The organism is Streptomyces sp. OfavH-34-F, assembly GCF_022347745.1.
Taxonomy (GTDB): domain Bacteria; phylum Actinomycetota; class Actinomycetes; order Streptomycetales; family Streptomycetaceae; genus Streptomyces.
On record NZ_JAKRGC010000005.1, the window covers coordinates 1 to 83,698 of the forward strand.

77 protein-coding genes and 5 pseudogenes are annotated in these 83,698 nt (G+C 69.8%); 42 read left to right on the forward strand and 40 right to left on the reverse strand.

The features are described 5' to 3' along the window. From MHW47_RS02030 to MHW47_RS02050, 5 genes are all read left to right on the forward strand, one after another. The coding region (locus tag MHW47_RS02030) for a condensation domain-containing protein (protein WP_275448759.1) at positions 1 to 802 on the forward strand (802 nt) is incomplete at its 5' end. Beyond that, entirely contained in the window at positions 799 to 1,014 is a 216-nt protein-coding gene (locus MHW47_RS02035; protein WP_239220835.1) for an MbtH family protein, read from the forward strand. The genes MHW47_RS02030 and MHW47_RS02035, both read left to right, overlap by 4 nt. Positions 1,015 to 1,072: 58 nt before the next feature. After that, entirely contained in the window at positions 1,073 to 1,609 is a 537-nt protein-coding gene (locus MHW47_RS02040; protein ID WP_239220836.1) for a helix-turn-helix transcriptional regulator, read from the forward strand. A 216-nt stretch (positions 1,610 to 1,825) separates the two neighbouring features. Beyond that, a complete protein-coding gene (locus MHW47_RS02045) occupies positions 1,826 to 2,581 on the forward strand; it encodes an SDR family NAD(P)-dependent oxidoreductase (RefSeq protein ID WP_239220837.1) in 756 nt (251 codons plus the stop codon). 86 nt (positions 2,582 to 2,667) lie between these two features. Further along, positions 2,668 to 3,513: a helix-turn-helix transcriptional regulator gene (locus MHW47_RS02050; protein WP_239220838.1), complete on the forward strand. Its 846-nt coding sequence runs from the start codon at positions 2,668 to 2,670 to the stop codon at positions 3,511 to 3,513. Positions 3,514 to 3,535: 22 nt separating this feature from the next. Here the strand turns inward: MHW47_RS02050 and MHW47_RS02055 are convergent, their stop codons facing one another. From MHW47_RS02055 to MHW47_RS02085, 7 genes are all read right to left on the reverse strand, one after another. Then, the gene (locus MHW47_RS02055; protein ID WP_239220839.1) at positions 3,536 to 5,362 is read right to left on the reverse strand and encodes a hypothetical protein; all 1,827 of its coding nucleotides are present in this window, start codon (positions 5,360 to 5,362) and stop codon (positions 3,536 to 3,538) included. Then, positions 5,359 to 6,420 (reverse strand): ATP-binding protein, encoded by a 1,062-nt coding sequence (locus tag MHW47_RS02060; RefSeq protein WP_239220840.1) that lies wholly within the window; start codon positions 6,418 to 6,420, stop codon positions 5,359 to 5,361. Before MHW47_RS02060 ends, MHW47_RS02055 begins: the two co-directional genes overlap by 4 nt. Positions 6,421 to 6,580: 160 nt before the next feature. Then, positions 6,581 to 7,183, reverse strand: coding sequence for a hypothetical protein (locus MHW47_RS02065; protein WP_239220841.1), 603 nt, complete (start codon positions 7,181 to 7,183; stop codon positions 6,581 to 6,583). Between the two features lie 151 nt (positions 7,184 to 7,334). Further along, the gene (locus MHW47_RS02070) at positions 7,335 to 9,791 is read right to left on the reverse strand and encodes a SpoIIE family protein phosphatase (RefSeq protein WP_374230044.1); all 2,457 of its coding nucleotides are present in this window, start codon (positions 9,789 to 9,791) and stop codon (positions 7,335 to 7,337) included. Between the two features lie 146 nt (positions 9,792 to 9,937). Then, positions 9,938 to 11,188, reverse strand: a complete 1,251-nt coding sequence (locus MHW47_RS02075; RefSeq protein ID WP_239220843.1) for a sugar ABC transporter permease — start codon at positions 11,186 to 11,188, stop codon at positions 9,938 to 9,940. Beyond that, positions 11,185 to 11,973 carry an ATP-binding cassette domain-containing protein gene (locus tag MHW47_RS02080; RefSeq protein ID WP_239220844.1) on the reverse strand — a complete coding sequence of 263 codons (789 nt, stop codon included), beginning with the start codon at positions 11,971 to 11,973 and terminating at the stop codon, positions 11,185 to 11,187. The genes MHW47_RS02075 and MHW47_RS02080 overlap by 4 nt, the downstream gene beginning before the upstream one ends. Positions 11,974 to 11,988: 15 nt before the next feature. Then, entirely contained in the window at positions 11,989 to 13,065 is a 1,077-nt protein-coding gene (locus MHW47_RS02085) for a substrate-binding domain-containing protein (RefSeq protein ID WP_239220845.1), read from the reverse strand. Between the two features lie 192 nt (positions 13,066 to 13,257). On the opposite strand from MHW47_RS02085, the gene MHW47_RS02090 reads away from it, so the two are divergent. Next, positions 13,258 to 14,415, forward strand: a complete 1,158-nt coding sequence (locus MHW47_RS02090) for a YncE family protein (protein WP_239220846.1) — start codon at positions 13,258 to 13,260, stop codon at positions 14,413 to 14,415. A 122-nt stretch (positions 14,416 to 14,537) separates the two neighbouring features. Here the strand turns inward: MHW47_RS02090 and MHW47_RS02095 are convergent, their stop codons facing one another. Continuing rightward, on the reverse strand, positions 14,538 to 14,975 hold the full coding sequence (locus MHW47_RS02095; protein WP_239220847.1) for an arsenate reductase ArsC: 438 nt from the start codon (positions 14,973 to 14,975) through the stop codon (positions 14,538 to 14,540). Positions 14,976 to 15,279: 304 nt separating this feature from the next. On the opposite strand from MHW47_RS02095, the gene MHW47_RS02100 reads away from it, so the two are divergent. Next, positions 15,280 to 16,659: a S41 family peptidase gene (locus MHW47_RS02100; RefSeq protein ID WP_239220848.1), complete on the forward strand. Its 1,380-nt coding sequence runs from the start codon at positions 15,280 to 15,282 to the stop codon at positions 16,657 to 16,659. 52 nt (positions 16,660 to 16,711) lie between these two features. On the opposite strand, the gene MHW47_RS02105 is transcribed toward MHW47_RS02100, so the two are convergent. Both MHW47_RS02105 and MHW47_RS02110 read right to left on the reverse strand, forming a co-directional pair. Beyond that, the gene (locus tag MHW47_RS02105; RefSeq protein WP_239220849.1) at positions 16,712 to 17,341 is read right to left on the reverse strand and encodes a hypothetical protein; all 630 of its coding nucleotides are present in this window, start codon (positions 17,339 to 17,341) and stop codon (positions 16,712 to 16,714) included. A gap of 403 nt (positions 17,342 to 17,744) precedes the next feature. Continuing rightward, entirely contained in the window at positions 17,745 to 18,830 is a 1,086-nt protein-coding gene (locus MHW47_RS02110; RefSeq protein ID WP_239220850.1) for an alpha/beta fold hydrolase, read from the reverse strand. 110 nt (positions 18,831 to 18,940) lie between these two features. On the opposite strand from MHW47_RS02110, the gene MHW47_RS02115 reads away from it, so the two are divergent. From MHW47_RS02115 to MHW47_RS02145, 7 genes are all read left to right on the forward strand, one after another. Further along, the gene (locus MHW47_RS02115) at positions 18,941 to 19,675 is read left to right on the forward strand and encodes a TetR/AcrR family transcriptional regulator (RefSeq protein ID WP_239220851.1); all 735 of its coding nucleotides are present in this window, start codon (positions 18,941 to 18,943) and stop codon (positions 19,673 to 19,675) included. Between the two features lie 568 nt (positions 19,676 to 20,243). Beyond that, complete coding sequence (locus MHW47_RS02120; RefSeq protein ID WP_374230042.1) at positions 20,244 to 21,185, forward strand: sterol desaturase family protein; 942 nt, start codon at positions 20,244 to 20,246, stop codon at positions 21,183 to 21,185. Between the two features lie 103 nt (positions 21,186 to 21,288). Then, positions 21,289 to 30,774: a hybrid non-ribosomal peptide synthetase/type I polyketide synthase gene (locus tag MHW47_RS02125; RefSeq protein ID WP_239220852.1), complete on the forward strand. Its 9,486-nt coding sequence runs from the start codon at positions 21,289 to 21,291 to the stop codon at positions 30,772 to 30,774. Beyond that, entirely contained in the window at positions 30,764 to 32,452 is a 1,689-nt protein-coding gene (locus MHW47_RS02130) for an NAD(P)/FAD-dependent oxidoreductase (protein WP_239220853.1), read from the forward strand. The genes MHW47_RS02125 and MHW47_RS02130 overlap by 11 nt, the downstream gene beginning before the upstream one ends. After that, entirely contained in the window at positions 32,449 to 34,230 is a 1,782-nt protein-coding gene (locus MHW47_RS02135; protein WP_239220854.1) for an NAD(P)/FAD-dependent oxidoreductase, read from the forward strand. Before MHW47_RS02130 ends, MHW47_RS02135 begins: the two co-directional genes overlap by 4 nt. Continuing rightward, positions 34,227 to 35,282, forward strand: coding sequence for an NADP-dependent oxidoreductase (locus MHW47_RS02140; RefSeq protein ID WP_239220855.1), 1,056 nt, complete (start codon positions 34,227 to 34,229; stop codon positions 35,280 to 35,282). The genes MHW47_RS02135 and MHW47_RS02140 overlap by 4 nt, the downstream gene beginning before the upstream one ends. A gap of 107 nt (positions 35,283 to 35,389) precedes the next feature. Beyond that, the gene (locus MHW47_RS02145) at positions 35,390 to 36,541 is read left to right on the forward strand and encodes a cytochrome P450 (RefSeq protein WP_239220904.1); all 1,152 of its coding nucleotides are present in this window, start codon (positions 35,390 to 35,392) and stop codon (positions 36,539 to 36,541) included. Between the two features lie 90 nt (positions 36,542 to 36,631). On the opposite strand, the gene MHW47_RS02150 is transcribed toward MHW47_RS02145, so the two are convergent. Next, a complete protein-coding gene (locus MHW47_RS02150) occupies positions 36,632 to 39,481 on the reverse strand; it encodes a BTAD domain-containing putative transcriptional regulator (RefSeq protein ID WP_239220856.1) in 2,850 nt (949 codons plus the stop codon). 151 nt (positions 39,482 to 39,632) lie between these two features. Here MHW47_RS02150 and MHW47_RS02155 point away from each other — a divergent pair, with 151 nt between their 5' ends. Next, positions 39,633 to 40,538, forward strand: coding sequence for a hypothetical protein (locus tag MHW47_RS02155; RefSeq protein WP_239220857.1), 906 nt, complete (start codon positions 39,633 to 39,635; stop codon positions 40,536 to 40,538). Between the two features lie 46 nt (positions 40,539 to 40,584). Beyond that, positions 40,585 to 40,947 carry a hypothetical protein gene (locus tag MHW47_RS02160; RefSeq protein WP_239220858.1) on the forward strand — a complete coding sequence of 121 codons (363 nt, stop codon included), beginning with the start codon at positions 40,585 to 40,587 and terminating at the stop codon, positions 40,945 to 40,947. A 109-nt stretch (positions 40,948 to 41,056) separates the two neighbouring features. On the opposite strand, the gene MHW47_RS02165 is transcribed toward MHW47_RS02160, so the two are convergent. The 5 genes from MHW47_RS02165 to MHW47_RS02185 form a co-directional block, all read right to left on the reverse strand. Next, positions 41,057 to 41,617, reverse strand: coding sequence for a hypothetical protein (locus tag MHW47_RS02165; RefSeq protein ID WP_239220859.1), 561 nt, complete (start codon positions 41,615 to 41,617; stop codon positions 41,057 to 41,059). Between the two features lie 45 nt (positions 41,618 to 41,662). Further along, the gene (locus MHW47_RS02170) at positions 41,663 to 42,445 is read right to left on the reverse strand and encodes an SDR family NAD(P)-dependent oxidoreductase (RefSeq protein ID WP_239220860.1); all 783 of its coding nucleotides are present in this window, start codon (positions 42,443 to 42,445) and stop codon (positions 41,663 to 41,665) included. 620 nt (positions 42,446 to 43,065) lie between these two features. Next, the gene (locus tag MHW47_RS02175) at positions 43,066 to 43,599 is read right to left on the reverse strand and encodes a DinB family protein (protein ID WP_239220861.1); all 534 of its coding nucleotides are present in this window, start codon (positions 43,597 to 43,599) and stop codon (positions 43,066 to 43,068) included. 9 nt (positions 43,600 to 43,608) lie between these two features. Then, entirely contained in the window at positions 43,609 to 43,890 is a 282-nt protein-coding gene (locus MHW47_RS02180; RefSeq protein WP_239220862.1) for a hypothetical protein, read from the reverse strand. 132 nt (positions 43,891 to 44,022) lie between these two features. Beyond that, positions 44,023 to 44,910, reverse strand: coding sequence for a LysR family transcriptional regulator (locus MHW47_RS02185; RefSeq protein WP_239220905.1), 888 nt, complete (start codon positions 44,908 to 44,910; stop codon positions 44,023 to 44,025). Between the two features lie 128 nt (positions 44,911 to 45,038). Between MHW47_RS02185 and MHW47_RS02190 the strand changes: the two genes are divergently transcribed. Together MHW47_RS02190 and MHW47_RS02195 are read left to right on the forward strand one after the other, a co-directional pair. Beyond that, complete coding sequence (locus MHW47_RS02190) at positions 45,039 to 46,073, forward strand: alcohol dehydrogenase catalytic domain-containing protein (protein ID WP_239220863.1); 1,035 nt, start codon at positions 45,039 to 45,041, stop codon at positions 46,071 to 46,073. 122 nt (positions 46,074 to 46,195) lie between these two features. Continuing rightward, positions 46,196 to 47,314, forward strand: coding sequence for an FAD-dependent oxidoreductase (locus MHW47_RS02195; RefSeq protein WP_239220864.1), 1,119 nt, complete (start codon positions 46,196 to 46,198; stop codon positions 47,312 to 47,314). A 501-nt stretch (positions 47,315 to 47,815) separates the two neighbouring features. On the opposite strand, the gene MHW47_RS02200 is transcribed toward MHW47_RS02195, so the two are convergent. Next, on the reverse strand, positions 47,816 to 48,214 hold the full coding sequence (locus MHW47_RS02200; RefSeq protein ID WP_239220865.1) for a hypothetical protein: 399 nt from the start codon (positions 48,212 to 48,214) through the stop codon (positions 47,816 to 47,818). Between the two features lie 639 nt (positions 48,215 to 48,853). On the opposite strand from MHW47_RS02200, the gene MHW47_RS02205 reads away from it, so the two are divergent. From MHW47_RS02205 to MHW47_RS02220, 4 genes are all read left to right on the forward strand, one after another. Then, positions 48,854 to 49,882, forward strand: coding sequence for a YdcF family protein (locus MHW47_RS02205; protein WP_239220866.1), 1,029 nt, complete (start codon positions 48,854 to 48,856; stop codon positions 49,880 to 49,882). A gap of 204 nt (positions 49,883 to 50,086) precedes the next feature. After that, entirely contained in the window at positions 50,087 to 50,944 is an 858-nt protein-coding gene (locus MHW47_RS02210) for a hypothetical protein (protein WP_239220867.1), read from the forward strand. A 161-nt stretch (positions 50,945 to 51,105) separates the two neighbouring features. Further along, positions 51,106 to 52,365: an APC family permease gene (locus tag MHW47_RS02215; RefSeq protein WP_239220906.1), complete on the forward strand. Its 1,260-nt coding sequence runs from the start codon at positions 51,106 to 51,108 to the stop codon at positions 52,363 to 52,365. A 198-nt stretch (positions 52,366 to 52,563) separates the two neighbouring features. After that, positions 52,564 to 52,818 carry a hypothetical protein gene (locus tag MHW47_RS02220; protein WP_374230043.1) on the forward strand — a complete coding sequence of 85 codons (255 nt, stop codon included), beginning with the start codon at positions 52,564 to 52,566 and terminating at the stop codon, positions 52,816 to 52,818. Between the two features lie 299 nt (positions 52,819 to 53,117). Here MHW47_RS02220 and MHW47_RS02225 read toward each other — a convergent pair whose 3' ends face one another. Next, positions 53,118 to 53,552, reverse strand: a complete 435-nt coding sequence (locus MHW47_RS02225; RefSeq protein ID WP_239220868.1) for a helix-turn-helix domain-containing protein — start codon at positions 53,550 to 53,552, stop codon at positions 53,118 to 53,120. 130 nt (positions 53,553 to 53,682) lie between these two features. Here MHW47_RS02225 and MHW47_RS02230 point away from each other — a divergent pair, with 130 nt between their 5' ends. Then, complete coding sequence (locus tag MHW47_RS02230) at positions 53,683 to 54,555, forward strand: aldo/keto reductase family oxidoreductase (RefSeq protein ID WP_239220869.1); 873 nt, start codon at positions 53,683 to 53,685, stop codon at positions 54,553 to 54,555. Positions 54,556 to 54,592: 37 nt separating this feature from the next. Here the strand turns inward: MHW47_RS02230 and MHW47_RS02235 are convergent, their stop codons facing one another. Continuing rightward, positions 54,593 to 55,090, reverse strand: coding sequence for a hypothetical protein (locus MHW47_RS02235; protein WP_239220870.1), 498 nt, complete (start codon positions 55,088 to 55,090; stop codon positions 54,593 to 54,595). 70 nt (positions 55,091 to 55,160) lie between these two features. Then, complete coding sequence (locus MHW47_RS02240; protein WP_239220908.1) at positions 55,161 to 56,294, reverse strand: M20/M25/M40 family metallo-hydrolase; 1,134 nt, start codon at positions 56,292 to 56,294, stop codon at positions 55,161 to 55,163. A 263-nt stretch (positions 56,295 to 56,557) separates the two neighbouring features. Between MHW47_RS02240 and MHW47_RS02245 the strand changes: the two genes are divergently transcribed. Then, positions 56,558 to 57,442: a LysR family transcriptional regulator gene (locus MHW47_RS02245; RefSeq protein WP_239220871.1), complete on the forward strand. Its 885-nt coding sequence runs from the start codon at positions 56,558 to 56,560 to the stop codon at positions 57,440 to 57,442. A gap of 141 nt (positions 57,443 to 57,583) precedes the next feature. Here the strand turns inward: MHW47_RS02245 and MHW47_RS02250 are convergent. Beyond that, positions 57,584 to 57,784, reverse strand: a pseudogene (locus tag MHW47_RS02250) (DapH/DapD/GlmU-related protein); the annotation flags it as partial. 10 nt (positions 57,785 to 57,794) lie between these two features. Here MHW47_RS02250 and MHW47_RS02255 point away from each other — a divergent pair. The 4 genes and pseudogenes from MHW47_RS02255 to MHW47_RS02270 all read left to right on the forward strand — a co-directional run. Next, positions 57,795 to 58,001 (forward strand): annotated as a pseudogene (locus MHW47_RS02255) (transcriptional regulator); the annotation flags it as partial. Between the two features lie 136 nt (positions 58,002 to 58,137). Continuing rightward, positions 58,138 to 59,382, forward strand: coding sequence for a sodium:proton antiporter (locus MHW47_RS02260; RefSeq protein ID WP_239220872.1), 1,245 nt, complete (start codon positions 58,138 to 58,140; stop codon positions 59,380 to 59,382). A 118-nt stretch (positions 59,383 to 59,500) separates the two neighbouring features. Beyond that, positions 59,501 to 60,841, forward strand: coding sequence for a TrkH family potassium uptake protein (locus tag MHW47_RS02265; RefSeq protein WP_239220873.1), 1,341 nt, complete (start codon positions 59,501 to 59,503; stop codon positions 60,839 to 60,841). Next, entirely contained in the window at positions 60,834 to 61,523 is a 690-nt protein-coding gene (locus MHW47_RS02270; RefSeq protein ID WP_239220874.1) for a TrkA family potassium uptake protein, read from the forward strand. Before MHW47_RS02265 ends, MHW47_RS02270 begins: the two co-directional genes overlap by 8 nt. A gap of 220 nt (positions 61,524 to 61,743) precedes the next feature. Here the strand turns inward: MHW47_RS02270 and MHW47_RS02275 are convergent, their stop codons facing one another. Beyond that, positions 61,744 to 62,703: an NADP-dependent oxidoreductase gene (locus MHW47_RS02275; RefSeq protein WP_239220875.1), complete on the reverse strand. Its 960-nt coding sequence runs from the start codon at positions 62,701 to 62,703 to the stop codon at positions 61,744 to 61,746. Between the two features lie 72 nt (positions 62,704 to 62,775). Here MHW47_RS02275 and MHW47_RS02280 point away from each other — a divergent pair, with 72 nt between their 5' ends. The 4 genes from MHW47_RS02280 to MHW47_RS02295 all read left to right on the forward strand — a co-directional run bounded on the left by MHW47_RS02280 (position 62,776) and on the right by MHW47_RS02295 (position 65,725). Further along, entirely contained in the window at positions 62,776 to 63,741 is a 966-nt protein-coding gene (locus MHW47_RS02280; RefSeq protein WP_239220876.1) for a GlxA family transcriptional regulator, read from the forward strand. A 38-nt stretch (positions 63,742 to 63,779) separates the two neighbouring features. Further along, positions 63,780 to 63,944, forward strand: a complete 165-nt coding sequence (locus MHW47_RS02285) for a hypothetical protein (protein ID WP_239220877.1) — start codon at positions 63,780 to 63,782, stop codon at positions 63,942 to 63,944. A 150-nt stretch (positions 63,945 to 64,094) separates the two neighbouring features. Then, positions 64,095 to 64,481 (forward strand): hypothetical protein, encoded by a 387-nt coding sequence (locus MHW47_RS02290; RefSeq protein ID WP_239220878.1) that lies wholly within the window; start codon positions 64,095 to 64,097, stop codon positions 64,479 to 64,481. Beyond that, positions 64,481 to 65,725 carry a Mov34/MPN/PAD-1 family protein gene (locus MHW47_RS02295; protein WP_239220879.1) on the forward strand — a complete coding sequence of 415 codons (1,245 nt, stop codon included), beginning with the start codon at positions 64,481 to 64,483 and terminating at the stop codon, positions 65,723 to 65,725. Before MHW47_RS02290 ends, MHW47_RS02295 begins: the two co-directional genes overlap by 1 nt. Positions 65,726 to 65,879: 154 nt before the next feature. On the opposite strand, the gene MHW47_RS02300 is transcribed toward MHW47_RS02295, so the two are convergent. The 3 genes from MHW47_RS02300 to MHW47_RS02310 form a co-directional block, all read right to left on the reverse strand. Next, positions 65,880 to 66,521, reverse strand: a complete 642-nt coding sequence (locus MHW47_RS02300; protein ID WP_239220880.1) for a TMEM175 family protein — start codon at positions 66,519 to 66,521, stop codon at positions 65,880 to 65,882. Positions 66,522 to 66,732: 211 nt separating this feature from the next. Next, positions 66,733 to 67,170 (reverse strand): DUF4259 domain-containing protein, encoded by a 438-nt coding sequence (locus MHW47_RS02305; protein ID WP_239220881.1) that lies wholly within the window; start codon positions 67,168 to 67,170, stop codon positions 66,733 to 66,735. A gap of 122 nt (positions 67,171 to 67,292) precedes the next feature. Next, complete coding sequence (locus tag MHW47_RS02310) at positions 67,293 to 67,703, reverse strand: hypothetical protein (protein ID WP_239220910.1); 411 nt, start codon at positions 67,701 to 67,703, stop codon at positions 67,293 to 67,295. A gap of 146 nt (positions 67,704 to 67,849) precedes the next feature. On the opposite strand from MHW47_RS02310, the pseudogene MHW47_RS02315 reads away from it, so the two are divergent. Then, a pseudogene (locus MHW47_RS02315) lies at positions 67,850 to 68,353 on the forward strand (transposase); the annotation flags it as partial. Positions 68,354 to 68,380: 27 nt separating this feature from the next. Here MHW47_RS02315 and MHW47_RS02320 read toward each other — a convergent pair. Continuing rightward, entirely contained in the window at positions 68,381 to 68,905 is a 525-nt protein-coding gene (locus MHW47_RS02320; RefSeq protein WP_239220882.1) for an Imm21 family immunity protein, read from the reverse strand. Between the two features lie 168 nt (positions 68,906 to 69,073). Beyond that, positions 69,074 to 69,487, reverse strand: a complete 414-nt coding sequence (locus MHW47_RS02325) for a DUF3592 domain-containing protein (protein WP_239220883.1) — start codon at positions 69,485 to 69,487, stop codon at positions 69,074 to 69,076. Between the two features lie 134 nt (positions 69,488 to 69,621). On the opposite strand from MHW47_RS02325, the gene MHW47_RS02330 reads away from it, so the two are divergent. Both MHW47_RS02330 and MHW47_RS02335 read left to right on the forward strand, forming a co-directional pair. Continuing rightward, on the forward strand, positions 69,622 to 69,984 hold the full coding sequence (locus tag MHW47_RS02330; protein ID WP_239220884.1) for a transposase: 363 nt from the start codon (positions 69,622 to 69,624) through the stop codon (positions 69,982 to 69,984). 19 nt (positions 69,985 to 70,003) lie between these two features. Beyond that, positions 70,004 to 70,318: a hypothetical protein gene (locus MHW47_RS02335; protein WP_239220885.1), complete on the forward strand. Its 315-nt coding sequence runs from the start codon at positions 70,004 to 70,006 to the stop codon at positions 70,316 to 70,318. A 546-nt stretch (positions 70,319 to 70,864) separates the two neighbouring features. Here MHW47_RS02335 and MHW47_RS02340 read toward each other — a convergent pair. Together MHW47_RS02340 and MHW47_RS02345 are read right to left on the reverse strand one after the other, a co-directional pair. Beyond that, positions 70,865 to 71,209, reverse strand: a complete 345-nt coding sequence (locus tag MHW47_RS02340; RefSeq protein WP_239220886.1) for a hypothetical protein — start codon at positions 71,207 to 71,209, stop codon at positions 70,865 to 70,867. A gap of 120 nt (positions 71,210 to 71,329) precedes the next feature. Further along, on the reverse strand, positions 71,330 to 71,701 hold the full coding sequence (locus MHW47_RS02345; protein WP_239220887.1) for a helix-turn-helix domain-containing protein: 372 nt from the start codon (positions 71,699 to 71,701) through the stop codon (positions 71,330 to 71,332). An 83-nt stretch (positions 71,702 to 71,784) separates the two neighbouring features. On the opposite strand from MHW47_RS02345, the gene MHW47_RS02350 reads away from it, so the two are divergent. Beyond that, the gene (locus MHW47_RS02350; RefSeq protein ID WP_239220888.1) at positions 71,785 to 72,693 is read left to right on the forward strand and encodes an NAD(P)-binding domain-containing protein; all 909 of its coding nucleotides are present in this window, start codon (positions 71,785 to 71,787) and stop codon (positions 72,691 to 72,693) included. A 632-nt stretch (positions 72,694 to 73,325) separates the two neighbouring features. On the opposite strand, the gene MHW47_RS02355 is transcribed toward MHW47_RS02350, so the two are convergent. From MHW47_RS02355 to MHW47_RS02370, 3 genes are all read right to left on the reverse strand, one after another. Then, on the reverse strand, positions 73,326 to 73,502 hold the full coding sequence (locus tag MHW47_RS02355; protein WP_239220889.1) for a hypothetical protein: 177 nt from the start codon (positions 73,500 to 73,502) through the stop codon (positions 73,326 to 73,328). Between the two features lie 312 nt (positions 73,503 to 73,814). Further along, positions 73,815 to 74,009, reverse strand: a complete 195-nt coding sequence (locus MHW47_RS02365) for a hypothetical protein (protein ID WP_239220890.1) — start codon at positions 74,007 to 74,009, stop codon at positions 73,815 to 73,817. Positions 74,010 to 74,275: 266 nt separating this feature from the next. Further along, positions 74,276 to 74,473 (reverse strand): hypothetical protein, encoded by a 198-nt coding sequence (locus MHW47_RS02370; protein WP_239220891.1) that lies wholly within the window; start codon positions 74,471 to 74,473, stop codon positions 74,276 to 74,278. A 285-nt stretch (positions 74,474 to 74,758) separates the two neighbouring features. On the opposite strand from MHW47_RS02370, the gene MHW47_RS02375 reads away from it, so the two are divergent. The 3 genes from MHW47_RS02375 to MHW47_RS02385 are packed head-to-tail and all read left to right on the forward strand — an operon-like array spanning position 74,759 to position 76,241. Next, the gene (locus MHW47_RS02375) at positions 74,759 to 74,902 is read left to right on the forward strand and encodes a hypothetical protein (protein WP_239220892.1); all 144 of its coding nucleotides are present in this window, start codon (positions 74,759 to 74,761) and stop codon (positions 74,900 to 74,902) included. 8 nt (positions 74,903 to 74,910) lie between these two features. After that, positions 74,911 to 75,261: a hypothetical protein gene (locus tag MHW47_RS02380; RefSeq protein ID WP_239220893.1), complete on the forward strand. Its 351-nt coding sequence runs from the start codon at positions 74,911 to 74,913 to the stop codon at positions 75,259 to 75,261. Continuing rightward, on the forward strand, positions 75,258 to 76,241 hold the full coding sequence (locus MHW47_RS02385; protein ID WP_275448762.1) for a hypothetical protein: 984 nt from the start codon (positions 75,258 to 75,260) through the stop codon (positions 76,239 to 76,241). Before MHW47_RS02380 ends, MHW47_RS02385 begins: the two co-directional genes overlap by 4 nt. Positions 76,242 to 76,323: 82 nt before the next feature. On the opposite strand, the gene MHW47_RS02390 is transcribed toward MHW47_RS02385, so the two are convergent. Beyond that, positions 76,324 to 76,509 (reverse strand): hypothetical protein, encoded by a 186-nt coding sequence (locus tag MHW47_RS02390; protein ID WP_239220894.1) that lies wholly within the window; start codon positions 76,507 to 76,509, stop codon positions 76,324 to 76,326. 456 nt (positions 76,510 to 76,965) lie between these two features. Here MHW47_RS02390 and MHW47_RS02395 point away from each other — a divergent pair. Further along, positions 76,966 to 77,535, forward strand: a pseudogene (locus tag MHW47_RS02395) (IS5 family transposase); the annotation flags it as partial. 15 nt (positions 77,536 to 77,550) lie between these two features. Here MHW47_RS02395 and MHW47_RS02400 read toward each other — a convergent pair. Next, a pseudogene (locus MHW47_RS02400) lies at positions 77,551 to 77,820 on the reverse strand (alpha/beta hydrolase); the annotation flags it as partial. 90 nt (positions 77,821 to 77,910) lie between these two features. On the opposite strand from MHW47_RS02400, the gene MHW47_RS02405 reads away from it, so the two are divergent. After that, positions 77,911 to 78,432, forward strand: coding sequence for a hypothetical protein (locus MHW47_RS02405; RefSeq protein WP_239220895.1), 522 nt, complete (start codon positions 77,911 to 77,913; stop codon positions 78,430 to 78,432). Here MHW47_RS02405 and MHW47_RS02410 read toward each other — a convergent pair. From MHW47_RS02410 to MHW47_RS02420, 3 genes are all read right to left on the reverse strand, one after another. Continuing rightward, entirely contained in the window at positions 78,414 to 78,869 is a 456-nt protein-coding gene (locus tag MHW47_RS02410) for a hypothetical protein (RefSeq protein WP_239220896.1), read from the reverse strand. The genes MHW47_RS02405 and MHW47_RS02410 overlap by 19 nt on opposite strands. A 35-nt stretch (positions 78,870 to 78,904) precedes the next feature. Beyond that, a complete protein-coding gene (locus tag MHW47_RS02415) occupies positions 78,905 to 79,222 on the reverse strand; it encodes a hypothetical protein (protein ID WP_239220897.1) in 318 nt (105 codons plus the stop codon). Positions 79,223 to 79,307: 85 nt separating this feature from the next. Beyond that, a complete protein-coding gene (locus MHW47_RS02420; RefSeq protein ID WP_239220898.1) occupies positions 79,308 to 79,655 on the reverse strand; it encodes a hypothetical protein in 348 nt (115 codons plus the stop codon). A gap of 306 nt (positions 79,656 to 79,961) precedes the next feature. Here MHW47_RS02420 and MHW47_RS02425 point away from each other — a divergent pair, with 306 nt between their 5' ends. Next, complete coding sequence (locus MHW47_RS02425) at positions 79,962 to 81,023, forward strand: nucleoside hydrolase (RefSeq protein ID WP_239220899.1); 1,062 nt, start codon at positions 79,962 to 79,964, stop codon at positions 81,021 to 81,023. A gap of 201 nt (positions 81,024 to 81,224) precedes the next feature. On the opposite strand, the gene MHW47_RS02430 is transcribed toward MHW47_RS02425, so the two are convergent. The 3 genes from MHW47_RS02430 to MHW47_RS02445 all read right to left on the reverse strand — a co-directional run bounded on the left by MHW47_RS02430 (position 81,225) and on the right by MHW47_RS02445 (position 83,176). Next, the gene (locus MHW47_RS02430) at positions 81,225 to 81,761 is read right to left on the reverse strand and encodes a hypothetical protein (RefSeq protein ID WP_239220900.1); all 537 of its coding nucleotides are present in this window, start codon (positions 81,759 to 81,761) and stop codon (positions 81,225 to 81,227) included. 310 nt (positions 81,762 to 82,071) lie between these two features. Further along, positions 82,072 to 82,812 (reverse strand): class I SAM-dependent methyltransferase, encoded by a 741-nt coding sequence (locus MHW47_RS02435; protein ID WP_239220901.1) that lies wholly within the window; start codon positions 82,810 to 82,812, stop codon positions 82,072 to 82,074. Between the two features lie 190 nt (positions 82,813 to 83,002). Beyond that, positions 83,003 to 83,176: a hypothetical protein gene (locus tag MHW47_RS02445; protein ID WP_239220911.1), complete on the reverse strand. Its 174-nt coding sequence runs from the start codon at positions 83,174 to 83,176 to the stop codon at positions 83,003 to 83,005. Positions 83,177 to 83,698: the final 522 nt, after the last annotated feature.

The window sequence follows — 83,698 nt, forward strand, 5'->3', positions numbered from 1 at the left end:
CTGGCGCGCCGCCCTCGACGGCCTGCCGGCACCCCGGCGGCTGACCGGGCCCGTCCCGGCGGGCAGCGGCCCCGCCACCTCCCTGAGCGCGACGCTGTCCGAAGCCACCACTGCGGCCCTGCGCGCCCTCGGCGGCGACGGCATCACCCTCAACACCGTCGTCCAGAGCACCTGGGCCCTCCTCCTGGCCCGGCGCCTGGGCACCGACGACGTCGTGTTCGGCGCGACCGTCTCGGGCCGCCAGCCGGAACTCCCCGGCATGGACGCCATGATCGGCCTGTTCATCGACGCCGTCCCGGTACGCGTGCGGATCGACGGCACCGAGACCGTACGCGAGGCGCTGCGCCGGCTCCGCGACGAACAGGCCCGGCTGCTGCCCCACCACCACATCGGGTTGAGCGAGATCCAGCGCGCGGTGGGACGCAGAGAACTGTTCGACACCCACCTCGTGTTCGAGAACTACCCCCTCGACCGGGCCGCCCTCACCCGCCCCGCACACGGCCTGAGGGTCGCCGCCGTGACGGGCCGCGACGCCACCCACTACCCGCTGACCCTGGTCGCGTTCGCCACCGGCGACACGTTGCACCTGCGCCTCGACCACCGGCCGGGCGCGCTGGAACCAGGAGCCGCCCACGGCCTCCTGCACGAGCTGACCACCCTGCTCGACGCGGTGGCCGCGCGGCCCGGAGCACGGGTGGCCGACCTCCCGGCCCCGGACCCCCACCAGCACGACGCCGACCACGACCCCGACGACCAGTTCGACCACGAGAAAGCCGACCGCAGGAAAGAGGCCATCCCATGACCAACCCCTTCGACGACGAGACCGCCCGCTTCGTGGTGCTCGTCAACGACGAGAACCAGCACTCCCTGTGGCCCCAGTCCGTCGCGGTACCGGCCGGCTGGACCCGTGTGTTCGGCCCCGACGAGCGCGCGGCCTGCCTGCGCCACATCGAGGAGAACTGGACCGACATGCGACCCAAGAGCCTCGTCGCCGCCCTGTCGAAGGACGCCTAGTGCACCTCGGTGGCCCCGTCGAGGCCCGGCCTCGCGGGGCCACCGCTAGGCTGGGCCGATGAGCGACCACGCGCCTTCCCGGGAGGCCCTGGCCGAGCAGGTCGCCGACCTGTCGCGGCGCCTCTCCGCACTCGAGGCCAGGCTGGGCGACGGCCCCGCGAACCCCAGCCCCGGCGAGATGCCCGCCGAAGCCCACTGGGCCCTGCCCCGGCTCCGCGAACGCCTCCAGGAAGTGGCGCGCGGGGGAGTCCTCTTCGCCGGCTCCGTGGTCGGCCCCGACGGAGAACTCGTCGAATGGGAGCGCTCGGACGCCACGGACTCGGTCATCACCTCCGACTGGTCGGAAGCGGCCGACACCATCGGGGCACTCGGCCACCCCGTACGGCTGCGGCTCATCCAGGCCGTGGCCGCAGGGCGCACGGTCGTCGCCGAACTCGCCGCGCTGGAAGGTCTGGGCACCACCGGCCAGATCTACCACCACCTGCGCCAACTCGTCTCCGCGGGCTGGCTGGAGACAACCGGCCGGGGCCGCTACCGCATCCCTCCCACCCGCCTGATCCCCCTCATGATCACCATCACGGCAGCCCGCCGCTGACCCACCACCGACCCGGGGAACGCGGTGACGATACGAGGAGTCCCGGCCCGGTCCGTCCTCGGCGACGCGGACCGCATGACGCCGCCGCGCGCCCGTAAGGGGGGACTCGCGATCCCTGGACAACCGCGGCCTTCATCCAGCACCCGGCGACGCGCGATCGTGGAGGGGCGGACGGCAGAGGGACCGGCCGCCGCACCCGAATCGAACGGAGCCACCATGACCCGCATCGCCCTGATCACCGGCGCCAACCGGGGCCTCGGCCGCAGCACCGCCCTGCACCTCGCCGAGTCCGGCACCGACCTGATCCTCACCTACCGCTCGCACGCCGACGAGGCCGAGGCCGTCGTGGAGGCGGCCCGCAAGCTGGGACGCACCGCGATCGCCCTGCGGCTGGACACCGCCGACACCGCCGCGTTCCCCGCCTTCACCGCCCAGGTGCGCGAGGCGCTGGCCCGGGAGTGGGGCCGCGACACTCTCGACATCCTCGTCAACAACGCCGGACACGGCGTGTACGCCTCGTTCGAAGAGACCACCGAGGAGCAGTTCGACGGGCTGATGGACGTCCACGTCAAGGGCGTCTTCTTCCTCACCCAGGCCCTGCTGCCCCTGATCGCGGACCGCGGCCGCATCCTCAACGTCTCCACCGGCCTGACCCGTTTCGTCGCCGCGCCGACCGCCGCCTACGCCGCGGCCAAGGGGGCCGTCGAGGTCCTCACCCGCTACCTGGCCAAGGAGCTGGGGCCGCGCGGCATCGCGGTCAACGCCCTCGCACCCGGTGCCACCGGCACCGACTTCGGCGGCGGCGGCGTCCGCGACAACGAGGACATGCGCGCCACGATGAGCGGCGTCACCGCGATGGGCCGCCCCGGCGAACCCGACGACATCGGCGCCGCCGCCGCGGCACTGCTCACCGAGGGCACGTCCTGGGTCACGGGGCAGCGCATCGAGGCGTCGGGCGGCATGCTGCTCTGAGACGACCCCGGCCGCCCGGGCCGGCCCGTACACCTCCACCAGCCGCCCGGACCCCAGGCACCGGGACGACGAGGGAAACTGGAACCGTGGACCGAGCACAACTCGCGGACTTCCTCCGCACCCGACGCGAATCCCTGCAACCGGAAGACGTGGGGCTGCCCCGCGGGCCGCGCCGCCGCACCCGCGGCCTGCGCCGCGAGGAGGCCGCGGCGCTGAGCGGCATGTCGACCGACTACTACAGCCGGCTGGAGCAGCAGCGCGGGCCGCAGCCCTCGGAACCGATGCTCGCCGCCATCGCCCGCGGGCTGCGCCTCTCGCTCGCCGAGCGCGACCACCTGTTCCGTATCGCCGGACACAACACCCCCTCGCGCCCCGGCAACCTGCGCTCCGACCACATCACGCCCGGCCTGATGCGCATCCTCGGGCGGCTGGACGACACACCGGCGCAGGTCGTCAGCGACGTGGCGGAAACCCTCGCCCAGACACCGGCGGCCACCGCGCTGCTCGGCGACCAGACCGGGTTCACCGGACCCGAGCGCAGCCTCACCTACCGCTGGTTCACCGACCCGGCCGCCCGGCTCCTGTACCCGGAGCAGGACCACCCGCTGCACAGCCGGTTCTTCACCTCCGGCCTGCGCGCCGCCTACTCGCGGCAGGGCGCGGGCGGGCGCGCCGAGCACCTGCGCGACCTCCTGCTGGACCGCAGCCCGGAGTTCGCCGCCCTGTGGAGCGCGCACGAGATCGACGTACCACGGGTGGACCCCAAGCTGGTACGCCATCCGGAACTGGGCGTCCTCACCCTCCAGTGCCAGGTCCTCCTGGACCCGGAGCAGAACCAGACGCTGCTGGTGTACACCGCGACGCCGGGTTCGCCGGACGACGAGAAGCTGCGGCTGCTGCCGGTGCTCGGGGCGCGGCCGGCGGGCACCTGACGGTCCCGGCCCCGGCTCGCTCCTAGGCCAGCCGGAACACCGGGCCGCGCGGGGTGAACGGCAGCGACGCGCCTCGCGGTATCAGGTAGGCGTGCTCGCGCCGGATGCGCAGGACGTCGCACCAGCCGTCGGTGATGACGAGTACCGGCGCGTCCGGCGGGAAGTCGTCGGCCCGGTGCAGCAGGTCGATGCCGGGCTGGAGTTCGGTACCGCCGCGGCCGCGTATCCGCACCCGGCCGGCGATCTCGGCGGGCGGCAGGTATCCGGCGTCGTAGGGGGCGGCGTCGCAGAAGACCACGCGTGCCGCGGGCACGTCCCGGGCCTCGGCGTACGAGGCGATGGCACCGAGCGCCTTGCCGAGCAGGGCGTTGTTCATCGAGCCGGAGGTGTCCAGTACGACACCGAAGGTGCAGCGGGCCGTCTCCTCGGGCGGAAAGTACCGTCCGGCGCGCGGGATGCCGGGCGTCGCGGCCTGCCGCCGTGCCGGACGCGCGTACGAGCGCACGGGCTCCGGCCGGGGAACGTACTCGTCGAACCAGCGCGCCAGCCGCGCGTCCCACGGCACGGGCGGGTGCGCCAGGGCGCGGATCTCCTCGATGAGCCCTGCGGGCAGCAGGCCGCGTTTCCCGTACTGGTGCAGGTCGAAACCCTGCACCAGACCGCGCCGGTAGAACTCGTCCAGGTCGGTGTACGGCCGGGCCCCGGCATGTGCGAGCGGCTCGCCGAGGATGTCCCCGGCACCCTTGCCCCGCAGCGTCGCGAGCCTGCGGTGACGGCGCAGGTCGTGCGCGATGCGGTCGTACACCTCCTCGGCGGACAGGCCCCGCAGGGCCGGGTCGTACAACAGCCCCTCGGGCATGTCGCCGACGCGCATCTGGACCAGCCAGTCGTTGACGACGTAGTCGGCGGCCACGTTGAAGAGGAACGGGTCGCGGCCCCCACGGCGTTCGCCGTGCCGCAGCGCGGCGTGCAGCATCTCGTGCGCGAGGACGAAGCGCCACTCCTCGTCGGTGAGCCCGCGCAGCGGGTTGACGTAGATCTCGCCCGCGACCGGACTGACCGCCGCGACGGCGATGCCCTGCGCCCGGGCCAGCTCGGCGTCGGCCACGATCTCCAGGCCCGAGGCGAGCCCGCCCAGCAGCGGGTAGGAGGAGATGAACCAGTTCAGTGCACGGTCCCAGGGCCGCTGGGGCGCGAGTTCTCCGGTGATCCGGTCGCGTCGGCCACCGGCCACGTCCATCGCGGCGGACACGCTGCGGGTCAGCGCGTGCGCGAAGGCGGTCTCCCAGTCCGGGACCGCGGAGTTCCAGGCGTTCCACGTGGTGAGGACCTGGTCCGGGTGCTTGCCCGCGGCGCCGCAGTGTTCGTACGCGGCGGGAATGCCGTCGCGGCGCCACCGGGCGGCGAGCAGTTCCTCGTCGCCACCCGGGAACGAGTCCGGCAGGACGACGGGCGCCCGGCCCACCGGGTGGCCGTCCAGGAAGCGGTTGACGACCGCGCAGCGTGCCGCGCGGTCGAAGCGGTCGGGCTGTTCCCGCGGGTCGTCCGCCGAGGCGGGCAGATGGCCGAAGCCGAGGTGCAGCAGGCAGTGGGCGAGCGCCCACGCCCACTCGGCCGGGTCGGCCCGCTTGGTGGGGTGGGCGTGGATGGTGCCGTTCGAGGTGACGGCGGCCAGCCCGCCTGCCGGGGCGAGCACGCACCCCTCCTGGCGGCACACGGACGCCTCCAGCGCCGCGAACGCCGGATTGCGCTTGACGAGGGCGAGCCCGGCGGCGAACGCCTCGGTGGCCGGGTCGGTCTTCTTCTTCGCGCCCTTGCCACCGCCCCGGCGCCCGCCGGACCCCGTCACCGGCGGGCCTCGACGAGCCGGGGCATGTCCCGCGCGGCTTCCACGAGGAACCACGCGGGCAGCACGGGAAGCCCGTCGGCGTCGTCCGCGATGACGGTCTGGGCGACCTCGACCGAGATCTCGGCAAGCTGCACGAGCAGCGACTTGGCCCGGTAGGCGGTCTGCCGCAGGGACGGCGAGACGTGCTCCTTCTGGCGCGGCAGCTCCTTGACCAGGTGCCCCCGGAACGCGTCGGCCAGGTAGTAGAGCAGGTCGCGGTCCTCGGGCCGCCCGGGCCAGGAGGCGTCGCCCTTGAGGATCGCCTCCAGGCCGAAGGCATGACGGACGATCTTCGCGTAGCCGCTGAAGGAGACCGCGTGAGCGGGTGTCAGCGTGCCGTGCACGACGACCTTCAGCGTCTCCTCATCGATCTCCGGCCCGAAGGAGTGCAGGGCGTCCGACAGCATGTGCCAGGACCGGGGCGTGGAGAACGGCTCCTCGGTCTTGGGCGGCTGCGACCACAGGTGGTCGGGCCGGTCGGCGAGGTAGTCCGTCACCCACGGGTGAACACCGTTCTCGGCCGCCCACACCAGCCAGTCCGCGGCCGAGGCCCGGAGATGGACATGGGTGAGCCGGTTGACCAGCGCGGAAGCGATGGGCCGCGCCAGCGCGTTGTCCGTGGCACGGTTGCCGGCCCCGATGACGATCGACCCGGCGGGCAGCTCGTAGGTGCCGATGCGGCGGTCCAGGATCAGCGAGTAGAACGCCTTCTGCACATCGGGCGTCGCCGCGTTGAGCTCGTCCAGGAACAGGCAGTACGGCTCGTCACGGGCGATGGACTCGGGCGGACAGAACACGGACCGGCCGTCCCGGATCTGCGGCACGCCGATGAGATCCTCCGGCGCCAGTTGCGTTCCGAGCAGGCTGACGCACTCCAGCCCCAGGGACTCGGCGAACTTCCGCACGAGCGACGACTTGCCGATTCCCGGCGCGCCCCACAGGAAGACGGGCCGCACGGTGGCGAGGCCCAGCAGCAGTTCGGGGATCTGAGCGGGGGTGACGGTGACGGCGGCCTGCACGCGGGAACGTTCCTTCGTGGTTCTGGGAGTCGCGGACCGCCAGTATGGGCAGGCCCCGCGCCGAACGCAGCCCAATTAACCGCCCGCCGCATGCACTTCCACCCCCCTCACCGGGCCTCATTCGCCCGCGTCCGGCGTGCGCAGCGGTCGGCACGGGGGCTTACGGCAAAGGCGCGGGTGCGCCCGCCCGGGACATGCCGACAGCCGTGAGCGTCGCTGCCGCCGCTGTGGCGGCGACCGTGAAGGTGACGACCAACCACACGCCGCCGACGGGTGCGTTCCTCTGCGGCGCGGCGAAGCCTCCCGGCACCGCGTACACCACGAGCCGGTCCCCGGCCTCCGCGCCGGCGGGGCACGCCTTCCCGAGCGGGACGAGGTCCGACTCCCTCAGGTTTCGCTCGATTCGCCTGCCGTCGGGCCGTGCCAGCGAGCACTCCCACCAGGACCGGGTGACCTTCCCCGTCGGGGAGTTGCTCTCGTGCCGTACGGACTTCGTGACGACGGTGTCCACCCGCTCGCCCCACACATCGAGCACGGCCTGGCCGAGGAACACCAGCAACCCCAGAGCCAGCAGGCTCTCCACGATCGCGGCCACCCCGAAGTGCCAGGGGCCGAGGCGGACGAAGCAGACGCCGATCGCCGCGAACCCGGCGCCGAGGATCACGAGTGCCGCGACGGCCGCCGCAGCCGGGTGCGGCCACCACGCGGGAACCAGCACCGCCGCGACCACGGCCAGCCCGCACGTCAGCGCTGAAACGGCCACGCCCAGGACGGCACCCGCCACCCTCGACCGTGCCCTCCCGTTCACCGCCGCCTCCCCAACCGCCGTGATCCCCAGGAGCGTTCCTACCCACTCCCCGGGCGACCCGACCCAGGTACGAGCGACCGTCCCGCGCTCGTTCGCAGCCGGGCCTTCAGAGGGCGGGGACGGCTTCGTCGCGGGGCGAGAGGGCGATGTCGCACCACACCTGTTTGCCGCCGCTGAGCGGTACGGAACCCCAGGCCGTGGCCATCGCTTCGACCAGCATCAGGCCGCGTCCGCCGGTCTCCTCCCAGTCGACGGTCTCGGACTTCACGGGTGTACGAGGGGAGGCGTCGTGCACGGTGATGCGCAGCCGGTCGCCGGTCAGCGTCAGACCGAGTCGGACCTCGCCCGTGGTGTGCGCGACGGCGTTGGTGACCAGTTCGGAGACGACCAGCAGGACGGTGTCGTTCTCCTCCGTCACGGACCAGTCGCGCAGGGTCCGGGCGGTGAAACGGCGCGCGTGCATGACCGCGTCGGGAAGCCGCCATACCGCCCACCGCGCCCGGATGGGCCGGACCCGCATGCCGTCGTAGCGCAGGATCAGGACGGCCACGTCGTCGTGTCTACGGAGCGTGCCGGCGACGAGCCGGTCGGCCGCCCCCTCGGGATCGGCCGGATCGGCGGCGGCGAGCACGTCGCGTGCGGCCCGCATGCCGTCCTCCAGATGGAGTGTCGCCGATTCCACCAGTCCGTCCGTGAGGAGCGCGACGAGGGTGCCGGGGGCGAGGCTGAGCTGGGTCATGGGGAACTCGCCGTCGGTGATGACGCCGAGCGGCGGGCCGCCTTCGATCTCCGGCTCCTCGGTCGCGCCGTCGGGCAGCCGCAGCAGCGGCGGCAGGTGCCCCGCCCGAACGACCCAGGCGGTGCCCTCCTCCATGTCCAGGTCGACATAGGTGCAGGTGGCGAATAGGTCGGTCTCCATGCCGACGAGCAGCTGGTTGGCGTGGGCCACCACGACATCGGGCGGGTGGCCTTCGACCGCGTACGCCCGGATGGCGGTGCGCATCTGCCCCATGATCGTGGCGGCTGCGGCGCTGTGGCCCTGCACGTCGCCGATGACCAGCGCCACATGGCCGTCGGAGAGTGGAATCACGTCGTACCAGTCGCCGCCCACTTCGAGGCCGGCGGTCGCGGGCAGGTACCGGGCGACGGCGGCCCCTCCGGCCAGTGCCGGCAGCCGGCGGGGCAGGAGGCTGCGCTGCAGCATCGTGGCGAGTTCGTGCCCGGCGTCCAGAGCGTGGGCGCGGGCCAGGGCCTGGCCCATCACGCCCGCGAGCGCGGTCAGCAGGGACCGGTCCGCGGGGCCGAAGCGGCGCTCGCCCTCCCACCCCACGAGGCACACCCCGACCATCCGGCCGTCGGCGGGGAGCGGCAGGACGGCGAGGCCGCCGGGCCCGACGTCCTCGAGGCCGGGTTCGAGTTCGGTTCCGGCGGGCCAGAGGCCGACATGTCCTTCCCGCAGGGCGTTCTGCAACGTCGGCAGGGAGTGGCAGGACGCGTCGGGCCATTCCGACCGCCATTCCGCGCGCCACGACCGGGGCCAGGCGTCCGGTTCCGGCGGGTCGAGGACGATCACCACGAGGTGGTCGCCCTCCACCTCGGCGACCGCGATCCGGTCGGCGTCGAGCGGGGCGCGCAGGGACCGGACCACGACTTCACCGACATCGCGGGTGGTGGTCGAAGCGGACAGGGCGGCGGACAGCCGCTGTACGAGGGACACGTCGTCGGCGCCGGGGCGCAGATGCGAGGCCTCGCTCACCACGCCCAGCACACGCCGGGGCCGGCCGCCGGTGCCGGCCAGCACGCGGCAGCGCAGGTCCAGCCAGCGCAGCTCACCGTTGCGGCGGCGGATGCGGAACACCAGATGCTGGTCGGAGTTGGTCTGCCGGGGCTTCACGACCGACATCAGCGCGGGCGCGTCGTCCGGGGCGGTGCACTCGAGCAGGGCAGAGGCATCGCCGTCGAAGTCCTCCGGGGGGATGCCGAACAGATTCAGCACCCCTGCGTCCACGTCCATGTGCCCGGTGCCGGGGGTGAGCACGAAACCGCCGCCGCGTGCGGGCAGCAGGGTGGGCCGGTGCCCGGGGGCCGCCCCGGTTCGGTCGGCGACGCGGACTGCGGCCGCTTCGAGCCCGGCGGCCGCCTGGCCTGCGTAGAGTTCGAGCAGCGTGCGCTGGTCGGCGCTGAAGCCCTCCCCGCTCCTGCCCACCACGAGCAGGCATCCCAGAAGGCGGGCCTCTCCGCCCAGCGGCAGCGCACCCGCCGAGACGGTGTCCGCCGGTGCGGCTCCGTCCGGGCTGCGGCCGGCCGCGGGGGAGGGGACCGGAGTGAATCCCGGCAGGTCGTACCGGACGGCGTCCTCGGTGGTCAGCCACCGGGGGCTCCCGGTGCGGCAGGCGTCGGCGACGGGTGAGGAACCGGCGAGGGCGTACGTCGCGGTGGGAGCCGGGAGCCGTGTGGCAGGGCTTTCGGCCACCTCGGCCAGGCGCAGTTCGCGGCCGTCCTCCGCCAGCACGTAGACAGCGGCGCATCGGACCCCGCAGGACGCGAAGATCTGCCCGTCCACGAACACGCGCCGCCTCCCAACGCCCGAGCTGCCGTTCACCGCCGCTCGGCCGGCTTCACTCCATGTTGCTCCCTGTCAGGTGGGTGCAGCCAGTCGGAGCGGGCGCCGGCACCCGGCGGAGAGGCACGGGGGCGGCGGCGCCGGGGTCAGGCCCTGGTGTCGGCGCGAAGGGCGAGGTGCGGGCGGTGGGCGAGGGAGTCGGCGATGACGGCGAGCAGGAGGATGCCGGCGGTGATGGCGATCTGGAGGGCACCTTGCAGGCCCAGGAGCGCCATGCCGGAGGCCACCGACTGGATGACCAGGATGCCGAGCATCGCGGACCAGGTGCGGCCGCGGCCGCCGAACAGGCTGGTGCCGCCGATCACAGCGGCGGCGACCGCGTTGACCAGCAGGATGAGGGTGGGGGAGCCAGCGCCGACCGTGCTGGTCCGCGACGCCAGGAACAGGCCGCCGAGCGCCGCCATCGTCCCGGAGACCATGAAGACGGAGATCTGCACTCCCACCACGGGGAGCCCGGTGCGCCGGGCTGCCTCGACGCTGTCGCCCTGGGCGTAGATCGCACGGCCGTACGACGTGCGCCGCAGTCCGTAATCCAGTGCGGCGACCACGGCCAGGAAGATCAGCAGGGCCAGGGGCAGCCCCCGGTACGCGTTGAGCACGGCAGCCCCGGCGAAGGCGATGACGCCCAGCACGCCCGTACGGACGGCGATCCCGCCGGTGGACTGGAACGCGGCGCCGGAGGCGCGGTGGAACCGCGACCGCTGGTGGGCGGCGAGGAAGTAGATGCCGGTCACCAGCGCGGCGAGGACGTACGCGACGGCGGGGGGACCGAAGTGGTAGCGGGTCAGCGTCGCGACGAACCCCTCGTCGTCGAAGACGACGGTGCCGCTGCCGCTCAGGACGATGGCCAGCAAGCCGCTCCAGCCGAGCGCCGCGGCGAGGGTGACCGCGAACGACGCCACACCCAGCCGGGCGAAGATGACACCGTGCAGGGCGCCCGCCGCACAGCCGGCGGCGACCGCCAGGAGCACGGCGAGCACTTCGGGCATGCCGTGATGGACGTTCAGCACGGCGAACAGGGCGGACGTGAAGCCGCTGAGCGCGCCGACCGAGAGGTCGATCTCGCCGATCAGCAGCACGAAGACGAGGCCGGTGGCGATCAGTCCCGTGCCGACGACGTCCACGCTGAGGTTGGACAGGTTGCGGGGGGAGAGGAAGCGGGGGTCGAGGATCTGGAAAACGGTCCAGACGAGCACCAGGACGGCGGTCGCGGGCACCGGGCCGAGCCCGCCCGTGAGCAGTCGGTTCCGCCGGGCGTCGAGGTACCCCCGCGCCCCCTGCCGGCGCAGCGCACGCAGCCGGTCGACGAAAGCGGTCGCACCGCGTGTGTCGCTCACAGTCCGTCGTCCTTCCGCTCCGAGGCGCGATGGGCCACGGCGTGATCTGTGGCACCCGTGATGGCGGAAGTAATCATTTCCTGAGAGGCGGTGTGCGCGTTGAAGACACCGTTGTTGCGCCCCAGACGGAGTACAGCGACCCGGTCCGCGACCGCCTTGATGTCACCCATGGCGTGGCTGATGAACAGGATGCCGAGTCCGCGGTCGCGCAACCCCTCGATCATGTCGAGGAACTTGTTGGTCTGCCGCGCGTTCATGGCCTGGGTGGGTTTGTCGAGGAGGAGGAGATCGGGTTCCCTCAACAGAGCGCGTGCGATCGCCACGATCTGCCGCTGGTCGGAGGGGAGCGAGGCGACCGGGACGCGGGCGTCGGGAACAGGGATCGACAGCGTGTCCAGCAGCGCACGGGTGCGGCGCCCCATCTCCATCTCGTCCAGGAGCCCGAACCGGCGCAACTCGCCGCCGAGGAACAGGTTGCCGACGACATCGAGGTTGTCGCACAGCGAGAGGTTCTGATAGACGGTGGAAATGCCCAGGTTCTGGGAGTGCTGAGGGCGGGTGAGCTGTACCGCGCGGCCTTTCCAGCTGATCACGCCCTCCTGGGCGGGCTCGACGCCGGCGATCACTTTGACCAGGGTGGACTTTCCCGCGCCACTGTCGCCCATCACCGCCATCACTTCGCCCGCGCGGATCTCCAGGTCGATGTCGACCAGCGCGCGGACGGCGCCGAAGGACTTGGCGACGCCGCGCAGGGCGAGCAGGGGTGGAGCCGACGCCTGGCTCATCTCGGTCTCCTACCGTCAGTCGATGAGTCCGGCCTTCTCGCAGGCAGACCGGTATTTCGGGGTGCAGATCTCGTCGATGGTGTACAGGCCGCCCCGGACCACGGTTTCCTTGACAGTGTCGACGGTCACCAGAGCCGGCGCGAGTTCGACGCTGGGGACGTTCCGGGCCGTTTCGGTGCTGATCGTGCCCGTGGCTATCGAACGCACGGACTCGCCACGTGCCAGAGCGAGCGCCATCTCCACGGCGGCGTCCGCCTGGAGCCCGTAGGGCTTGTAGATGGTCATGTACTGCTCACCGCTGACGATGCGCTGCACCGCAGAGAGATCGGCGTCCTGACCGCTGACCGGCGGCAGCGGATCGATGTCTGCGCCCTTGAGCGCGGAGACGGCCCCGGCGGCCAGCGCGTCATTGGCGGCCCAGACGGCGTCGATCCCGTCGGTCCCCAGCTCGGCGATGGCGCCGACCATGACGCTGTACGCGTTCTCCGGAGTCCAACCCGAGGTCACGTACGTCTTGCTGATGTGCGCCCCCGCCTGCTCGAGCATGGAGACCGCCACATGGTGCGGGTTCCACAGCGGCCCCTCCACCCGGACGACCCGCGCCCCGTCCGCCCGCCCACCCAGACTGTCGAGCAGACCCTCGCCCTGGAGAACCCCGATGGCGTCCGAGTCGAAGGAGACATAACCCGAAATGGGCCCCTCGGCCGCCCGGTCGTAGGAGACCACCGGGACGTTCAGCTCCGCCGCCTCGACGATCAGGCTGCGGAGATAGGCCTCTTGGACCGGGTCGAGGATCAGCGCATCGACGCCCTGGGTGAGCATGGCGTCCATCTGGCGGTGCTGGATCTGCACGTCGTTCTCCGCATTGGCATAGCGGACGACGCACTTTCCGCACCGGTCCTTGACCGCCCGCTCGATCAGCGGCCGGTCGAATGTCTCATAGCGGCTGGTCTCGGTCTCCGGGAGCAGCACGCCGATGGTGAGGCTGTCTCCGTCCCCGCTCCGCCTCGGGGCCCCGGTGGTGTCGCAGGCGGCGGTGCTTGCCAGGGCGAGTGCGGCGGCCACGGCCACGCCGACCGTCCACGGTCTCATACGGAACCTCCGCCATCCGTCGCCTTGTTCCACCCCCTGGTCGGCCGATGCCTCGAACTTTATCCGTGCCGGGCTCCCGGCCGGCGGGAAGACCCGCCGGAGCGGCGAGGGCTTCCGGTGGCGCCCACCCTTGACTTGTTGTGTTCGAACAGGCACAGAGGGTGCTTGCCGTGTGGGGGGAGTAGCTGGATCATGACGGACTCCTCAGTCTCGTGGAAGGACGCCCGGATCATGGCTCACCGCAAGGTGTACCTCGCCGTAGGCAGGACGAACACCCGGATCTACCGCTTCGACCCCGTCGACGGTGACACCCGCGTCGTCGACGGCGTTCCGCCCTACGAGCCCGGGTACACCGCCATGGGCGCCCAGTACCGGGGCGAGGACAAGGAGCCGCTGCTGCTGGCGGTGAGCGGCAACAAGCTCATCACCATCGACGTGACGGCCGGCACGCTGCGCGACGAGGTCATCGACGGGCTCCCGGGCGGGCCCTGGTTCGACGGTGACATGGACCCCGACGGGAAGGTGCTCTTCGTCGTCAGCGACCCCGACGCACACAGCTATGCCATCGACGTGGCCACCAAGCAGGCCACGGCCCGCAGGGCGCCGGGAGGCGGCCGGTGGGACGACTTCTCCTACCACCCCAAGGACGGACGGCTGTTCTCGGTGGAGGGCGACAACGGAGACCTGCTGCTCATCGATCCGGGGCGGCAGCCCATGAAGACCGTTCTCAAGCGGGGGGTCTTCCCGCCCGCCGAAGCCAGCGCCACGGCGGGCTCACGCAGGTCGTACTCGGCCACCTTCTTCGACCAGGACGGCCACTTCTACGCGGTCGACTCCGCGGGCAACGTCAACGTTCTCGACCTGACCACGTCCGCGGTCCCCGACCACGCGCAGCGCATCGGGCGCGGAAGGGTGCCGGTCGGCGCCCTCGAGATCATGAACGGCGCCGGGCGCATCACCCCCCTGCCGGTCCCGCCCAGCTACGACGAGATCACCGTCGCCAAGAAGTTCAACCAGTCCTGGGAGAGCGGCGAGCCCCGGGGCAGGGTGTACAGCTTCGAGCTGACCCTCACAGCCGTCAGCAAGGACGGCGGCAAGGCCGAGGACCTGAGGCGGTTCAGGATCTCCTTCGACCTGCCCACGGTGAAGGGCGCGAACGCGGCGGCGTCCGGCGTGGACGTCATCACCCAGGACGGCAAGGTGTATCTGGAAAGCACGGCGGACCAGTTCCTCGCCGCCGGCACGTCCCGGCCGATTGCCGTACAGGTCACCGTCCCGGGCGACCCGGCCCGCCTCCCGCGCGAATACCCGCTCGCCGGCCTCAAGGCGACGCGCCTGCACAGCCGCTGACGAACGCCGGCATCCCCGCTACGCGGACGACTGCCCGGCCGCCGGCTGGGCTTCGGCCGCGCTGCGGCCGGAGGTGTGCCCGGCGCGGCCGGAGGCGATGTCGACGACCGCGCGTTGGTGGCTCAGGCAGTCGCCTCCGGCTTGGCTGCCGGGGCGATCTCGGAGATCAGGCTCTCCACCAGGACCTTGATCTCGTCGCGGATGACGCGGACGGCCTCGACGCCCTGGCCGCGCGGGTCGTCGAGCTTCCAGTCCCGGTAGCGCTTCCCGGGGAAGACGGGGCAGGTGTCGCCGCAGCCCATGGTGATGCACACGTCGGACTCCTTCACCGCGTCCACGGTGAGGATCTTCGGGACCTCGGCGGAGATGTCGATGCCGACCTCGGCCATCGCGGCGACGGCGGCGGGGTTGACGTGCTCGCCCGGGTCGGAGCCGGCGGAACGCACCTCGACGCGGTCCCCGGCCAGGTGGGTCAGCCAGGCGGCGGCCATCTGGGAGCGGCCGGCGTTGTGGACGCAGACGAACAGGACGGACGGCTTCGTGCCGGGGCTCGCAGGCATGAGGGGCTCTCTCGTCTCGCGGCGGCTGGACGCCGACCATGACATCAGCATCCACTGGTATCAGTGAACGGTGATGTGAGGATATCAGTGGATGCTGACTTCAGTCGATCCTGATGTGATGCATGAAGCACGTGCATGGCCGTCGCCTGGACCGCCCGATGGTCCGTTGGGACGCGTACGCGTGGTGCCGGTGGTGGGGGCTGTCCCCATCCCTGATCAACCGGGCAGCCGGATGGCGGGCAGCACACCGGGTCGGCGACGGTGGGGCTGTCCCGAGCAAGCCGCCCACGGAAAAGGGAAAGTCGTGCGCATCGTCACCGTCACCGCCGTCGCACTGGCCGCCCTCGCCGGCCAAGCCGCACCGGCCGCCACCGCCCACCAGCCCACCACCGACGGAATCTGGCGCATGGACGGCTACGGCACAGTGCTATCCATCAGGAACGGAACCTTCCAGGAGTACCAGACCACCGCCGTCAGCTGCCTCAAGGGCGACTCCGCGCAGCGGACCGGCCCCGGCACCTACACCACACCCGACGGCACCGTCCTCACCGTGCGCACCCGAAGAGGCGGCGACCAGGGGCTCATGCGGGTGGAGGGCTCCGTCGGCGACCGGAACCTGCGCCGGATACCGGAGTTGCCCGATGCCTGCGCGCGGCCGGCCTCCCAGGGTCCGCTCGCTGTCTTTGACGTCTTCTGGCAGTCCTTCGAGGAGAACTACCCGTTCTTCTCCGCCAAGGGCATCGACTGGCACGCCGTGCGCGACCAATACCGGCCCACCGTGCACGCGGAGACGACCAGGGATGAGCTCTACGCCGTATTCAGCGAGATGGTCGCGCCGCTCCACGACTCCCACGTCGCCGTTCAGGACGGCGACCGCGTCTTCGCGCAAGGCCGCCCCGGCACCGTCATGCCCACCCCTGAGTTGGACACCAAGGTCAAGACGTTCATCGTGGCGCATGACCTCAAGAACGCCCGGAACCTCCAGGACTTCGCCAACGGACGGATCACCTACGCCGACCTCCCCGGCGGGCAGGGGTATCTGCGGATCTCCGGCTTCGGCGGATACGCGGCCGGTGGCGCCCCCTACGCCGCCCAGTTGGCCGAGCTGGACAGGACGCTGGACACGGTCCTCAGCAAGGAGCGCACCCAGCGCCTGAAGGGCCTGGTCATCGACCTGCGGATCAACGGCGGCGGCTCCGACGCCCTGGGCATCCACATCGCCGAGCGCCTCACCGACACCCCCTACCTCGCCTACTCCAAGCGGGCCCGCAACGACCCCGCCGACCCCACCCGGCACACTCGCCCCCAGCCCGTGTATGTCACGCCCGCCCAAGGCCCCCGATACACCGGGCCGGTCGCCGTGCTGACCGGCGGCTCGACTGTCAGCGCGGGGGAGACCTTCACCCAGGCCCTCATGGACCGGCCCGGCAGGACGGTCCGGATCGGACAGCCCACCCAAGGCGTCTTCTCGGACGTCATGCAGCGCAGACTCCCCAACGGCATGTCGGCCTGGCTGCCGAACGAGGAGTTCCTGACCCGCTCGGGCAGGACCTTCGACGGCACAGGCATTCCGCCGCACTTCACCGAGCCGGTCTTCACCCAGGACGAGTTCGACGAGAAGAAGGACTCGGCCTTCGACAGGGCTCTGAACGTCCTGCGGAACCACGGCGGCACCACAAGCTGACGCAGAGGCAGCGGAACCCCGGCCGCGGGGTGCGGGCCGGGGTGCACGCCTCCTACGGGCGGGGGAACGGGGCCAGTTCGGCGTGGGTGACGGTGTAGCCGCCCTTGACGACGGGGGCGTACGGGGCCGGGGCCATACAGGTGCCGACCTCGGCGTCCTTACTGTTCGGCAGCAGGTTCACCCCGTTCCACGAGAAGCCCACCCGATCGGTCTTGCCGCCCTTTCCACCGTCGTACACGCTCAGTCCGACGCGCTTGCCGAGCGAGCCGGTCTCCTCGTGGCTGACCTTCGTGATGAGGGCCGTGACCGTCGCCGTGTTCGGCCCGGTGACCAGGCACTCCACTTGTCCCTCGGAGGTATAGGTGACGTTCTGTTCAGCCGAGTAGTGCGAGATGCGTATCGTCCCCCGCGCGTCGACGGGCAGCCCCGTGGGAATCCCGGGCCGCGGAATGCTGTACGGGGCGGCCACCACGTCGAAGCTGAAGGAGCGTACATCGCTGTCGCTCACGTACGGCAGTACGAAGTCCCCACTGCCGACAATCCGCGCCGGGCCCGGCCGACGGTGGCCCGTGCGCTGCTCGGCGGACGAGGCGGTGGATGAGGCGCACAGGGTGAACCCGGCCACCAGGGCGGCGATGGCAGCGGTGGCGGTGCGCCGAGCAGGCAGCGACAGCGAAGTCATGACGATCTCCTTTTCTGCGAGGGGGAGTTGACTGGCGGAACGCGACCCATCCTTCGCTTCGACAGCCGCCCGGTCGTCACCCCAAGGCCGCAAGATCAAAGCCGCCTCATCGCCCATCCGGCTAAGTGGACGTCAGCCTGCAGTCGCACAGGGCGGATCACCGCCAGCGGCAGGCGTTCGCGGGCGTGGTGTCGCCTGCACGCAGGCCTGCCGACCGAACTGCTCCGTGGACGGGTCGTACGTCCGGGCTCTCAGGGGACGTCCCCGCCGCAAGCCCCGGCGCCTGCATGCGGACCGGGGCCCCCACCCGCTACGAGCGACGCGCCGACCTCCACCCGGGCCTGCTCGCACTGGGCTGCAGCCTCATGTGCCTCCGCCGCCTACGCACCCCATCCTGAAACGATCAGTAAGGCCGGACCGCCTTGCTGGTCGTTGCCACCGGCCGTACGTGAGCCAGCAGCAGTTCGAGGAACCGATCCGGGCGGCGGAAGGCCGCGAAGTGGCTGCAGTCCTCGATCAGTGCGAACTCCTTGACCGGGGCCCGGACGTCATCGAAGAAGCGGCGGGCCAGGACCGGCGACGTGAGCACGTCCTTCTCGCCCTGGAAGAGGAAGAACGGAATCTTGAAGTCGGTACCGTCCGCCCAGTCGTCGAACGCGGATGCGCCTGCGGTGACCTGCTCCGAGAAGCTCATGCCCTTCATGAAGTGCCCCAGCTCGCGCAGCGAGTGCAGCGGCGAGAGCCACAGGGAGCCCATCACGACCTTCTTCATCGTGTCCAGGGTCAGCCGGTCGCTGGTGGCCAGCAGCTTGGCGTGCATCGCGCGCTCGCGGTGGGTCCAGCGGCGCTTGTCGTCGTCGAGCCGCTCGACCGCCGCGAGTTCCTTGTGCTTGCCGCTCGCCCGCAGCCGGGTGAGGAGCGCCTGGTGTACGGAGTCGTCCCGGCCGCAGTCGTGGATGTTCTGGTCGGTGCCGACGTACGCGAGGTACCGCTCGGGGAACTCGCGGGCGAGCCGCAGGCCGAAGGCGCTGCCGTAGGAGTGGCCGAGCAGGACGACCCTGTCGACGCCGAGGCGGGTGCGGATGTGATCGGTGACCTCGACCGCGTCCGCGTAGATCCGCTCGAAGCTCATCTCGCCCTGTCGGCCGGCTCCGCCATGACCGAGGGTCTTGAGGGTGCCCCGCATGTCCCAGCGGACGAGCGTGAAGTGCTGCTCCCAGCACCTGGTGCGCGGCCCGAAGATCGCGGTCGAGGCGCCGGGGCCGCCGTGCAGCTCCAGGATGACGGGGTTGGTCAGGTCGTCGCCACGGACCGATATCCATTGGTCGATGCCGCCGATGCGGACGAAGCCCTGCTCGTTGATGCCGTTCGAGCTGTCGATCTTCATGAGGGAGACGTTTCGGACGCGCTTCAGGGCGCGGTGGCCGAGGAGCCCGGCGGTCGGTACGAGGAGGAGTGAGGCGGCGGATGTGGCGATGGCGGCGAGCATGACGACTCCCTGGGATCCGGACCCATAAACTGTGTATGTCGTAAGCAGTTAGCTATACGCTATAAACAGTTAGTGCGGGGAGTCAACCGGGGGCGGCGAGGGAGTGCGGAATGAGCGGGAGCGAGTCCCGGAAGTCGGCAGGGAAGCAGGACGGCGCCAAGGCGAGCTTCGCCCTGCTGTGGGGCGAGCAGGGGCAGCCGAGCCGAGGCCCGAAGCCTTCTCTGTCCGCAGGCCGGATCGCCGAGACGGCCATCCGGATCGCTGACGACGAGGGTTTGGACGCGGTGTCACTGGCCCGGGTCGCCAAGAAGCTCGACGTCACGACGATGGCGTTCTACCGGTACGTCCCCGGCAAGGCCGAACTCGTCGACCTGATGGTCGACCTCGCGATCGGCCCCCCGGCCCCCGTCGCGGGCATCGCCGGCGGCTGGCGCCCCCAGCTGACCGAGTGGGCCCGCCAGTGCGCGGCCGTGTACCGCCGCCACCCCTGGATCCTCACGGCCACGGGCATGCGCCGCCAGATCATGGGCCCCAATCAACTGGGCTGGCTGGACACCGCCTTGGCCGCGCTCGCCGGAACCGGACTGTCGCCCGTCCAGCGACACGACACCTTCCTGCTGCTCGTGGGCCACATCCGCAACATCACCCAGCAGACCGCCGAACACAACGAGGCGGCGAACGAGGAGTGGGCCGACCTGACGGCCGAGGTGCTGGAGCGCCACGCGGACCGTTTTCCCGCCCTCACGTCAGCTGTCGCAGAGGGTGCCTTCACCCCGCAGGGCGGCGACCCACTGGACTTCGGCCTGGAGCGAATCCTGGACGGCGTGGCGGCCCTGCTCACCTGATGATGCGGCCTCGGCCCGGCAGTGCCAGACGCGCCGAGACGCGGAGCTGATGCCGGGTTCCCGGGCGACGGCGGTGATCGTCCTGCCCGAGGAGTCGACGAGCGCGCTCGCATCCGCCTCCGGGGCGCGAAAGATGCCGCAGTGGCGCCTTCTCGGGCGCGGGCGTGCGCCGCAGTGCTTTCTGGGGGGTATTCCAGGGGCGACATGATGAGCACGTCAACGTATTTCTCGTACTAATTAGCTCACACCGGGGATACGGTGCCGCCCGTTATTCCGTCGGCAGGGAGAAGCGCGCTTCAATGGGCGAGTGCCCGACGGGCCCGCTCCGGCTGCCGCGTATTTCGGGAGTCGGTTGATGGTTAGAGCGGCGAGGATCGGTAATAAATGAGCTGGGTCGATGTAACGGGGGGCTATCGGCCGGGCGGGACTCGGTTGGTCGAAACCGCGCCCGAAATCAATCGGTGCATGAGCTGCTGACGCCCGGGGGTGTCCGCAGCCTGCTGGAACCACGGGCATTGTGCCGATGCAGTGTTCTCTACCAAGCCGCCATCCCATGAGGAGAGTTCTGGTGGGCGATTGCGGACGGCCGACCGATGGCGCGAATCCTTCGGTTCCTTTTTCGGGCAGGGAAAGGTATGCGGTCAAAAATTCGCTGGATCGTTTTCTCCGTACGGCCGCCTACCCGGTCCTGCTGCTGGCCGTTGTTCTGGTCGGAACAGCCGCATTGCGCCTCGACTGGAATCCGGCGCTGGTCAGTCCGCTCTTTCTGGTCGGTACGCTCGTCTATCTCGGTGTACTCGAACGGGCCATCCCGTACGAACGGAAATGGCACCCCGGCGGGGAAGAGTGGCGTTGGTACGGCGCCTACTTCCTGCTCACCGCGGGCGGAAGCGGTCTGGCGCAGCTCCTCGTCACGGCCACCGTCGGCCGGGTCTCGCCCGCAGAGCCGGTTCACCCCCTCGCGATCGAGATCCCCGGAGCCCTGCTGACCGGCTCATTCGTCAGCTACGCGGTACATCGGCTGGGGCACAGCAACCCACTCCTGTGGCGACTGCACGGCGTGCATCACGTGCCGGACAAGGTCAACGTCGCCAACAACGGGGTGAACCACGTGCTGGACACGGCTCTCGCCCAGGGCCTCGTCCAGCTGAGCCTGGCACTGCTGGGGTTCTCGCGTCCTGCTGTGCTGGTGGTGGGTCTTTTCGTCGCCGCCCAGGGCTACTTCGTCCACGCCAACATCGACGTGCGTATCGGGGCGTTCAACCATCTGCTGGCCAGCCCCGAGCAGCACCGCCTGCACCACAGCACGGACCTGTCCGAAGCCGGCCACTACGGCTCCGACCTGTCGTGCTGGGACCACCTCTTCGGCAGTTTCACCTGGCGCCCTGGCCGCGAACCGGCCTCGGTCGGACTCGGTGACCCCACCTCGTTCCCCGGCACGGGGCAGATCCTCGCCAGCCTTCTGCATCCGTGGCGACGGCGCCCGGCCGGCAGAAGCGGGCGCGACTGAACGCCATACCACGCCACAGGCGCCGGCACGAGTCGGCGCCCCGGACCGGCACGCCCTCCGGCACCCGGCTTCTCTTCCGCCACCACGACTTGGGAGGTTCGACATGGCCGACGCGAGCAACAACCCGTTACGGAGCAAGGTGGCCATCATCGGCATGGGCTGCCGCCTGCCCGGCGGGGCCTCGGACCACCGGACGTTCTGGCGGAATCTGATGGCGGGCAAGGACTGCATCACGCCCACGCCCCCCGACCGCTACGACGTCACCACGCTGGGCAGCCGCCACCGGGACAAGCTTGGACGCCTCGTCGGCGGCCGCGGCGGATACATCGACGGGTTCGACGAGTTCGACCCCGAGTTCTTCGGCATCAGCCCCCGCGAGGCCGACCACATGGACCCCCAGCAGCGCAAACTGCTCGAGGTGGCCTGGGAGACACTGGAGGACGGCGGCCAGCGCCCCGCCGACCTCGCGGGCAGCGACGTCGCCGTCTACGTCGGCGCGTTCACCCTCGACTACAAGATCCTCCAGTTCGCCGACCTCGGCTTCACCTCGCTGGCCGCCCACACCGCGACCGGCACGATGATGACGATGGTGTCGAACCGCATCTCGCACTGCTTCGACTTCCGGGGCCCCAGCCTGTCGATCGACACCGCCTGCAGCTCCTCCCTGGTGGCCGTGCACCTCGCCTGCCAGGCACTGGACCGCCGTGAAAGCGACCTCGCGCTCGCCGGCGGGGTCCTCCTGCACATGGCACCGCAGTACACCGTCGCCGAGACGAAGGGGGGATTCCTGTCACCCGGAGGCCGCTCACGCACGTTCGACGCGGACGCCGACGGCTACGTGCGGGCGGAAGGCGTCGGCCTGGTCGCGCTGAAGCGCCTGGAGGACGCCGTCCGTGACGGCGACCGCATCCACGCCGTGATCCTCGGCAGCGGAGTCAACCAGGACGGCCGCACCCCCGGCATCACCGTGCCCAACCCCGAGGCGCAGGTCTCCCTCATCCGGCGTGTCTGCGCCGAAGCCGGGATCACACCGGGCCAGCTCCAGTACATGGAGGCCCACGGCACCTCGACCCCCGTCGGCGACCCCATCGAGGCCAACGCGCTGGCGCGGGCCCTGGCCTTCGGACGAGCCCCCCAGGACCGCTGCTACGTCGGCTCGGTGAAGACCAACATCGGGCACACCGAGTCCGCCGCCGGGATTGCCGGCCTCATCAAGACCGTGCTGTGCCTCAAGCACCGGCACATCCCACCGCACATCAATCTGGAACGTCTCAACCCCGCCATCGACGCGGCCGCACTGCCCTACGAGATCCCCACGCGGCCGACCCCATGGCCCGACCACGACGGGCCCGCGCGGGCCGGTGTCAACTCGTTCGGATTCGGCGGCACCAACGCCCACCTCGTACTGGAGGAGGCCCCGCCCGAAACACCGCCTGTCCCCACCCCGACCCCGGCGGCCACGACCAGTCCTGCCGCCGAGAACGCCGAACCCGGCGCCTCCCGCGAGAACGCCGACGCGGACGGACGCCACTGGAGCATCCTGCCGCTGAGCGCCCGCCACCCGGAGGGCCTCGCCGCGATGGCGGGCCACCTCGCGAACGAACTCGCCGGCCGCGACGGCGCTCCGGGCGTGTCGCTGCCCGACCTCGGCCACACCCTGGCGCACCGCCGCCAGCACCTGCCCGAGCGGCTCTCCGTCGTGTACTCCTCGCGCGCCTCGCTGGACGAGGCGCTGACCGCGTACGGGCGGGGCGAGACCCACCCCCGCGTCGTGCAGGGCCGCCTGCGCGCCGCCGAGGACCGCCGACTGGTCTGGGTCTTCACCGGCATGGGGCCCCAGTGGTGGGGGATGGGCCGCCAACTCCTGCGGGACGAACCGGCGTTCCGCAAGGCCGTGACCGAGTGCGACCGCGTCCTGCGGGAGTTCGCCGGCTGGTCCCTGCTGGCGGAGATGACCGCCGGTGAAACCGCCTCACGCATGAACGAGACCTGGCTCGCGCAACCCGCCAACTTCGCCCTGCAGACCGGCCTGGCCGCCATGTGGCGCTCGTACGGGGTCCGGCCCGACGCCGTGGTGGGCCACAGCACGGGGGAGATCGCCGCCTTCCACGAAGCGGGCGTCTACTCCCTGGAGGACGCGGTCAGGATCGTGGTGCAGCGAAGCCGGCTCCAGCAGACACTGGCCGGCACCGGCACCATGCTGGCCGTGAGCCTGCCGGAGGACGAGGCCGAACGCCGGGTACGCCCCTACCAGGACCGGGTGTCGATCGCCGCCGTCAACAGCCCCGCATCCGTCACGCTCGCGGGCGAGGAGGCCGCGCTGACCCTGCTGGCCGACGAGCTGAAAGCCAATCAGGTCTTCGCCCGCTTCCTCACCGTCGCAGTCCCGTACCACAGCGTCGGCATGGAACGGATCAAGGACGACCTCCTGGAGGCGCTGGCCCCGCTCACCCCACACCGGGCCCGTATCCCGCTGTACCTCACCGGCCAGGAGGGCACCGCGCAGGGCCCCGAGCTCGACGCGGCGTACTGGTGGAAGAACGTACGCGACCGGGTGCGCTTCCGGGCGGCCGTGGACCGCCTGGCCGACGACGGTCACCAGGTGTTCCTGGAGATCGGCCCGCACCCGGTGCTCGGCCACTCGATCCGCGAATGCCTCGACGCCCGGGGAGCATCCGGCCTCACCCTGCCGTCGATCCGCCGCAAGGAGAACGAGAGCGAGCGGTTCGCCACCTCGCTGGCGAGCCTCCACAACCTCGGCACCGGCATCGACTGGCACACCCTGCAACCCACCGGCCGGCCCGTCACCCTGCCCCGCTACCCCTGGAAGCGCGACCGGCACTGGACCGAGCCGCCGCCCGTCGCCCAGGTACGCCTGGGCCTCGTCGACCACCCACTCCTCGGCCGCCGCACCGACCACACGGAGCCGACCTGGCAGGCCCGGCTCGACACCGAGACCCTGCCCTACCTCGCCGACCACCGCATCCAGGACCTCGTGGTCTTCCCCGCCGCCGGCTATCTGGAAATGGCCTCCCAGGCCGTCCTGCGGCTCACCGGAGGCAGCCACACCGTCCTCGCCGACATCGACCTGCGCAAGGCGCTCTTCCTCCCCGACACCGAGGACAGAACCGTTCAGCTGTCCTTCTCCCTGGAGAACGCCACCTTCACGGTCGCCTCCCCGGCCGGACCCGACGGAGAGCCGACCGTGCACGCGAGCGGCGTGGTCCGCAGCGGACAGCGACGCGAGACCGGCCCCCCGCTCGACGCCCCGGCCATCCGGGTACGCACCGAGCGCCGCCTCGACGGCCCGGCCTGCTACGCCGCGCTCGCCGGGCTCGGCTACCAGTACGGGCCCGCCTTCCAGGCCATCGAAGAGGTGTGGGTCGGCAAACGGGAGGTGCTCGCCCGGATTCGCCCGCCCCGCGCCATCGGTGACGACGCGGCCGGCCACCACCTCCACCCGGTCCTGCTCGACGCCTGCTTCCAGTCGCTGCTGACTCCGCAGATCCTGGAGGACCGCACCGCCCCGACCGCCGTCAGACTGCCGCTGTCCGTGGGGGAGGTGGCGCTCGGACCCGTCGGCGACCAGCCGCTCTGGGCGCACGCCACACTGCTCCCCGGCGACGAGGACACGACTCTCGGGGACATCGCCCTGTACGCAGACGACGGAGCGCCGCTGGGCCGGATCAGGGGCTTCAAGGCCGGCGACGTGGAGAAGGCGGCTACCACCGTCGGACGCACCACCATCGACTCCTGGCTCGCCGAGACCGTCTGGGTCGAACGCCCGTCCGAACCGGCGGAGTCCGACGCCCCGGCCGCCACGGCGCGGGACCACGGATGGCTGCTCCTGGCCGACGAGCACGGCGTCGCCGACGCCTTCGCCTCCCTGGCAGCGGCCCGGGGCGAACGCTGCCACTTGGTGCGCCGGGGCGACCGCTACACGGCGGCGGGCCCCGGCGGCGCGTATACCGTCGCCCCCGGGTCCGCGGCCGATCTGGAACGCCTCTTCGCCGACCTGGACCGGGACGGCCGGCCCTTCCACGGAGCCGTCCTGCACCTCTGGAACCTCGACAGGCCGGAGCTCGCCCAGTGCGACCGGCAGGCCCTCGACGACCACACCGGCCCGGGCTCCTACTCACTGGTCGCGCTCGCCCGCGTCCTGCTCGCCCGCGGCACACAGGGCCGCCTGCACATCGTGACCCGCGGCGCCCAGCCGGTCCTGCCCGGCGAGGCGGTCGAACCGCTCGGGGCGCCCGCGTGGGGCGTCGGCCGGGTACTGCGCCACCAGGAACTCGCCGGCCACCCGGGAAAGCTCATCGACCTCGACCCCCGTACGCCGACCGGCCCCGCCGGCGCACGCGCCGACGCCGAAGCACTGCTGCGGGAAGCGCTGAGCGACGACGAGGAGGAGGTCGCGCTGCGCGCCGGAGCCCGCAGCACCAGCCGCCTCCGCCCCGCCGAAGGGCTCACGCGGCCCCTGCCCCTCAGGCTGCGGGCCGACGGCAGCTACCTGGTGACCGGGGCCTTCGGCGCGCTGGGCCGCCTCCTCTGCCGCACCCTGGTCCGCCGGGGAGCCCGCAGACTCGTCCTGGTCGGCCGCACACCGGTCCCCGCCCGTGAGGAATGGGGCGGCATCGACCCCGCCACCCCGGAGGGCCGCGCCGTCGCCCTCCTGCGGGAACTGGAGGCTCTGGGCGCCCAGACCGTCCTGGCTCCCCTCGACATCACCGACGAGGACGCCCTGACCAGCTGGCTCGACGCGTACCGGCGCACCGGCCCGCCGCCGCTGCGCGGCGTCTTCCACCTCGCCGGTCAGGTACGCGACACCCTGGTCACCGATCTGGACCGGGCCACGTTCGACGCCGTCCACGGGCCCAAGACCATCGGCGCCTACCTCCTGCACCGACACCTGCGCGACGAACCCCTCGACCACTTCGTGCTGTTCGCCTCGATCGCTTCCCTGCTGACCACCGCGGGCCAGACCAACTACGCCGCGGGCAACGCCTTCCTGGACGCCCTCGCCCACCACCGCCGCGCCTCGGGCCTGCCCGCGCTGAGCCTGGACTGGGGGCCCTGGGCCACCGGAATGATCGAGGAACTGGGCCTGGCCGACCACTACCTGCACAGCCGCGGCATGAGCTCCCTCGCCCCGGAGGCCGGGATGGGTGTGCTGGAGCGGGTCATCGGCCAGGACCACGCCCAGCTGATCGTCGCCACCGTCGTCGACTGGCCCGTCTTCCTGGCCTGGTATCCGGCCCCGCCACCCCTGGTCACCGACCTGGCCGCGGCAGCCGCCCCGCAAGGGGCGGCCGGATCGGGCAACGCCTTCCTCGATGTCTTCGCCGGCGCCGACGAGGACACCCGCCGCTCCATGGCGGCCGAACGGTTCGCCGCACTGGCCGCCGCCGTTCTCCGCACCGGTGCGGACCGCGTCGACATGGCGAGCGGCCTCGGCGTCCTCGGCCTCGACTCGCTGCTCGCCATGGAGCTGCGTGCCCGGATCCACGCCGAACTGGGCGTGGCGCTGCCCGTGGTCGCCCTCCTGAGCGGCGCATCGGCCGGCGAACTGGCGACCCAGCTCCACGACGGGCTGGCCGCGCTGGTCTCCGCCGACGACCCCGACGGGACGGCCGGCGCCGTCGAACAGCACCACGACGAGAACCAGTACCCGCTGACCCAGAACCAGAAGGCCCTCTGGTTCCTCAAGCACCTCAACCCCGACGGCTACGCGTACAACATCGGGGGAGCCGTCGAGGTGACCGTAGCCCTCGAACCGGAGCTGATGTTCGAGGCCGTCCGCCGGCTGATCGCCCGGCACCCCGCACTGCGCACCAACTTCCACCTGGAGGACGGCCGGGCCGTCCAGCGGGTCTCCCCGGACGCGGAGCCGGACCTCGCCCTCTTCGACGTGCAGGACCAGGACTGGGAGACCATCCACCGCACGATCGTCGCCGAATACCGCAAACCGTACGACCTCGCACACGACCCGCTGGTCCGCTTCCGCCTCTTCAAACGCGGCCCCGAGCGCTGGGTCATCATGAAGGCCGTCCACCACATCGTCTCCGACGCCATCTCCACGTTCACCTTCATCGAGGAACTCTTCGAGGTGTACGAGGCGCTGAGGCAGGGGCGGGAACCGCACCTCGCACCGGTGGGCGCGCGCTATCTCGACTTCCTGAACCAGCAGAACGCGTTCCTGGCCGGCCGCGAGGCAGCCGGCATGCTCGACTACTGGCGCTCCCACCTGCCCGCCGAGGTACCGCTCCTCGACCTGCCCGTCGACAAGCCCCGCCCGGCCGTCCAGACGCACAACGGGGCATCGGAGTTCTTCGTGCTCGACGCCGGCCTCACCGCCCGCGTCCACACACTCGCCCGCCTCCACGGCGTCACCCCGTTCATGGTGCTGCTGAGCGCCTACTACCTCCTGCTCCACCGCTACTCCGGGCAGGACCACATCGTCGTCGGCAGCCCCGTGACCGGCCGCACCCGGCAGGACTTCGCCTCCGTCTACGGCTACTTCGTCAACCCGCTCCCGCTGCACGCCGACCTCTCGGGCGACCCGACCGTCACCGAACTCCTCGAACAGGTCCGCCGTACCGTGCTGGGCGGCCTGGACAATCAGGAGTACCCCTTCGTCCTCCTCGTCGAGGAACTGGGCCTCCAGCACGACCCCAGCCGCTCGGCCGTGTTCCAGGCGATGTTCATCCTGCTGACCCACAAGGTGGCCACCGAACAGTACGGATACCGGCTCAACTACATCGAACTCCCCGAAGAAGAAGGGCAGTTCGACATCACCCTGTCGGCCTACGAGGACGAGTCGGAGCACCGGTTCCACTGCGTGTTCAAGTACAACTCCGACCTCTTCCTCCCCCGGACCGTCCAGCGGATGGCCTCCCACTACACCCGCCTGCTCGACCGGATGACCCGGGCGGACGGCGAGGAGGCCGTCTCCCGGCTGGAGATGCTCGACGACGCCGAACGGAAGCGGCTGACCGAACGGTGGAGCAGGCCCGCCCTCCTCCCCGCCACCCGACCCGACTCCGCGGAAGACGACGCGCCCTTCGTGCCGGTCCACACCCTCATCGGCCGGGTCGCCGCCGAGCGCCCCGACGCCGTCGCCGTCACCGCGCCCTCGCCGGACGGCACCGCCCGGCGGTTGACCTACCGGGAGCTGGAGAGCCGGGCCACCGCATGCGCCCGCCGGCTGCGCGCCCTCGGCGTCACACACGGTTCGGTGGTGGCGCTGCGGCTCGACAAGTCGCCCGAGATGATCGTCACCCTCCTCGCCGTACTGAAGGCGGGCGGGGCCTACCTTCCCGTCCCACCCGACCAGCCGGCGGACCGGGTGGCGCACCTCCTGCGGACCACGGGCGCGGTGCTCGTCGTCGAGGACACCACGAAGCCGGACACCACGGGGCCGGACAGCGCCGCCGGATGGCCCGTCGCGACGGTGACCCCGGACGCGCTGCACGCGGACCCGCCGGACAGCGGACCGGAGCAGGGGAGCCCTCCCGCCGCCGTGCGCCCCGACTCGCCCGCGTACGTCATCACCACCTCCGGATCGACCGGACGGCCCAAGGCGGTCGAGGTCGGCCACGGCAACCTCGCCGCTGCGTACGCGGCGTGGCGTGACACCTACCGCCTGGAACAGGACGTCCGCGTGCACCTCCAGATGGCCGGACCGTCGTTCGACGTGTTCACCGGCGACCTGGTCCGCGCGCTGTGCTCGGGCGGAAACCTGGTCCTGGCCGACCGGGACCTGATCTTCGACACGGCGCGCCTCTACCGGACGATGCGCCAGGAACAGGTGGACTGCGCCGAATTCGTCCCGGCGGTGGTACGCGGCCTGATGGACCACTGCGACCGTGAAGCCGTGCGGCTGGACTTCCTGCGGCTGCTGGTGGTCGGCTCGGACGCGTGGAACGTGGCGGAGTACCGCCGGCTGAGCGCGCTGTGCGGCCCGGCCACCCGGCTCGTCAATTCCTACGGCCTGACCGAGGCCACCATCGACAACGCCTACTTCGAGGGCCCCGTCGACGACCTCGAGCCCGGCCTGATGGTCCCCATCGGCCGGCCCCTGCCCCACAGCACCCTCCACATCCTCGACCGGCACGGCGAGCCCGTCCCGCCCGGCATCCCCGGAGAACTGTGGATCGGCGGCCCGGCGGTGGCCCTCGGATACGCGGGCGACCCCGACGAGACCGGCAGCCGTTTCGTGACCCGCGTCCTGAGCCGCAGCCCGCACGCGGCCCCCGAACGCCTCTGCCGGACCGGCGACATCGCCCGCTGGGACGCACACGGCCGCGTCCACCTGCTGGGCCGCACGGACGGCCAGGTGAAGCTGCGCGGCCACCGCATCGAGACCGGCGAGATCGAAGCACACCTGCACCGGTGGCCCGCACTCGCCCGGGCCGTGGTCACCGTGCGCGCGGACAGCGGGGGAGACGCCGCACTCTGTGCCTACTGCGTGCCCGCTCCCGGCTCCGAGCTGGACCGGCGGGCGCTCCGGCGCCACCTGGCCGCCTCCCTGCCCTCGTACATGATCCCCTCCTACATCGTCCCCGTACCCGCCCTGCCGCTCACCGCCAACGGCAAGGTCGACCTCGCCGCGCTGCCCGCCCCGAGCGCCGAGACACGGGAGCGGCCCCACGAACCACCGGCCACCCTCTACGAGGTGAGCATGGCCCGGCACTGGAAGGAACTGCTCGGTCTCGAAGAGGTGGGCCTGGCCGACGACTTCTTCGAGTCCGGGGGCAGCTCCATCAAGCTCATCGAACTCCTCCACCACCTGCGCACCGAATTCGGGGTCACCGTCCCCGTCAGCCGTCTCTACCGCACGACCACCCTGCACGGCATGGCGGCCACGCTGGAGGAAGTCCTGCAGGGCACGACGGCCGACGAACTGCCCTTCCTGACCTTCAACAGCGGACAGCCCGCGCTCCTCTTCGCGTTTCCGCCGGCCGGCGGCCACGGACTCGTCTACCGCGGCCTCGCCTCCCACCTCCCGGAGTACACCGTCCTGGGGTTCAACTACCTTCCCGGCGACGACAAGATCGTCCGGTACGCCGATCTGATCGAGGCGGCACAGCCCGGAGGGCCCTGCCTGCTCCTCGGCTACTCCCTCGGCGGCAACCTCGCCTTCGAGACCGCCAAGGAACTGGAGCGCCGCGGCCGGCAGGTCGCCCACGTCGTGGTCCTGGACTCCCGCCGCATCCTGGAGCCGTACGCCCCCGGCGACGAGGGAATCCGGCTCTTCGAAGCGGAACTCGCCGAGCACCTGCGCAAACACACCGGGTCGGAAGCCGTCACCCGCGAAACCCTCGCCCACGCGGCCGAGTACCTGTCCTTCTGCGGACGTACCCCCAACACCGGCACCGTCACCGCGTCGGTCAGCGTCATCACCGACGAGGAGAAGGCATCCCTCTACGCCGCCGGCGAGCGTGGCACCTGGCACGGCAGCTCGACCGGCCCCACCACCGTGCTGCGCGGCTCCGGCATCCACGCCGACATGCTCGACCCCAAGCACCTCGCCCGCAACGCCGAGCTGGTGCGCGCCCTGCTGACGGGGGAGGCGGCCCATGGCGGATGACGGACCCACCGACTGGAACAGCCGGGAACGCACCCCGGGCACACCCCCACGCGTCCTCGTCATCGGCGCCGGCGTGGCCGGCCTCTCCACCGGCTGCTACGCCCGGATGAGCGGCGCCCGGACCCACATCCTCGAGAAGCACGTACTGCCCGGCGGCTGCTGCACCGCCTGGTCGCGCGACGGCTACCTCTTCGACTACTGCATCGAATGGCTCATCGGCACCGCTCCCGGCAACGACGCCCATCAGGTGTGGCGTGAACTGGGCGCCTTCGACGGGAAGACGATGACCAACTTCGACCTCTTCAACAAGGTCGAGGACGCGAGCGGCCGGTCGGTGACGTTCTACAACGACCCGGACCGTCTCGAAGCCCACCTCCTGGAGATCTCACCCCTCGACTCCGCTCCCATCCGGACGTTCACCCGGGACCTGAGGCGGTTCACCACGATCGACCTCTACCCGTTCCTGACCGCGCCCCCGCTGCGCACGGTACGGGAGAGGGCGGCGCTGCTGCGCACCCTGCTGCCCGCCTTCCGCCTGTTCTGGCGCACCGCGACGACCCCGATGCACACCTTCGCCGACACCTTCCACGATCCGCTCCTGCGCCAGGCCTTCCGCAACATCTTCTTCCAGGACCCGGAGGGCTTCCCGCTCCTTCCGTACCTCTTCAACATGGCTGCCGCCCACCACGGCAACGCGGGCTTCCCGCAGGGCGGCTCGCTCGGTCTGGCCCGGTCCATCGAGGAGCGGTACCTCGGCCTCGGCGGCACGGTCACCTACCGGGCCCGCGCCGAGAAGATCCTGGTGGAGAACGGGCGTGCGATCGGCGTCGAGCTGAGGAACGGCAGGCGCTGCTACGCCGAGCACATCGTGTCGGCCTGCGACGGCCACACCACGGTGTACGGACTGCTGGGCGGCCGCTACACCGGACCCCGGATCGAGAAGCTCTACACCGACCTGATCGAACGCCCCGGCACCCTCTTCCCGGCCGTCGTGTCGGCCTTCGCCGGCATCCGCGGCCCGTTCGGTGAAGGCGAGGCGCACAGCACCACCCATCTGCTGTCCGCCGAAGACGCGGCCGAGCTGCCCGGTGCCCTGCAGAACAGCCTGGTCGTCCAGGTACGGTCCCGCTACTCCGACGGATTCGCCCCGCCCGGCCACAGCGTCGTGCACTGCACCTACTTCAGCGACTACGCCTACTGGAAGGAGCTGCGCACCAGGGACCGCAAGGAGTACCGGCTCCGCAAACGCCAGGTCGCCGCCTTCGTACGCCGCTTCCTCGAACGCCGCGACCCCGGGCTCGCCGGCCGCATCGAGCTGGTCGACGTCGCCTCGCCCGCCACCACGCACCGTTACACCGGCAACCACGACGGCTCGATCCTGGCCTGGAAGGCATTCTCCGACGCCGACGACGTCGCCTCCCAGCTCGTCGGCAAGGACCGTATGCGCCTGCCCGGACTGAGTGGATTCTCCATGGCCGGCCAGTGGGTCGGCATGGGCGGCCTGATCCGCGCGGCCTCCACGGGCCGCTTCGCCACGCAGTACCTCTGCCGCGAACTGGGGCTGGAGTTCCGCGCCTGGGAAAGCGACGGCACCCTCACCGAACCCTGGCACCCGGGGAAGCTGGGGCACCTGCCCCAGCTCGACCGCTGGTCAGCACGGGAGGGGACCGGCTCATGACCGAGACGCAGAGCGCTACGGGGCCCGGCGGCACCAGCTCCGACACCCCCCGGCCCCGGGAGACGATGATCATTATCGGGGCCGGCCTCGGCGGCCTCTCCACCGGCTGCTACGCGCAGATGAACGGCTACCGCACCAGAATCCTGGAGATGCACGAAATCCCGGGCGGCTGCTGCACGGCCTGGGACCGAGGAGGCTTCACCCTCGACTGCTGCGTCAGCTGGCTCCTCGGCAGCGGCCCCGGCAACGAGATGCACCAGATCTGGCTGGAACTCGGCGCGCTGCAGGGCAAGGAAGTACGCCACTTCGACGTCTTCAACATCGTGCGCGGCCAGGACGGCAGGGCCGTCCGCTTCTACTCGGACCCCGACCGCCTGGAGGCGCACCTCATCGAACTCTCACCCGCCGACGCCAGGACGGTGCGCAAGTTCTGCGCCCAGCTGCGGACCTTCCGCAAGGCGCTGGCCGTCTACCCCTTCCTCAAGCCCGTCGGCCTGATGAGCAGGACGGAACGCTGGCGCATGCTCGCCTCGTTCGTCCCCTACTTCAACGCCGTCCGCACCACCATCTCCGTCCTGATGACCGACTTCTCGGCCCGGTTCAAGGACCCCCTCCTGCGCGACGCGTTCAACCACATCCTGTACGAGAAGCACCCGGCATTCCCCGTGCTGCCGTTCCACTTCCAGCTCGCCTCGCACGCCAACCTGTCGGCCGGAGTCCCCGAGGGCGGTTCGCTGGGACTGGCCGAATCCATCGAGCGACGCTACCGACGCCTCGGCGGAGAGGTCTCGTACAACACGAAGGTCGAGTCCGTCATCGTCCAGGACGACCGCGCGGTCGGCGTCGAACTCAGCGACGGAAGCGAACTGCGCGCGGACATCGTCGTGTCCGCCTGCGACGGATACACCACGACCATGAAGCTCCTGGGCGGCCGCTACCTCGACGACACCTACCGGCGCCTCTACACCCGGACCATCCAGGAACCGGGCATGGTCTTCCCCGGCTACTTCACCCTCTTCCTCGGCCTTTCCAGGCCCTTCCCGGAGGGTGACCCCTGCACGACCTACCTGCTCGACGAGGCCACGGCGGCCGAACTCACCGGCATCCGCCACCCGAGCATCAACGTCCAGTTCCGCAGCCGCCACTACCCGGAGCTGTCACCGAGCGGCACCACCGTCGTCTACGCCACCTACTTCTGCGACATCGCCCCGTGGCGGGCCCTGGACGAAGGACCGGAACAGGTCACCCGGACCCGCGGCGGCGAAAGGCTCCACACCCTGCCCGTGCGGCACGGACGCGGCTACTACGCCGCGAAGCGACGGGCGCGGGAAGCACTCGTGGACTTCCTGGAACAACGTTTCCCCGGCCTCCGGGAGGCGATCGTCGTCCGCGACGTCTCCACCCCCCTCACCCAGGTGCGCTACACCGGCAACTACGACGGCACGGTCCTCGGCTGGCAGCCGTTCGTGGAGAGCGGGGAGACCCTGGAGGAGCTGATCAAGAAGCACGGCCCCGGCCTCCCCGGACTGCGCAACTTCTACCAGTCCGGTGTGTGGGCCACCACCGGCGGACTGATCAGGGCCGCCGCCGCCGGACGCCACGTCATGCAGTTCGTCTGCCGCGACGACGGCAAGCCCTTCACCGCGTCGGTGGACCGCACAGCGCCCCCGCCGACCCACCGCGTCATCCCCGTGCCGCCACACCCCGACCCCCCTCCCACCGAAGGGCGGCGAGCCGCCGGCGAACGGACGACAGGGAAGGCAGGAACGAACACATGAAGATCAAGAAGTGGGTGGTCCGCGAGCACGTCGAGGGCGTACCCGACGTGAACCGGATGTACGAGAAGGTGGTCGAGGATCTCGACGTGGACCTCGCCCCCGACGAGATGCTCCTGCGCACGCGCTACGTCTCGGTCGACCCCTACCTCCACGGCATCGCACTGGACACCCCGCGCGGGGCCCACATGGGGGCCGACTCGATCATGGAGGTGCTGGAGGCAGGACCGCTCGCCGCACACCGCCCCGGCGACCTGGTCCAGGGGTTCGGCGGCTGGCGCTCCCATCTCGTCAGCACCGGCGCCGCCGAACGCTGGCAGACCGGCACCTTCCCCATGGTCTTCCCCGCCTACCGCAGGCTCGACCCCGCCCGGTACGACGCCGCCCTGCCGCTGCCGACCGCCCTGAGCGTGGTGGGAGGCCCCGGCATGACGGCCTGGGGAACCCTCACCAAGTACATGAGCATCAGACCCGGCGACACCTTCCTCATCAGCGGGGCGTCCGGCGCGGTGGGTGTACTCGCCGGCCAGCTGGCCGCTCGTGCGGGCGCCCGGGTCATCGGCACCACCTCGTCCCCGCGGAAGGCGGACGACCTCGCGGCGCTCGGCTTCGACACGGTCCTCATCTACCGGCACGGAGACAGCGCCGAGACCATCGGCAAGGCACTGGCGCGTGCCGCCCCGGACGGCATCGACCGGTACTTCGACAACCTGGGCGGCACGATCACCGACGCCGTGTTCCCCATGCTCAACATCGGCAGCCAGGTGGCGGTGTGCTGGCAGTGGGCGACCCAGGTCGGCAACGCCGACGTCGGGCCGCGACTCCTGCCCTACCTCATGTTCCCGCGCGCGACGGTACGGGGGATCTTCTCCCTGGAGTGGTTCACCGAACAGAACTGGCAGGCGCTCCACACCGAGCTGGGCGGCCTGGTCCGGCGTGGCGAGATCGTCTGCGACCACACCTTCCACCACGGCTTCGACGCCATCCCCGCCGCCTACGCCAGCCTCTACCGCGACCGCGACACCAACCGCGGGAAAGTACTTGTCGCACTCTGACGGCCGGGCCGCCCTCACCACGCATCTCCCACCGGCACCACCGAGGAGGCACAGTGACCACCCCCCAACACCAGCCTCCGGGCCATGCGGCCCGGGCCCACGTCCCGATGCACGCCCTCCCCTTCGACGCGCCGGGACCGCCCCGCCCCACCCGGCTCCCCGACGGCTCCCCGGCGTGGCTGGTCAGCCGATACCCCGACGTCCGGCAGGTCCTCTCCGACCCTCGCTTCGGCCGGGCGCGGCTGTACGGTGACGAGGCCCCCGCCCTATTCGACGCGCCGGACCTCGTGAACAACCCCGACCTGATGTTCAACCAGGACGGCCGCGACCACATGATGCTCCGCCGCACCCTGCGCCGCGCCTTCACCCCCAGGGTGGTCGCCCGCTGGAGGCCGTGGATCACCGAGATCGTGAAACAACTCCTCCACGAAATGGCGTGCCGGCCGCAGCCCGCAGACGTGGTGGAGTCGTTCACCTTCCCGCTGCCGGTGGCCGTCATCAGCCGGCTGATGGGACTCGACCCGTCGGTCCGGCACCGGCTGCGCCACTGGGCCGAGCACGCCTTCTCGGACGGCTCCCACGACGAGAAGCAAGTGGAGGACGCCCTAAGGGATTTCAGCGCGTTCGGGTCCGCGATCCTCGACGAACGGCGCCGGACGCCCGGTGACGACCTGATCAGCGGCATCGTCCGTGCGGCCGACGAGGAAGGCGGCCTCCCCGAAGCCCAACTGGTGAGCCTGGTGTGCGGCCTCGTCGTCGGCGGCCATGACAGCACGATGACCATGCTCGGCAACGGCCTGCTCTACCTCCTCGGCGAACGGCCCGAGACCTGGCACCGGCTGGGCACGGACGAGGAAGCCGCCGGCACCGTGGCGGACCGGCTGATCCACCTCGTCCCGCTCGGAGACGACCGGGGCTCCGCACGCCGCGCATCGGAGCAGGTGGTGATCGGCGGCGTGACGATCCCGGCGGGGGCCGTCGTCCTCGCGGACTGCGCCATGGCCAACCGCGACCCGGACGTCTTCCCGACCCGCCTGCACGACGGACTCTTCACTCCGCTGGAGGCGCCCACCCTCTCCTTCGGAGCGGGAGCCCACTACTGCCTCGGAACGTGGCTGGCCCGGGCGGAACTCCAGATCGCCCTGCACCACCTGGCCGCCCGCTTCCCGGGCCTGCGCCTCGCGGAGCCCACACGATCCGTCACCTGGCGCACCGGAAGCACATCCCGCAGCCCCCGGAGCCTCGCCGTCACCTGGTGACGCCCTCCGTCCCGCACGAGACCGACGGGCCACAGGCAGGGGCGGCGGCGGCTTTCGGGGTGACCGAGACATCCCCTGCGGGACACCGCTCTAGCGGACCGGGTCGGGGCCAAGTTCATCGAGCTTGCCGCGGAGTTCGCCTGCGGAGGGGTGGCCGATTTCCTCGGCGATCTCCAGGGCGCGCAGCCAGGCACTCCGGGCCGCCTCGATGTCGGCGGTGGCGAGATGCGTGTCGCCGAGGTGCCCGAGGATCTCCGTCTCCCCGTAGCGGTCCCCGGACCCGCGGTCCAGGGCGAGGGCCTTCCCGTAGCAGTCGAGGGCGTCGCCGTACTGGGCGAGGTGGTGGTGGGCGCAGCCGAGGCTGTCCCACGCCCCCGCCTCGCCGTGCCGGTCGCCGATGTCCCGATTGAGCTCCACAGCCTGTACGCAGTAGTGGAGCGCCGTGTGGTGGTCGCCGAGCGCGCTGCGCAGCCAGCCCGCGTTGTTGAGCGCCCGGGCCTGACCGATCCGATGGCCGGTCCGCCGGTAGCGGGCCAGCGCCTGCATGGTGTGGTCGAGCGCGTCCTGCTGATGGTCGCGCTGCGTACACACCCAGCCGAGACCGCGATGGGTGTGGGCCTGACCGTTCTCGTCACCGAGGACGGTGTACAGGTCCAGGGCCCGGCGGAAGTGGGCCTCGCCTTCATCGAGCAGACCCGTCTGCGTGTGCACACCGCCGAGGCTGCGGTGCGCCGAAGCCTGCCAGGACAGATCGCCCAGCCGCTCGGCCGCTTCCAGGGCGACGCGCTGGCTCGCCGCCCAGTCGTGCCAGTGTCCGCGGTAGTCGAAAAACGTCTCCAGAGCCCAGGCCAGTTCACAGACCCGCAGGTCATGGCCTGCCCTGACGGCCAGACCGATGGTCGCCGACAGCACGGCATGCTCGCGGGTGAACCAGGCGAGGGCCGCCTCATGATCGGCCAGGACCTCAGGCACGACCCCGGCCCGGGCATCGGTGAGCTGGACGGAGTCCCGGTGCGGGTCGAGGAGACCCGCCGCCGTGTGGGCGGTGTGGATGGAGAAGTCCACCAGCCTTCCCACCGCCTCGTCGACACTCCCATGCTCCCCGTGCGAGGCCGATTCCTCCCGCGCCCGTTCCGCCGCGTAGAGGCGGAGGAGGTCGTGCAGCCGGTATCGCCCGGGCGCGGTCTGCTGGAGCAGGTGCGCGTTCTCCAACTCCTGCAGGGCCGCCCGCACGGCCGCCGCCGGCCGGGCGACCAAACTACCGATGGCGCTCCGTCCGGTTTCCGGCCCCGGAGCCAGCCCCAGGAGCCGGAACACCTCCGCCGCCCCGGAGTTCAGGTCCCGGTACGACACCGTGAACGCCGCCCGCACATCGGCTGTCAGATCACCCGCGCCCAGCGCGTCGAGGCGCGCCGACTCGTCCGCAAGCTCCTCGGCCAGGACGGCCAGCGGAAAATCCGGATGGACCGTCGCACGGGCCCCGACCACACTGAGCGCCAGCGGCAGCCCCGCGCAGTGGGCCAGCAGCGCGGCGACGGCCGTCGGCTCGCCCGCCACCCGGTCCGGCCCCGCGTAGTGCGCCAACAGGTCCCGCGCTTCGGCGTCGTTCAGCACATCGAGGGTGAGCAGCCGGGCCCCGTGCGCGCCCGCCAGACCGGCGAGCTGGCGGCGACTGGTGACCAGCACCGCACACGAGGTGCTGCCGGGAAGCAGGGCGGCCGCCTGCTCGGCGTTGGCGGCGTTGTCCAGCACGATCAGCATCCGACGCCCCTGCATCAGGCTCCGGTACAGCCCGAGCTGCGCCTGCGCGTCCAGGGGGACGGACCCCGAATCGACACCCAGCGCGTCGAGGAACCCCCGCACGACCACGGCGGGTGCCACGGGTTTCTCGACCGGATCGAAGCCGCGCAGGTCCACATACAACTGGCCGTCCGGGAAGCGGTCGAGGTTCCGGTGCGCCCAATGGAGCGCCAGACGCGTCTTCCCGATCCCGCTGCCGCCGCCGATCACGGACACCGCCATGGAACCATCCGGTTCCCCCGCCAAGTCCAGCGCCCGGTCGAGCGCGGTGAGCTGCCGATGCCGTCCGATGAACCAGCGCGGAGCGGCCGGCAGCTGCCGCGGGGTCGGCACGTTCGACCGTGGGAGTGGGGCAGGGGAGGGAGCGGCGCTACGGGCCGGGGCGGGCAGGTCCAGTTCCGGATCGCCGTTGAGAATCCGCTGGTGCAGCCGCTGCAGCGGTGCTCCCGGATCGACGCCCAGTTCCTCCGCGAGCCGCCGCCGTATGCCGTGGTAACCGGTCAGGGCGTCGGCCGGTCGGCCACTGCGGTACAGGGCGAGGACGAGTTGGGCGGCCACCCGCTCGTCCAGCGGGTGCTCCTCGGCACGGGCGGTGAGCGTGGGGAGCAGTTCACCGTGCTCACCGCACCGTAATCGGATGTCCGTGCCGTCCAGCTCCGCAGCGAATCGCGTGCGTTCCAGTACGTGGCGCAGATCGTGGAACCAGGGGGTCTCCACGGCGGCGAACGGCTCGCCCCGCCACAGTTCCAGGGCCTGCCGCATCAGCGCCGACGCTCGCTCGTCGTCCGCCGCACGGGCCGCTTCGACCAGATCGCCGAACCGGTGGACATCCACGGACAGCGGATCCGCCTCCAGGAGGTAGCCCCCGGGCTGGCGCACGATACTCACTCCCGGCGGACCGCTCAGAGCACCGCGCAGCCGGGACACATAGCCGTACAGCGTCCCCTTGGCCCGCTGGGGCGCCCGGTCCCCCCAGACTCGGACGACGAGCTCATCGACCGGCACCGCCCGGTTGACGTCGACCAGCAGCGCTGCCAGCACACACCGCTGCCGGAGATGGCCCACCTCTGCCCTACGGCCGTCGAAGAGTGCCTCGATCGTGCCCAGCACGCGGAACTCCCACACGTGAACCCCCTCCACCCGCGGCAGCGTAGCCAGCGGGCGGTCGTGCCGAACAGGCGATTCAAGGTCGTCCCAAGGTTTGTCCCCGGCCAGTCGCGAACAGTGGTGTCCGCCGGCGGGAAAGCCCGCCGGACGAGCCGGGCGAGCTGACGGAAGGCAGGGAAGCGCGATGCGACGACGTACCGGCCGGATGGCCGCGGTGGCCGTGATCCTGATGTACGGCGTCGTGGGATGCGGTGCGCCGCAGGGCCACGAGGACTCCGCGCCGTACCTGCCCCCCGTACCGCCGCCGAGGCCGGGCACCGCCCTGCCCCTCGACGCCTACCAGCCCTCTCCCGACCAGCAGGCACGGTCGGACCGTGCCCAGGCGACGCTGGAGCGTGCGTGCCTCGCCCGCTTCGGACTGCGATGGGAGGGGCCGGAGAAGACGGCCCTGGAGTTCGGCCCACGGGCGATCGCTTCGGAGCGGGCCGACCGGTTCGGGGTGGTGGACGAGGACGAAGCCGCGCGCTACGGATACCGGCCGCCACCCTGGAGCACACGCAACCCCCAGGTGCGCGCCGCCCTCACCGGGCACCACCACAACCCACCGCCCGAGGTGGAGAAGGTGCTGTACGGACTGGCCCCGGAGCACGAAGGCCGGCGCGTCCCGGACGGCGGGTGCCGGGCCGAGGCGGCCAAGGAGCTCATGAGAGGCGCACCCCAGGCCGACCGGAGTCTTCCCCTGCGGCTGGCGCAGCAGGTCGCAGCCTCCCGTGCCCGTGACCCCCGGCTGGTCCAGGCGCTGCGCGCGTGGACCACCTGCATGGCGCGGCTCGGACACCCGTACGCCTCCCCGGCGGCTGCGGCACAGGACCGGCGCTGGAAGCAGGACGAGCCGCCCACCGAAGCCGAGCGCCTCGTGGCCCGGGCCGATGTCCGATGCCGCCAGGAGACGCGGTACCTGCCCACCCTCATCGCCGTGACGGCGAAGCACCAGCGCGAGCTGATCGACCGTCACGCCCTCGAACTCGGCCGACTGAAGCGCCTGGAGGACATCCGGGTGCACAACGTCGCCGCGGTGCTCTCCGCGTGAGAGCGAGCAGAAGAAAACCGATCCGGAATCGAAGAGAGGACCTACCATGCGAAAGACCCTCACAGCCGTGCTCGGCGCGTTGACGATCAGCGCGGCATCCGCCGCACTGTGGGCCGCGCCGGCGAGCGCGAGCGATGTCAGCCAGGGATCCGACTACGCGTCGCACTCCTACGACGGCAGGTACTTCGAGTACTGCGACTACGAGGGCGACAACCACTCGGTGTGGGTCAATTACTACACCGACGCGTCGACCGCCATGAAGTCGTCGCCCACGGTCAACGGCGCCGGCAACTGCAACGCGATGTACCCGAACGGCGTCCTCACCAACCTCCGCGTGGTCGAGGACAACCCCGCCAGCAGCACCAACTACTACGGCTCCTGGCACGGCTACCCGGTCGCAGGCTCGTAAGCACAGCGCCGGAACACACGGCACTGAGGAACGGTGGGACCACGGGGCCCACCGTTCCTCAGCAGCACCACCCACAGCCCGTCATCGACGCCCCACGGTCTCCGCCCGCTCAGCTGTCACAGCCATCGATGTCGTCGTCACAACCCTCCACCGCGTCCCGGGCGATGGTGTCCAGGCGCCACAGGATCAGGCCGGTGCCGTTCTCGACCGGGTCGACCTGTGCGGTGAACGACTCACCTGCGGGGATGCTGAACCGGTCGGCTTCCCGGTCCCCGCACCCGATCCCGTACGCCTGCTCCTGATCGCCGCGCGACAGGGTGAGGGTGAGTTCCTCGATCCCGTACGTGTCACAGGTGATGCTGAGGAGGTACGGCCGGTCGCCGTGCGCTGTGTGCTTCCTGTCCATGCCGCTCGCGACGAACGTGCTCGCGGTGTCGACGAGTTCTGGACGCGCGTCGCTGTCGGAGGCCGCCCCCAGAGCACGCTCCGCCCGCCGCATCGCATCATCCGGCTCCCAGGCCCGGGCGCTGTCACCCGTCAGATGGTGGCGGGGGGTAGTTGTCGCAGACGATCGCAGTGCCTGCGCAGACAGCAGCACCTTTCGGGCCCGCCGCCAGGTCGGCCAGCCCCGAAGGCGTCTGAGTACCCGGATGGTGAAGCGCAGGGCCAAGAAGGCCTCCGGGTGGCGCGGTCCGGAGGCTGAGTGCTGTGTGGGTCAGTTGCGTCCGGCCATGACGCCGCCGTCGACGTCCCAGATTGCGCCGGTGACCCAGTCGGTCTGGTTGGACAGGAGGAAGGCGACGGTGGCGGCGACATCGTCGGCGGTGCCGGTGCGGCCGATCGGGTGGAAGGAGTCGAAGCCGTTCATGGTGGAGTCCATCTCCGCCTTGGGGATGAACTCCTCGTAGATCGGGGTGCGCACGACGGCGGGGGCGACGGCGTTGGCGCGGATGCCGTGCGGGGCGAGCTCCATCGCGAGGTGCTGGGTCAGGGAGTGCAGTGCGGCCTTGGCCATCGAGTAGGCCGAGGAGGGGGTGGCGGCGATGGCCTGGTGGGCCCACATGGAGCCGATGTTGACGATGGCGCCCCTCGCGCTGCGCTCGATCATGTTGGCCGCGACGGTCTGGGTGAGGAAGAAGAAGGCTCGGTTGAGGCCCTGGTATCGGTCGTAGTCTGCGGCCGTGTGTTCCAGGAAGGGCTTGGGGGCGAAGACGCCGGCGGCGTTGACCAGCAGGGTGGCGTCGGCGTGCTCCTCGGTGAGGGTGGTGCGCAGGCGGTCGACGGCTGCGGGGTCGGTGAGGTCGGCGGCCAGGCCGACAACCGTGCCGTGGGAGGACAGAGCGGTGGCTGCCTGGTCGGCGCTGGACTGGGTGCGGCCGGTGACGACGGCGGTGCCGCCGGCGTCGAGGACGTGGGCCGCGACGGCCTGCCCCATGCCGCTGGTGCCGCCGATGACGATGACCTTCTGGCCGGTGAAGTCGAGGGTGGTGCTGGACATGTGGTGCTCCTGATTCAGGTGGTGTCGTGAAGGGGGGAGGGTGGTCAAGGGGCAGGCTCGGTAGCCGCGGTGCTCGGTCGGCTCAAGGTCTCCCAGGTACGGGAGACTCAGATGGCCAGTGCCACGAGGAAGCGCGAGACCATGTCGCAGGCCGCGACGGTGGCGACCGCTTCGACTGTCTGGGCTTCACCGAACAGGCGCTTGACCTCTTCGATGACGTCGGCATCGACCTCGACCTGTCGGGGTGGACTGATCGGTCACGGCAAGCAGGGCGCGCTCTTCTTCGTTGAAGAGGCCGCTGTCCGCGGCATCCCTCTTGAGGGCTTCGCACTCGTCTTCCGTACCGCCTGCCTGCAGGTACGCCGGATAGTGGACGCCCACTCGAAGTCGGCATGGGTGAGCACGGCCACGTGCAGCATGATCAGTTCGCCGTATTCCAACGACAGGTCGACCCGCGAGGAGTGGGGGCGGGGGAGCGGGGAGACTGTGGTCCTGCCAGGGGAGTGGCTCGCACGTCACTCACGTTGTGCTCCTCGATGATGCACCGGCCCACGACGAGGATCGGGGCGTCGCCGGTGGTGCATTGCTGCCGGCTTCGCCTGGGCGAAGGCGGCAGGTGGTCAGGCGTAGGGGTTGCAGACGAGGTAGCCGTCGACGCGGCTGAGCCAGTCCGACTCCGGGTCGGGCGGCAGTACGTGGCCGAGGTTGTCGGCACGGACCTCGCTGATCCACTGGTCGTGCTGGTACTCGTGGTTGATCAGCGCGAGCAGCAGGTGGTTGGCGACGATGGTCAGCTGGGTCGGGGCGCCGACCCGGCCGGCGGCGATGTCGCCGATGCGGGCGTGGACACGTTCGGCGACGGTGTCGCGGAACGCTGTGAGCCGTTCGACGGTGGGCAGCGCGCCGCGGAACTTCTCCGGGTTCGCCGAGTCCATGAGTCCGTCGAGTTCCGGGTCGGTGCTGGGCTCGGCCGCGGTGAGGTTGCGGATCATGAAGTGGGCGACGTGGGCCTGGTGACCGAGGTGCCAGCCAATCGCGCTGGAGTCCTCGTGCGGGCGCCAGGTCACCTCGTCCGGGGTGAGGTCCTTCCACAGGTCGTCGGTGTAGGCGCGGGCGCGGTCGTATGCGCGTAGCAGCGCGGTGAGCTCGTGCACGACCGGGCCTCAGACGGTGTCGTAGACGCGCACGTCGGGGTCGGCCTTCAGCAGCGGGGAGAGGCCGCCGACGACGTCACGGGTGAACAGCTCGCTGGCCAGGTACGCCTCGGCGTCGCCGGTGGCCCGGAAGCCGTGGAGGACCTGGACGTCCTCGTCGCGGACGAGGAGCTCCTTGCTGAGGGCGCCGGGGACGGTGTCGAGGAACGGCTGCTTGTACTTCTCGTACACGCCCGCGGCTGCGGCACGGTGGGCCGGGTCCACCTGCAAGGTGATCTGAAGATACGCCATGGTTATGCCTCACTCGATCGACAGGGAGGGGACGGAGCGGTGAGTCCCGCAACGTGCCTGCAACGTTAGGCATTCCCAGCAAGGTCCGGTAGGGGACCACACTGAATCAAGATATAAGCAGTGCGTATGGCCCTAGTGGCGGGCGACCGCCAGGCTGTCGGCGAGGCGGAGCAGGTCCGGGGCGAGCGGGGAGTCGGCGCTCCAGACCGCTTCGAAGGAGATCTGCACCTCGCGGCCCTCGTCGTGCAGGGGGCGGTGGCAGACGTCGGGCGAGGTGAGCTTGGAGCGGGGAACCAGCGCCGAACCCAGGCCGAGCTTCGTCCAGTCCTCCAGGACCCGATAGCTGGCGGCCTCACCCGGATAGGTGTTCAGGGGCATCTCGTGCGCCTGGAAGAGCTGCGTGGTGAAGGTGGTCAGGCCGCAGGTGTCGGGGACGAGGATGAACTGCTCCTTGCCGGCCTCCGTGAGTTCGATGGGGGTCGCCTCCGTCGCGTCGGGAGTGACGACGACGATCGGCTCGACGTCGATGACCCGGTGTTCGAAGCGGGGCATCGCGGCAACGGCCGGGATCAGGATGATGTCGAGCTGGCCGGCCAGCAGGCATTCCCGCAGCTCCTGCATGTTCGCCTCGCGCAGCACGAGGTCCCGGGGCGCGGGAAGGCCCTGGACCATGCTGAACGCCCTGGCGACCAGGTGCGAGCCGATCAGCGGTGAGAGCCCCATGCGGATCTTCTGCTCACCGGATTCGTTCAGGCGTCGGGCCTCCGCTCCGACGGCATCGAGCGCTGTCAGGGCGCGCTCGATCAGCGGCAGGATCCGGATGCCGAACGCGGTCTGCGTCACCCCGCGCGGCGACCGCTCGAACAGCTTGCCGCCCAGGCGTTCCTCCAGCTTGGCGATTCCGTTCGACAGCGCGGGCTGCGTGACCCCGTACGCGCGTGCGGCGGCACTGAACGACTTGGTCTCCGCCACCGCCTGCGCATAGCGGAGCCCTTCAAGATTCAGGCGGTCTGTCGCCATAGCCACGGCTTATCGCTCCATTCACTGATGTCCCCTACCGGGCGCCAATTCCTCTGCCTACGGTGGGACTCCTTCTCATTCAGCATAAACAGCAGCTATGAGCATCGTCGTTCGGAACGGAAGGCACCATGTCGGACAGCGCCGTGACCATGGTCGTGACCGAGCCCTGCGGACCCCTGCACCCCGTGGTGGCCGAGACGGTCTCGCCTCCCGCCGGGTGGGTCCGCGTCTCGGTGGTGGCGAGCGGCGTGTGCAATGCCGACATCGCAACGGCCGCCGCCACCGGCAAGGACACCGCCCTGCCCGTCACCCCCGGCCACGAGGTCGCCGGTGTCATCGCCGAGACCGGTGACCGGGTCGAGGGCTGGGCGGCCGGCGACCGGGTGGCCGTAGGCTGGTTCGGCGGCAGCTGCGACCACTGCGCGCACTGCCGCACGGGCGACGTCGTCCACTGCGCCGAACGCAAGATCCCCGGCCTGTCCTATCCGGGCGGCTGGGCGCAGAGCATCACCGTCCCGGCCGGCGCGCTCGCCCGCATCCCCGACGGCCTCGACCTCTTCCATGCCGCCCCCTTCGGCTGCGCCGGGGTGACGACCTTCAACGCGATCCGCAAGGCCGGCATTCGCGCCGGAGGACGGGTCGCCGTCTTCGGGATCGGCGGCCTGGGCCACCTCGCCGTCCAGTTCGCCGCGAAGCTCGGCTACGAGACCATCGCCATCGCCCGCGGCCGAGACCGCGAACACCTCGCCCGTGAGCTCGGCGCCTGCCACTACATCGACAGCGACACCCAGATGCCCGGAGCCGCCCTGAAGGAGCTCGACGGAGCCGACCTCATCCTCTACACAGCCTCCTCCACCGCCCCCGTCGACGAGCTGCTCACCGGCCTGGCCGTGCACGGGCAGCTCACCCTCGTCGGCGTCGACGCCGGCTCCGTGACCGTTCCGGCGGCCCGGCTCGTCATGAACGGCCACACCCTCACCGGGCACCTCACCGGTAGCCCGCGCGAGACGGAAGAAGCCATGGCCTTCGCCGTCACCACGGGCGTGCGCCCGATGATCGAACGGATGCCACTGGACAAGGCCGACGACGCCGTCACCCGGCTGCGCTCAGCAGCTCCCCGCTTCCGCCTCGTCCTGGACACCGCCGTCGTCAGCAGCGAGTAGCCAGACCCCTCGTCCCGCCGCGCGCCTCAGCCGCGCGGCGGTCGGCACCCTGCCCTCCCCTCAGCCCGATGCCGCACCACCGACGACAGCGGGGGTTAAGCCTGCTCAGATTGGAGCCACACATGTCCCACTGGGAAAGCCACGACGTCATCGTGATCGGCGCCGGCGCCTCCGGACTCGCCGCAGCCACCGCCCTGCACGCCGCCGACCGCGACGTCGTCGTCCTGGAGGCCCGCGACCGCGTCGGCGGACGCCTGCTCTCCACCCCCGTCGAGCACCCGGGGCAGGCGCTCGATCTGGGAGCCACCTGGTTCTGGGGCGGCGAGGAACGCGTACAGGCCCTGGCCGTCCGCAGCGGCATCGCCACCTTCGAGCAGCACCTTGCCGGCGACACGATGCTTCAGGAGACGACCGGCATCCGCCGCCTCACCGGCAATCTGATCGATGCCCCCTCCCGCCGTTTCGCCGCCGGCGCGCAGAGCATCGCCGCCGTCCTCACCGCCGCGCTGCCCGCCGGCTCTCTTCGGCTGGACACACCTGTCACCGCCATCCACACGACCGGCCAAGGCGGCCTCGACGTGCTCACCCCGGCCGGCACCCTCCATGCCAGGCACGTCGTTCTGGCCGTTCCCCCGGCCCTGGCCCTGGAGCGCATCGACTTCGACCACGCCCTCCCCGACGACCTCGTGCGCCTGGCCCGGGCCACCCCGGTGTGGATGGGCGCTGTCGTCAAGGTCGTCGCCCACTACCCGGCCGCGTTCTGGCGCCAGGAGGGTTTGGCGGGGGCGGCGTTCAGCAGGACCGGCCCGCTCCAGGAGATCCACGACATGTCCGGGCCCGGCGGCGAACCCGCCGCGCTCTTCGGCTTCGCGCACGCCCGCACCGTCCGGCCCGGCTTCGAGCAGGCCGTCACCGCCCAGCTCACCCGGCTCTTCGGCCCGGCGGCCGGATCCCCGGTGGCCCTGCACGTGCAGGACTGGAGCACCGAACAGTGGACCGCCCCATCCACCGTGCAGCGCCTCGCCGACTACTCGCTCTTCGGCCACCGCCTCTACCAGCGCCCGGCCCTCGACGGCAGCCTGCACTGGGCGTCGACCGAGACGGCCACCGACCATGCCGGACACATCGAAGGCGCCCTCGCCACCGGCGAACGCGCGGCACGCGCCGTCCTTGCGGCACCCGCCGACGTGAACGACACCGCCCGGGACGTCACCGCCCCAGCAGGTAGGCCACCGGCCTGACGCCGCAGGATCCCGTACGGCTCAGCGCACGGAATCCGTACGACACCACGCCCGGCCGCCGAGATCACACATCAGGAGAGCGATGACCAGCGCCGCACCCGCCGCCACGCCGGGACTCATACCCGACCCCGCGGAGGTCCGCTACCCAGATAGAAGACCTCGGCCTTCGGCTCCGTGCGCTGATCGCACTCAGCCCACGCTGTTCTAGGTTTCATCGGAGTGGCCACGGGCTACTCGGCCTGGCAGCACCCCGCCCTCGCCACCCAAATCGCCGCTGAGGGCTTTCTCTCGGGGTTTTCGTCGCCGTAGTAGGCACAATCGCCCCTGGCTACGCGTCTCCGGTCCAGGGTTGGACCGGAGACGCGTAGAGAACGACTGCTGCGTCCAACTGAAATCTGAGTGCCTGCCCGCCCTACGCCCGTACGGTCATTCAGCCGCTGGATGGCCTCGAGAGGCTTCATCGGCTCGAACAGTTGGAATTGTCAGCAACGCTGAGCTGTCTCAGATTCGGGCCTGAGCTCCTCGTTTCTTCAGGATGAAAGAATCGCCATCGCCCACCCAAGCCCAAATCACCTTCTCTCCGTCGGCTGATGCAATGAACAAGGTGGCGCTTCCACTCGACTCGAACCACAGGTTAATCACCCAGTCCTTGGTGTAGTGGCCAAACGCCCACTTACCCGTCCCGCTGACAACTTCTTTGGACTCGACGTGCACGCCCGCTCCAGCCGTGTATGAGGTCTTCAATGAGCGTGCCTCGAATCTCTCACCACCCTTCAGAATGAGGAGCGACTCGTCTGCCCCTCTCCACGTGCCAACGAGATCGGCTTGCGTTACATCACTTACTTCATCCAGATGGGACGAGGTGCCGCATGCGGAAGTTGCCACCACGAACATGAGCACGGAGAGAACCGAGAGCGCGAGTCGCCGGAGACTGTGGGAGTTGACCATGAATTTCTCCGATTAATTAGGGTAGAAGAAGGTTCTCGTGCCATATTATCGCCCGGTTGGCTAGGTGTATATAGACGGATATTCCACCACCAAACACCTTATCCACTATCCAGCTCTTGCGATTAGTTTATCCGCGAGCAAATGAGCGGCGGAAGTGAGAGTGAGATCCTCCTGTACCGTGATCCTGGCTTGAATCCCTCGCTTCGAAGAATTCAAAATAACGTAGTTCCACCGCCTTCGCTGTCCGAAGTGCCACCGGTGCTGGGGTCAGGGCCTGTATCAGTAGGCTCTTCAGGATGGCCTTCACTTCACGGCGGCGGACAAACTGCAACGCTCCGCACTGCCGGTCGGCGACTCTCCGCGTTGGCCACGGCCCGAGTTGCTCCGCAATCCGGGCCGCAGAAATTCGCTGCGTGAATTTCCGGGTCAGGCTGGTCCGGTTCCGACGTGAACGAGCGCTCCGTTCCCTTCTCTTCCTGGCCGCCTCGAGAAGAAAGCAACTTCCTTGTGTGGCAGGGCGGTTATGTGTCGCCGGGCAGACCCGGCAGCCGCGCCACCTCGGGATCGTGCCGCGCATCGTAGGATCGGCGCATGGTGGCCTTCGTCCCGTCGTTCGTCTGCTTGCTCCTGTTCTGTGTTGGTGTGGTGCAAGACCGCCGCCGAGTGAGCAACGCAGTCCTGCTGGGCCTGTCCACCGTCTTCGCGGCCATCGCACTTCTCCTGCATGTGGCGGCCGAGCGAGCCCAGTTGGGGCGCGACCTGGCCGTCGCCCTGCTGACCCTCGCGGGCGTGGGTGTCGTCACCCTGGCGTGTTTCCTCATCGCCAACGGGATCACCATGGTGCGCAAGGAGGGAAGGAGTTCGGCGAATCTGCTGTCCCTGGCAGCGGGCATCGCCCTGGTGGCCCTGCTCGCACTGCTGATCACCGCGCTGGTGCTGCATACGCACACGCTCCTGGTGATGGCGGCGACGGCCGTGGCGCTCGCCGGGTACGTCGCCTTCCTGTTCCTCTGTTTCCTCGTCTATGGGGCCCTGTACGCACATGTGCGCATCCGGCGTCGGGCGGACTTCGTGGTCGTCCTCGGCTCGGGCCTGATCGGGGGCACCACCGTGTCCCCGCTGCTGGCCAGCCGCCTGGACCGGGCCCGAAAGGAACACACCAGGCTGTCGCGGAAAGGGCGGCGCCCGGTCCTGATTACCTCGGGGGGCCAGGGCCCCGACGAGAAGCTGCCGGAGTCCCACGCGATGGCCGAATACCTGGTCGCCCAGGGCTTCCCCGCCGACCTGATAGAACGCGAGGACCGGTCGACGACCACGGACGAGAACCTGACGTTCAGCAAAGCGCTGATGGAACGGGCGAATCCGACCTACCGGTGCGTGATCGTCACGAACAACTACCATGTCTTCCGCGCCGCGGTTACCGCTCGCCGCACCGGCATCCGGGGAAACGTGATCGGCGCCCCGACAGCCGCGTACTTCTGGCCGAGCGCCATGATCCGCGAGTTCGTCGCGCTCTTGGTCGCCTATCGCCGTACCAACGCCGTACTCTTCCTGCTCGTTCTGCTGAGCGGCCTCTTCATCTGGTGGCTGGGGTGGCCGGCGCCGGGGGCAGGCACGTAGAAGTCGAGGCTCTCCAGCCGTACGGCCACCCGGTCCAGGCCAGTCGTGAAGCCTCGAAGGCAACGCCACCCTGGTCGTCTCGGGCAATGTCGGCGCGCTACCGGCCATCTTCTGGTGCGGGTGCAGCAGTTGCCGTAGGGTGCCGGACGAATATGGGAGCGCTCCCATACGTTCCTTCGGCCTCACCCGATTGGAGAACTGCGTATGCGTTATCCCCTCCTCTCCCGACGGTTGCCCCGACTTCTTGTCACCATCGCCCTGGCCGGCGCCACGGTGGTGGCCGCCACCGGCGGCGCTCCGGCTCCGGCCCACGACCGCCACGGCGGCCGACCCGTCGACGGCTGTGCCCCCGACCCGGCGTTACTGTTCTGCGAGGACTTCGATGAGCTGCCGCGGGGCGCGGGCACCAGCATGCGCTGGGGTGTGGACACCCACAACGGCACACTGGCCGTCGAACGCGAGCGGGGTCGCGGACACGGCGGGAAGCGCGGCGCGGACCAAGTACTCCGGGTGCGCACCGAGGGCAACGGGTACGCGTTCCTGGAGGTGGACGAGGTCTCGGCCCCGGACAACAGCTTCTTCGGCCGGATGCGGGTGAAGGTCGACGCCTTCCCCACCGCTCCGGACTGGGCCCACTTCACCCTGGTGGAGGCCACCGGCCAGGGCGACGGCAGCGTGGTCCGACCGATCGGCGGCCAGTACGTACCGACCGTCGGCAACGGGGTGCAGCTGTGGGGCATCGGCTCGGACGGCGGCCCCACGGGCGACTGGACCGACTGGCGCGACTCCGCCCCGGCCGAACCGGGGAAGTGGACGTGCCTGGAATGGGAGGTGGACGCCTCGGACAACCGTGTGGCGGTATGGATCGACGGCGAGCCCCAGCCCGACATGACCGTCACCACCACCCGGCACGGAGGCAATCCGGTGGACTTCGTCCTTCCCGCCTTCGACACCGTTCGCATCGGATGGCAGCTCTACCAGGGCAATCCCACACCGGACTCCTACGACCTGCGCCTGGATGACTTGGCGTTGTCCACGGAACGCGTCGGATGCGGCCGCTGACCGGGTGCGTGCTCCAGGCTCTGAGGCGAGACATGGACTCGGACCGGGAGGCGCCCGCCACCTGGTCATGGTGTGTTCAGGTCGATCCTCTACTGTCTGCGCGGACCGCAGGCCACGAGCCCCTGCGGCCATGGCCGTCAAGGAGTGACGAAGTGAGCAGCATGCCCTCGCCCGTGCCCGGGGTGCCGGACGAACTCCAGCGGCGCCTCGGGGGGCCGGACGCGGTGCTGATCGGCCTGGGCTCGATGATCGGCGCCGGGGTCTTCGCCTCCCTGGCTCCGGCCGCCCGCGCGGCCGGTTCCGGCCTGCTGATCGGTCTCGCGTTCGCAGCCGTCGTCGCGTACTGCAATGCGACTTCCTCGGCGCGGCTCGCCGCCCGCTACCCGGCCTCCGGCGGAACCTACGTGTACGGGCGCGAACGCCTTGGCGAGTTCTGGGGCTACCTGGCCGGCTGGGCCTTCGTCGTGGGCAAGACAGCCTCCTGCGCGGCGATGGCCCTGACCGTCGGCTCCTATGTCTGGCCAGGTCACGAGCATGCGATCGCCGTCGCGGCGGTGGTAGCGCTGACGGCAGTGAACTACGCCGGGGTACAGAAGTCCGCTCTGGTGACCCGTGCCATCGTGGCACTCGTCCTGGCCGTGCTCGCGGTCGTCGTGGTCGCCTCCCTCACCTCCAGCGCGGCGGATACCGGTCGGCTGGAGGTGGGTTCGGACGCAACGTTCGGCGGTGTACTCCAGGCGGCCGGGCTGCTGTTCTTCGCGTTCGCCGGCTACGCCCGCATCGCCACCCTCGGCGAGGAGGTCCGCAATCCGGCCCGTACCATCCCCCGCGCCATCCCTGTCGCGCTGGGCATCACCCTCGTCGTGTACACCGCCGTCGCCGTCTGCGTCCTGTCGGTCCTCAGCCCGGCAGACCTGGCAGCAGCCGGGGCCCCGCTCGCAGACGCCGCCCGTGCGGCGGGCGAGGACTGGCTCGTCCCGGTCGTACGCGCCGGTGCGGCGGTGGCAGCCCTGGGCTCGCTGCTGGCACTGATCCTCGGTGTCTCGCGTACCACGCTGGCCATGGCGCGCGACCGCCACCTGCCCCACTCCCTGGCGGCCGTGCACCCGAAGTTCAAGGTCCCGCACCGGGCCGAGCTGCTCGTCGGTGTCGTCGCCGCCGCAGTGGCCGCGACCGCGGACGTGCGCGGGGCCATCGGCTTTTCCTCCTTCGGCGTCCTGGTCTACTACGCCATCGCCAATGCCTCCGCCTGGACCCTGACGCCGGCCGAGGGACGCCCGCCCCGCATCATCCCCGTCCTCGGTCTGGCCGGCTGCCTCGTCCTGGCCTTCGCCCTCCCAGCGGCCTCCGTCCTCGGTGGAGCCGCCGTCCTCGCGATCGGCGCTGCCGTCTACGCGCTGCGCCGCACCTCAGCAACATGATCAGCCTGGGTGAGTCGCGGCCGGCCGGGGCACTGGAATCCTGCCCTGAGCGCCAGCCGCCTCCTTCGGACGGCCCGACGCCGGATCAGACCGGGCCGGACGGGCTCGGCGGTGAACGAGGAGCCCTCCGTATCCGTCACGCCGCCACAACCAAGAAGTCTCCGGACGTACTTCGGCCGTTTCGGCGACACTGGGCAGGTGATGAAACTGCCCCGCGTCGAGTGCCCGGAGTGCGGCCGCGATATCGCGGTCGGCCCGGTAGCCGGCCGACTGACCAAGGGCCGCCTGTGGCGGCATGACGCCCCCGGCAATCGCCGCGACGAGAACGGGGCCCTCGTGTCCTGCGCCGCATCGCTGACCATCGTGGACTGGCCGACCTCTGGGTTGCAGCTAGAAATCGACGTCGAGAGCCCCGACACGCCGGCGCCCTCCCAAGCCGCCGTTCTGTTTTGACCACACCGAGCTGGGGAGCTGCGTAGCCGGTGGTCAGTGACTCCAGGTGGGGCCGGCCGGATACGACGCCGAGGCCGGCGGGCCGCGTGGCAGGACCACTACGGGGCCTTCGGCTGCGAGGGGCACGCGCCTTCTCGGCGGTGAGCGGGCGCAGGAACCCTTCGAAGCCTGGCTCGGCTTGGATACGCCGTACGACTTCGCCAGTGCGGGATGAGAGGTGAGAACGCGCGGGTCAGCGTGGTTCGGCGGCTTTGAGTCCCTCCCGTTCGCAGTCGATGCTCGGCTATGCCTGCGGCTGGTCAGGAGGTTTGTGCGTCGTGGCTTTCGCGGTGGGTGAGGACGGCGTCCATGTGGGTCTGGGCCCACTGCCTGAGGTCGCGTGTCAGGTGGTGGAGGGAGTGGCCGAGGTCGGTCAGTTCGTAGGTGACGGTGACGGGGACGGTGGGTGTCACGGTGCGGGTGAGCAGGCCGTCGCGTTCGAGGGCCCGAAGGGTCTGGGTCAGCATCTTCTGGCTGACGCCGGTCAGCAGCCGGGCCAGTTCGGAGTAGCGCATCGCCTTCGGGGTGTGCGGCGCACCGAGGGGTTCGGGGGTGTCGCCGCCCAGTGCGCACAGGATCAGGACGACCCATTTGTTCGAGATCCGGTCGAGGAGCTGACGGCTGGGGCATACCGCCAGGAACGCGTTGTACTCGGCCTTGGCCTGGGCATTTCCGTCGGCTTTCGTCGTCGCCACCGGGAGCTCACCTCTCACTTTGGGGTGTTACGCACTTAGAAGTGCCTACTTCCCAACGGGAAGTTCCTCTCCAAGAATGGTGCACGGGGGACGGAAACACCATCCCTGGTATGAGGTGAAAGGCACCACGATGAACACGCCCTTCGAAGCCCTTCCCGGCGGCACCTGGATGCTGGGCGACGTGCCGGTAACCCGGTTCGGGTACGGTGCGATGCAGCTCGCCGGTCCGTGGGTGATGGGCCCGCCCGCCGACCGCGCCGGAGCCCTGGCGGTACTGCGCGAGGCGGTCGGCCTCGGGATCACCCACATCGACACCAGCGACGCCTACGGACCGCGCATCACGAACGAACTGATCCGGGAAGCGCTCCACCCCTACCCGACATCGCTGTTGATCGCCACGAAGGTGGGAGCGACCCGCGACGCTCAGGGCGGCTGGCCCACGGCCCGGCGCCCCGAAGATCTGCGCCAACAGGTCCAGGACAACCTCCGCTCCCTCGGAGTCGAGAGGCTCGACCTGGTCAACATGCGCATGGGTGACGCTCAGGGGCCCCGGCCCGGCTCGATCACCGAAGCGTTCGAGACGCTCGCCGGCCTTCAGCAAGAAGGACTCATCCGCCACCTCGGCGTCAGCAACGTCACCGCCGAACAGGTCGAGGAGGCACGAGGCATCGCCCCGGTCGTGTGCGTGCAGAACATGTACAACCTCGCCCACCGCCACGATGACGCCCTGGTGGACCACCTCGCCGCCGAGAACATCGCCTACGTGCCGTTCTTTCCCCTGGGAGGCTTCACGCCGCTGCAGTCCGAGGCCCTCTCCCGGGTCGCGGACCGGCTGCGAGCGACGCCCATGTCCGTCGCACTGGCCTGGCTGATGCAGCGCTCGCCGAACATCCTCCTCATTCCCGGCACCTCCTCGGCCGCGCACCTGCGCGAGAACATCGCCGGTGCCGGGCTCTCCCTCTCCCGTGACGACGTGGTCGAACTGGACACCATCGGCCACTGACCAGCACGCGGGGCCGTTATCGCGGCTTTACGGCGGCTCAGGGGTGAAGGCCGTTCCTTCTCGCCTGGCTCAACAGAGCCGTTGCCAGAGCTGGGTTACGCCCCAGGGCCAGGAACGCCAGGGGCGCGGAACCGTGCCGAGCGATCTCGAACCTGTGAAAGGTCAGCCAGACCGACAAGGTGGCCGTCTGGTTCAGCCCGGCCATGCTGCTCCATCTCACCGCATCCCGCACACCGCCGAACAGGTTGGTGACGACCAGGCCGTCCGTGAGGACGTAGCACCTCTTGATCCCGAACCGGGCCGTTGCGCGCCTCCATGCCAGCATGAGGCCGTATATGGCGAGCACCGTGGCGACCGTGACGGCACCCTTGATGAACGCCGACGGCGGTTTTCTGACGAACAGCATGACGATTACGACGACCGCCAGTGCCACGAGGCCCCGCCGCGCCATCTGCAGGAGAGCGCCTCCTACTCCCGCGACGGCATAACTGCCGTGCAGCCGGCCGAGGCCGAGCCCGTTCACGTCCTGTCGCAAGATCGATCGCCTCCTGAGGAATGAATGACGCATCGGATGCACTGCGGTCGAGGGGAGTTCCTGTCGCCTCTCACGCGGAGTCTTTCCGGTGACGGTCGGGCCGTCGTCGCGTCTTCGCGACGAGTTGAGCGAGCAGCCGGGCGCGGGGGATCATCCGCGCGACCTCGACGTGCTCGGTGTCCGCGTGGGCGCCGCCGCCGACCGCGCCCAGGCCGTCCAAAGTCGGACAGCCCACCGCTGCCGTGTAGTTGCCGTCCGAGGCGCCGCCGACTGCGGCCGCCCGCAGGGGCTCCTGGCCGAGTTCGGCGGCGATGCGGGACGCGAGGGCGAACAGGTCGGCGGAGGCTGCCGGTTCCATGGGCGGCCGTTGCGCGCCGCCCAGGATCTCCAGCCTGGCGCCGGGCGTGCGGGCGGTGAGTCCGTGCATGAGCTGGTCGATCCACTCCTGCGCGTTCACGGTGGGAACGCGTACGTCCACTGCCACTCGCGCCTGGGCGGGCACCGTGTTGCGCGTGCTGCCGGCCGACAGCAGAGTCGGTGTGACGGTGGAGACGCCCAGGACGGGATGGGCGGCCCCGACGGCGCCCATCGCAGCCCCGACGCCGGCGACAACGAGTACCTGGTGGGCGGCCTCGACGGCGGCGTTGACCCCTCGGTGCGGTTCCTGACCGGCGTGCGCGGCCTGGCCGTGGACCACGACCTCGTACCGCGAGGTTCCCTTGCGGGCGGTCTTGAGCGCGCCCTCCCCGTCCGCGGCCGCCTCCAGCACGAGGGCGGCCGCACACGTCCGCGCCGCCTCCTCGATCAGCTTCCGCGAGGTCGGTGAGCCGACCTCCTCGTCCCCGGTGACCAGCACGCACACCCCGTCCAAGGACCGCAGCGAGGCCAGGGCGTGGAACATCTGCACCAGACCGGCCTTCATGTCCAGGACGCCGGGGCCCCTTGCGATGCCGTCAGCCACCGACCAGGGATGGGTCCGGAGCGAGCCGATGGGCCAGACCGTGTCGTGGTGGCCCAGCAGCAGCACACGCGGAGTGCCGAAAGCCCATCGCAGATGGGTCACCCCGTCGATGACGATCCTCTCCGGCTCGACCCTCAGCAGCCTCGTGCCGAGGGCGCCGACCACCTCGGCGCTGCGCGTCATCGCCGCCTGGTCGGCCGAGAAGGACTCACAGGTGACGAGCTCCTCCAGATCGGCCAGCATCACCGGCAGGCTGAGCACGGACCCCGTGCTCACCGGCCCCACACCTGTTCAACTCCCCGTCGCGACAACACACCGCCTCCTCGCACCTCAGGGGGGATTGGGACAGCGACGCCCTGCCCTTCCGGTGCGCCGCCGCGTGAACGACGTTAGGGCCGATCAAGGCATGTCACCAGCGACGGGATTGCATAGGAGCCATGCGCCGTACGCATGTCTTCGGACATGATGGCCGTGGGCCCGAGGGGGGTCTTGGCGGCGGGAGGAACGTGTACGAGATCGATGCGCTGCGGCTGCTCGTGACAGTGGCCGAGACCGGTTCGTTCACGCATGCCGCCATCCGGCTCAACTACACGCAGTCCGCAGTGTCCCGGCGGATCGCCGCGCTGGAACAGCGGGCGGGCGGCCCCCTGTTCGAACGGCTGCCGAGGGGCGTACGGCTCAACCCCGCCGGGCGGGCGCTGCACCGGCATGCCGTCGAGGTGCTCGACCGGCTGGCGCGGGCGCAGCGGGAACTGGCTGTGCTGCATGCGGGCCACGGCGGACTGCTGCACGTGGGCGCGTTCGCCACCGCCAACATCCAGTTGGTGCCCACCGCCCTGCGTGCCCTCCAGGAGGCCAGGCCGGATGTCGAGGTCGTCGCGATCGAGGGCTCGACCGACACGTTGATGCGGCGCCTCACGGACGGGGCGCTGGACCTCGCCGTCGTCAGCGACTACCCGTCCGGGCTGCCCTCGGCCGACGGTGTCATCACGACCGAGCTGTGCAAGGACGAACTGCTCGTGGCCCTCCCGCGCGCGCACCGTCTGGCCGGAGCCAAGACGGTCGGCCTGCGGGAGCTACGCGACGAGCCCTGGGTGCAGAGTGCCTACGGTAACCGCCCGACGATGCTCGCCGACGCCTGTGCCCGGGCCGGCTTCGCCCCCAAGAAGGTCATCCGGATCGCGGAGTGGACCGGCAAGTTCGGCTACGTCGCCGCCGGACTCGGCGTGGCGCTGGTCCCTTCCCTGGCCGCCTGGGCCGTCCCCGACGAAGTCGTCCTGTGCCGCCTCGACGACCCCGCCCTGCACCGCACCCTCCACGCGGCCCTACCAGCCACCCCGCTGCCGGCAGCGCTGAAGCTGCGGGACCTGCTGCGCGACGGGGTCGGCTGAACCCATCGGTATGCCGAACTTCGCCTCAACGAGATCGCGAGACAGAAGCGCTGTGTCCCAGACGTTCCGAAAGCGGTCCTGCACAACCCTGAGCCCCCGGCGTGCAGGTACGGGCAACGGTGCGCCCGAGGCCCAGCCCCGCTACCCCTTGATGGCCCTGATGGGCTGACACGGGTTGCCCACGGCGACGACGCCGGAGGGGATGTCTCTCGTGACGACCGAACCGGCGCCGACGATGCTGTTGTCACCGATCGTCACGCCAGGGGTGATGGTGACCGACCCGCCGAGCCACACGTTGTCGCCGATCACGACGGGCTCCGGAAGCTCCCACCCGTCGAGCCGACGCGCGATGCCCCTCAACCAGTCCGGCGTGACCCCGCCCCGCCAACGCGTCGTGGAGTTCCGCACCCTCAACATCCGCCACTGGGAAGCCCTCGTCGACGCCTGGTCCACCGGCGACGACCGCGCCCTCGACGACGTCTGGAGCGACCAGATCACCGACCTCGGCTCGCAGTGGGGCCAGTACGAGTACGTCACCAACATCGGCTTCGCCGCCTGACCCCCTCCCGAGTTCGTGACTGAGCCCTGTGGATCTGCCGCCGCGAAGTAGGGAACGTGTAAAGTTCCCCGCGGTGTGCCGGGAAGCCTGGTCGGCGATTCCTGCCAGAGGTCTGTCCCGATCGAGGTTTACTCCCATGGTTCTGATCGCCGTATTCGGTGTTGCGCTGCTGATCGCAGTGCTCTTGTCCGGTCTTGCCGCACGCACGGTTCTTTCGACCTCCTTTCTGTTTCTCGCCGGTGGCGCGCTGGTGAGTGACGGCTTCCTCGGGCTGATCCACATAACCCCGGACAGCGGAATCGTTTCAGTGACGGCCGACCTCGCTCTCTTCGCGGTGCTGTTCACCGACGGCATGCACGTCTCCTTTCCCAAGCTGCGAGCCAACTGGAAGAGCCCGGCACGCGCACTGGGGCTGGGCATGCCGCTGGCCTTCGCCGGCATGGCCCTGATCACGCACTACCTCGTCGGCCTGGACTGGACGACCTCGTTCCTCGTCGGAGCGGTGCTCGCCCCCACCGACCCGGTGTTCGCCTCGGCCATCGTCAGCCGCAGGGAGGTCCCCGCCAAGCTGCGCCAGCTGCTGAACGTGGAGAGCGGCATCAACGACGGGCTGGCGCTGCCGGTCGTGCTCATCTTCATCGCGGCTGCGGGACCCACCTCCGGCCATGCCGAGGCCGATCTCGGCAAGATCTCACTGGAGCTGGTGACCGGTCTCGCCCTGGGCATCGTGCTGCCTCTGGCCGTTGTCGCCCTCGTCAGGTTCCGGCTGCTGGGGGCCGAACCGAAGCTTCAGCCGCTGCTGCCCCTCGCCGTCGGCGTGATCCTCTACGCGACCTGCCACCTCACCCACGCCAACCCCTACCTGGCCGCCTTCTCCGCCGGCGCGGTCCTCGCCGCGCGCTCGACGGAGGCGAAGGAGGCGTTCGAACCCCTCGGCGAAGCCTTGGCCGAGCTGGCCAAGTTCGCAGCCCTGCTCGTCTTCGGCGCCCTGCTGACCCCGCACCTGTTCGGTCAGCTCTCCTTCGGCGGGTACGTGGCCGCGGTACTGGCGATCGTCCTGATCCGTCCGGCCTCGCTCCTGCTGTCCCTGTACGGCACGCGCTTCGACCGCAAGGAGAAGCTCGTGGCGGCGTGGTTCGGCCCGAAGGGCTTCGCGTCCGTCGTGTACGGGCTGCTGGTACTGCAGGCCGGAATCCCGCAGGGCGAAGAGGCATACACCCTCATCGCCGTCTGCATCGCCTTCTCGATCATCGCCCACAGCAGCACCGATGTGCCCATCGCCCGGCTCTTCGATGTCGAGGAACTCGCAGGGGTCGACGCCGCGAGCCCGAATACGGTGCCTGCCGGGGAGCGCGCCGCCGACAAGGCCGCCGTCCGATGACCGTCCTGGGCGCGGAAGAACGGGGGACGGAGGCGCCGGGGCCCGCGACGCGTCCGGTCGCGCCCCGCCCGAGTGTGCGAACGATGCCGGTGACCGACCGTGTCGGAGGAACGTCGTGGTGAGCCGGCGATGGCCGCGCCTGCGGCACCCGGCCCAGGTGGTCGTGGCCGGCTTCGCCACGGCGATCGCGGTCGGCACCGGCCTGCTGATGCTGCCGGCGGCCAAGGCCGGACCGGGCGGAGCTGGCGTGCTGGAGGCCCTGTTCACCTCGACGTCCAGTGTGTGCGTGACCGGCCTCATCGTGGTCGACACCCCCGGGTACTGGACCGGGTTCGGCCAGGCCGTCATCCTGGCGCTCATCCAGGTGGGCGGCTTCGGCATCATGACCTTCGCCTCGCTGCTGGTTCTGCTGGTCTCCCACCGCATGGGCCTCAAGGCCCGCATGACGGCAGCCGCGGAGACAAAGGCGCTGGGGCTCGGGGACGTCCGCGTGGTGGTCGTCGGGGTGGTCAAGGTCAGCCTGGTGCTGGAGGCGGTGACCGCGCTCGCCCTGGCCCTGAGGTTTGCCACCGGCTACGACGAACCCTGGCCCAGGGCGCTCTGGCTGGGGGTCTTCCACGCCATCTCGGCATTCAACAACGCCGGCTTCGCCCTCTACTCCGACAGCCTGATGGGCTTCGCCACCGATCCGTACATCTGCCTGCCCATCGCGATGGCCGTCATCGCGGGAGGACTGGGCTTCCCCGTGCTCTTCGAACTGCGCCGCCGCATCCGTACCCCCCGCGGCTGGTCCCTGCACACCAAGATCGTGCTGTGCACCTCGGCGGTCTTCCTGGTCGGCGGCAGCGTCTTCGTCACCGCACTCGAATGGTCCAACGCCGCGACCCTGGGCCCGCTGGACGTACCGGGAAAGCTGCTCGCGGGATTCTTCCAGGGCGTCATGCCGCGCACCGCCGGTTTCAACAGCATCGACACCTCCCAGATGACTCCGGCGAGCTGGCTGGGCACAGACGTACTGATGTTCATCGGCGGAGCCAGCGCCGGCACCGCCGGCGGCATCAAAGTCACCACCTTCGCCGTGCTGTTCTTCGTCATCTACGCCGAGATCCGCGGCGAGGGAGCCGTCAACATCTTCAACCGCCGTCTGCACGGCGACCTCCAGCGCCAGGCCCTGACCGTGGTGCTGCTCTCCGTGGGCGCCGTCGCCATCACCACGGTGACCTTCATGGTCTTCTCCGACCACAGCCTGGACCGGTCGTTGTTCGAGGTCGTATCGGCCTTCGCCACCGTCGGCCTGTCCACCGGCATCACCGCCGACCTGCCCTCCGGCTTGCAGTTGCTGCTGATCGCGCTGATGTTCCTCGGCCGGCTCGGCCCCATCACCGTCGCCTCCGCACTCGCCCTGCGCAGCCGGGTCCGCCTGTACGACCTTCCCGAGGAGCGACCCGTCATTGGCTAGGAAATCCACCCCCAGGAAGCAGCGCACGAGCCCCAAGAGCTCCGTGGTCGTCATCGGGCTGGGCCGCTTCGGACGCGCGCTGGCACTGGAACTCATCGACGAGGACACCGAGGTCCTCGGCATCGACGAGAACATGGAAGTCGTCCAGTCCCTCTCCAGCTCCCTCACTCACACCGTGCGCGCCGACTCCACCAAGGAGACCGTCCTTCGCCAGCTCGGAGTCCACGAGTTCGACCGCGCCGTCGTCGCCATCGGAACCGACCTCGAAGCCAGCATCCTCACCGCCTCCCTGCTCATCTCCTTCGGCATCGACCACGTATGGGCCAAAGCCACCAGCGAAGCCCACGGCCGCATCCTTACCCAGCTGGGCGTCCACCACGTCGTCTACCCCGAACACGACATGGGCCAGCGCGTCGCCCACCTTGTGCGGGGCAGCATGCTCGACTACATCGAGTTCGAGGACGACTTCGCCATGGTCAAAACCAGTCCGCCCACCGACATCATCGGCCTCCCCCTGGCCAACAGCGCCGTCCGCACACGGCACGGCGTCACGGTCGTAGCGATCAAACGCCCCGGCGAAGACTTCACCTACGCCACCCCGGAGACCGTGGTGGAAGCGCAGGACACCATCATCGTCGCCGGACGCACCCGCGCCACCGAACGCTTCAGCGAACTGCACTGACCCCGCCCGGCACACCCCCGGCTGGACCCCGCACCGACCTGGAGGCTGTCTCCCCGGCCCCTTGACCTCGGCGCGGCCTGAAGGCGAACGGGATCGTGTTCAGTGCCGTGCCGGGGCGCTCGCAGGCCGTGTGCCGGGGCAGGAGGCCCGGCGTTCATGTGGGTGACAGCAGCGAGGACAGTCTGTTCCCCTCGGCATGGGGAGACAGACTGTCCCCTCGTCAGGCGACTTCCAGCACGATCTTGCCGCGGGTGTGGTTGGTTTCACCGAGCTCATGGGCGGCGGCGGCCTGCTCCAGCGGGAAGGTCGCGGCTACCTCGACCTTGACGGCGCCGTCGGCGATCAGCCCGCCGATGGTGGTCAGCGCGACTCCGTCGGGCTCGACGAGGTAGGCCGACGCCCGGAAGCCGCCCGCGGCGGCTGCATCGGCCAGCTCGCCGGACAGGCCCGAGGGCACGGCCACGATCAGACCGCCGGGGCGCAGCACCGAGGCGGTCCGGACCTGGTCGAGCCCGGTCAGCTCGACGATGACGTCGATGTCCTCGATCAGCGAGAGGTGGCCGGCACCGTGGTAGTCGACGACCTCGTCGGCGCCGAGCTCGCGCAGCCAGTCATGGTTGCGGGCGCTGGCGGTGGCGGTGACGTGCGCGCCGAGGTACTTGGCGAACTGGACGGCGAAGTGGCCCACGCCCCCGGCGCCCGCAGTGATCAGGACCCGGTCGCCGGCCTTGACACCAGCGGTGTCGACAACGACCTGCCAGGCGGTCAGCGCGGCCAACGGCACTGCGGCGGCTTCGATGTCGCTGACCGCATCGGGGGTCTTGGCGAACTGACGCGCCGGAGCGGTTACGTACTCGGCGTAGCCACCGGCCTGGCGCGGGAACCACGGCATCCCGAAGACCCGGTCACCGGCCTTCAGCGTGGTGACGCCGAAGCCGACCTCCTCGACGACGCCCGCGACATCCCATCCGAGCACGAACGGCGGCTCACCGAGGACGCCGGCCATGCCGTGGCCCTGGCGGGTCTTCCAGTCCACGGGGTTCACGCCGGCTGCGGCGACGCGGACGAGGACCTCGGTCGGGAGGGGGACCGGACGGGGGACGGTAGTGAGGACGAGCTCGTCAGCAGCACCGAAGCGCTGCTGGGTGATGGTGCGCATAGAAGGGGTGTTGTTGTTCATGGCAGCAACTCTGGCGGCGCTCGCGCAACCCCTGTGAGTGGCAGAAATGCCACCATGCATAAACTTCCGGCCATGACACACCGCGTGGCTGTTCTGGCCCTGGACGGGGCTCTCCCCTTCGATCTCGGCATCGCCGCACGGGTCTTCAACGAGGCCGTCGACAGCTCCGGTCAGCGGCTGTACGAGGTGGTGACCTGCTCGCTGGGCGGTCGGCCGATCCGGACCAGCGAGGGCTTCCGCATCGAGGTCGACCACGACGAGACCATGCTGCGCACCGCCGACACGGTCGTGATCGCCACCCAGGAGCCCACGCCTGAGCTGCTGGCCGGTCAGGGGCTGCCCGAAGAGCTGAGTACAGCGCTGGCCTCGATCCCGGCCGACACCCGCATCGTGAGCCAGTGCACCTCGGCGTTCGTCCTGGCGGCCGCCGGATTTCTCGACGGGTACGGCGCCACCACCCACTGGGCCCTCTGCGATGCGTTCTCGGCACTCTTCCCGCACATCGAGGTCGACCCCGATGTGCTGTTCGTCGACAACGGCCGCGTGCTGACCTCGGCGGGCGGCGCGGCCGGGATCGACCTGTGCCTGCATCTGGTCCGCCGCGATCACGGTGCCGAGGTCGCGAACGGTGCCGCGCGCCGCTGCCTCGTCGCACCGTGGCGCGACGGCGGCCAGGCACAGTTCATCGAGCGGCCGTTGCCCGAGGACACCCAGGCATCGACGGCGCCGACGCGGGCGTGGGCGATGGACAACCTGCACCAGCCGATCTCGATCGCCGACCTGTCGGCGCACGCACGGATGAGCGTGCGCACCTTCGCCCGCCGCTTCCGGGCCGAGGTCGGCGAGAGTCCCGCGCAGTGGCTGACACAACGCCGCGTCGAGGCCGCCCGCCGTATGCTCGAGACGACCGACCTCACCGTCAACCAGATCGCGAGCGCGGCCGGCTTCGGCAGCCCCACCCTGCTGCGCAAGCATCTGCACGCCAGCGTCGGGCTCCCGCCGGTGGCCTACCGGCGTCGCTTCGCCACGACGGCATGAAGCGCCTGGCGCGATCGGACGCACCTACCTGGCGCGCCGTGCTCTGGGATCTGGCTGCCACCACCATCGTCTTCGGCCTGTCCGTACCCATCGCCTGGCTCTCGCCCACAGCGGCGCTGTGGACGTGGCTCCTGCTGATCCCCGCGAAGATCACCTCAGGGCGAGGACTGCGCTCTGCCATGCGATCCGGCTCTGCCCCCTGACGGCCGGCAGAGCCTGCACGACCGCGTTCCCGGGCATCATGCGAATGCAGCGTGGCCTTCGGCCGCCTCCCGAAGGGGTGACGGGGCGGCCGGCGACCGTGGCACGATTTGGGTCAGGGCACCAAGCCAGCGAGAGCGGGAGCGGTACACATGCCGATACAGATATGCGTCGCAACGGGCCAGGAAGTGCCAAGGGAGGTGGAGTCACTCCGCCGGTGGTTGGAGGTCGAGGCCGGGTTACGGGGCCTGGTCGGCGTCGAACGGCCGCCGGTCGGCACCGGGCAGATGGGCTCGCTGACGGACACGCTCACGGTGGCGCTGAGTGCAGGCAGCGCCGCCACCGTACTGGCGCGCTCGCTGACCACGTGGCTCCGGCAGCGCCGATCAGATGTCCGGATCGACATCACGGCCGGCGACGGCACACAGGTGTCGGTCACCGCCGACCGCGTTCAGGATGCACCAGCCCTGATCGAGACCGTACTGCGCTCGGACCAGGGCAGCCGCGACGCGACGGCGACTTCCCCAGAAGCCAACTGATGGCGGAACTGCCCGACCCCAGCGGCACCCGCGCCGTGCTGATCGGCGTCAGCGAGTACGGGCACCTGCCCGCCCTCCCCGGCGTGGCCAACAATCTGGCCGGCCTGAAAGCGCTGTTCACCGCGCCGGACCTCCTGGGGCTGCCGGAGGAACACTGCACGGTCCTGAACGGCCCATGGGTCTCCCCGGACGCGATCGACCGCGCCGTTGCCGCGTCGGCGGCCGAGGCGGCCGACACCCTGCTCGTCTACTACGCCGGACACGGTCTGATCGACGAGTACGACGGAACCCTGCACCTCAGCTCACACCACACCGACCCTGCCCGGGTGCACGCGACCGCGACCCCGTACGAATGGATCCGCCGCAGCCTGGCGCGAGGTCCGGAACGGCGTCTGGTCATTCTCGACTGCTGCTTCAGCGGACGCGCGCTGAACAGCATGGCCGACGACGGAATCACTGCGATCACCGCCGCGAAGGGCACTGCGGTACTCGCCGCCGCCCATGAGAACCGCATGGCTGCCGCTCCGCCGGACGAACGGCACACCGCGTTCACCGGCGAAATCATCGAACTGTTGTCCCGTGGTATACCCGGCGGGCCCGAACTGCTCGACCTGGAGACCGTCTTCACCGGCGTGGAACGCGTGCTGCGCGCCAAAGGACGCCCCATGCCCCAGGGCGCGTTCCGCAACTCGGCCCAATACCTCGCCCTCGGCCGCAACCGGTCCTGGGCGCCGCCCGAAATCGTGCTCCACCAACCGCCCGCCGCCACGACGGGTGGCCCGCACAGCCGTTCCGTGCTGACCATCAGCCAGGCCATCTGCGACGAGATCATCGCGCACGCCCGGCAGGAGTACCCCTTGCAGGCCTGCGGAATGGTGGTCGGTCCTGACGGCTCGGACCGTCCTGAACGGCTCATCCGCATCACCAACAGCGCACGCAGCCCCGCGAGGTGGGAATTCGACCCGTTGGACACCTTAAGGGCATATCAGAGTATGGAGAGGAATGGCGAGGAACACGTCGTTACCTATCACTCGCGCCCCGAACCGGGCGCCTACCTGTCAAAGGGAGATGTCACCTTCATGGATGAAAACCGCACCGGGCGACACCTTGTCATCGTGGCTGTCCCGGACGGGGAACGCGCCGAACTCCGCTCCCACCGCATCTCGGACACCCGAATCATGGAGGAAGATATCCGCCTGATGACCCCCTATCCCCCCGCTCCCGTCCAGGCAGAGGACCCGTGATAGCCCGCCGAGCGGTCGCCGACGGGGCAGCCGGTGTCCGAAGTCGGCAATCTTCAGCACATCCAGGAGGTCCAGCACACCCCAGCGGCGTATGACCTCGTCCGCTGCATGCGAACGCTGCCCGGGAACGCGGTCGTCCAGGCTCTGCCGGCCGTCAGGGGGCAGAGCCGGATCGCATGGCAGAGCGCAGTCCTCGCCCTGAGGTGATCTTCGCGGGGATCAGCAGGAGCCACGTCCACAGCGCCGCTGTGGGCGAGAGCCAGGCGATGGGTACGGACAGGCCGAAGACGATGGTGGTGGCAGCCAGATCCCAGAGCACGGCGCGCCAGAGGGTGTCGCTGACAGGTTCGGCTCGAAGGTGCTCCCGGCGCCAGAGCGTCGCGGCGATGGCCAGGTGAAGGGCCTCGATGACCACGATGACCGTCGCGTACAGAGAGACCGCGGCTGGTTCGTCCGGGTAGTCGGCCAGCAGCGCGGTGGGAAACGGCAGCAGCGCGATTGCCCCGAGCGACGCCATCGTCAGCCGCAAGAGGGAGGTGTCCAGGCGGTGTACGAGAAGGAAGAGCCTGCGGTGGTCGCGCCAGAATGCGGCCAGGACGTAGAAGCTCAGCCCATAGGCGGCGACCTGCGGCCCCAGATCGCCCATCGCACCCCGGAACGCCTTCTCGTCCAGGCCCTCAGGGACTTTCACGTCCAGGACGAGGAGGGTCATGGCGATCGCGTAGATCCCGTCCGACAGCGCGAGCAGCCGGTCGGGACTTCCCGAGGCGGTGACGTCATGCTCCTGTACCGCCATAAGGAACCCACCTACTCGAATCAGAGCAAACCGCAAAGAAAGGTACCTAATGCAGGGGTGATCGGTGCCGCGCCGGGCCGCAATAACCTGACAGTTCACCTTCACGCAGCTGCTACCTGACAGCCGCTGCGAATCGAACACAGCTCAGGCGACCGCCTCCCGAAGTGGGGCTCTGGCTCAACTTCTGTGGTCCGTGACTGTGAGTGACCGATTAAATCTCGAACAGGGCTTCCGCTTGTGGGGGGATCGGAGGGTCGAGGACGTCGCGGAGGCGGGTTGTGTCCTGGCGCCACTTCGACCAGTTCGCGGCTTCGGCCCACAGCTCGGCGAGTTCAGACCGGTTGGAGACCACTTGATCCAGGGCGTCGACGGCGAGCATTCGAAGGTCTGCGGGCAACTCCGGTAGCGGCTCTGAAGGGCCATAGTTCGAACACGGCCGATCGCAGTCAGAATGCTGGGCAACGACCAGAGCCGCCGCGCCCACAGCTCGCTCGCCGTCGTAGATATCCAGGAAGTCCGCGGGCCCGGCGGCACGCTTGAGCACGCCCCGGATCATGGCTTCGCGCTCTTCCAGTGCTGCCTTGTCCAGGTCACCGGCGAAGTCGGCGGCGGTGTCGTTGTCGAAGGGGCCGACGTCCCAGGTGCCCATGACTCTCCTCGCGCGGTCGTCTGGGGATCGTCGCACTGGCCACTGACAGTGCGCTCAGGAGGCAAGCAGCACCCGCTTGCGCAGGAGGTTGAAGCCAGCGCGTCCATACATCTGCCTCTTGATCATTTTGATGCGGTTGACGTGGCCTTCGACTGCGCGCCCGAGCTCCAGGGCAAGGTCAGACCGGCGATGACGGCATCGCGGTCGATGCCAGCTGCAAGGGTATGGAGACTGGGCAGATCGTCCTGCCGGACGGCGGCGAGCCAGTCCGGGAGACGCTCGCCCTGGCGCTCGGCCAGCATTACGGCGAAGGCGCGGACGTGCCGGGTGAGCGCGTCGATCTCGGGGCAGTGGGTGCGCACGGTTTTGAGCAGCAGTTGTTCAGGATCGGGAAGAGTCGCCGGTCGCCGGAGAATCCATCCGGCGACCGTTCGGGGCGAGGGCGCACGGGCGACTACCGGTCGCGGGGAGGTGCGCTTCGTGTGCAGGTAGGCGCCGACGCGCTGGTAGCTGCCCTTGTAGCCGAGCGGCACGATCTCTTCCCACAGCTTCCAGGCGTTGGTGCAGCCCTCGTTCCACCGGTCGTCCAGGTAGGGCTTGTAGTCATCGAGGACCGAGGGCCGGTTCTGCCACTGGCCGGTGAACAGCTCCTCCGGAGCCTTGGCCTCGGCGAGCTGCTCTTCTCGCGTTCCGACCCCGGGAGCGGTTTCGCAAGGACGCCGTGCTCATCGTGGACGGCACTCTGGTTCCCACCCGCGACCACACGGTGGCGGAGCGGTCCAAGAACTACCGGTACTCGACGAATCACCAGGTCGTCATCGACGCGGACACCCGACTCGTGGTCGTGGTCGGCCGGCCGTTGCCGGGCAACCGCAACGACTGCAAGGCATGGGAGCTATCCGGGGCGGAGGCCGCCGTGGGGAACGCCGCAGTGATCGCCGACGGAGGCTATCGAGGTACTGGGCTCGTCATCCCACACCGCCGTGACCCTGGGCAGAGCGAACTGCCTGCCTGGAAGGAGGAGCACAACGCCTCTCACCGCACGATCCCCGCTCGGGTCGAGCATGCCTTCACCCGGATGAAGACCTGGAAGATCCTGCGCGACTGCCGCCTCAAGGGCGATGGCGTGTACCACGCGATGCTCGACATCGCCCATCTGCACAACCTTGCGCGCCGTGACTGACTGCACCCGGCCCGAAGTACTGTCCGTTCAGGATTCGGCGGGCAGGAGCTGAACCAGGCCGACCCAGTTCTCCTCGTCCACCTCGGTCTGCGTGGCGCGGACCCTCCAGCGGCCGGCGGGAAGTGGGACCGACGCCTCGGCGGGCATCCCACCGTCGGGGTACTCGATGCCCAGGTCGGAACCCGCTTCGGCGGAGTCCATGAGCACCGCCGGACCGTCCGAGGCCCAGGTGCCGCACTCCTCCCACACCGTGGCCGGGTCTGCAAGGACAGTGTCCGCCGCAGCTCTCAGTCCGGCCTCGGAGTCTGCGGCGACCCACCGCAGGAACGCTCGGTGCTGGGGCAGATAGCAGCTGGTCGCCGGCTGGTCCGCCAGCACCAGTGCCTGCCCACCGCTCTCGTCGAGGGGGATCACACCGGCCAGATCGTCCACCGCGCAGGCCCGGTCGTAGTCGTCTGGGGCGGTGGCGTCTCCCGCCATGAGCCCACTCTCCGTGCACCCGCCCCAGGAGGCCAGGGCGGAGACGGGGACGACGATCAGGGGGCCGCCCATCGACGCCACCCAGACGAGGGAGGGGCCAGAGGCATCGTCTGCAGTGGATGAAAAGGTGACCATGCACGTCAGTTTGCCCTCGCCCACTGACAACGTCCCCTCGGTCATCGGAACCCAGCACGGAGAAAGGCTCAGCGCCTATGGCAAGCAGCAGTTACGGGACAGCCCTTAGCCGCCAACAATCCAATACAGCAGTCCGAGACCAGGAACACCGAACAGCAGGGCCAGAGTCGACAGTATGTAGGCCATGCCGTACCCGATCGGCGGCACCTCGGCGTTCTTCGGCCGACGTGGGTCGTAGACGACGTCGACCGGCTCTCCTATCCGCGCGCACGCAACGGCCGCTGGCTGGCTCAGGCATGTGAACTTCTCACCCGACGCGGCCTCATATCTCACGATCACGGCTACGCCGTCCTTGGCGAACGTGTGCCTGACACAGACTCCCGTGACCCGAACTCCCCTCACACGCACGGCGAACGCCCGTTGAGCCATAAAGGCCAGGACCCCGGAGCCACCCAGCAGCACGAGGGTGTGGGGGAGGAAGTAGGCCGAGCCCGAAGCAGCGAGGTACGCAGATGCCATACGCCCATCTAACCTCGTCTTCTCACGACGTGGGGTATCCGAGGCTTGATCAAATAAGCGGAAAGCGCTCCTGACCTGCAATGATGAGACGTGTCGAGGGTCCTGTTGGTTGCGTGGGAAGAAGCACTCTCCAGGTGAAGAAGCGTATCGGGTCGTACCCGTGTGTCCGCGTCGAGGGCGGTGGCGGCCGGGCGGTGGTCCCGCAGGCCGGGGGTGTCCTGCTGGTGGAGACCGTCCGCAAGGTCGGCCTGGGCACCGCGATGTCAGCGGCGCTGACGCCGTGGCGGAAGCCGCGGGCGGTGCACGATCCGGGGAAGATCTTGCTGGACGTGGCCCTGGCGGTGGCGCTGGGCGGGGACTGCCTGGCGGATGTCGGCATGCTGCGGGCGGCCCGGACGCGACAGGCCGGGGCCGGTACGGATGGCCCGTACCGGCAAACGTCCATCGCCGCTGGATCAACGCCATGCCCCCACTGCTGTTGGCCGAAACGGCACTGAGTTCCCCAAGCTGGAAGTCGTGCCCTACTTCTACCGCCACTCCTACGCCCAACGGCACGCCAACGCCGGAACCCTGCCCGACGTGCTGCGCGATCTCATGGGGCATCGGTCGTTGCAGACCACCCAGGGCTACTACCGGGTCACGGAGAAACGCACCCGGGCCGCGGTCGACAAACTTGTCTCGCACCAGTTCGACCGGCACGGCAACAAGATCTGGACCCAGGCCCGCCAGCTCCTGGAGCACGAGCATGCCCGCCTGCGGATCGGCCAGGTGTCCGTTCCCTACGGCATCTGCGTCGAACCGAGCAACGTCAAGGCCGGCGGCCACAGCTGACCGTTCCGGTTCGCTGCGTCGGCTGCGACCACTTCCGCACCGCCCCGTCGTACTCGCCGGAGCTGCGGACCTACCTGGACACCCTGCTCCGGGACCGCGAACGCCTTGCAGCCGCCACCGACCTCGACGCCTGGGCCCGCACCGAAGCGACCCCGTCCGACGAGGAGATCAAGCGCATCCGCACACTGATCCGACGCGTCGAGACCGACCTCGACGGGCTTACCGACGACGAACGCGAGCAGATCAAGGACGCCACCCAGACTCTGCGCCAGTCCCGCATCGTCTCCCTGGGCATGCCCGGCATCCGCCCGCCCGAGCCGGACCTGCGGCTGGAGCGTGACGCGTGAGCGCATCACCGGACCACCTGACCCGAGCGCGGGCCGCGGACTCCGACCGTCGCTGAAACCGGGTGCTCAAAGCCCTCGACCAACTCACTGCCGCCGGGGAGGAGATCAGCGTTTCATCGGTCGCCCGGGCCGCTGGCGCCCACCGCAGCCTGATTCACCTCCACTGAGACCTGCACACGGCCGTCATCGCCCGCGCAATTCAGCCCCCGCCCGGCAGCACGACCGCCGGAACGCAGGTCAGCCGCAAGTCGCTGCTGACCGACGTCGCGAACCTCACGGCTCGTAACGGCCGCTGTCCGCGCACATCACCCGGCTCGAACGGCGCCTGTCCGAGGCCCTGGGACAGACAGCTTGGGATGCCTCCGGCCTCGGCGCCCCGGCCGACATCGAGACCCTCACACGCCGCACCACCGAGCTGGAACAGCAGATCCTCGATCTCCGCGCTGAACTCGTCGAACAGGGCGAGGGCCTCTCCGCCGCACGCGCCGCGAACCGGGAACTCATGGTCCAGATCAACAGTCGTTCGACCAGAGGAATCCAGCATCACGCAAAGCTAGTTGTGTTGCGGCGTAGGACGTTGTTGACGCCCTTATGTAGCTCGGTGCCCCGCAGCATTTCAGCCCTCAGGAGTGGTGTGCGCGCACGGGGTTGGTGGCCGGGATGCCTAGCCATGTGAGGTCTCGGCTACGTCGACCACTTCGGAGCCTTCGCGACGCATCCGTTCAACCCCCCAGGCGCCGAGCGGCCCGAGCGCTTGATTGAGCGTGCGCCCGTGCTCGGTCAGGGAGTACTCCACCCGTGGCGGCACCTCGGCATATACCTCCCGGTGTACCAGTCCGTCTTCCTCCATCTCACGCAGGTGTTGAGTCAGCATCTTCTCGCTCACTCCAGGCAGACCGCGACGGAGCTCAGCGAAGCGGCGTACGCCATGGGCGTCAAGTTCCCAGAGGATCAGTCCCTTCCACTTGCCGCTCACCACGTCGAGCGCAGCGTCGATGCCGCAGATGTAAGGCCCGCATCTCGGCGCCTTGGCCATCACAGATCCCCTTACTAAAAGGTAAGTACCGCAGAAAATAGTGGGTACTTCCAACAGTAGTGGCGCTCTCCGAGCATGGAGAGGTGAACGAACAACAGCACCACACCACCAGGCGAAACAGCGCTGTCACCGTGATCGGGCTTGGCCCGATGGGCCAGGCGATGACCCGCACCCTCCTCGCCGCCGGCCACCCGGTCACTGTCTGGAACCGCACCGCTGGCCGGGCCGACGGCGTCGTCGCCGACGGAGCAACGCTCGCGGCGACACCCAGCGAGGCGGTCGAAGCGAGTGACCTCGTGATCCTCAGCCTCACCGACTACCAGGCGATGTACGACATCCTCGACAGCGCCATCGCATCGCTCGCCGGCCGGACGCTGGTCAACCTGAGCTCTGACACCCCCGACCGCACACGCAAGGCAGCATGCTGGGCAGCGGGCCACGACGCCGCCTTCCTCAGCGGTGGTGTCATGGTCCCGGCGCCGATGGTCGGCACGGAGGCGGCCCATGTCTACTACAGCGGCCCCGACGAGGTGATGGAGAACCACCGGGCGGCGTTGGCACTGCTCGGCACACCGAAGCATCTGGGCGAGGATCCGGGTCTCGCCCAGATGATGTACCAAGCCCAACTCGCGGTGTTCCTCACCACCCTGTCGGGACTGATGCACGCCACTGCGATGCTGGGTACCGCAGGAATGAAGGCCAAGGAAGTGCTGCCGGAGTTGCTCTCCTCCGCCGACTCGATTGGCGACATCCTGAGGGCTGGTGAAGAGAACCCTGGTGCCGCGCTTGATGCTGGAGAGCATCCCGGCGACCTCAGCACGGTCACCATGATGGGCGCGACGTCCGACCACATCGTCGAGACCAGCACGTCACTCGGCCTCGACCTTGCGCTCCCGCTGGCCGTGCAGGCCCACTATCGGCGCGCGATTGAGGACGGACATGGCAGCGACAACTGGACCCGCATCATCGACAGCATCCGAGGACCGCGCTGACCAACCGCAGGACCGATCAACACACGCTCAGCCGCGGCTCCGCCCAGACCTCACTGCCTACTCTTGCCTCCCCGGCGGACCGTGACCCGGCACCTGACCCGGCCCGGAGTGGGGCTACGCCGGTTCCACGACCTCACCCTTCATGCACTCAGCGATCGACGAGTTCTCACTGCTGGCCTATACCGAGGAGCTCGCATCCGGGGCTGCCGGACGCGCAGGGAGCACGTACTCGTCGTATGCAGCTCATCACTGGGGCCACCCTGTTCCCTGTACGGCACTTCCCCGGTTAAGCGCTGCTGTTGCTGTCCGCGACAGATGTCGCGGACAGCAACAGGCCGCCGACCTGCTAGAACCTCTGACGCCACCCCGGGGACGAGTGACTGCTCCCGCGCTCCCATCTCATCTCCGGCCCTTTCATTGCTCTTTGAGATTTCGGTCTGGACGGCGTCAAGTGGCAGAGCTAGCGGCCGGACCAGTTCCGGCAGCCTTTCTCTCTCGCTTCCCGAGGACGACTGAGTCGAGAGGTGCTCCTTATGGGAGCGCCGGACCCCTGGGCGTGGTGGGTATGCCGCCCACGATGATCTCTCCGACGACCATGCGGTGGACCACATCACCGAATTGACGGCACGTGATCACAACGCCTGTGTGGACAGCACAACACCTTCCCCCAGAGCATCCTCTTTGACCTCTTCCATGGCCTCCTCCCACACCCTTAGGGCATCGGTGGCCATGGCCTTGAGGACCCTCTTGGCCTTGAGTCGGATCTCGGTGTCGATTACGCGTCCAGGGTCGGGGAACTGCATGGTCAACGTGTGTTCCTTCAGTGGCTTGGACCTGGACCTGGACCTGGACCTGGCTCGGCGAGTTGGGCTTCGAGGTCGGCGATACGCCGGTCCTGAATGCGGAGGTTGGATCGGGCGGCCTTGAGGCGTTCGCCGAAGGTGCGGTTGTCGGTGGTGAGCTGGCGGACGGCGGGCCTTGGCCGCCCAGGCCGACGATTCCGGGCACATGGTGAGCCGGCCGGAGTCCGCGTCGTATGACAGGGCGGCAACGTGCCCGGCAAGTTCGGGGGCGATGGCCGCCCACCGCTCCCGCAGTGTCGCGCCGGCGGCCGGGAGCTCTCAGGCCGGCTCGGTGACCAACGCGTTGATCGCCGCACCGAGGCCCATCGGCTCGCGCCCGTCGCGCTGCACCGTGGTGACGGCCCGCGGCTTCCTCTTCGCCTTCGGGCGGGTGCTGTTCTTCCGGGCCGCCTCCATCGCGGCCCGCAGCGCGACCCGGACCAGGTCGACGCCGGACGGCTCGCCGCCGCTCACGCCTGCCTCCAGGTGGAGAAGCCGAGGTCCAGGTGCCCGAGGCCGGACAGTCGCTGCACCTGGGAAACGAACGCCCGGGTGAACAGGCGCTGCGCCGACAGCTCGCCGTAGCGGGCGCTGTGGTCGTGGATGAGCTGATGGTCGGCGGCGGCGCGGTTGCGCCAGTCCAGGACCTGCTCGCGGGTGAGCTCCTCGAGGGCGAGCTCCTGGTCGTCGTCGACGTCGGCGACCTCCGGCTCCGCAGCGGGGACGACAGCGGGGACCTGTCACGGCGCGGGCATCGCGACCGGGGCCACCGGCGCGGCCGGGACGTCGTCGGCCGACTGCGCGGCCGCGGCTTCGGCGCGGCGGGCCTTGGCGGCGGCCTGACGGGCGCGGACCTGCTCCCACTCGTGCTCGCGGGCCCACCCCTGGGCGGTCACCCGCTTGTGCAGCTGCCGGTCGGCCCCCACCCGGACATTCACCGGCCCGAGCCGACGAACGTCACCGGGGGCCTGCCGCCTTCTTCGCCGCGAGAGTTCGCTCGCGATGGGGGGCCTTCGCCTCTGCGGTTGAGCCGTCGCTGTAGCGGACGGTGCAGCGCTCCCCGGGCTGGGCCGGGCACTGGGTGCACCGCAGCTCGATCCACGCTGTCGCCGGATCGGCCCCTGGAGAGAGGCGCCCGCGCGGTGGCGACGCCGCCACCGGCTGCCGCGACGGCTTCGGCCGCTTCACCCGCTCCGGCGTAGCGGTGGGATCGCACGCCCCCCATGCACCGGCTTGCCCTGCTGCCTCGCGCCCGGCTGAACAGCGCGGGCCCGTTCAGTGGGTCACCGCACATCGCGCAGACGAGCGGGCTGCGCTTCCTCGACGGGCGCGGCGTCGACTTCGGGCTCTGCGCGGTAACCGTGTAGGAGGTGCCGTGGGCCTGCGTCACGGTGATGTCGGGGGCGGGCGCGTCTATCCCAGCGCAGCCATCACCGCCCACCAGGCGTTCATCGCCCGGCGCCGCAGCCTGCGGCCTGGTGAGGAATATCGCTTCCCCACCAGCGAGGAATGGGACGCGTTCCTGGGCCACTTCGAGCGCCGCAAGCTCTCCCTCGGCACCTGCGGCCAGTCATTCGGCAGCGAGTGCGTCCACGAGCACGCCTGCTTCTCTGAACTACGAGGTGAGGGCGCCAGCCGAGGTTCGGGCGTCGGTCAGGGTGCCGCACCGGGCTCGCGGCAACCCGTTCGCGTGGCCCTTGCCCGGCCGCGTACGGTCTGCGCATGACGAGGACCACACCGGCCAGACCGGTGTCCGTGGAGGGCGTGTTCCCGGAGCTGGCCCCCTACCGGGCCCGGACGACCCGGTTGCACCCGAGACCGGGGCGGCCTGGCATGCATGACAGCCACGTCGGCGGGCCGATGCTGTGGCCGGACGGCGAACCATGGCCGCTCTGCTACGAGCCGCACCAGCGCGAGACCGAGGGGTACGCACCGGAGGAGATCCGCAGCTCCTGGGCCGCTGGCGTCTGGCCGCCGAGCCAGCCATGGAGTGCCGAGCAGGACGGTCCGGTGCCTTTCGTGGGGCTGGCTCAGTTCTTCCGCCGTGACATCCCCGGCCTTGCCTGCGGGCCCGGCGGTGCAGACCTGGTGCAGCTCTTCCGCTGCCCCTTCACCCACGGCCCGTACCTGGAGCGCCAGTACCGACTGTGGTGGCGACAGGCCGAGCAGACCGAGCACGCGGAACGCTTCCTTACCGCTCCGCCCGAAGTGCCCCTGCTTCGATGGGAGCACGAACTCCCCGAGCCATGTGTCCTGCACCCGGAAGAGGTGGACACCTATCCCTGGGCGGAGGACGACACATTGCCCGCCTCGCTGATCGCGCGAATCGACGCGTGGGACGACGCCCAGGTAGCGGAACACGGCCCCGATGCCCCCAGCTACCAGTACGACCTGTCGATCCCTCCCGGCTGGCGCGTCGGCGGCTACCCCAGCTGGGCGTCGACGGGCCCGATGGCCGTCGACTGCGCGTCCTGCGCAACCCCCATGCGGCTGCTGCTGACGGCAGAGGGCTACGAGATGGACGCCGGCTCGCACAGCTGGGTGCCTGTGGAGGACCGAGATCCAACCCTGAGGGGGAAGGCATCGATCCGGGGTGGCCAATCCGTAGCCCAACCCACCCGACTCCGATTCGGCCGGGACCGGGACCTGCACGTCTTCACCTGCCCGGCCGACCCCGGTCACTCGCCCCAATGGGTGCTCTCCTAAGGGCGTTTCACGGCGAAGGACCAGGGACGCCTCCTAGCGAAGTCTCGATGCCCTGTTCCGCCGACGCCGGCACGGTCACCTCTCACGGCTCCCTCCGGAACTCCGGGATCGGGAGGTCGATCAATGCCCGGGCCGTGCGCCTCGTGATCTGCGCGAGTTCGTCCTCGGCGCCGGCCAGGCCGACCCGAAGTCCTTCCACCTCGCCGAGCCAGCCTTCGCGCTCGGCCTCGGCAATGCGGGCGACGAGGTTGTCGCGGATCTCCTCCAACCGGCCAAGCTGGGCCGGGTCCGGCCGGAGAGCGAGCAACGAACGCAAGCGTGCTCATGAGCACACGGGCTTGAAAAGGCACGAGCGCAGGTGCCGATGGAGACCTTGCGCTTCTCGAAGTCCGCGAGGAAAGCGTCCCAGCCGGGCCCAGGGCACCATCTCCCAAGCCGTCGGGCTCTATGGCCTGCCGGGGCCTGGCGAAGACCCGCCTTCAGCACCAGCTCGCCGGCACCCTGGGCCCGCACCGCACCCGCCACTTCACAGCACTTCGCCCCGCCGACCAAACGATCGACGGGGCGAAGTAGAGGACCCCCGGATTAACCAACAGCGTCAGCAGAATCTTGGCGGGGTCCGTCAGTCGTTCCGTTGGATCAGTTCCTGCTCATGCTGGACGACGACAGCACCCTGCAGGTGGAGTCCCACCACGGCAACTCATGCCGCACCTGACCAAGGTGCGGACAGGTCGACTGGACGATCGTGTGTGTCGACTCCACCACGGGGCGGGCCCACCAGCACGCGGCCGGGGCCCGAAAAGGGGGCCCTGGGAAGGCGAGGCGCTCGGCCGGTCGCGCGGCGGGCTGACCAGCAAGATCCACCTGGTCTGCGACGGTCGGGGACGCCCCCTGGCCTTCACTCTGACCGGCGGGAACGTCAACGACTGCACCCAGTTCGAGCCGGTCATGGACCGCATCCGGATCGCCCGGCCGGGGCCGGGCAGGCCCCGGGCCCGGCCCGAGCGGGTGGTGGCGGATAAGGGCTACTCGGCCCGCAGGATCCGCGCCTACCTGCGTCGGCGCGGGATCGCCGCGACGATTCCCCGAGCGGATCGACCAGATCAACGGACGCCTGCGCCGCGGCGAAAGTCTCTGCCGGCTCGATCGGACCGCCTACCGGCGGCGCAACGTCGTCGAGCGCTGCTTCAGCCGGCTCAAGCAGAACCGGGCCCTGGCCACTCGCTACGACAAACGAGCCGCCCACTACCGAGCAATGGTCACCCTCGCCTGCCTCCAACTCTGGCTCCCATGACTTTTCGGACACCTCCTAGGAGTGGGTGGCCTCGTCCAGGACGCGGGCGAGTTCGCCGGGGGAGGTGACCATCGGCCAGTGACCCGAGTCGAGGTTGACGTATTCGAGGGGCGTGGCGCGGGCGAGTTCTGGGCTCTCGCCCGCGGCGATCCATTCCTCGGCCTGGATGGGCGTGAACTCGGGGCAGACCACGACAACGGGGATGTCAAAACGGCGCTCGTCGCTCAGGCGTACCACTCCTCGGGCGACCCCTTCAGGTACAGGAACCGCTGCGGAGACGAAGCGCTTCCCTGTCATCGTCAGGACTCTACCGAGGGGGTCGAAGCGGCCGTCATCCAGCCGTCGCGCGCATCGACCCCAAGCAGCGAAACGAGGATGCGAAGCAGCAGGTCTGAGGACTACAACGAGGGGATGACCGTTTTCCTCTGTTCCAAGTGCGGCACTGCGATCACGCCGGAGCTGGCCGAGCTGGCCGCTCTCCCCGACCCCTGCGACGACGAACACGGCCGGGACAAGGAGACACGCCGGGCACCCTCCACCGTTCCGCGGGGCCGCTACGCGATCGATCCCGAGCCCTGGGGGGCTCCCTACGTCGTGCAGGACGATCAGGAGGACCCGAAGCCAGCTCAGTCCCGAGGCCCGTTGGTCTGCCGCGAGGAGGGCTTCGTCATCTCGGCGGGTGTGCCAGGCACGGTGCTGATACACCCGGAGGACGCCCCCGGCCTTCAACCGCTGCCTAACTGGGAGAACGGCACCGGCTGCTGTGGGCCGACGGGTGACGAAGGACTCAACCGAGCCTGTCCCTGCGGCGCTGCGGTCGCGACGTTCGCGGGGGACTGCTTCGGGCCCTACGAACTGCACCTCGACCCTGTCCGAACCTACGCGCTCTCCCAGTAGGCACGCTGAACCGCCGTCCCGGAGCGCGACACGCCCGGGACGGCCTCTTGATCCGGCGACTTCACGACTACTTTCCGTTGCGAAGGCACTTCGATGACGAGCCAAGCGTCGAGCTGGGCTGGTTCGGATAAGCCTGCATCCGCTGCCCCGGCCTCCAGACCGACCCACGTCAGCGATCCCGACTCATCGAAATCATCCAGAACCTCCGCGACCGCGACCGCGTCCGCGAGGCCCGCGGCAACGGCTGGCTCGGCGAAGTCGAAGGACTCCAGGTCAGCCTCGATGCCGCGACGGCCAAGCTCAACAGCCTCAAGAACACCCCTGCTGAAGGACGCCCTGAACTGGTCGACCTCGGGATGCCCGTTTTCACCGGCAACGTGCCAATGCCTCAACTCGATACAGGAGAACCCGGACTGGCCCGCTGTCCCACCTCCCATCGCTGAAGCACTCAGCGGCCATCAGGCCGAGCCAGCTACTGTGCAGGCCCACAGTCCTGGGCCGGGCACTGCCAGTCAGCCGCATCGATCGCATCGCCAGCCATGTCACTGAGATGGAAGCAGTTGCCGTTGGCCCACACCGCGACCGAGTCCCGCCGATGGTCGACCAGGAATGGCTCGTCCCCACGCAGCGTTCCGGACCAGGAACCGTCTTCCGCCGACGAGTGGGTGACAACGACGCAGGTCTGCCCCGGCAGGAGTTGGTAGGCGTCTGCCCATGGCTCCACGGTCAGCTCCAGCGGCGCTTCGCCGTCATTCCTGACCTGCAGCCGTGCGCTTCCCCCGGCGAACATCTCAAGCACCTCTCGTTGCCCGCAGGCGACCGCCATGAGCCCCCGGGGATGGTCCAGTCCCCGCCTGACTACTGTCCTGGGCCACTCATGGCCGCAGAGCCTCTCCTTGCGGGTCGTAGCAGATCAGTCCGTACTCGCGCGCCAGCGAAGCGGCGTACTCGGAGACTTCTTCGGCTTTGCTGTAGGACATGAGTAGGTACACGATCGGTCCAGAGGCCTCATCGATGACCGGAGGAGATGCCCATGGACTGTCACGGCCATCCTCCGGAAAGCGCGTGATCAAGGCGTTCACATAGGCATCGATGCGCGGGGAGGGCGGCACAGCCGCATCCTCCGATTCGAGGTAGCGCTCGTACAACTCATCGAAGGCCGAGCCCGCCGCATCATCATCGAGCGGGTGCTCACCGTCCCACACAGCAAGGTCGTGACTCACGACCCAATGATCGCAGGGGTGGTGATGGGGCGAGTCGGCACCTCTGGTGCCGAGCTGACACCGCACACGTGCGGCGGCTTCAACGCCCTAGCCCGAGCGCATAAACCTTGATCGTTTCTTAGTCCGGAAAGGCAGCGTGGCGGTGGCCGAGGCCGTCTCGTCTGGGCGGCTGAGACGGCGCGTACGGTGTCGAGATCGAGCACCACCACATCGGCGACCCCGTCCTTCCCGCCGCCACCCCGGCCTGACCCGCCCGCCGGGGGCTGAGTGCGGGCGGCCGAACGTGATGAAGGAGAGGAAGGGTCCATGAGGGAGGAGCATCAGGAGAGCGAGGCTGTTCTGCGGCAGCACTGGGAGGCCGTGACCCGGTTGAGCCGGGTGGCGTCCGGCACGGGACTGGCCACGATCGGTGAGTCGCTGCGAGCGTCCGGCCCTTGGCCGGAGGATGTGCGTAAGAGCCCCATGATCATTGACACCGACATCGGCGGGGACGCCGATGACGCCCTCGCGGTCGCCGCCGCAGCGCGACGGGTACCTGAGCTGGCCATGGTGATTACTGGCGACGAGGTGGATGGGGAAAGGGCTCGCTTCGCCCGCCACCTGCTCGACCTGCTGGGCCGAAGCGACGTCGCCACCGTGGCCGGCGCCAGCTTGGACAACTCCCGCTACTACTGCGTGTACGGGCTGATGCCCGACTCGGTGCCGTCGCAGCGCACCGATGTGGTCACGGCCGTACGAGAGCTGTGTGAGGCCACGGACGGCCCCGTGCGTTGGGTCGGCATGGCCCCTCTCACCAACCTGGCCCGTGTCCTGGCCGAGGCGCCCGAACTGGCACCGCGGCTGCGCGTCACGCAGATGGGCGGAGCCCTGCGGTACCGCAACCCGGACAGCGCCGAGCACAACATTCGGCTCGACGTCGACGGTGCCCGGCAGGTTCTGAACCATGTCGTCAGCGGCCTGCTGCCGATGCCCGAGTTCGTGGCCTCGGAGGTGACGTTCACCCCGCAGATTGAAGTCACCACCGGTAGCGCCCTGTACCGAGGTCTTCGCGCCGCGCCGTCAGGGAGCTGGGAGCATCTGCTTGCTGATCATCTCGACCGCTGGTTCGCAGACTTCTATCCCGGCAGCATGCAGCACGACGCTCTGACCCTGACTGCCGCGCTCGACCTGCCGTTTGTCGACTCTGCCCAGCTGCACGTGGCCATGGACGCGATCGGCCGGACGACCGAGGCACCCCGAGGCCAGGGTGCGACGGTCCGCTGGAGCATGTCGGCCGAATACGACGCCTTCATGCGCTGGATGTCCGCCGCGCTGTTGCAGCCCGTGGACGTGGTGTCGACGTCAGGAGCCGACAGCCCGAGTCCCTAGGCCGACGCGTAAGGCAACTGGGTCGTCTTGGTCGACTTCACTATCGCTGGTGTCCAGGAGCAGGGCGCCCAGGCCTGGCCGGCGAGTCGGCTGGGCCTGGGCGCGGACACTTGTGCCGTGCCGGGGTAGCCGGAGTGCGTTTGCCCGGCAAGTAGGTCCCTTGCGGATGCGGGGGTCGGATGCCTTGGCGGCTGTCCGGATTCAGGCGCAGGGGATGGCGAAGTTGTCGAAGGAACGCTTGGCGACAAGCACGCGGTCGTGTCCGTAGAGGGGGCCGACCTGCTCGTAGTGCGCATCGAGGCGGTACGTCCCGCACGTGATGGCTTCGTTCATGGGGCCCAGGCTGGTGTGGTAACTGCGGGATACCAACGTCCAGGTCTTGCCGCGTCCTTCTGAAGGACCCTCCTGCCCCGGGATGGGCTCGATGCGGACCGTTGCGGTAACGCCGGCCGGGTAGTTTTCGCTGGCGGAGTACCAGATTCCCCAATCCCGGTACGTGGTCCTGCTGGTTTCGACGCTGAAGCGGTAGTCGCCCTGGTCGTCGAGGACATCGACACAGGTGCGGAGATCGGTGTACGTGGTGCCGCTGTGGCCGTAGAACCCCTCCCAGGGGGTGCAGTAACTGCCGACCGCGGCGGCGTCCCCGTCATCGGCCGACGCAGCGGTGGGGGCAACAAGGGCGGATGTGGCCAGGGCGACGGTTGCGGCGATGGCGCCGGTGAAACGCTTGACCCTCATGGTGTCCTCTCAGTCCGTCAGATGCTGCGGCATACGCAGCAGTATCTGAAACGACTGAAGGACTGATCAGGCGCTGCTTCATTGGGGGGAAGACCGGATCAAACGGGTGATGTGGCTCGTTGGTTCGGGCATGAGGCGGGACGGCCTGCTATGACGAGCGCGGATACACATACCTCGGCACCGTCACGGCAGCGGCACTCGCCATCTGGCTCCGCACATGATCGACCGGACAGAACCTAGAGGTGCGGCCTGTCTGTTCACCGCCAGGGTGGTGGTTGCGCAGCCTTCGAGACCGGCCCGGTGGCTGGTGTCATCTGGGGTTGTCGCCGGGGATCAGGTCGGTGGGTTCGTCTCGGGAGAGGTTGTCGGCTGTCCGTGTTTCCTGATTTCCGGCCGATGCTGGTTTTCGGGCCACGAGGTATGCCTGCTGGCCTTGCCGGGGCTTCTCCTGCTCGTTGGGCTCGCGGATCAGCTGGGCGTCGACCACAAGTCCGGTCCGGCTCAGCAGCTCAGCGATGCGGTCGGGAGATGTCCAGTAGACGTCGAGGGAGAGCTCGTGCCCGTATGCCTGCTTCAGGTGCCGGAGTCTGTCACCGGCCTTGAAGGCAATGAGCAGATGGCCGCCCGGAGCCAGCACGCGGTGGAACTCCGCGAACACAGCTGGCAGCAGTTCCGGAGGGGTGTGGACGATTGAGTACCAGGCGATGATGCCGCCAAGGCTGCCGTCCGCCAGGTCCAGGTCGGTCATCGACCCTTCGTCGAATCGCAGGTCCGGATGCCTGCGACGGGCCACCGCAACCGTCTGTGGCGACAGGTCGATGCCGAACGCGGTCACCCCGAGGGACTGAAGGTGTGCCGTTAGGTGGCCGGGCCCGCAGCCGAGGTCAGCGACGGGTCCGGCGTCGAGGGCCAGCGTGAGTTCGGCGAATGTGCTTATCATCGCGCGGCCGTACAGGTCGTTTTCGAAGGCGGGGGGCACGAGCTTGGCGTAGTCGACGGCAACAGTGTCGTAGGCCACCCGAGTGGCGTGCAGGTAGGTCGGCTCGGTCATGGCTGAGGACAGTAGTGCCTGCCTCTATCTGCATGACAACCCAGCGGTCCGGCTCCCTGACTGTGTGGGAAACCTGACCCGTTTGCCGCAGGTGTTTGAACTGGTGGAGCCAGGGCGAAGGTCCGGGTGACGTCGTGCCGGTTTCCGCTGGTCAGCGACACAGCGAAGGGCGTTCCATGCTGATCGGTGATCAGGTGGTGCTTGCTGCCGGGGCGGCCGCTGTCGACCGGCGCAGGTCCGGTGTGAGCCCTCTTTGAGGGCTCTGGCGGCATCGCGCCGTAGGTGTGGGCGCCGCCGGCGGCGAGGTGGCGGGCAGGGTGGTGAGCCGGTCGTGCTGGGCCCTGAACTCGATGAGATCGCTCATCCCACCATTGGCCGCTGGCAGGACGGTAAGGGGTTCTCACGGACGTTGAGGTAGCGCAGGACCCGCTACGAGATACGAACCGACCTCCACCTCGGACTGCTCCAACTCGCCTGCAGCATCATCTGCTTGAGACAAATCCAAACCTCCAGTCTGAAATGCTCAATGCGAAAAGGGAGTTGATTAAACGTCAGGTGAGGCAGGACCAGGTGTGGTTGTGTGCTGTTTTCTGGTGGGAGCCGAGCTTGCTGTGACAATGTCCGTATGAACGGAGCGTGATGGTGAAACGAGGCCTTCGGCGGACCCGGTACGCCCCTTCACGGCCAGCGGTCCCAGCAACCCTGCCCCGTAGCCAGCCCGCAGGCCGAATTGCGGAGCAATTCGAGCTGTGGCCAACGGAGTTGGCCACACCGGCGACGGAGTCGCCGGGCTGGCAGCGCGGAGCGCTGCCAGCAGCGCAGCGCGGAGCGCTGCGGTTCGTCCGCCGCGTAGCGGCGGCGCGTCGTGTCTGCGGAGCAGACCGCG

Excerpts from the sequence above, each read along its gene's own strand:
- MHW47_RS02130 (WP_239220853.1), top strand. The coding sequence starts at position 30,764 with ATGGCGGATGACGGACCCACCGACTGGAACAGCCGGGAACGCACCCCG.
- MHW47_RS02280 (WP_239220876.1), top strand. The coding sequence starts at position 62,776 with ATGACACACCGCGTGGCTGTTCTGGCCCTGGACGGGGCTCTCCCCTTC.
- MHW47_RS02405 (WP_239220895.1), top strand. The coding sequence starts at position 77,911 with ATGCGAAGCAGCAGGTCTGAGGACTACAACGAGGGGATGACCGTTTTC.
- MHW47_RS02215 (WP_239220906.1), top strand. The coding sequence starts at position 51,106 with ATGCCCTCGCCCGTGCCCGGGGTGCCGGACGAACTCCAGCGGCGCCTC.
- MHW47_RS02345 (WP_239220887.1), bottom strand. The coding sequence starts at position 71,701 with ATGGCCAAGGCGCCGAGATGCGGGCCTTACATCTGCGGCATCGACGCT.
- MHW47_RS02080 (WP_239220844.1), bottom strand. The coding sequence starts at position 11,973 with ATGAGCCAGGCGTCGGCTCCACCCCTGCTCGCCCTGCGCGGCGTCGCC.
- MHW47_RS02385 (WP_275448762.1), top strand. The coding sequence starts at position 75,258 with ATGACGAGGACCACACCGGCCAGACCGGTGTCCGTGGAGGGCGTGTTC.
- MHW47_RS02435 (WP_239220901.1), bottom strand. The coding sequence starts at position 82,812 with ATGACCGAGCCGACCTACCTGCACGCCACTCGGGTGGCCTACGACACT.
- MHW47_RS02125 (WP_239220852.1), top strand. The coding sequence starts at position 21,289 with ATGGCCGACGCGAGCAACAACCCGTTACGGAGCAAGGTGGCCATCATC.
- MHW47_RS02300 (WP_239220880.1), bottom strand. The coding sequence starts at position 66,521 with ATGGCGGTACAGGAGCATGACGTCACCGCCTCGGGAAGTCCCGACCGG.
- MHW47_RS02425 (WP_239220899.1), top strand. The coding sequence starts at position 79,962 with ATGAGGGAGGAGCATCAGGAGAGCGAGGCTGTTCTGCGGCAGCACTGG.
- MHW47_RS02375 (WP_239220892.1), top strand. The coding sequence starts at position 74,759 with ATGCACCGGCTTGCCCTGCTGCCTCGCGCCCGGCTGAACAGCGCGGGC.
- MHW47_RS02410 (WP_239220896.1), bottom strand. The coding sequence starts at position 78,869 with ATGGGAGGTGGGACAGCGGGCCAGTCCGGGTTCTCCTGTATCGAGTTG.
- MHW47_RS02160 (WP_239220858.1), top strand. The coding sequence starts at position 40,585 with ATGCGAAAGACCCTCACAGCCGTGCTCGGCGCGTTGACGATCAGCGCG.
- MHW47_RS02240 (WP_239220908.1), bottom strand. The coding sequence starts at position 56,294 with ATGCTGGCCGATCTGGAGGAGCTCGTCACCTGTGAGTCCTTCTCGGCC.
- MHW47_RS02205 (WP_239220866.1), top strand. The coding sequence starts at position 48,854 with ATGGTGGCCTTCGTCCCGTCGTTCGTCTGCTTGCTCCTGTTCTGTGTT.
- MHW47_RS02090 (WP_239220846.1), top strand. The coding sequence starts at position 13,258 with ATGACGGACTCCTCAGTCTCGTGGAAGGACGCCCGGATCATGGCTCAC.
- MHW47_RS02230 (WP_239220869.1), top strand. The coding sequence starts at position 53,683 with ATGAACACGCCCTTCGAAGCCCTTCCCGGCGGCACCTGGATGCTGGGC.
- MHW47_RS02260 (WP_239220872.1), top strand. The coding sequence starts at position 58,138 with ATGGTTCTGATCGCCGTATTCGGTGTTGCGCTGCTGATCGCAGTGCTC.
- MHW47_RS02185 (WP_239220905.1), bottom strand. The coding sequence starts at position 44,910 with ATGGCGACAGACCGCCTGAATCTTGAAGGGCTCCGCTATGCGCAGGCG.
- MHW47_RS02105 (WP_239220849.1), bottom strand. The coding sequence starts at position 17,341 with ATGACTTCGCTGTCGCTGCCTGCTCGGCGCACCGCCACCGCTGCCATC.
- MHW47_RS02295 (WP_239220879.1), top strand. The coding sequence starts at position 64,481 with ATGGCGGAACTGCCCGACCCCAGCGGCACCCGCGCCGTGCTGATCGGC.
- MHW47_RS02180 (WP_239220862.1), bottom strand. The coding sequence starts at position 43,890 with ATGGCGTATCTTCAGATCACCTTGCAGGTGGACCCGGCCCACCGTGCC.
- MHW47_RS02190 (WP_239220863.1), top strand. The coding sequence starts at position 45,039 with ATGTCGGACAGCGCCGTGACCATGGTCGTGACCGAGCCCTGCGGACCC.
- MHW47_RS02210 (WP_239220867.1), top strand. The coding sequence starts at position 50,087 with ATGCGTTATCCCCTCCTCTCCCGACGGTTGCCCCGACTTCTTGTCACC.
- MHW47_RS02430 (WP_239220900.1), bottom strand. The coding sequence starts at position 81,761 with ATGAGGGTCAAGCGTTTCACCGGCGCCATCGCCGCAACCGTCGCCCTG.
- MHW47_RS02085 (WP_239220845.1), bottom strand. The coding sequence starts at position 13,065 with ATGAGACCGTGGACGGTCGGCGTGGCCGTGGCCGCCGCACTCGCCCTG.
- MHW47_RS02325 (WP_239220883.1), bottom strand. The coding sequence starts at position 69,487 with ATGGCATCTGCGTACCTCGCTGCTTCGGGCTCGGCCTACTTCCTCCCC.
- MHW47_RS02135 (WP_239220854.1), top strand. The coding sequence starts at position 32,449 with ATGACCGAGACGCAGAGCGCTACGGGGCCCGGCGGCACCAGCTCCGAC.
- MHW47_RS02415 (WP_239220897.1), bottom strand. The coding sequence starts at position 79,222 with ATGTTCGCCGGGGGAAGCGCACGGCTGCAGGTCAGGAATGACGGCGAA.
- MHW47_RS02035 (WP_239220835.1), top strand. The coding sequence starts at position 799 with ATGACCAACCCCTTCGACGACGAGACCGCCCGCTTCGTGGTGCTCGTC.
- MHW47_RS02305 (WP_239220881.1), bottom strand. The coding sequence starts at position 67,170 with ATGGGCACCTGGGACGTCGGCCCCTTCGACAACGACACCGCCGCCGAC.
- MHW47_RS02170 (WP_239220860.1), bottom strand. The coding sequence starts at position 42,445 with ATGTCCAGCACCACCCTCGACTTCACCGGCCAGAAGGTCATCGTCATC.
- MHW47_RS02140 (WP_239220855.1), top strand. The coding sequence starts at position 34,227 with ATGAAGATCAAGAAGTGGGTGGTCCGCGAGCACGTCGAGGGCGTACCC.
- MHW47_RS02155 (WP_239220857.1), top strand. The coding sequence starts at position 39,633 with ATGCGACGACGTACCGGCCGGATGGCCGCGGTGGCCGTGATCCTGATG.
- MHW47_RS02290 (WP_239220878.1), top strand. The coding sequence starts at position 64,095 with ATGCCGATACAGATATGCGTCGCAACGGGCCAGGAAGTGCCAAGGGAG.
- MHW47_RS02110 (WP_239220850.1), bottom strand. The coding sequence starts at position 18,830 with ATGCTCGCCGCCATCGCCACATCCGCCGCCTCACTCCTCCTCGTACCG.
- MHW47_RS02195 (WP_239220864.1), top strand. The coding sequence starts at position 46,196 with ATGTCCCACTGGGAAAGCCACGACGTCATCGTGATCGGCGCCGGCGCC.
- MHW47_RS02275 (WP_239220875.1), bottom strand. The coding sequence starts at position 62,703 with ATGAACAACAACACCCCTTCTATGCGCACCATCACCCAGCAGCGCTTC.
- MHW47_RS02145 (WP_239220904.1), top strand. The coding sequence starts at position 35,390 with ATGCACGCCCTCCCCTTCGACGCGCCGGGACCGCCCCGCCCCACCCGG.
- MHW47_RS02340 (WP_239220886.1), bottom strand. The coding sequence starts at position 71,209 with ATGCTGGATTCCTCTGGTCGAACGACTGTTGATCTGGACCATGAGTTC.
- MHW47_RS02445 (WP_239220911.1), bottom strand. The coding sequence starts at position 83,176 with ATGAGCGATCTCATCGAGTTCAGGGCCCAGCACGACCGGCTCACCACC.
- MHW47_RS02115 (WP_239220851.1), top strand. The coding sequence starts at position 18,941 with ATGAGCGGGAGCGAGTCCCGGAAGTCGGCAGGGAAGCAGGACGGCGCC.
- MHW47_RS02320 (WP_239220882.1), bottom strand. The coding sequence starts at position 68,905 with ATGGGCGGCCCCCTGATCGTCGTCCCCGTCTCCGCCCTGGCCTCCTGG.
- MHW47_RS02045 (WP_239220837.1), top strand. The coding sequence starts at position 1,826 with ATGACCCGCATCGCCCTGATCACCGGCGCCAACCGGGGCCTCGGCCGC.
- MHW47_RS02040 (WP_239220836.1), top strand. The coding sequence starts at position 1,073 with ATGAGCGACCACGCGCCTTCCCGGGAGGCCCTGGCCGAGCAGGTCGCC.
- MHW47_RS02095 (WP_239220847.1), bottom strand. The coding sequence starts at position 14,975 with ATGCCTGCGAGCCCCGGCACGAAGCCGTCCGTCCTGTTCGTCTGCGTC.